The sequence below is a fragment of the Mitsuaria chitosanitabida ATCC BAA-476 = NBRC 102408 genome (assembly GCF_001598255.1).
Classification (GTDB): domain Bacteria; phylum Pseudomonadota; class Gammaproteobacteria; order Burkholderiales; family Burkholderiaceae_C; genus Roseateles; species Roseateles chitosanitabidus.
The window spans coordinates 227,758-339,081 of record NZ_BCYP01000006.1 but is presented as its reverse complement, the minus strand read 5'-3'; the positions used below and the strand labels follow the sequence as shown (position 1 = coordinate 339,081).

Annotated in this window: 106 protein-coding genes, 1 tRNA gene and 1 other RNA gene (1 of these 108 only partly in view); 55 read left to right on the top strand and 53 right to left on the bottom strand. The window is 70.3% G+C overall.

The genetic code is table 11. The features are described 5' to 3' along the window. Window positions 1-52: 52 nt before the first annotated feature. A complete protein-coding gene (gene acs, locus MCHT01_RS04480; RefSeq protein ID WP_067062873.1) occupies window positions 53-2,023 on the bottom strand; it encodes an acetate--CoA ligase in 1,971 nt (656 codons plus the stop codon). 204 nt (window positions 2,024-2,227) lie between these two features. Between acs and MCHT01_RS04475 the strand changes: the two genes are divergently transcribed. Beyond that, the gene (locus MCHT01_RS04475) at window positions 2,228-2,842 is read left to right on the top strand and encodes a TIGR00645 family protein (protein WP_067062870.1); all 615 of its coding nucleotides are present in this window, start codon (window positions 2,228-2,230) and stop codon (window positions 2,840-2,842) included. 145 nt (window positions 2,843-2,987) lie between these two features. Here MCHT01_RS04475 and nhaA read toward each other — a convergent pair whose 3' ends face one another. Beyond that, window positions 2,988-4,157: a Na+/H+ antiporter NhaA gene (gene nhaA, locus MCHT01_RS04470; protein WP_067062867.1), complete on the bottom strand. Its 1,170-nt coding sequence runs from the start codon at window positions 4,155-4,157 to the stop codon at window positions 2,988-2,990. 260 nt (window positions 4,158-4,417) lie between these two features. On the opposite strand from nhaA, the gene MCHT01_RS04465 reads away from it, so the two are divergent. After that, window positions 4,418-4,690 (top strand): hypothetical protein, encoded by a 273-nt coding sequence (locus MCHT01_RS04465; protein WP_067062864.1) that lies wholly within the window; start codon window positions 4,418-4,420, stop codon window positions 4,688-4,690. A 201-nt stretch (window positions 4,691-4,891) separates the two neighbouring features. Beyond that, window positions 4,892-6,433, top strand: a complete 1,542-nt coding sequence (locus tag MCHT01_RS04460; protein ID WP_067062863.1) for a fumarate hydratase — start codon at window positions 4,892-4,894, stop codon at window positions 6,431-6,433. A 107-nt stretch (window positions 6,434-6,540) separates the two neighbouring features. Here MCHT01_RS04460 and fliD read toward each other — a convergent pair whose 3' ends face one another. The 3 genes from fliD to MCHT01_RS04445 form a co-directional block, all read right to left on the bottom strand. After that, window positions 6,541-7,956, bottom strand: a complete 1,416-nt coding sequence (gene fliD, locus MCHT01_RS04455) for a flagellar filament capping protein FliD (protein ID WP_067062860.1) — start codon at window positions 7,954-7,956, stop codon at window positions 6,541-6,543. A gap of 195 nt (window positions 7,957-8,151) precedes the next feature. Continuing rightward, entirely contained in the window at window positions 8,152-9,474 is a 1,323-nt protein-coding gene (locus MCHT01_RS04450) for a mechanosensitive ion channel family protein (protein ID WP_067062858.1), read from the bottom strand. A 111-nt stretch (window positions 9,475-9,585) separates the two neighbouring features. Then, on the bottom strand, window positions 9,586-10,539 hold the full coding sequence (locus tag MCHT01_RS04445; RefSeq protein ID WP_067062855.1) for a histone deacetylase family protein: 954 nt from the start codon (window positions 10,537-10,539) through the stop codon (window positions 9,586-9,588). A gap of 58 nt (window positions 10,540-10,597) precedes the next feature. On the opposite strand from MCHT01_RS04445, the gene MCHT01_RS04440 reads away from it, so the two are divergent. The 4 genes from MCHT01_RS04440 (at window position 10,598) to mltB (ending at window position 15,968) form a co-directional block, all read left to right on the top strand. After that, window positions 10,598-11,551 carry an AAA family ATPase gene (locus MCHT01_RS04440; protein WP_067062853.1) on the top strand — a complete coding sequence of 318 codons (954 nt, stop codon included), beginning with the start codon at window positions 10,598-10,600 and terminating at the stop codon, window positions 11,549-11,551. A 61-nt stretch (window positions 11,552-11,612) separates the two neighbouring features. Further along, window positions 11,613-12,635: a DUF58 domain-containing protein gene (locus MCHT01_RS04435; protein ID WP_067062851.1), complete on the top strand. Its 1,023-nt coding sequence runs from the start codon at window positions 11,613-11,615 to the stop codon at window positions 12,633-12,635. Continuing rightward, entirely contained in the window at window positions 12,632-14,686 is a 2,055-nt protein-coding gene (locus tag MCHT01_RS04430; RefSeq protein ID WP_067062848.1) for a transglutaminase TgpA family protein, read from the top strand. Before MCHT01_RS04435 ends, MCHT01_RS04430 begins: the two co-directional genes overlap by 4 nt. An 82-nt stretch (window positions 14,687-14,768) precedes the next feature. Further along, complete coding sequence (mltB, locus tag MCHT01_RS04425) at window positions 14,769-15,968, top strand: lytic murein transglycosylase B (protein WP_148661372.1); 1,200 nt, start codon at window positions 14,769-14,771, stop codon at window positions 15,966-15,968. Window positions 15,969-16,358: 390 nt separating this feature from the next. Here the strand turns inward: mltB and MCHT01_RS04415 are convergent, their stop codons facing one another. From MCHT01_RS04415 to MCHT01_RS04400, 4 genes are all read right to left on the bottom strand, one after another. Further along, window positions 16,359-17,102 carry a tetratricopeptide repeat protein gene (locus MCHT01_RS04415; RefSeq protein ID WP_067063104.1) on the bottom strand — a complete coding sequence of 248 codons (744 nt, stop codon included), beginning with the start codon at window positions 17,100-17,102 and terminating at the stop codon, window positions 16,359-16,361. Between the two features lie 136 nt (window positions 17,103-17,238). Next, a complete protein-coding gene (locus MCHT01_RS04410) occupies window positions 17,239-18,129 on the bottom strand; it encodes an SDR family NAD(P)-dependent oxidoreductase (RefSeq protein ID WP_067062843.1) in 891 nt (296 codons plus the stop codon). Window positions 18,130-18,339: 210 nt separating this feature from the next. Then, window positions 18,340-18,642, bottom strand: a complete 303-nt coding sequence (locus MCHT01_RS04405) for a hypothetical protein (protein WP_067062840.1) — start codon at window positions 18,640-18,642, stop codon at window positions 18,340-18,342. Window positions 18,643-18,779: 137 nt separating this feature from the next. Next, window positions 18,780-19,301, bottom strand: coding sequence for a deoxycytidylate deaminase (locus MCHT01_RS04400; RefSeq protein WP_067062837.1), 522 nt, complete (start codon window positions 19,299-19,301; stop codon window positions 18,780-18,782). Between the two features lie 299 nt (window positions 19,302-19,600). Between MCHT01_RS04400 and MCHT01_RS04395 the strand changes: the two genes are divergently transcribed. Together MCHT01_RS04395 and MCHT01_RS04390 are read left to right on the top strand one after the other, a co-directional pair. Beyond that, window positions 19,601-20,182, top strand: coding sequence for a type IV toxin-antitoxin system AbiEi family antitoxin domain-containing protein (locus tag MCHT01_RS04395; RefSeq protein WP_245643152.1), 582 nt, complete (start codon window positions 19,601-19,603; stop codon window positions 20,180-20,182). After that, complete coding sequence (locus MCHT01_RS04390; RefSeq protein ID WP_067062835.1) at window positions 20,179-21,021, top strand: nucleotidyl transferase AbiEii/AbiGii toxin family protein; 843 nt, start codon at window positions 20,179-20,181, stop codon at window positions 21,019-21,021. Before MCHT01_RS04395 ends, MCHT01_RS04390 begins: the two co-directional genes overlap by 4 nt. 32 nt (window positions 21,022-21,053) lie before the next feature. Here the strand turns inward: MCHT01_RS04390 and rnhA are convergent, their stop codons facing one another. Beyond that, complete coding sequence (gene rnhA / locus MCHT01_RS04385) at window positions 21,054-21,539, bottom strand: ribonuclease HI (RefSeq protein WP_067062832.1); 486 nt, start codon at window positions 21,537-21,539, stop codon at window positions 21,054-21,056. A gap of 68 nt (window positions 21,540-21,607) precedes the next feature. After that, entirely contained in the window at window positions 21,608-22,549 is a 942-nt protein-coding gene (locus MCHT01_RS04380) for a class I SAM-dependent methyltransferase (protein ID WP_084451827.1), read from the bottom strand. A gap of 27 nt (window positions 22,550-22,576) precedes the next feature. On the opposite strand from MCHT01_RS04380, the gene gloB reads away from it, so the two are divergent. Then, window positions 22,577-23,392, top strand: a complete 816-nt coding sequence (gene gloB, locus MCHT01_RS04375; protein WP_067062829.1) for a hydroxyacylglutathione hydrolase — start codon at window positions 22,577-22,579, stop codon at window positions 23,390-23,392. A 7-nt stretch (window positions 23,393-23,399) separates the two neighbouring features. Further along, on the top strand, window positions 23,400-25,169 hold the full coding sequence (locus MCHT01_RS04370; protein ID WP_084451825.1) for a transglycosylase SLT domain-containing protein: 1,770 nt from the start codon (window positions 23,400-23,402) through the stop codon (window positions 25,167-25,169). Between the two features lie 70 nt (window positions 25,170-25,239). Here MCHT01_RS04370 and MCHT01_RS04365 read toward each other — a convergent pair whose 3' ends face one another. The 4 genes from MCHT01_RS04365 to dnaX all read right to left on the bottom strand — a co-directional run bounded on the left by MCHT01_RS04365 (window position 25,240) and on the right by dnaX (window position 29,066). Further along, a complete protein-coding gene (locus MCHT01_RS04365) occupies window positions 25,240-25,641 on the bottom strand; it encodes an MAPEG family protein (protein WP_245643151.1) in 402 nt (133 codons plus the stop codon). Between the two features lie 118 nt (window positions 25,642-25,759). Further along, window positions 25,760-26,347: a recombination mediator RecR gene (gene recR, locus MCHT01_RS04360; protein ID WP_067062827.1), complete on the bottom strand. Its 588-nt coding sequence runs from the start codon at window positions 26,345-26,347 to the stop codon at window positions 25,760-25,762. A 10-nt stretch (window positions 26,348-26,357) separates the two neighbouring features. Beyond that, complete coding sequence (locus tag MCHT01_RS04355; RefSeq protein ID WP_067062824.1) at window positions 26,358-26,684, bottom strand: YbaB/EbfC family nucleoid-associated protein; 327 nt, start codon at window positions 26,682-26,684, stop codon at window positions 26,358-26,360. Between the two features lie 132 nt (window positions 26,685-26,816). Continuing rightward, window positions 26,817-29,066: a DNA polymerase III subunit gamma/tau gene (gene dnaX / locus MCHT01_RS04350; RefSeq protein ID WP_067062823.1), complete on the bottom strand. Its 2,250-nt coding sequence runs from the start codon at window positions 29,064-29,066 to the stop codon at window positions 26,817-26,819. A 106-nt stretch (window positions 29,067-29,172) separates the two neighbouring features. Here dnaX and MCHT01_RS04345 point away from each other — a divergent pair, with 106 nt between their 5' ends. The 3 genes from MCHT01_RS04345 to MCHT01_RS04335 all read left to right on the top strand — a co-directional run bounded on the left by MCHT01_RS04345 (window position 29,173) and on the right by MCHT01_RS04335 (window position 31,839). Further along, on the top strand, window positions 29,173-30,303 hold the full coding sequence (locus MCHT01_RS04345) for an AIR synthase-related protein (RefSeq protein WP_067062820.1): 1,131 nt from the start codon (window positions 29,173-29,175) through the stop codon (window positions 30,301-30,303). A gap of 261 nt (window positions 30,304-30,564) precedes the next feature. Then, entirely contained in the window at window positions 30,565-30,942 is a 378-nt protein-coding gene (locus tag MCHT01_RS04340; protein ID WP_067062817.1) for a SirB2 family protein, read from the top strand. A 111-nt stretch (window positions 30,943-31,053) separates the two neighbouring features. After that, entirely contained in the window at window positions 31,054-31,839 is a 786-nt protein-coding gene (locus tag MCHT01_RS04335; RefSeq protein WP_067062815.1) for a class I SAM-dependent methyltransferase, read from the top strand. Here the strand turns inward: MCHT01_RS04335 and MCHT01_RS04330 are convergent. Both MCHT01_RS04330 and MCHT01_RS04325 read right to left on the bottom strand, forming a co-directional pair. After that, the gene (locus MCHT01_RS04330) at window positions 31,829-32,740 is read right to left on the bottom strand and encodes an alpha/beta hydrolase (protein ID WP_084451823.1); all 912 of its coding nucleotides are present in this window, start codon (window positions 32,738-32,740) and stop codon (window positions 31,829-31,831) included. The genes MCHT01_RS04335 and MCHT01_RS04330 overlap by 11 nt on opposite strands. Before the next feature lie 3 nt (window positions 32,741-32,743). Then, a complete protein-coding gene (locus tag MCHT01_RS04325; protein ID WP_067062812.1) occupies window positions 32,744-33,163 on the bottom strand; it encodes a hypothetical protein in 420 nt (139 codons plus the stop codon). A 287-nt stretch (window positions 33,164-33,450) separates the two neighbouring features. Here MCHT01_RS04325 and ffs point away from each other — a divergent pair. The 6 genes from ffs (at window position 33,451) to MCHT01_RS04300 (ending at window position 38,233) form a co-directional block, all read left to right on the top strand. Next, window positions 33,451-33,548: signal recognition particle sRNA small type (ffs, locus tag MCHT01_RS04320), an RNA gene on the top strand. A 43-nt stretch (window positions 33,549-33,591) separates the two neighbouring features. Continuing rightward, window positions 33,592-33,888, top strand: a complete 297-nt coding sequence (locus tag MCHT01_RS27930) for a DUF6538 domain-containing protein (RefSeq protein ID WP_369688598.1) — start codon at window positions 33,592-33,594, stop codon at window positions 33,886-33,888. Between the two features lie 216 nt (window positions 33,889-34,104). Further along, on the top strand, window positions 34,105-35,115 hold the full coding sequence (locus MCHT01_RS04315; RefSeq protein ID WP_067062810.1) for an AraC family transcriptional regulator: 1,011 nt from the start codon (window positions 34,105-34,107) through the stop codon (window positions 35,113-35,115). A gap of 11 nt (window positions 35,116-35,126) precedes the next feature. Further along, complete coding sequence (locus MCHT01_RS04310) at window positions 35,127-35,792, top strand: Rossmann-fold NAD(P)-binding domain-containing protein (protein ID WP_067062807.1); 666 nt, start codon at window positions 35,127-35,129, stop codon at window positions 35,790-35,792. Then, entirely contained in the window at window positions 35,789-36,784 is a 996-nt protein-coding gene (locus tag MCHT01_RS04305; RefSeq protein ID WP_084451821.1) for a patatin-like phospholipase family protein, read from the top strand. The genes MCHT01_RS04310 and MCHT01_RS04305 overlap by 4 nt, the downstream gene beginning before the upstream one ends. A 609-nt stretch (window positions 36,785-37,393) precedes the next feature. Further along, window positions 37,394-38,233 (top strand): oxidoreductase, encoded by an 840-nt coding sequence (locus MCHT01_RS04300; RefSeq protein ID WP_067062805.1) that lies wholly within the window; start codon window positions 37,394-37,396, stop codon window positions 38,231-38,233. A 428-nt stretch (window positions 38,234-38,661) separates the two neighbouring features. On the opposite strand, the gene MCHT01_RS04295 is transcribed toward MCHT01_RS04300, so the two are convergent. The 4 genes from MCHT01_RS04295 to MCHT01_RS04280 form a co-directional block, all read right to left on the bottom strand. After that, complete coding sequence (locus MCHT01_RS04295) at window positions 38,662-38,919, bottom strand: hypothetical protein (protein WP_067062802.1); 258 nt, start codon at window positions 38,917-38,919, stop codon at window positions 38,662-38,664. Between the two features lie 42 nt (window positions 38,920-38,961). After that, a complete protein-coding gene (locus MCHT01_RS04290) occupies window positions 38,962-39,390 on the bottom strand; it encodes an Hsp20/alpha crystallin family protein (protein WP_084451819.1) in 429 nt (142 codons plus the stop codon). A gap of 27 nt (window positions 39,391-39,417) precedes the next feature. Continuing rightward, window positions 39,418-39,870, bottom strand: coding sequence for an Hsp20/alpha crystallin family protein (locus MCHT01_RS04285; RefSeq protein ID WP_067062799.1), 453 nt, complete (start codon window positions 39,868-39,870; stop codon window positions 39,418-39,420). A 530-nt stretch (window positions 39,871-40,400) separates the two neighbouring features. Continuing rightward, window positions 40,401-41,156 (bottom strand): SDR family oxidoreductase, encoded by a 756-nt coding sequence (locus MCHT01_RS04280; RefSeq protein WP_067062796.1) that lies wholly within the window; start codon window positions 41,154-41,156, stop codon window positions 40,401-40,403. Between the two features lie 102 nt (window positions 41,157-41,258). Here MCHT01_RS04280 and MCHT01_RS04275 point away from each other — a divergent pair, with 102 nt between their 5' ends. The 8 genes from MCHT01_RS04275 (at window position 41,259) to MCHT01_RS04240 (ending at window position 51,142) form a co-directional block, all read left to right on the top strand. After that, the gene (locus MCHT01_RS04275; protein ID WP_067062794.1) at window positions 41,259-42,218 is read left to right on the top strand and encodes an AraC family transcriptional regulator; all 960 of its coding nucleotides are present in this window, start codon (window positions 41,259-41,261) and stop codon (window positions 42,216-42,218) included. A gap of 198 nt (window positions 42,219-42,416) precedes the next feature. Continuing rightward, the gene (gene chrA / locus MCHT01_RS04270; protein WP_067062791.1) at window positions 42,417-43,640 is read left to right on the top strand and encodes a chromate efflux transporter; all 1,224 of its coding nucleotides are present in this window, start codon (window positions 42,417-42,419) and stop codon (window positions 43,638-43,640) included. Between the two features lie 46 nt (window positions 43,641-43,686). Then, the gene (locus MCHT01_RS04265) at window positions 43,687-44,496 is read left to right on the top strand and encodes an AraC family transcriptional regulator (RefSeq protein WP_067062788.1); all 810 of its coding nucleotides are present in this window, start codon (window positions 43,687-43,689) and stop codon (window positions 44,494-44,496) included. A gap of 197 nt (window positions 44,497-44,693) precedes the next feature. Further along, window positions 44,694-45,317 (top strand): LysE family translocator, encoded by a 624-nt coding sequence (locus MCHT01_RS04260; RefSeq protein WP_369688597.1) that lies wholly within the window; start codon window positions 44,694-44,696, stop codon window positions 45,315-45,317. 150 nt (window positions 45,318-45,467) lie between these two features. Further along, on the top strand, window positions 45,468-47,957 hold the full coding sequence (locus tag MCHT01_RS04255; RefSeq protein WP_245643150.1) for a TonB-dependent receptor plug domain-containing protein: 2,490 nt from the start codon (window positions 45,468-45,470) through the stop codon (window positions 47,955-47,957). Window positions 47,958-48,026: 69 nt separating this feature from the next. After that, the gene (locus MCHT01_RS04250; protein ID WP_067062786.1) at window positions 48,027-48,761 is read left to right on the top strand and encodes a MerR family transcriptional regulator; all 735 of its coding nucleotides are present in this window, start codon (window positions 48,027-48,029) and stop codon (window positions 48,759-48,761) included. Further along, window positions 48,758-50,173: an MFS transporter gene (locus MCHT01_RS04245; RefSeq protein WP_067062783.1), complete on the top strand. Its 1,416-nt coding sequence runs from the start codon at window positions 48,758-48,760 to the stop codon at window positions 50,171-50,173. Before MCHT01_RS04250 ends, MCHT01_RS04245 begins: the two co-directional genes overlap by 4 nt. Window positions 50,174-50,218: 45 nt before the next feature. Next, window positions 50,219-51,142: a DMT family transporter gene (locus MCHT01_RS04240; protein WP_067062778.1), complete on the top strand. Its 924-nt coding sequence runs from the start codon at window positions 50,219-50,221 to the stop codon at window positions 51,140-51,142. A gap of 25 nt (window positions 51,143-51,167) precedes the next feature. On the opposite strand, the gene MCHT01_RS04235 is transcribed toward MCHT01_RS04240, so the two are convergent. From MCHT01_RS04235 to MCHT01_RS04225, 3 genes are all read right to left on the bottom strand, one after another. Then, a complete protein-coding gene (locus MCHT01_RS04235) occupies window positions 51,168-51,653 on the bottom strand; it encodes a DUF6265 family protein (RefSeq protein WP_067062776.1) in 486 nt (161 codons plus the stop codon). Window positions 51,654-51,870: 217 nt separating this feature from the next. Next, complete coding sequence (locus MCHT01_RS04230) at window positions 51,871-52,308, bottom strand: hypothetical protein (protein WP_067062774.1); 438 nt, start codon at window positions 52,306-52,308, stop codon at window positions 51,871-51,873. A 45-nt stretch (window positions 52,309-52,353) separates the two neighbouring features. Continuing rightward, window positions 52,354-53,052 (bottom strand): glycosyltransferase, encoded by a 699-nt coding sequence (locus MCHT01_RS04225; protein WP_067062771.1) that lies wholly within the window; start codon window positions 53,050-53,052, stop codon window positions 52,354-52,356. A gap of 137 nt (window positions 53,053-53,189) precedes the next feature. Between MCHT01_RS04225 and MCHT01_RS04220 the strand changes: the two genes are divergently transcribed. Then, the gene (locus MCHT01_RS04220) at window positions 53,190-54,260 is read left to right on the top strand and encodes a LacI family DNA-binding transcriptional regulator (RefSeq protein WP_067062769.1); all 1,071 of its coding nucleotides are present in this window, start codon (window positions 53,190-53,192) and stop codon (window positions 54,258-54,260) included. On the opposite strand, the gene MCHT01_RS04215 is transcribed toward MCHT01_RS04220, so the two are convergent. From MCHT01_RS04215 to MCHT01_RS04200, 4 genes are all read right to left on the bottom strand, one after another. Next, window positions 54,218-55,408, bottom strand: coding sequence for a serine hydrolase domain-containing protein (locus tag MCHT01_RS04215; RefSeq protein WP_067062766.1), 1,191 nt, complete (start codon window positions 55,406-55,408; stop codon window positions 54,218-54,220). The genes MCHT01_RS04220 and MCHT01_RS04215 overlap by 43 nt on opposite strands. Before the next feature lie 261 nt (window positions 55,409-55,669). Then, on the bottom strand, window positions 55,670-57,244 hold the full coding sequence (locus tag MCHT01_RS04210) for a sensor histidine kinase (RefSeq protein WP_067062763.1): 1,575 nt from the start codon (window positions 57,242-57,244) through the stop codon (window positions 55,670-55,672). Window positions 57,245-57,327: 83 nt separating this feature from the next. Beyond that, on the bottom strand, window positions 57,328-58,815 hold the full coding sequence (locus MCHT01_RS04205; protein WP_067062760.1) for a mercuric reductase: 1,488 nt from the start codon (window positions 58,813-58,815) through the stop codon (window positions 57,328-57,330). Window positions 58,816-58,976: 161 nt separating this feature from the next. Beyond that, complete coding sequence (locus MCHT01_RS04200) at window positions 58,977-59,858, bottom strand: substrate-binding periplasmic protein (protein ID WP_067062757.1); 882 nt, start codon at window positions 59,856-59,858, stop codon at window positions 58,977-58,979. A gap of 380 nt (window positions 59,859-60,238) precedes the next feature. Here MCHT01_RS04200 and MCHT01_RS04195 point away from each other — a divergent pair, with 380 nt between their 5' ends. From MCHT01_RS04195 to MCHT01_RS04185, 3 genes are read left to right on the top strand one after another with little or no spacing between them, the layout of a single operon-like run. Continuing rightward, on the top strand, window positions 60,239-61,354 hold the full coding sequence (locus MCHT01_RS04195) for an acyl-CoA dehydrogenase family protein (protein ID WP_067062747.1): 1,116 nt from the start codon (window positions 60,239-60,241) through the stop codon (window positions 61,352-61,354). Between the two features lie 55 nt (window positions 61,355-61,409). Further along, the gene (locus MCHT01_RS04190; protein ID WP_245643149.1) at window positions 61,410-62,270 is read left to right on the top strand and encodes a phosphate/phosphite/phosphonate ABC transporter substrate-binding protein; all 861 of its coding nucleotides are present in this window, start codon (window positions 61,410-61,412) and stop codon (window positions 62,268-62,270) included. Beyond that, window positions 62,236-63,453, top strand: a complete 1,218-nt coding sequence (locus tag MCHT01_RS04185) for a sulfurtransferase TusA family protein (RefSeq protein ID WP_084451873.1) — start codon at window positions 62,236-62,238, stop codon at window positions 63,451-63,453. Before MCHT01_RS04190 ends, MCHT01_RS04185 begins: the two co-directional genes overlap by 35 nt. Before the next feature lie 42 nt (window positions 63,454-63,495). Here the strand turns inward: MCHT01_RS04185 and MCHT01_RS04180 are convergent, their stop codons facing one another. The 3 genes from MCHT01_RS04180 to MCHT01_RS04170 all read right to left on the bottom strand — a co-directional run bounded on the left by MCHT01_RS04180 (window position 63,496) and on the right by MCHT01_RS04170 (window position 66,216). Next, entirely contained in the window at window positions 63,496-64,080 is a 585-nt protein-coding gene (locus MCHT01_RS04180) for an outer membrane beta-barrel protein (RefSeq protein WP_067062706.1), read from the bottom strand. Window positions 64,081-64,198: 118 nt separating this feature from the next. Beyond that, the gene (locus MCHT01_RS04175) at window positions 64,199-65,560 is read right to left on the bottom strand and encodes a sensor histidine kinase (protein ID WP_067062704.1); all 1,362 of its coding nucleotides are present in this window, start codon (window positions 65,558-65,560) and stop codon (window positions 64,199-64,201) included. Beyond that, a complete protein-coding gene (locus MCHT01_RS04170; protein WP_067063081.1) occupies window positions 65,557-66,216 on the bottom strand; it encodes a response regulator in 660 nt (219 codons plus the stop codon). The genes MCHT01_RS04175 and MCHT01_RS04170 overlap by 4 nt, the downstream gene beginning before the upstream one ends. Here MCHT01_RS04170 and MCHT01_RS25990 point away from each other — a divergent pair. Together MCHT01_RS25990 and MCHT01_RS04165 are read left to right on the top strand one after the other, a co-directional pair. Beyond that, window positions 66,215-66,460: a hypothetical protein gene (locus MCHT01_RS25990; protein ID WP_148661371.1), complete on the top strand. Its 246-nt coding sequence runs from the start codon at window positions 66,215-66,217 to the stop codon at window positions 66,458-66,460. The genes MCHT01_RS04170 and MCHT01_RS25990 overlap by 2 nt on opposite strands. A gap of 149 nt (window positions 66,461-66,609) precedes the next feature. Further along, on the top strand, window positions 66,610-69,864 hold the full coding sequence (locus tag MCHT01_RS04165) for an autotransporter outer membrane beta-barrel domain-containing protein (protein ID WP_148661370.1): 3,255 nt from the start codon (window positions 66,610-66,612) through the stop codon (window positions 69,862-69,864). A gap of 212 nt (window positions 69,865-70,076) precedes the next feature. On the opposite strand, the gene MCHT01_RS04160 is transcribed toward MCHT01_RS04165, so the two are convergent. The 4 genes from MCHT01_RS04160 to MCHT01_RS04145 form a co-directional block, all read right to left on the bottom strand. Beyond that, window positions 70,077-70,164 (bottom strand) — tRNA-Ser (locus MCHT01_RS04160). Window positions 70,165-70,283: 119 nt separating this feature from the next. Then, window positions 70,284-71,579, bottom strand: coding sequence for a serine--tRNA ligase (serS, locus tag MCHT01_RS04155; RefSeq protein ID WP_067062699.1), 1,296 nt, complete (start codon window positions 71,577-71,579; stop codon window positions 70,284-70,286). Between the two features lie 144 nt (window positions 71,580-71,723). Next, window positions 71,724-72,728, bottom strand: a complete 1,005-nt coding sequence (gene ispH / locus MCHT01_RS04150; RefSeq protein ID WP_067063078.1) for a 4-hydroxy-3-methylbut-2-enyl diphosphate reductase — start codon at window positions 72,726-72,728, stop codon at window positions 71,724-71,726. Window positions 72,729-72,742: 14 nt separating this feature from the next. Further along, a complete protein-coding gene (locus MCHT01_RS04145; protein WP_067062696.1) occupies window positions 72,743-73,186 on the bottom strand; it encodes an FKBP-type peptidyl-prolyl cis-trans isomerase in 444 nt (147 codons plus the stop codon). Between the two features lie 73 nt (window positions 73,187-73,259). On the opposite strand from MCHT01_RS04145, the gene radC reads away from it, so the two are divergent. The 3 genes from radC to MCHT01_RS04130 all read left to right on the top strand — a co-directional run bounded on the left by radC (window position 73,260) and on the right by MCHT01_RS04130 (window position 75,564). Then, window positions 73,260-74,039 carry a RadC family protein gene (gene radC / locus MCHT01_RS04140; protein ID WP_084451809.1) on the top strand — a complete coding sequence of 260 codons (780 nt, stop codon included), beginning with the start codon at window positions 73,260-73,262 and terminating at the stop codon, window positions 74,037-74,039. Further along, window positions 74,036-74,677, top strand: coding sequence for a Smr/MutS family protein (locus MCHT01_RS04135; RefSeq protein WP_067062693.1), 642 nt, complete (start codon window positions 74,036-74,038; stop codon window positions 74,675-74,677). The genes radC and MCHT01_RS04135 overlap by 4 nt, the downstream gene beginning before the upstream one ends. Window positions 74,678-74,865: 188 nt before the next feature. Further along, window positions 74,866-75,564, top strand: coding sequence for a hypothetical protein (locus MCHT01_RS04130; RefSeq protein WP_067062691.1), 699 nt, complete (start codon window positions 74,866-74,868; stop codon window positions 75,562-75,564). A gap of 114 nt (window positions 75,565-75,678) precedes the next feature. On the opposite strand, the gene MCHT01_RS04125 is transcribed toward MCHT01_RS04130, so the two are convergent. The 4 genes from MCHT01_RS04125 to MCHT01_RS04110 all read right to left on the bottom strand — a co-directional run bounded on the left by MCHT01_RS04125 (window position 75,679) and on the right by MCHT01_RS04110 (window position 78,335). Further along, a complete protein-coding gene (locus MCHT01_RS04125) occupies window positions 75,679-76,062 on the bottom strand; it encodes a hypothetical protein (protein WP_148661369.1) in 384 nt (127 codons plus the stop codon). Window positions 76,063-76,288: 226 nt separating this feature from the next. Then, window positions 76,289-76,705 carry a group II truncated hemoglobin gene (locus MCHT01_RS04120; RefSeq protein WP_067062685.1) on the bottom strand — a complete coding sequence of 139 codons (417 nt, stop codon included), beginning with the start codon at window positions 76,703-76,705 and terminating at the stop codon, window positions 76,289-76,291. 101 nt (window positions 76,706-76,806) lie between these two features. After that, window positions 76,807-77,613, bottom strand: a complete 807-nt coding sequence (locus tag MCHT01_RS04115; protein ID WP_420541788.1) for a MinD/ParA family protein — start codon at window positions 77,611-77,613, stop codon at window positions 76,807-76,809. Window positions 77,614-77,615: 2 nt separating this feature from the next. Continuing rightward, window positions 77,616-78,335 carry a GGDEF domain-containing protein gene (locus tag MCHT01_RS04110; protein ID WP_067062680.1) on the bottom strand — a complete coding sequence of 240 codons (720 nt, stop codon included), beginning with the start codon at window positions 78,333-78,335 and terminating at the stop codon, window positions 77,616-77,618. A 195-nt stretch (window positions 78,336-78,530) separates the two neighbouring features. On the opposite strand from MCHT01_RS04110, the gene MCHT01_RS04105 reads away from it, so the two are divergent. The 3 genes from MCHT01_RS04105 (at window position 78,531) to MCHT01_RS04095 (ending at window position 81,245) form a co-directional block, all read left to right on the top strand. Further along, window positions 78,531-79,397, top strand: coding sequence for a CheR family methyltransferase (locus tag MCHT01_RS04105; RefSeq protein ID WP_067062678.1), 867 nt, complete (start codon window positions 78,531-78,533; stop codon window positions 79,395-79,397). Between the two features lie 11 nt (window positions 79,398-79,408). Then, window positions 79,409-80,080, top strand: a complete 672-nt coding sequence (cheD, locus tag MCHT01_RS04100; protein WP_084451807.1) for a chemoreceptor glutamine deamidase CheD — start codon at window positions 79,409-79,411, stop codon at window positions 80,078-80,080. A 61-nt stretch (window positions 80,081-80,141) separates the two neighbouring features. Beyond that, window positions 80,142-81,245, top strand: a complete 1,104-nt coding sequence (locus MCHT01_RS04095) for a protein-glutamate methylesterase/protein-glutamine glutaminase (protein WP_067062675.1) — start codon at window positions 80,142-80,144, stop codon at window positions 81,243-81,245. 43 nt (window positions 81,246-81,288) lie between these two features. Here MCHT01_RS04095 and MCHT01_RS26660 read toward each other — a convergent pair whose 3' ends face one another. Continuing rightward, window positions 81,289-81,690, bottom strand: a complete 402-nt coding sequence (locus tag MCHT01_RS26660; RefSeq protein ID WP_067062673.1) for a nuclear transport factor 2 family protein — start codon at window positions 81,688-81,690, stop codon at window positions 81,289-81,291. 19 nt (window positions 81,691-81,709) lie between these two features. Further along, complete coding sequence (locus MCHT01_RS26655; protein ID WP_067062670.1) at window positions 81,710-82,120, bottom strand: hypothetical protein; 411 nt, start codon at window positions 82,118-82,120, stop codon at window positions 81,710-81,712. 179 nt (window positions 82,121-82,299) lie between these two features. Between MCHT01_RS26655 and MCHT01_RS04080 the strand changes: the two genes are divergently transcribed. Continuing rightward, entirely contained in the window at window positions 82,300-83,289 is a 990-nt protein-coding gene (locus MCHT01_RS04080; protein WP_084451803.1) for a LysR substrate-binding domain-containing protein, read from the top strand. Here MCHT01_RS04080 and hemW read toward each other — a convergent pair. The 5 genes from hemW to MCHT01_RS04055 form a co-directional block, all read right to left on the bottom strand. Next, a complete protein-coding gene (gene hemW / locus MCHT01_RS04075; RefSeq protein ID WP_084451869.1) occupies window positions 83,255-84,439 on the bottom strand; it encodes a radical SAM family heme chaperone HemW in 1,185 nt (394 codons plus the stop codon). The two genes, MCHT01_RS04080 and hemW, sit on opposite strands and share 35 nt — an antisense overlap. A 10-nt stretch (window positions 84,440-84,449) precedes the next feature. Continuing rightward, window positions 84,450-85,055 (bottom strand): RdgB/HAM1 family non-canonical purine NTP pyrophosphatase, encoded by a 606-nt coding sequence (rdgB, locus tag MCHT01_RS04070; RefSeq protein WP_067062665.1) that lies wholly within the window; start codon window positions 85,053-85,055, stop codon window positions 84,450-84,452. An 85-nt stretch (window positions 85,056-85,140) separates the two neighbouring features. Next, window positions 85,141-85,875 carry a ribonuclease PH gene (gene rph, locus MCHT01_RS04065; protein ID WP_067062662.1) on the bottom strand — a complete coding sequence of 245 codons (735 nt, stop codon included), beginning with the start codon at window positions 85,873-85,875 and terminating at the stop codon, window positions 85,141-85,143. A gap of 11 nt (window positions 85,876-85,886) precedes the next feature. Then, window positions 85,887-86,789 (bottom strand): PP2C family protein-serine/threonine phosphatase, encoded by a 903-nt coding sequence (locus tag MCHT01_RS04060; RefSeq protein ID WP_067062660.1) that lies wholly within the window; start codon window positions 86,787-86,789, stop codon window positions 85,887-85,889. Beyond that, on the bottom strand, window positions 86,786-87,754 hold the full coding sequence (locus MCHT01_RS04055) for a serine/threonine protein kinase (protein ID WP_058936168.1): 969 nt from the start codon (window positions 87,752-87,754) through the stop codon (window positions 86,786-86,788). The genes MCHT01_RS04060 and MCHT01_RS04055 overlap by 4 nt, the downstream gene beginning before the upstream one ends. 31 nt (window positions 87,755-87,785) lie before the next feature. Here MCHT01_RS04055 and MCHT01_RS04050 point away from each other — a divergent pair, with 31 nt between their 5' ends. From MCHT01_RS04050 to rpoZ, 3 genes are read left to right on the top strand one after another with little or no spacing between them, the layout of a single operon-like run. Beyond that, entirely contained in the window at window positions 87,786-88,703 is a 918-nt protein-coding gene (locus MCHT01_RS04050; protein WP_084451801.1) for a YicC/YloC family endoribonuclease, read from the top strand. 26 nt (window positions 88,704-88,729) lie between these two features. Further along, window positions 88,730-89,353: a guanylate kinase gene (gene gmk / locus MCHT01_RS04045; RefSeq protein ID WP_067062655.1), complete on the top strand. Its 624-nt coding sequence runs from the start codon at window positions 88,730-88,732 to the stop codon at window positions 89,351-89,353. A 21-nt stretch (window positions 89,354-89,374) separates the two neighbouring features. Then, window positions 89,375-89,578: a DNA-directed RNA polymerase subunit omega gene (rpoZ, locus tag MCHT01_RS04040; protein WP_058936171.1), complete on the top strand. Its 204-nt coding sequence runs from the start codon at window positions 89,375-89,377 to the stop codon at window positions 89,576-89,578. A 141-nt stretch (window positions 89,579-89,719) separates the two neighbouring features. Here the strand turns inward: rpoZ and MCHT01_RS04035 are convergent, their stop codons facing one another. Further along, window positions 89,720-91,726 carry a DEAD/DEAH box helicase gene (locus tag MCHT01_RS04035; protein WP_067062653.1) on the bottom strand — a complete coding sequence of 669 codons (2,007 nt, stop codon included), beginning with the start codon at window positions 91,724-91,726 and terminating at the stop codon, window positions 89,720-89,722. Window positions 91,727-91,917: 191 nt separating this feature from the next. Here MCHT01_RS04035 and MCHT01_RS04030 point away from each other — a divergent pair, with 191 nt between their 5' ends. The 4 genes from MCHT01_RS04030 to MCHT01_RS04015 all read left to right on the top strand — a co-directional run bounded on the left by MCHT01_RS04030 (window position 91,918) and on the right by MCHT01_RS04015 (window position 94,171). Then, window positions 91,918-93,234 carry an Nramp family divalent metal transporter gene (locus tag MCHT01_RS04030; RefSeq protein ID WP_067062650.1) on the top strand — a complete coding sequence of 439 codons (1,317 nt, stop codon included), beginning with the start codon at window positions 91,918-91,920 and terminating at the stop codon, window positions 93,232-93,234. Window positions 93,235-93,305: 71 nt separating this feature from the next. Continuing rightward, complete coding sequence (locus MCHT01_RS04025) at window positions 93,306-93,512, top strand: DUF4287 domain-containing protein (protein ID WP_067062648.1); 207 nt, start codon at window positions 93,306-93,308, stop codon at window positions 93,510-93,512. A gap of 154 nt (window positions 93,513-93,666) precedes the next feature. Then, window positions 93,667-93,939 (top strand): type II toxin-antitoxin system HicB family antitoxin, encoded by a 273-nt coding sequence (locus MCHT01_RS04020; protein ID WP_148661368.1) that lies wholly within the window; start codon window positions 93,667-93,669, stop codon window positions 93,937-93,939. Between the two features lie 4 nt (window positions 93,940-93,943). Further along, window positions 93,944-94,171, top strand: a complete 228-nt coding sequence (locus MCHT01_RS04015) for a type II toxin-antitoxin system HicA family toxin (RefSeq protein ID WP_067062642.1) — start codon at window positions 93,944-93,946, stop codon at window positions 94,169-94,171. A 9-nt stretch (window positions 94,172-94,180) separates the two neighbouring features. On the opposite strand, the gene MCHT01_RS04010 is transcribed toward MCHT01_RS04015, so the two are convergent. Next, window positions 94,181-94,861: a glutathione S-transferase family protein gene (locus tag MCHT01_RS04010; protein WP_067062638.1), complete on the bottom strand. Its 681-nt coding sequence runs from the start codon at window positions 94,859-94,861 to the stop codon at window positions 94,181-94,183. A gap of 126 nt (window positions 94,862-94,987) precedes the next feature. Between MCHT01_RS04010 and MCHT01_RS04005 the strand changes: the two genes are divergently transcribed. Together MCHT01_RS04005 and MCHT01_RS04000 are read left to right on the top strand one after the other, a co-directional pair. Beyond that, entirely contained in the window at window positions 94,988-95,593 is a 606-nt protein-coding gene (locus tag MCHT01_RS04005; RefSeq protein WP_067062635.1) for a 2-hydroxychromene-2-carboxylate isomerase, read from the top strand. Window positions 95,594-95,711: 118 nt separating this feature from the next. After that, window positions 95,712-95,936, top strand: a complete 225-nt coding sequence (locus MCHT01_RS04000) for a hypothetical protein (protein ID WP_148661367.1) — start codon at window positions 95,712-95,714, stop codon at window positions 95,934-95,936. A 117-nt stretch (window positions 95,937-96,053) separates the two neighbouring features. Here MCHT01_RS04000 and MCHT01_RS03995 read toward each other — a convergent pair whose 3' ends face one another. From MCHT01_RS03995 to MCHT01_RS03975, 5 genes are all read right to left on the bottom strand, one after another. Further along, complete coding sequence (locus MCHT01_RS03995; protein ID WP_067062629.1) at window positions 96,054-96,872, bottom strand: hypothetical protein; 819 nt, start codon at window positions 96,870-96,872, stop codon at window positions 96,054-96,056. A gap of 124 nt (window positions 96,873-96,996) precedes the next feature. Then, window positions 96,997-99,399 (bottom strand): serine/threonine protein kinase, encoded by a 2,403-nt coding sequence (locus MCHT01_RS03990; protein WP_067062627.1) that lies wholly within the window; start codon window positions 99,397-99,399, stop codon window positions 96,997-96,999. Beyond that, the gene (locus MCHT01_RS03985; protein WP_169806091.1) at window positions 99,396-101,309 is read right to left on the bottom strand and encodes an HDOD domain-containing protein; all 1,914 of its coding nucleotides are present in this window, start codon (window positions 101,307-101,309) and stop codon (window positions 99,396-99,398) included. The genes MCHT01_RS03990 and MCHT01_RS03985 overlap by 4 nt, the downstream gene beginning before the upstream one ends. Window positions 101,310-101,414: 105 nt before the next feature. Then, complete coding sequence (gene hrpA / locus MCHT01_RS03980) at window positions 101,415-105,212, bottom strand: ATP-dependent RNA helicase HrpA (protein ID WP_245643161.1); 3,798 nt, start codon at window positions 105,210-105,212, stop codon at window positions 101,415-101,417. A gap of 383 nt (window positions 105,213-105,595) precedes the next feature. Further along, entirely contained in the window at window positions 105,596-106,000 is a 405-nt protein-coding gene (locus MCHT01_RS03975) for a VOC family protein (RefSeq protein ID WP_067062623.1), read from the bottom strand. Window positions 106,001-106,111: 111 nt separating this feature from the next. Here MCHT01_RS03975 and argA point away from each other — a divergent pair, with 111 nt between their 5' ends. The 5 genes from argA to dnaG form a co-directional block, all read left to right on the top strand. Further along, a complete protein-coding gene (gene argA / locus MCHT01_RS03970) occupies window positions 106,112-107,452 on the top strand; it encodes an amino-acid N-acetyltransferase (protein ID WP_067062620.1) in 1,341 nt (446 codons plus the stop codon). Window positions 107,453-107,530: 78 nt separating this feature from the next. After that, window positions 107,531-107,803 carry an oxidative damage protection protein gene (locus MCHT01_RS03965; protein ID WP_067062617.1) on the top strand — a complete coding sequence of 91 codons (273 nt, stop codon included), beginning with the start codon at window positions 107,531-107,533 and terminating at the stop codon, window positions 107,801-107,803. A gap of 129 nt (window positions 107,804-107,932) precedes the next feature. Beyond that, complete coding sequence (locus tag MCHT01_RS03960) at window positions 107,933-108,238, top strand: H-NS histone family protein (RefSeq protein WP_067062615.1); 306 nt, start codon at window positions 107,933-107,935, stop codon at window positions 108,236-108,238. 257 nt (window positions 108,239-108,495) lie between these two features. Next, window positions 108,496-111,135, top strand: a complete 2,640-nt coding sequence (locus MCHT01_RS03955; RefSeq protein ID WP_067062613.1) for a putative bifunctional diguanylate cyclase/phosphodiesterase — start codon at window positions 108,496-108,498, stop codon at window positions 111,133-111,135. A gap of 9 nt (window positions 111,136-111,144) precedes the next feature. After that, window positions 111,145-111,324 carry the 5' portion of a DNA primase gene (gene dnaG / locus MCHT01_RS03950; RefSeq protein ID WP_067062610.1) on the top strand. The gene runs 1,902 nt beyond the window's last position, so the window shows 180 of its 2,082 coding nt (coding positions 1-180); the start codon lies at window positions 111,145-111,147; its stop codon lies off the right edge, out of view.

The following is a 111,324-nucleotide window of genomic DNA, read 5'->3' as shown; positions in this document are numbered from 1 at the left end:
CCGTATCGCACGCGCCTGGACGGTCGCCCGGCTCACCGGGCGACACGCCGGATCAGTAGGCCTGACCCAGTTGCTCCAGGATGGCCGGGTTCTCCAGCGTGGAGGTGTCCTGGGTGACGCTCTCGCCCTTGGCGACCGAGCGCAGCAGGCGGCGCATGATCTTGCCGCTGCGGGTCTTGGGGAGGTTGTCGCCGAAGCGGATGTCCTTGGGCTTGGCGATCGGACCGATCTCCTTGGCCACCCAGTCGCGCAGCTGCTTGGCGATGGCCTTGGCCTCGTCGCCGCTGGGGCGCGGACGCTTGAGCACGACAAAGGCGCAGATCGCCTCGCCGGTGGTGTCGTCGGGACGACCCACCACGGCGGCCTCCGCGACCAGCTCGGTGCAGCTCACCAGCGCGGACTCGATCTCCATCGTGCCCATGCGGTGGCCCGACACGTTCAGCACGTCGTCGATGCGGCCGGTGATGGTGAAGTAGCCGGTGTCCGCGTCACGGATGGCACCGTCGCCGGCCAGGTAGTAGCCCTTGAGCTCGGCCGGGTAGTAGCTCTTCTTGAAGCGCTCCGGATCGCCGTAGATCGTGCGGATCATCGACGGCCAGGGCTTCTTGACGACCAGGATGCCGCCCTGCCCGTTCGGGACGTCGTTGCCGGTCTCGTCGACGATCGCCGCGGTGATGCCGGGGAACGGCAGCGTGCAGGAGCCCGGCACCAGCGGCGTCGCGCCCGGCAGCGGGGTGATCATGTGACCGCCCGTCTCCGTCTGCCAGAAGGTGTCGACGATCGGGCAGCGGCCGCCGCCCACATGCTGGTGGTACCACTCCCACGCCGCCGGATTGATGGGCTCGCCCACCGAGCCCAGGATGCGCAGCGAGCTCAGGTCGTAGTGCTTCGGATGGACCGTCTCGTTGGTCTCGGCGGCCTTGATCAGCGAGCGGATCGCCGTCGGCGCCGTGTAGAAGATCGTCACCTTGTGCTTCTGGATCATCTGCCAGAAGCGGCCGGCGTCCGGGAAGGTCGGGATGCCCTCGAAGACGACCTCGGTGCCGCCCAGCGCCAGCGGGCCGTAGGTGATGTAGGTGTGGCCGGTGACCCAGCCGATGTCGGCGGTGCACCAGAAGACGTCCGAATCCTTCAGGTCGAAGGTCCACTTGGTCGTCAGCGCGGCATGCAGCAGATAGCCGCCGGTGCTGTGCTGCACGCCCTTGGGCTTGCCGGTCGAGCCCGAGGTGTAGAGCAGGAAGAGCGGGTGCTCCGCCTCGACCCATTCGGGCTCGCAGCTCGCGGCTTGACCGGCGACCACGTCGTGCAGCCACTCGTCGCGGCCCTGCGTCCAGCCGATCTGGCCGCCGGTGCGCTTGAACACGACGACGTGCTTGATGGTCGGGCAGCTGTTGTCGGCCAGGGCCTCGTCCACGATGGACTTGAGCGGCAGCGACTTGCCGCCGCGGGCCTGCTCGTCGGCGGTCAGGACCATGACGGCGCCCGCGTCCTGGACGCGATCGCGCAGCGACTGCGCGGAGAAGCCGCCGAACACCACCGAGTGCGTCGCGCCGATGCGGGCACAGGCCTGCATCGCGACCACGCCCTCGACCGACATGGGCATGTAGATGACGACGCGGTCGCCCTTCTTCACGCCGCGCGCCTTCAGCGCGTTGGCCAGCTGCGCGGTCCTGGCCAGCAGCTCGGCGTAGGTGACGCGGGTCGTGGTGCCGTCGTCGGCCTCGAAGATGATCGCGACGCGGTCGCCGCGGCCGGCCTCGACATGGCGATCCAGGCAGTTGTAGGAGACGTTGAGCTTGCCGTCCTCGAACCACTTGAAGAAGGGGGCGTCGCTGTCGTTGAGCACCTTCGTGAAAGGCTGCTTCCAGCTGAGCAGCTCGCGGGCGAGGCGGGCCCAGTAGCCCTCGTAATCGGATTCGGCTTCCTGGACCAGGGCGTTGTACGCGGCCATGCCGGACACGTGGGCGCCCTGGACGGCGGATGCGGGAGGGTTGTAGATCTTGTCGCTGATCTTGTCGCTCATGGCCTTTGTCTCCGTACAGGCAGGGATCTGGAAGCTCGGCCGAACTCTCCGCTTTCACACTGACGATCGGCTTACTCTTGTAGAAGAGCGGGACGCGATCCGCAGGTTCGGGCTGGTGGTCCGAGGCTTCCGGCGGCGGATGCTCTCACTAAAATCGCCCGGTTTGGCGGTTCCCGCCAGTTACCAGCTTGAAGGATTTCCCCGATGTCCGATGATCGCCCGAAGCGCGCGCCCGACGCCGCCCCCAAGCGCCTGCACCCGCTCGCGCACCTGATGTTCGGGAGCCGCTGGCTGCAACTGCCGCTGTATCTCGGCCTGATCGTCGCGCAGGCGGTCTATGTCTTCCAGTTCTGGACCGAACTCATCCACCTTGTCGAGGCCGCCTTCGGCAACAAGGAGGCGTTGGCCCTGTTGGTGAACAGCGTCGGCTACAAGGCGACCGAGGAGGTCAAGCTCAACGAGACCATCATCATGCTGGCCGTGCTGGCGCTGATCGACGTCGTCATGATCTCCAACCTGCTGATCATGGTGATCGTGGGCGGCTACGAGACCTTCGTCTCACGCCTTCATCTGGAAGGTCATCCGGATCAGCCGGAATGGCTGGACCACGTCAACGCCTCGGTCCTGAAGGTCAAGCTGGCGACGGCCATCATCGGCATCTCGTCGATCCATCTGCTCAAGACCTTCATCAACGTCAACAACCTTGAGCCGCACACCGCGATGTGGCAGACCATCATCCACGTCGCCTTCCTGTTCTCAGCGCTCGCCATTGCACTCACTGACCGTCTGCTGGCGCACGACCACGTGGACAAGGCCTGACCCCCGGGGGCATCCAGGCGCACCCGCCAGGTCGCGGGCGCAAGGACAAACGGAGGCCGAGGCCTCCGTTCTTCATGGCGAATCCGCTCACCCCGCCGCCAAGTCACGCCTGACGGGCGGGGCGGGCGGTGGATGCCGGGCTCGCTCAGCCCTTCTTCCGGCTCAGCAGGATCAGTGTCCCCGCGATGCCCGACAGGAGGGAGCCGCCGAGCACGCCCAGCTTGAGGCGCGTCTCGTAGTCGGCGCCGTGGCCCTCGAAGGCCAGACCGCCGATGAACAGGCTCATCGTGAAGCCGATGCCGCAGAGCACGCACACGCCGAAGAATTGCACCCAGTCCGCGCCACCGGGCCGCTGCGCCAGGCCGAATCGGATCATCAGCCAGGAGCTGCCGAACACGCCGATCGCCTTGCCCAGCAGCAGGCCCAGCGCGATGCCGACGGACACGGGGTGCAGCAGGTCCTCGGCATGCAGGCCCAGCAGCGACACGCCCGCGTTGGAGAACGCGAACATCGGCAGGATCAGGAAGGCGACCCAGGGGTGCAGGCCGTGCTCCAGGTCCTCGGCGGGCGAGTGGCCGTCGGCGCTCGCGGTCGACGGGATGAACAGCGCGGTGGCCACGCCCGCCAGTGTCGCGTGGACGCCGGACTTGAGCACGCAGGTCCACATCACCAGGCCGATGACGATGTAGAGGTCCACGCGCCGCACGCCCGCGCGGTTGAGCGCGAACAGCGCGATCAGGCACAACGCCGCGCCGCCCAGCATCGCGAGCGAGAGCTGACTCGTGTAGAAGAGCGCGATGACGACGATGGCGCCCAGGTCATCGATGATCGCGACGGCCGTGAGGAAGATCTTGAGCGAGGGCGGCACGCGGTCGCCCAGCAGCATCACGATGCCGATGGCGAAGGCGATGTCGGTGGCGGCCGGGATGGCCCAGCCATGCAGGCCGATCGGATCGGCATGGTTGATGCCCGCGTAGATCAGCGCCGGCACGACCATCCCGCCCAGCGCGGCGACAGCGGGCAGCACGGCCTGCGAGCGCTCGGCGAGCTCGCCGCTGACGAACTCGCGCTTGATCTCCAGACCGACCAGGAAGAAGAAGACGGCCATCCACAGGTCGTTGACCCAGACCAGCAGCGGTTTGGCGAGCACCAGCCAATCGCCGCCGATGCGGACTTCACCCTCGATGCGGGTGAACGCCGTGTAGAGCTCGCGCCAGGGGGAGTTGGAAATGATCAGCGCGGCCACGGCGGCGATCGCGAGCACGATGCCGCCAGCGGATTCGCTGGCGAAGAAACGCTTCAGTCCGGGGGTCAAGACGGTCGGCCTCCTGGGGTGGGGTTCAAGGGGGTCGCGCGCGGGCGACGGAACGTTGGCGGCGCGGCAGGGCGCGCGGCGTCAAGACGTCGTGAGGAAAGGTGCCGAGCCTAGCATCACCGGATGCCGGCGCCGCGCGAACGGCCCGGTCCGAGGGACGTGTCAGTAGCGTTCCCCCGAGGGCGGCGGGCTGGCGCGACGGCTAGGATGCCCGCTCGTCCTACTACAAGGTCTCACGAGGACCATCAGGGAGTGAGTTCATGAAGAAGCTGTACATCCTCGCGCTGGCCGCCGGCGCGCTGCTGTCGCTGGGCGCCTGCTCGACGCCCGACGCCGCCAAGACCAACGCCGACGGCACCAAGACCGCGTCGACCGACGGTCCCAAGGTCGTGTGCTCCCGCGAGGCGAGCACCGGATCGCTGCTGGCCAAGCGCCAGTGCAACGAGGTGCCGACCGAGGCCGAACGCGCGCGCATGGCGGCGGACATGCAGAACATCATCCGCTCGACGGGGTCGCAGCCCGGCGGGAAGTGAACGACGGGCACCCCGCGGGGTGCCCTCCCCTCGGAGATCGCGGGAGATGGCCGGTGGCAGCACCGGCCATTTGCGCTTCCTGGCCTCGGTACCGGTCCCAGCCGATCCGCCCGGCCCGGACGCGCCGCGCCCGCACGGCGGACGTGCCCAAGGCAACTGGCGGATAATCCGCCGCGTCCTTTGTTGCCCCCGAGCACGACCATGACCACCACGATCCGCTACGCCGACCTCGTCGAAAGCGTCGCCGCCGCGCTGCAGTACATCAGCTACTACCACCCGGCCGACTACATCCAGCACCTGGCCCGCGCCTACGAGCGCGAACAGAGCCCGGCCGCCAAGGACGCGATCGCGCAGATCCTGACCAACTCCAAGATGTGCGCCGAAGGCCGTCGTCCCATCTGCCAGGACACCGGCATCGTCAACGTCTTCCTCAAGATCGGCATGGACGTGCGCTGGGGCGATTTCCCCGGCTCCATCCAGGACGCCGTCAACGAGGGCGTGCGCCGCGCCTACAACCACCCCGACAACAAGCTCCGCGCCTCGGTGCTGAGCGATCCGATCTTCGAGCGCAAGAACACCAAGGACAACACGCCCGCGGTGATCTTCATGGAGGTCGTGCCCGGCAACACCGTCGACGTCATCGTCGCGGCCAAGGGCGGCGGCTCCGAGAACAAGAGCAAGGTCTACATGCTCAACCCCAGCGAGAACATCGTCGACTGGGTGCTCAAGACCGTCCCCACCATGGGCGCCGGCTGGTGTCCCCCGGGCATGCTGGGCATCGGCGTCGGCGGCACGGCCGAGAAGGCCGCGCTGCTGGCCAAGGAAGCCCTGATGGACGACATCGACATGTACGAGCTGCTCGAGCGCGGCCCGCAGAACAAGCTCGAGGAACTCCGCATCGAGCTGTACGAGAAGGTCAACGCGCTGGGCATCGGCGCCCAAGGCCTGGGCGGCCTGACCACCGTGCTGGACGTCAAGATCAAGACCTACCCCACGCACGCGGCCTCCAAGCCCATCGCGATGATCCCGAACTGCGCCGCCACGCGTCACGCGCACTTCGTGCTGGATGGCTCCGGCCCCAGCTATCTGACGCCCCCGAGCCTGGACCTGTGGCCCGACGTCCAGTGGGCGCCGGACTACAACAAGAGCAAGCGCGTCGACCTGAACACGCTGACCAAGGACGAGGTCGCCAGCTGGAAGCCGGGCGACACGCTGCTGCTGAACGGCAAGATGCTGACCGGCCGCGACGCCGCCCACAAGCGCATCCAGGACATGCTGGCCAAGGGCGAATCGCTGCCCGTGGACTTCACCAACCGCGTCATCTACTACGTCGGCCCGGTCGATCCGGTGCGCGATGAGGTCGTCGGCCCGGCCGGTCCCACGACCGCCACCCGCATGGACAAGTTCACCGACATGATGCTGGAGAAGACCGGCCTCATCGCCATGATCGGCAAGGCCGAGCGCGGCCCCGTCGCCATCGAGTCCATCAAGAACCACAAGTCGGCCTACCTGATGGCCGTCGGCGGCTCGGCCTACCTGGTGTCCAAGGCGATCAAGCACGCCAAGGTCGTCGGCTTCGAGGACCTGGGCATGGAAGCGATCTACGAGTTCGACGTGGTCGACATGCCCGTGACCGTCGCGGTCGACGCCGGCGGCACCAGCGCCCACATCACCGGCCCGGCCGAGTGGCAACAGCGCATCGCCTCGGGCAAGGCGATCAAGATCCCCGTCGCGGCGGGTTGAGCGTCCGGGACCTTCCGTCAGGAAGGGCCAACGACAGAGGCCACCGTCAGGTGGCCTCTTTGCTTTGGGGAGCTCCGAAGAGCGCGCGCTCAGCGGAGCGCGAGCGCTCAACCGTACATGCGCGACAGCTTGTCGACGATGCCGGCCTTCTGGCCCAGGTTGGACATCGAGGTGTCCAGCGCCGTGTACTGGCGACGCAAGCGCTTCTCGTAGTTGGCCACGCGGTCCTCCAGCGAGTCGATGCGCTTGCCGTTGGACTTGAGGTTCTCCTGCAGGCCCTTGGTGCGGGTGGTCAGCGCGCCGTCCATGCCCAGCATCTGGTCGGTCATCTCGCGCAGCTTGGTCGCGATGCCGCTGTTGTCCTTGTTGACCTTGTCGACCCCCATGAACAGCTGCTTGATGTCGGCCCGCTGCGAGATCGCCTTGGTGAACTTGGTGTCGTTGATCGAGATCGTGCCGTTCACGCCCATGGTCAGCCCGATGTCGGGCAGGTGCGCGAAGGCGCCGGGCAGCGTCGTGCCCGAGCTCACCGCGCCGCGCAGCCGGTTGATCATGTTCACCGCCGTGCTGTCGCCCTGCAGCGTCGCCGCGGTCTTGGTCTCGGCGTCGTACTTGGTGTTGTCGCGCATCAGCGTGATGGCGGCGTTGTACGCGGTCACGAAGTCGCTGATGACCTTTTTCAGCGCGTCCTTGTCCTGTGCCGCCGTCACCGTCGCGGTGCCCACCTTCTGCACGTTGAAGGTCACGCCGTCGATGGCGGAGTCGATGGTGTTGGTGGCCGAGGTGATCGCCAACCCGTTGACGGTCAGCTCCGCGTTGGAGGCCTTCATGTCCTCGGTCATGCGCGAGGTCTGCCCCGCGACACCGAAGGCCAGGTCGGCCAGCGAGGGCTTGCCGGGCTCGGGCGGATTGGTCGGCGCGGCGGTCAGCCGGAAGCCGTTCTCCGCGCCGGTGTCCTTGGAGCGGATCACCAGGCGCGAGCCGTTGACGTCGTTCACCAGCGAGGCCACCACCCCGGCGCCGGCGCCGTTGATCTTGTCGCGCACGTCCTCGAGCGAGTCGCGTGACGGATCGATGGTGACCGCCTTGGGCGAACTGCCCGCCTTGGGCGTGAAGCTGGCATTGGCCCCCCAGGTGCCCAACTCGAAGGTCAGAGTGCCGCCACCCAGCTTGTCGCCCTTCTTGAACATCGGGCTGGACAGGCTCTGCGCCGCAGCCAGCTTGTCGACCTTCATCGCGTAGCTGCCCTCGGCCGCGCCGGAGCCGCCGGTCGCGGTCACGATGGTGGCGTCCGACGAGGTCGCGGTGATGCTCTGCCAGGTCTCGGGTTTGGTCAGCTTGGACGAGGCGTCGCGCAGCGCGCTCAGCGCCGACTGGATCTTCCCGAAGACCGAGATTTTGGTCTTGATCTTGTCGCTCGCGTCGTTCAGGTTGTCGATCGGCTTGCGCTCCACCGACACGAGCTTCTGGACGATGGCCTCGACATTGAGGTTGCTGCCCAGACCGGTTGAACTGATTCCCATGGAATCCTCCCTGCTGTCCGTGCGCCTTTTGGCGGCGCTGTCATGGCACGAAGGTTAAGCAACATTTCCGGTTTGTGAAGCCGGCAGATGCGCAGTATTCACGCGCCAATTTGGTGCTTCGGGTGTCACGGGGCGGTCGCGGACGCCCATGAAAAAACGCCCCTGTCGGGGCGTTCTTCAGAGGAGGCCTGCGGTTCAGCGGGTCGTCGGATCCGGTGCCCCGGGGAGCGCCGGCGGCACCTCGGCGGGGACGGTCCGGATCACCCGCTGCGGGAACGGTATTTCAATCTTGAAATGATTCAGCAGCCGCAGGATGGTCAGGTTGACCTCCGAGCGCACCCCGCCCTGCCCGTTGTGCGGATCGGAGATCCAGAAGCTGATTGTCAACTCCAGGCCGTCGGCGGCGAAGTTGCTGAGCAGCACCGAGGGGCCGGGCTCGGACAGCACGCGGGGCACGCGCTTGATCGCCTCGATCAGCTGGGGGAACAGCTGGTCCAGGTCGGTCCCGTAGGCCACCTGCACCACCGTCGAGACCGACACCTGCGGATCGGCCAGCGAGAGGTTCTCGACGCGGGTGGTGATCAGCGACTCGTTGGGGACGATGGACTCGCGACCGTTGAGCGCGCGGATCACGGTGTAGCGGGTCTTGATGTCGCTGATCTTCCCTTCGAAGTTGTCGACCCGGACCATGTCGCCGATGCGCAGCGAGCGCTCGGCCAAGATCATGAAACCGGACACGTAGTTCGAGGTGATCTTCTGCAGGCCGAAGCCCAGGCCCACGCCGACCGCGCCGCCCAGCCAGGACAGCGCGCTCAGGTTCAGGCCCAGCATGTTGAGCGCCACCAGCGCGCCCACGGCCAGGAGCACGGTGCGCATGATGTTGACGGCGATCTTGCGCATCGACAGGTCGACGGCCTTGCCGCGCAGCATGCGGGCCTCGATCACCGACGACAGCCACAGCACCACGATCATCAGCAGGCCGGCCAGGAGCACGTTCTGCATGAGGTCCAGCACCGTCGGGAAGTCTTTCGTGTCCGGATCCTTGGGCAGCCATCGCACCTTGATGTCGTTCAGCTCCTCCATCAGCCAGGGCAGCAAGCCGACGATCCACAGGATGGAGCCCAGCCACGCGGCCCAGGACACGCTGCGCTCGAGCAGGCGCGTGCCCAGCGAGTCCGGGAAGGCCGCGCGCAGCACGCGGGCGACGAAGCGGATGATCACCAGCGACATCAGCACCGGGATGACCAGCTTGAACAGCGCCATCGGCAGGTCGATCAGCGGCATCAGCCGCCGCGCGCCCAGCGCCAGCAGCAGCGCGACGACCGGGAACAGCAGCCCGTCGAAGACACGGCGGCCCAGCAGCACCGAGCGCTGCGCGTCGACGTTGCGCGCGTGCCGGCCGATGCGGCTGACGATCAGCCAGGACAGGCCCAGGCAGGCCAGCAGCAGTCCGACTTCGATGAGCGCGTTCACGCTGACGAGTGAACGCCCCAGCGCGCGGAGTTCCGCCAGGCTCATGGTGTGATTCAGGGAGGGAGTCAGGATCGGTCTCTCGGGAAGTCGGAAGGTCGGAAAGTCTCGATGGCGGCGCGTCGTCGCTCCCGCCGGATCGATGGGGTCAGGTCTTGCTCAGATGCCGGCCAGGGTGCGCAGGTGGATGCCGACACTGCGCGCCAGCGCGCCCAGGTCGTAGCCGCCTTCCAGGCAGGACACGATGCGGCCCTTCGCATGGCGCCTGGCGACGTCCATGATGCGCAGCGTGATCCACTCGTAGTCGGCCTCGACCAGTCCGAGCTGGGCCAGCTCGTCGTCGCGGTGCGCGTCGAAGCCGGCGGAGACGAAGATCATCTGCGGCTTGAAGCGCTCCAGCGCGGGCATCCACAGCGCCTCGATCATCTCGCGCACCTCGGGGCCGCGGGTGTAGGGCGGGATGGGCAGGTTCAGCATGTTCGAGCCCTTGGGCTCGGTCCCGCTGTACGGGTAGAGCGGGTCCTGGAAGATGCCCACCATCAGCACCCGGTCGTCGCCGGCCAGGATGTCCTCGGTGCCGTTGCCGTGATGGACGTCGAAGTCCACCACCGCGACGCGGTCCAGCCCGCGCACGTCCAGCGCGTGGCGCGCGGCGATCGCGACGTTGTTGAAGAAGCAGAAACCCATCGCCTGGTCGCGCGTGGCGTGATGGCCGGGCGGCCGCACGGCGCAGAAGGCGTTCTCGGCGCGGCCGTCCAGCACCAGGTCGGTGGCCTGCACCGCGGCACCGGCGGCATGCAGCGCGGCCGACCAGGTGTGGGCGTTGGCGCAGGTGTCCGGGTCCAGTGCCTTCATCGGATGGGGCACGCCCTGGCGGGCCTGCTCCTCCAGCGCCTGCAGCTCGGCCTTGAGTTCGGCGACATAGCGGGCGGAATGCGCGCGCTCGAGCGAGGCGATCTGGGCGAGGTCGGCGTCGTGCCGGTCGAGCGCGGTGTCGATCCCGTGGGAGATCAGCCAGTCCTCGATGGCGGCGATGCGCTGCGGGCATTCGGGGTGCCCGGCGCCCATGTCGTGGCGCTGGCAGTCCGGGTGGCTGATGAAGGCGGTCGGCATGGGATGGGCGTTGTGGTGGCTCCGTCGGAGCGAAGACTTTCTGCGCTATCGTGCGCCGATGATCTCCGACGCTCCGACCCTCGCCTCCGCCCCGCTGGCCGACCTGCGGCGGCAGATTAGCACGATCATCAAGGGCAAGCCGGCGCAGACCGAGGACTGCCTGGCCTGCCTGCTGGCCGGGGGCCACCTGCTCATCGAGGATCTGCCCGGCGTCGGCAAGACCACGCTGGCCCACGTGCTGTCGATCTCGCTGGGGCTGCGCTTCTCGCGCGTGCAGTTCACCACCGACCTGATGCCCTCGGACCTGCTGGGCGTGAACATCTACCAGCCCGGCGCGCAGACCACCGGCGGCAACCCCTTCCAGTTCCACCCCGGCCCGGTCTTCAGCCAGGTCCTGCTGGCCGACGAGATCAACCGCGCCGGCCCCAAGACCCAGAGCGCGCTGCTGGAGGCGATGGAGGAGTACCAGGTCAGCGTCGACGGCACCACGCATCCGCTGCCCCGCCCCTTCTTCGTCATCGCGACGCAGAACCCCAGCGAGCAGCTGGGCACGCACCCGCTGCCCGAATCCCAGCTGGACCGCTTCCTGATGTGCATCAGCCTGGGCTACCCGGACCGCCAGGCCGAGCGCGAGCTGCTGATGGGCCAGGACAGCCGCGAGCAACTGCGCGCGCTGCGCCCCGTGATGACGCCCGAGCAGCTGATGGCGCTGCAGCGGCAGGTGCTGGCGGTCCACGTCTCGCCCGCGCTGCTGGACTACCTGCAGGCGCTGCTGGAGGCGACGCGCTCGGGCGAGTGGTTCCAGGAAGGGCTGAGCCCGCGCGCCGGCCTGGCGCTGCTGCGCGCGGCCCGCGCCAAGGCGCTGCTGAGCGGGCGCGACTACGTGTCGCCCGACGACGTGCAGGCCATCCTGCCGCAGACCATCGCGCACCGGCTGCGTCCGCGTGGCGCCAGCGCCCGCGGTGCCCGCGAGCAGGTCCGCGCCATGATGGCCGCGGTGCCGCTGCCGTGACCGCGGCCTCGCGGGACCGCGCCTCCACCGCTTCACCGCCCCAGCCCGCCCGGAGCGCCGCGTGCCCTCGTTCCACCTGAAGCGGCCGGCCGTGCGCTGGCCCTGGCAGCGCCGCTGGAAGCGCTGGTGGCAGAACCGCCATCCGGCCAGCGACACGACCGCGCTGAACCAGCGCAACCTCTACATCGTGCCGAGCCGGCCCGGCTTCGCCTTCTGCGCGACGCTGCTGGTGCTGCTGCTCGCGTCGATCAACGACCAGCTCAGCCTGGGCTACCTGCTGACCTTCCTGCTGGGCGGCGCGGGGCTGGCATCGATGCACTCGACGCACGCCAACCTGCGCGGACTCAAGCTCGACCTGAAGACGCCGCCGCCGGCCTACGCCGGCCAGCCGCTGGCGCTGGACGTGCGCCTGCACAACGCGGGCGCGGCGCGCTTCGGCGTCGGGCTGCGGCTGCCGGGCGGCGCGGCGGCGGACACCGCGACCGCCGACGTGCCCGCGCAAGGCCACGCACAGCTGCACCTGCAGCTCAGCTTCCCGACCCGCGGCCGGCATGCGCTGCCGCGGCTGCGCATCGAATCGCACTTCCCCCTCGGCCTGTTTGTCGTCTGGAGCTACTGGCGTCCGGCGGCCCAGGCCTGGGTCTACCCGGCGCCGGAGCCCGACGCCCCGCCCGCCGCGTCGGTGGAGGAGGCGCTCCCGCAGGGACAAGGTCAGCCGGGCCTGGGCGACGACCCGGGCCTGCGTCCGTACCGGCACGGGGATTCGCCGCGGCAGATCCTGTGGAAAAAATCGGCGCTGGCTTTGGCGCAACCCGCCTCGCCGGGCGGCTCGGGCGGCGCGCCGCTGCTGGTGCGCGAGCGCCTGGGCAGCCGCGCGAGCGAGCAATGGCTGGACTTGGCCGCCACGCGCGGGCTGCCCTTCGAGCTGCGCCTGTCGCGGCTGGCGGCCTGGGTGCGGCGCGCCGAGGAAGCCGGCCTGCCCTACGGCCTGCGGCTGCGCGGCGTGGCGCTGGCGCCCGACCTCGGCCCGGAACACTTCCGCGCCTGCATGGAAGCGCTCGCGCTGGCGGAGGAGCAACCGTGAGCGCGATCCCGAGCGGCCACGCCGCGTCGCCGCGCGCCGGGCGCAGCCCGCTCCCGCGCGAGGCGCGCGACACCCTGTTCCTGCTGGCCATCATCGCGGGCACGCTGCTGCCGCATGCCGGCCATCTGCCCTGGTGGTGCAGCGCGATCACCGCGGCGGTGCTGGGCTGGCGCGCCCGGCTGGCCTGGCGCAGCGAGGCCCTGCCCGGCCGCTGGAGCCTGATGGCCGTGCTGGCCCTGGTGATCGGCCTGACCTACCTGACGCATCACACGCTGCTGGGCCGCGAGGCCGGCATCACCATGCTGGCGATGCTGATGGCGCTCAAGACCTTGGAGCTGCGCGCGCGGCGCGACGCCTTTGTCGTCTTCTTCCTCGGCTTCTTCCTGGTGCTGACGCAGTTCCTGTACTCGCAGTCGCCGCTGGTGGCGCTGTGGATGCTGGCCTGCGTCTGGGCGCTGCTGTCGGCGCTGGTGCTGGCGCAGATGCCGCAGGGCGTGCCCAGTCTCAAGCTCGCGGCGCGCATCGCGGCGCGCAACACGCTGATCGGCGTGCCGGTGATGCTGGCGCTGTTCCTGCTCTTCCCTCGTCTGCCGCCGCTGTGGGGCCTGCCCAAGGACGCCGGCGCCCGCACCGGCCTGTCGGACACGATGAGCTTCGGCGCCTTCGCCGAGGTGGCCAACGACGACACCATCGCGATGCGGCTGCGCTTCGAGGGCCCGCCGCCCGCGCAGCCGCTGCTGTACTTCCGCGCCCAGGTGCTGTCGCGCTTCGACGGGACCACCTGGACCGCGTCGCGCGTCACCTGGGGCGCTCCCGGCCGGGACCCCGTGCCCGAGGGCCCGCCGGTGCGCTACGTCGCCACGCTCGAGCCGCTGCGGGTGAGCGCCCTCCCCCTGCTGGAGGTCGCCCCCGGCGCGACCGGCGCGACCCTGCAGGCGGGCCGGCAGACCGCCATGCGCGGTCAGCAGGGCCAGTGGCTGACGCCACAACCCATCGCCGAACGCCTGCGGCTCACGCTCGAGGCCTGGCCGCGCGCCCGCTGGGGCCTGTCGCCCAGCCGCGCCGAGCGCAACGAATCGCTGTCGCTGCCGGCCGGGCTGAATCCCCGGGCCGTGGCGCTGGGGGCCGAGCTGCGCGAGCGCTTCGCCGCCCTGGACGACGACGCCCGCGCCGAGGCCGTCCACCGCGAGCTGCTGACCCGCATCCGCCGGGACGGCTTCGGCTACACGCTGACTCCGGGCACCTATGGCGAGACCACGCCCAACGCGGTGGACGAGTTCTGGTTCGACCGCCGGTTGGGCTTCTGCGAGCATTTCGCGGCGGCCTACGTGGTGCTGATGCGCGCGGCCGGCGTGCCGGCACGGGTGGTGACCGGCTTCCAGGGCGGCGATCCGCAGTTGCAGGACGGCGACCTGATCGTGCGCATGAGCCAGGCCCATGCCTGGGCCGAGTTCTGGACGTCCACCCGGGGCTGGCAGCGCGCCGACCCGACCGCCGCGGTCGCGCCGGAGCGCGTCCAGGGCCAGCCGCTGCGGCCGCCGCCGGGCGTCTTCGCCGGCGCGATGGACGTCTTCAGCCCGGGCCTGCTGCTGGAACTGCGCGGTGCCTGGGAGCGCCTGAACAACCGCTGGCAGCAGACGGTGCTGAACTTCTCCGCCGGCGACCAGATGGGGCTGCTGCGCCGCCTGGGCTTCGAGGAGCCGGACTGGGGCACGCTGGCGCAGATCGCCGGGCTGCTCTTCGCCAGCCTGGGCGTGGCGGGCGCCGCGGTGGCGGCCTGGCAACGTCGGCCGCACGACCCCTGGTCGCGTCAACGCGCGCGGGTCCGCCGCGAGCTGGCGCGCCTCGGCCTGGAGACGCGCGACGACGAGACCCCGCGACGCTGGGCCGAGCGCCTGGGCGCGCTGCACGGCGACGCGGCGGGGGCGCTGGCCGCGGCCCTGTTGCAATTGGAAGCGCAGCGCTACCGGCAGGACCGGACCGCCGGCACGTCACAATGGCAACGGCAGTTCGCGGCGCTGTGCGCCGAGTTCCGCCGGCGCAACGCCTGACCCCCTCGACGCGCGCTGGAAGGCGACTCGCCGCCTGCCACGCCCTCCGGCCCTTCTCAGTCCGACCTCGACCGACCACCGCATGACCGTCCCTGGCCGTCCCCTCCCCCGCCGCCTCCTCCTGCAATCGCTGCTGAGCGTGCCGCTCGCGATCTCGCCGCTACTGGCCGCCCCGGCGCTGGCGCAGCCGGAGACCAAGACCGCCACCAAGCCCCACGCCAGGCCCGCGGCCAGGACGAAGGCCAAGGCCAAGCCGGCCAAGCCCGCAGCGCTGCCCGCCTACGGCGATCGCGCCGACGTGATGGCCTTCGCCGACGCGGAGGCCCAGGCGCTGGGCTACGGTCGCGAGGAGCTGCGCGCGGTGCTGGCGCTGGCGCGCCCGCAACCGACGGTGCAGCGGCTGATCCTGCCCGGCCCGCCGGGACAGGCCAAGGACTGGGGCGCCTACCGCCTGCGCTTCGTCGAGCCCCAGCGGCTGCAGGCCGGCCTGGCCTTCTGGGCCGAGCACGAGGCCGCGCTCGCCCGCGCCGAGGCCACCTATGGCGTGCCGGCCGAGATGATCGCGTCCATCATCGGCGTGGAGACCTTCTACGGCCGCATCATGGGCGGCTTCCGCGTGCTGGACGCGCTGGCCACGCTGACCTTCGACTACCCGTCCCCGCTCCCGCCCGGCGCGCGCGATCGCAGCCCTTTCTTCCGCGAGGAGCTGCGCCAGTTCCTGATCCTCGCGCGCGAGAACGGCCTGGATCCGCTGGCGATGAAGGGCTCGTACGCGGGCGCCATGGGCTGGGGTCAGTTCATGCCCGGCAGCTGGCGCCGCTTCGCGGTGGACTTCGACGGCGACGGCCACATCGACCTGATCAACAGCCCGGTCGACGCGATCGGCTCGGTGGCGCACTTCCTGCGCGAGCACGGCTGGCAACCCGGCATGCCGACGCATTACGAAGTGCAGGTGCCCAACGACACCGCGGCGCGCGCGCAGCTGCTGATCAGCGACGTGCTGCCGCAGCTGGACGCCAAGCAGTTCGAGTCGGTGGGGGCGCAGCTGTCCCCGCAGGGCCGCGCCCACAACGGGCCGCTGGCGCTGATCGAGCTGCAGATGGGCGGCGCGGCGCCGGTCTACGTGGCGGGCACGCAGAACTTCTACACGGTGACCCGCTACAACCAGAGCAGCTACTACGCGATGGCCGTCATCGAGTTCGCCAACACGCTGGCCAGCTGGCGCAAGGCGACCGGGGCGAGGAGCCCCTCGCCCGCCTCCGGCCCGGCCAGCGGCAACTGAGCGGCCTCACGGCGCCGGTCGCGCCTCGTCGACGGAGCGGCCGGCCGACCGGCGGTCCGTCTCCGGCGCGCGCCCGCGGGTGGTCAGCGCCGCGGCGTCCGCGGGGGATCGCGGTCCTGCCGCGGGCGGTCTGGTCGGCCGCCCTGCTCGCGATGCGAGCGATCCACGTCGTTGTCGCCCTCCGGTCCCTTCTGACCGGTCTCGCCGAGGCGATGGTCCTCGTCGTCATGTTCGAGTCCGCCCTGCAGGCCGGGCGGGAAGCGGGAAGCGCCTGAAGCCATGATGCAAGCCTCCTTGACGTGAGACGCCGATCGTGGCGCCCACCCGGTCGATCTTAGCCATCGACGCTCGCGGGCGATGCACCGTCCGTCGCCCGGCCCTGACGTCGGCTCAGCCCTTGCGCGCGACGCGCAGCCGGCGCATCACCGGCTCGTTGAGCTGCCTGGTCAAGGGATTCCACTTGGCGCTGAGCTTGTCGATCCGGGCCAGCAGCGGCTGCGCGGTGGCGGCGTCGCCGCGGCCCAGCGCCCAGATCGCGTACTCGGCCCAGGCCTCGACGCTGCCGAAGCGCTCGGAGGCCGCCTCGAACTCGGCGCGCGCCTCGACCTCCCGGTCCATCGCCGCCAGCGACCGCGCCGTCAGCAGCGCGACCGTCTCGGCGCGGAAGTCGCGTTTCTCCTCGCGGATCGAGGCCAGGTGACCGAGCGCCTGCGCCGCCTGCCCGCTCTCCAGGAAGGCGCGCGCGGCGCTCAGGCGGATCTCCAGGTCCTTCGCGAACGGGCCGCGCAGGCAGGCCTGGTACTGCTCGGCGGCCTGGGCGGCGTCGCCCATGTCGAGCAGGGCGGCGGCCAGGCGCATCTGGTTCTGCGCGGTCGGCGTGTCCTCGAAGGCGGCGCGTGCCTCGCGCAGCTCGCGGCCCGGGTCCATCGCCCGGCCGGCGGCGCGCACCGCGCGCGCGGCGCCACGCTCGATGCGCGAATGCGGCAGCACGAACATGAACAGGTAGACCACGCTGCCCAGCAGCGGGAACGAGAACAAGATGATCAGCCAGTACAGCTGCTGCCCGTGGCGCACCACGTGAACGGCGCAGAACAGCGCCAACAGGACGTGCAGTCCCAATCCGACGAACGGCATCGCCATTCCCTCCCGCGATCGATTGATTTGATTGCTTTTCGGCGAGCGCGGATTCTGCCTGCCCACCTTGAAAACTCAACCGCCCGATGGTGACGGCGTGTCGCGATCCGGTTCGTCGGATCGGCGAGCCGTGCGCTCAGCAGTGCTGCCAGAAGCGCTCGTTCCAGGGACGCAGATCCAGCTCGCTGGTCCAGGCGGTGCGCGGCTGGCGGTGCAGGAACAGCAGGGTCTCGGCGATGTCGGCGGGAGCGGACTGGGGATGCGTCTCGCCGCGGCCCTCGTCGATGTCGGCATCGATCATCACGTGGGCGACGTGCACGCCTTGCGGCCACATCTCCCGCGCCAGCACCTGCGCCATGCCGCGCTGGCCGAACTTGCCGGCCACCAGGTTCAGATGGGCCTCGCGACCGATGAGGGACGAGGTCGACCCCACCAGCAGCAGCGTGCCACGGCCGGCCGCGCCCATCGCGCGGCAGGCGCGCCGCGCCACCAGGAAGGCGCCGAAGCAGTTGTGCCGCAAGCCCAGCTCGAAGGCCGGGACCTCGATGTCGGCGATGGTGCCGGGACAGAAGCTTTGCAGCGCGTAGACCACGAGCGTGGGCGCCGCGCCGAAGTCCGCGTCCCAGGCGGAGAAGACGGTGTCGACCGAAGACTCCATCGTGACGTCGCCGACATAGGCGCGGTGCCGCTCGCCGCCCGGCAGACGGTCGAGCAGATGCTGCAGCCGTTCGCCATTGCGGGCGACGACGCCCAGCCGGAAGCCCTCGGCGTGCAGGCGTGCCACGAGCGCCTCGCCCAGGCCCGGCCCCACGCCGAACAGCAAGGCGGTCTGCTCGCCCGGCACCGCGTCGACGCGCGCAGGCATCGGACTGACCTCGATCCGGCCATGCTGACGCGACGCGCGGCCGAGGCCCAGGCGCCGCAGGCGCGAGATCGGCGCGGCGCGCGTGAACTGGAAGTTCAGCGCGACCGGTCCCACCGCCACCCTGCGCTGGACCTTCAGCGCCTTCCAAATGATTTGCAGCACGTCGTTCGTCTCGTGGGTTGCTGACGCCACGAGGCTATGCCCGGGGTCGCGGGCCCGCCACGCCGACTCAGGGGACAGGTATCCGCCCTTTGGGGGAAGGCGCGTCCTCCACCTCGAGGAGGAATGCCCACCGGCGGCCCGGAAACGACGAAGGCGCCTCGCGGCGCCTTCAGCGGATGCCCGATCCGGGCGGGGAAGTGACCCAGGGGCTCAGTGGACCAGGCCGATCCACTCGCCGCGACGCTGATAGGCGTCGAACAGGTCCTGCGCGACGGCCTGCAGGCGCGCGTCGCCGCGGGCATGGGCGGCCGACAGGCGCTCCAGCGCGTAGAGGCGGTCGTAGAGCATGCGGGTGGGTTGCAGGGTCAGGCCATGCACGGCCATCAGGTCCTGCAGCACGAACAGCTCGTCCATGCTGGCCGTGCCGGCGACGGTCAGGCCGAGGTCCGGCACGAGTCCCCAGGAAGCCTGGGCGGATTCGGGCATCAGGTGCGGCGGGATCGTGTTCAGCATGGGGGCCTCGGGCGGGTTCAGGTCGGCGTGGAACGGATCATGAATCGCCCGGCCCGAAACTTGAGCCGGAAAAGCACCGTGATTCCCGGCCAGTTCGAGCGATCACCCGACCGCCGCGGATCCCCCTGATCGGCGCCTCAGGTCCGCGGCGTGACGATGAAGCTGGACAGCTCGTGGCACCAGGCCGAGGCGGGCACGTCGAGCTCGTTGAGGGCCTGCACGTCGATGCGCGCGTCGGTGAGCATCTTGGCGGAGGCCGCGTTCAGGCCGTGATGGTGGTCCTTCTTCTCCAGATAGACGACGCGCTGGATGCCGACCTGGATGATGGACTGCACGCAGCGCGGACACGGGTACTGCGTCGTGTAGATGGTGCTGCCGGTGAGCGGCAGCACGACGCAGTTGAGGATGGCGTTGACCTCGGCGTGGACGATGTAGCTGTGGCGCGAGTTGGCCGGATCGCTGTCGTCATCGGACCAGTAGGCCGGATCGTGATCGTCGCAGCCGCGCGGCAGGCCGTTGTAGCCGACGCCCACGATCTTGAAGTCCGCGCTGGCGATGCAGGCGCCGTTGCGCTTGCGGCTGTCCTTGGACCGGGCGCTGGCCAGCAGGGCCACGCCCATGAACATCGAATGCCAGTCGATCAGCGGTTGGTTGCTCATGGCGTGCGCAGGAGAAGGAGGCCGGAGGAGGCGCAAGAGTGTAGTGGAGGCGCTCCGGGGCGCGGGCCACTGCGCTGTTTCAGGCAGCAGCCGGCCGCTTCTGCTGGGTGGCCGGAGGAAAGGACCGCGCTTTGAGTCATGGTCGACGGGCAGGAGCGCCCGTACGGTGAGGGGTCCGCGACGGCTCTTCCGGCGTGTTGCATTTTCAATGTACTTGTAGACTTATGCCTCACTTTTCCAACACCTCGACCGGCATGCCTCGCCGTCCGCCACCTCCACCGTCGTTCTACGAACAGGCCGTGCTCGACCTGGCCGAGCAGCGCTCGCTGCTGCGCGCGCGCGACGTGACGGACGCGGGCATCCCGTCCATGGTGCTGAGCCGCATGGTGCGCAGCGGACGGATCCAGCGGGTCAGTCACGGGGTCTACGCTCCGCGAGAGCGGGACGTCTCGGAGCACGTGTCGCTCGCGGAGGTGTGTCTCCGGGCGCCACGGGCGGTGGTGTGCCTGGTCTCCGCGCTGCGGTTCCATGAAGTCGGCTCCCAGCAACCGTTCGAGGTCTGGATCGCGCTGCCCTCCAGCGCGTCGGTACCGCGTCTCGACCTGCCCGTGGTTCGCGTCACTCGCATGTCCGACCAGGCCCTGGCCGAGGGCGTCGAGCACCACGAGGTCGATGGCGTGCGCGTCCCCGTGTTCAGTGTGGCAAAGACCGTGGCGGACTGCTTCAAGTACCGCAACAAGGTCGGCATCGACGTGAGCGTCGAAGCGCTTCGCGATGGTTGGCTCCAGAAGGCCTTCACGGTCGACGACCTGTGGCGTTGCGCAACCGTTGATCGGGTGCGCAACGTCATGCGTCCCTACATGGAGAGCCTGATCGGATGAGCCGCAATGTCGCCGCCTCGGTGCGTGCGCGGCTCAAGAATCTGATCAGTCCACGCGCCGACTTCAACTTGCTCACGACCCGCTATGGGCTGGAGCGTCTCCTCTACCGCCTGTCCATCTCACCGCATGGCGAGGCGTTCCTCTTGAAGGGAGCGCTGCTATTCACGCTCTGGTATCAGGACCTCCAACGGCCGACACGAGATGCCGACTTCCTCGCCGTGACGCCCACGGACGTTTCCCGCCTCGTGGCGATCTTTCGCGAGGTCTGCGGCATCGATGCGGACGACGGGGTGGTCTTCGATCCGGAATCGGTCCGCGGAATGGAGTTGAGCATCGCATCCAAGACGGGCGTCGTGCGGATCACGCTGGTGGGCGACCTCGCCCGCGCACGCATTCCGATCCAGATCGACATCGGTCATGGCGACCCGGTATCACCTGGGCCGCAGTCCGTCGTGTTTCCAACGCTGCTCGACGACCTCCCGTCGCCGCGCCTGCTGGCCTACCCGAAGCCGACGGTCATCGCGGAGAAGCTGCACGCGATCTGCTCGCATGGATTCACGAACACGCGCATGAAGGACTACTTCGACCTCGACGTTCTTCTGCATGACGAGGATGTCGACTTCGAGCAGTTGCGAGAGGCCATCGACGCGACCTTTCGAAACCGAGGCACGCCATGGCCCGCGTTGCCGCCGGTCGGCCTGACTTTCGAGTTCGCGACCGACCCGGTGAAGGTTCGTCTCTGGACCGCCTTACAGAGAAAGAACCGCATGCAAGAGATGCCCCTGGCCCAAGTCATCGCGCGCATCGTCGCAGCCCTGGGCAGGCGAAGCCTGCTTTGAGGATCAGGGGCGGCGGCGTCAGCCGCCGTCCCTCACTTGGCGACCGTCACGCCCTTGTTCGCCAACGCGTCGGCGCGCTCGTTGCCCGGGTCGCCGGCGTGGCCCTTGACCCAGCGCCAGTCGACGGTGTGCAGCTTGCGCAGCGCGTCCAGGCGCTGCCACAGCTCGGCGTTCTTCACGGGCTTGCCGTCCGCCGTCTTCCAGCCCCGGCGCTGCCAGCCCGAGATCCACTCGGTCATGCCCTTGCGCACGTACTCGCTGTCCGTGTAGATGACGATGTTGCAGCTGCGCTTGAGCGAGGTCAGCGCCTCGATCACCGCCGTCAGCTCCATGCGGTTGTTCGTGGTGTTGCGCTCGCCGCCGAAGAGCTCCTTCTCATGGCCGCCGCTGCTCAGCCACGCGCCCCAGCCCCCCGGGCCCGGGTTGCCCTTGCAGGCGCCGTCCGTGTAGATCACCACGCTGGGCTTGGCGATCTTGGGCGCGGCGGGGGCGGAAGCGTGGTCGGTGGACTCGGTCATGAAGCGAAGCAATCAGGAATTCAAGGAAAGGTGCGGCGGTGCGCGACAACGCGGGCCGGTCGGAAAGGTCAATCGGTCCGGTCGCCCGGGCCGCGGTGGCGATGGTGCACGGCGGCGACCGCCGGCGCGGTCTTGGCCACGCGCTTCTTGCCGCGCGCCAGGCCGACCAGCCGCATGCCATGCACGCGCTTGATCGCGATCACGCCGTACAGCGCACCCAGCACCGTCCACCACTTGCCGCCCGGCTTCTCGATCCATTGCCAGCGCGACAGCCAGGGCTCGCTCAGCAGCGGTGGCCGATAGCAGCCGAACTGCGCCCGCTCGACGTCGAACGACAGCAGCCGCAGCCAGTCGCGCAGCCGCCAGTAGCCGATGTACTCGCCCTCCTCGGGCAGGTACAGCCGCGGCGGACGACCCAGCATCCGCCCGTTGACGCGGGCCAGATTCTGCCTCACCGCCCACAGGCTGGCGGGGTTCAGGCCCAGGATCACGACCCGACCCTCGGGCCTCAGCACGCGCTCCACCTCGCGCAGGCAGCGGTGCGGGTCGCGCGCCTGCTCCAGCGTGTGCGGCAGCAGCACCAGGTCCAGGCTGTTGGATTCAAACGGAAGCGCGTCGAACTCGCACAGGATGGACACCCGCCCCGCGCCGTCCAGGCCCACCGCCGGCAGGGCCTGCGGCTCGGGCTGGTACTCCAGCGGATGTACGCCCAGGCCCGGCATCGGCGGGCCCTCGACCACGGGACCCGGCACCGGCGGATGGTTCAGCGCCAGCCAGCGGTTGGACATCCGGTTGGTCCGCAGGCCGTGCAGTTGAGGGCAGCCCAACTGCAGCGCGTGGTAGCCGAACCAGTCGATCACCGCGGCGTCGATGAAGCGCTGCTCCCAGGCCAGCAGATAGCGGCCGGCGGGCGTGCGCAACCAGTCGGCGAGCTGCGCCGCGGCAGCGCCCTGCCGGGATGACGCCTCTACAATCGGCGCCGATTCGTCGTCCTGGCCCGGTGTCTTCATCGCTGGGACCTGATCCGCCTTGCACGCATGAACCTCGTCGCCCTCCCCGCCTTCACAGACAACTACATCTGGCTGCTGCATGACGGCACGGGAGCGATCGTCGTCGATCCGGGCGACGCGGCACCGGTGCGGGACGCACTGGACGCGCTGGGCCTGGAGCTCCGAGGCATTCTAGTGACCCACCACCACGCCGATCACGTCGGCGGCGTGCGTGATTTGCTGCCCCTGCTGGCCGACGGCGCCCGCGTCTGGGGCCCCGCCGGCGAGGCCCTGCCCATCGAGGTCGAGCCGCTCGCCGAAGGGGACCGCTTCACCCTCATGGACCGCGTCTTCGACGTGATCGATGTCCCGGGCCACACGGCCGGACACATCGCTTTCGTCCTGATGCAACCGGCGGGCGAGACCCACGGCGACCCGGCTTCGGCGCCGGACGCGGCCCCGATCCTCTTCTGCGGCGACACCCTGTTCTCCGCGGGCTGCGGCCGCCTGTTCGAGGGCACGCCAGCGCAGATGCTGGATTCGCTGCGCAAGCTGGCGGCGCTCCCCGGGCATACCCGGGTGTGCTGCGCGCATGAATACACCTTGTCGAATCTGCGATTTGCTCGCACAGTCGAGCCCCGAAACGAGGCGGCGGCGCGCCACGAGGCCTGGTGTCTGGCCCGGCGCGACGAGCAGCAGCCCACCCTGCCCTCCACCCTCGCCGTGGAGCTCCAGATCAACCCCTTCCTGCGCTGCGACGTCGCCGACGTGCGCGACGCCGCCATGCGGCACGACCCGAGCGTGACCGCGGAGCCGGTCTCGGTCCTGGCCGGCCTGCGCCAATGGAAGAACGTCTTTCGCTGAGAGTCCGATGCACCGACACCCGACCCCCGTTCCCGCCTTGATCGATCCGTCCGACTCCCCTTCGCGCGACGTCCGCGCGACCGCCTCCCCCAAACGTCCCGCGTTGACGCTGCTCGCGGCGCTGCTGCCGCTGGCGCTCGCCGCCTGCGCGACCAAGACCGCGCCGCTGGCCAGCAATGCCGACGCGCAGGCCGCCGCCCAGCAGTCGGTGCAGGCCGTCGAGGCCGGCGCCTCCGCCGTGACCCCGGCCAACACCACGCCCAGGACACTGGTCGCCGCGCCGATGCCGGTCGAGAAGCTGGACGTGCTGCTCGAGGACACCATGAATCCGGGCGAGAAGATCGACCTGGACTCGCCCCGCGCGCACGTGGACCTGTGGGCCCGCATCCGCTCCGGCATGGCCATGCCCGACCTGGACAACGACCTGGTCCGCAAGGCCGAGGACTGGTACAGCACCCGCCCGGACTACGTCGCCCGCATGACCGGCCGCGGCAGCCTGTACCTCTATCACGTGGTCGACGAGGTCGAGAAGCGCGGCATGCCCTTGGAACTGGCCCTGCTGCCCTTCGTCGAGAGCGCCTTCCGCAACGACGCGCAGTCCTCGGCCAAGGCCGTGGGCATGTGGCAGTTCATGCCCGCCACGGGCCGCGATTTCGATCTGAAGCAGAACATCTTCCGCGACGACCGTCGCGACGTGCTGGCCTCGACCAAGGCCGCGCTGGACTACCTGCAGCGCCTGGGCAAGATGTTCAACGGCGACTGGCAGCTGGCGCTGGCGGCCTACAACTGGGGTCCGGGCAACGTCGGCAAGGCGGTCGCGCGCAACCAGAAGGCCGGCCTGCCCATCGACTACGACAGCCTGCGCATCCCCGACGAGACCCGCTACTACCTGCCCAAGCTGCAGGCGGTGAAGAACATCGTGATGCGGCCGGAGGCCTTCGGCCTGCAGCTGCCGCCGGTGGCCAACCACCCGTACTTCCTGTCGGTGAACATCGACCGCGACATCGACGTGGCCCGCGCCGCGCAGCTGGCCGAGCTGGACGAGGACACCTTCCGCCAGTTCAACCCGTCGATGAACAAGCCGGTGATCCTGGCGGCCAGCAGCGGCCAGATCCTGCTGCCCTACGACAACGCCAGCACCTTCGTCGCGAACCTGGAGCAGTACCGCGGTCCGCTGGCCTCGTGGACGGCCTGGGTGGTGCCCAAGACGATGAAACCGGCCGACGCGGCCAAGCAGGTCGGCATGAGCGAGACCGGCATCCGCGAGATCAACCGCATCCCGGCCCGCATGCTGATCACCAAGGGCTCCACGCTGCTGGTGCCGCGCAGTGCCGGGCGCGACCAGGACGTGTCCGAACACCTGGCGGATCACGCGAGCATCGCCTTCGCGCCGGACGTGCCGCCGATGCGGCGGGTGACGCTCAAGGCCGGCAAGGGCGACACGGTGGCCAGCGTGGCGCGCCGCTATCGCCTGGGCACGACGCAGCTGGCGCAGTGGAACAAGGTCAGCACCAAGGCCGCGTTCAAGCCGGGCCAGCAGGTCGTGGTCTTTGTGCGCGAGGGCCAGACGCTGGCGGCCGCGGAGCCGGTGACGGCGCCGGCCAAGGGCAAGGCGGTGGTGGCGCGCAATGCCAAGCCGGCGAAGACGACCCGCGTGGCGTCGAGCGCGACGAACAAGGCGACCAAGTCCTCGGGCAAGACCCGCTCCGCCAAGGTCGCGAGCAGCGGCGGCGAATCGAGCGGCCGCACGGTGGCGACGAAGACAGCGCTGCGTTAGGCACGCTCGGGCCTGCGACGGCCCTCACTCCTGCCCTCTCCCGCGCGGCGGGAGAGGGGGTCGTCAGCGATCAAACGAAGAACAGCGCGATCGAGATCGCCGTCCCGGCGGTCCACGCAAGGCTGCGCAGGCTCGGTTGATCGGCGAGGTACAGCACGATGAACACGACACGCGCGGCGATGAAGCTCATCGCCAGGAGGTCGATGCGCGACTGGTCGTGCTGCATCTGCTGTGCCGCCAGCACCCCCGCGATGAACAGCGGCAGCGCCTCGAAGCCGTTGGCCTGCGCCGCGTTCGCCCGCGCCTGCCAGCCGCTCTGGCGCGACAGCCAGCCACGCGGATCATGGTTGTCGAACCCGCCTTCGCGACGGCGCTTGCCGAAGCCGCGTGACTTGGCGATCGCGGCGCTCACCACGGGCAGCAGGCAGGCGGCGATCAGACAGTAGTTGGCGACGGTCATCGTCGTGCTCATCGGAGGTCTCCTCGGTCCCGGACGCATGAGGCCGGACCGTCGTCGCGGTCCGGTCGATCGGTCCGATCAGGGCGTTCGATCAGGGCGTTCGAGATGGCCGCTCGAACCGTCCGTTCGATCAGGTCGAGCGGCGGTCCACCAGCGCGTGCGCGATGGTGCCCAGGTCGACGTACTCCAGCTCGCTGCCCACCGGCACGCCGCGGGCCAGACGCGTGCTGCGCAGGCCGCGCGCGCGCAGCGCCTCGGCCAGCACATGCGCCGTCGCCTCGCCCTCGGCGGTGAAGCTGGTGGCGAGGATCACCTCCTCCACCTGCCCGTCGGCGGCCCGCTCCAGCAGCTGTGCCGCGCCGATCTCGCGCGTGGACACGCCGTCCAGCGGGCTGATGCGGCCTTGCAGGACGAAGTAGTAGCCGAAGTAGGACGCGGTGCGCTCCATCGCGGCCTGGTCGGCCGGCGACTCCACCACGCACAGCAGCCGCGCATCGCGGTGCCGGTCCTGGCAGATCGGGCACAGCGGTGTCTCGCTGAAGGTGTGGCAGCGCTCGCAGTGGCCCACGTTGCGAGCCGCCTCCTGCAGCGCGCGGGCCAGCGCGTCGGCGCCGGCGCGGTCGTGCTGCAGCAGGTGGTAGGCCATGCGCTGGGCCGACTTCTGGCCCACGCCCGGCAGGCGCCGCAGGGCCTCGATCAATTGGTCGAGCGCGGTCACCGGACGGCGATCAGAACGGGAACTTCATGCCCGGGGGCAGCGGCATGCCGGCGGTCAGCTTGCCCATCTTCTCGGAGCTGACTTCCTCGGCGCGGCGCACGGCGTCGTTGAACGCGGCGGCGACCAGGTCTTCCAGCATGTCCTTGTCATCGGCCAGCAGCGAGGGGTCGATGGCCACGCGCTTGACGTCATGCTTGCAGGTCATCGTGACCTTCACCAGGCCGGCGCCGGACTGGCCCTCGACCTCGATGTTGCCCAGCTCGTCCTGCGCCTTCTTCAGGTTGTCCTGCATCGCCTGAGCCTGCTTCATCAGACCCGCGAGTTGGCCCTTCATCATGATGTCGATTCCTTGTTCAGAGTGTTTCCGGCCCTCGCGGGCCATGGGACTGCCGGCCGTCGGGCCGATGCGATGGGCGGCATTGTCGCCCCAAGTCGCGATCGGCACCGCGCGGCGGCGGTGTCGGGAGGGTCAGAGCGGCTTGATCGATCCCGGCAGGATGCGCGCCGTCTTGAATTGCGACAGCAGCAGCTGGACTTCCGGGTCCTCGAGGATGATGGCCTCGGCCTGGCGCTGGCGGGCGCGCGTGGCGGTGGTGTCGCGCAGCGCCGGCGAGTCGCTCGCCCGTCCCGCCTCGATCTCCAGCCGCGCCGGCTTGCCGACCAGGGTCGACAGCGCTGCCTGCAACTTGTCCTGCAACCCGGACTGGCGCAGCGATTCGCGCTCCACGCGCAGGCGCCAGAAGGGGGGATCGGCCTGGTCGTCGAAGACCAGGCATTCGGCCTGCATCGCCAGCTCGCGGGTCAGCGCGGTCAGGCCCAGTTGCGGCACGACGGCGTACCAGCGCTCGCCCAGGGCCGTCGGCACCAGCGCGACCTCGTCGACCGCGGTCGAGAGATAGATGCCGTCGGCGGCCGTGTCGGGCACGGGATCGTCGGCATCGGACAGGCCCATGCCGATCGAGGCCTCCTCGTCGGACGGTGGTGGCACGTCCAGCCAGGGCGGCGGGCCGTCGTCGTCATGCGGCGGCGACAGGTCCTCGGGCGGATCCTCGGCCTCGGCGGGCGCGGCGACGGGCGCCTGACGCGGGCGCAGGCGCTCGCTGAAGCGCGTCGCGGGCGCACCGGCCTGGGCCGCGCGCAGCGGCCCGGAAGGCGCGCCCGGGCGAGCCGGAGCGGGCGCGGGCGCCGGTTCGGGCTCGGCGGCGCGGGGCGGTTCCGGCGCGGGTTCCGGTTCCGGGCGAGCCGAAACCATCGGCGCCGGCGCTGCGATCGGCACGGGCGCGGCGACAGGAGCCGCAACCGGCGCCGTGACAGGCGGGTCCACGGGCACGGTCGGCGCGCTCACCGCGGCCGATGCCACCGGCGTCGGAGCGGGCGCCGTCACGACCGGCGCAGGCGCGGGTTCGGCAGCGGGCGCGGAGGGCCGCGCAGGCTCGGGCTCAGGTTCGGGCGGGGCCGCTTCGGCCACGCGCGGCACGGCGGGCGCGGCGGCGACGGGCGCCGGGGCGCTCGCCTGCTGCACCGGGGCGGCTTGCGGGCGCGCGATCGGCGCCGCGGGGGCCGCGACCGGCGCGGATCGGGCCGCGCCGTCCGGCGCCGCCGGCTGGCGGGTGCCCTGCCCGTCCGGCCGGAAGGCCAGCATGCGCAGCAGCACCATGGTCAGACCGGCGTATTCATCGGGCGCCAGCGGCAGTTCCTGGCGGCCGTGCAGCGCCATGCTGTACATCAGCTGGATCTCGTCGGCCGGCAGCTGGTGGGCCAGCGGAAGCAGCTCGGCGAGGTCCGGATCGTTCGCGTCCAGGGCGCCGGGGGCCGCCTGGGCGATGGCCAGGTGCTGCAGCGCGGCGGCGAGGTCCTCCAACGTGCCGCCGGCGGACAGGCCCATGTCGCGCAGCCGATCGGACGCACCCACCAGCGCCGCGCCGTCACCGGCGATCAGCGCGTTCAGGATGCCCAGCACATGGCCGCGATCCACGCTGCCCAGCATCTGGCGCACACCGGCTTCCTGGAGCTGCCCCGAGCCGAAGGCGATCGCCTGGTCGGTCAGCGACAGCGCGTCGCGCATGGAGCCCCGCGCCGCGCGCGCCAGCAGGCGCAGCGCGCCGGGCTCGTTGGGGACGTTCTCGTTCTGGAGCACGCGCGTCAGGTGTTCCAGCACCGTCTGCGGCGCCATGGGCCGCAGGTTGAACTGCAGGCAGCGCGACAGCACGGTCACCGGGACCTTCTGCGGATCGGTGGTGGCGAGGACGAACTTCAGGTACTCGGGCGGCTCCTCCAGCGTCTTCAGCATCGCGTTGAAGGCGGTGTTCGAGAGCATGTGCACTTCGTCGATCATGTAGACCTTGAAGCGCCCGACGACCGGCTTGTAGACGGCCTGGTCCAGCAGCTGGGAGATTTCCTCGACGCCGCGGTTGGAGGCGGCGTCCAGCTCGACGTAGTCGACGAAGCGGCCGGCGTCGATGTCGCGGCAGGCGTCGCAAACGCCGCAAGGATGGGCGGTGATGCCCCCGGTGCCGTCCGGGCCGATGCAGTTCAGCGACTTGGCCAGGATGCGGGACACGGAGGTCTTGCCCACCCCCCGGGTGCCGGTGAACAGATAGGCGTGGTGCAGGCGCTGCTGCGTCAGCGCGTTGGCCAGGGCCTGCACGACGTGTTCCTGACCCATCAGCTCCTCGAACGTGCGGGAGCGGTACTTGCGTGCGAGGACCTGGTAACTCATGGCGGCGGATTCTACGGGGGGCGGCCTCCCCTTCCGGGGCGGGAACGGGGGATGACGTCCGGGTTTGTCAGGAGGGTCGCGCGGGCCTGAAGGATAATCGCCGCCCATGAGCACCCACGCCCCGCACGATCCCTCCTCCGGCACGCTGAGCTACGAACAGGCCGGCGTCAACTACGACCTGATCGATCCGCTGAAGATCAGCGCCCAGCGCGCGGCGGCCGCCACGGCCGTCCACATGAGCGCCCATGGCTTCACCGAGGTGAAGGCCTCGCGCGGCGAGTCGGCGTATGTCGTGGACGTGGGGCTCTTCTACATCGCGTCGATCGTCGAGTGCCTGGGCACGAAGACCCTGGTGGCGGACGAGATGGCGACGCTGACGGGCAAGAGCTATTACGACGGCATCGCGCAGGACACGATCGCGATGGCGGTGAACGACCTGATCACCGTGGGCGCGACCCCCCTGGTGGTGCAGGCCTACTGGGCCGCGGGCGGTTCGGACTGGTTCGGCGACGCGCAGCGCGCGCAGTCGCTGGTGGCGGGCTGGAAGAAGGCCTGCGATGTCTGCCAGGTCGCCTGGGGCGGCGGTGAGACCCCGGCGCTGGCCGGCATCGTCGAGGGTGGGCGCATCGACCTGGCCGCGTCCTGCACCGGCCTGATAAATCCCAAGGAGCGCCTGTCGGTCGGCGACAAGCTGGGCGCGGGCGACGCGATCGTGCTGCTGGCCTCGTCGGGCATCCACGCCAACGGCCTGAGCCTGGCGCGCAAGCTGACCGAGCGCCTGCCGCAGGGCTACCTGACGGAAGTCCAGCCCGGCCTGACCTACGGTGACGCGCTGCTGGCGCCGACGACGCTGTACTCGCCGGTGACCGAGGCGATCTACAAGGCGGGCATCACCCCGCACTACTGCGCCAACATCACGGGCCACGGCTGGCGCAAGCTGCTGCGTCATCCCGGGAAATTCACGTACCGCATCCACACGGTGCCGCCGGTCACGCCGGTGCTGAAGTTCATGCAGGAACACGCCCAGCAGGACGACCGCGAGGCCTATTCCACGCTGAACATGGGCGCCGGCTTCGCGATCTTCGTGAAGGCGGACCAGGCGGCCAAGGTGGTGGAGATCGCCAAGTCCTGCGGCATCGAGGCCTGGGATGCCGGCCGCGTCGAGGACGGCGAGAAGCAACTGCTGATCGAGCCGCTCAACATCCGCTTCGGGGATGACGATCTGCAGCTGCGCTGAGCAGGGTCAGGTCTGAACGAGTGGAAGGGCGCCGAGGCGCCCTTCGGTGTTTCTGAGGGCCGACATCAAGCGCTTCCGCCTCGTCTCGAAATCCGTGCGCGTCGCGCCATGACTCAAAACTGTGGGCGGCGGGGGATGTGACGGGGGCGCCTGAAGGAGGGGGTTGACCGGGACGGAGCGCCATCGCCCCCCCGCCGATCCCGCCCTTCCCCGCGTTCACCTGATTGACATCCCCCACCGGGGTGGCGAAGCTCGCCCTTCATGGACTGGTTCTACGGCCCGATGGTGCAGATGCATGCGCTGCTCGCGTGGTGCAGCGTGGGACTGTTCCTGGTCCGCGGACTGGGGCACCAGTTCGGCGGGGCCTGGGTCATGGACGAGCGCCTGCGCACGCTGGTCTTCAGCAGCCATCTGCTGATCGTCATCTCCGGCATCTCCCTGTGGGGCGCGTTGCACCACGATCCGCTCTACGAGCCCTGGATGACCGCCAAGTTCATCGCGCTGGGCGTCTACTTCGCCGTCGGCCACTGGGCGCTGGGACGCGGCGAGTTCCGCGTCATCGGCTACCTGCTGGCGCTGCTCGCGCTGGGCTATGTGGCGGCGGTGTCGGTGACGCGCCAGGTCTTGCTCGGTCTGTGACGCCTGCCCTTCGCGCGCCTCGCGCGTTGGCCCGAGGACCGAAGCGATCCGCGACGCCGCCCGCGACGAGGTCTTGACGCCGCGTCCCGACCACGGGCGTAGCATCGCCCGATGACCTCGACCACGCCCATCCATGACGCCGCGCAGCGCGGCTACACCAGCGCGTCCGACCACTACCAGCGCGGCCGCCCCGAATACCCCGAAGCCCTGTCCGGCTGGCTGTCCGGCACGCTCGGCGTGGTGGCGGGATCGCGGGTCGTGGACCTGGGCGCCGGGACCGGCAAGTTCACCAAGCTGCTGGCCCGCACGGGCGCCGCGGTGACGGCCGTCGAGCCGGTCGACGCGATGCGGGCGCGGCTCGCGGAGAGCCTGCCCGATGTGACCGCGCTGGCCGGCACGGCGGAAGCGATCCCGCTGGCCGACGAGGCCACCGATGTCCTCCTCTGCGCGCAGGCCTTCCACTGGTTCGCGAACGCGCACGCGCTGCGCGAGATGCACCGCGTGCTGCGCGTGGGCGGTCGGCTGGGCATGGTCTGGAACGTCCGGGACGAGTCCCGCGACTGGGTCGCCGCGATCACCGAGATCATCACGCCCTACGAGGGCGACGCCCCGCGCTTCTACACCGGCAAGTGGAAGCGGCCCTTCGAGGGTCAGGCGCTGTTCGGCCCCTTGCAGCGGACCGTGTTCCCGCACAGCCATGTGGGCAGCTTCGAGCAGGTCGTCCTCGACCGCATCCTGTCGGTGAGCTTCATCGCCGCGCTGCCGCAGTCGGAGCAGCAATCGATCGCGGACCGCCTGCGCGCGCTGCGCGATCGTTTCCCCGAGCTGCAGGCCGAGACGATCGCCTTCCCCTACGCCACGGAGGCCTGGCTCGCGGCGCGACTCGTCACGGCGTGACGAGGGGCGCGGGCGCCCGGACCACCGCGCACCGCGTGCCGGCCAGGCGATCCGCCAGGAACGCGGAGACCCGCGTCGCGTAGTCCTCCGGCGCGTAGTCGAGCAGGTCCACATGAGCGGCGCCGGGCACGATCCACAGCGCCTTCGGCTCCAGCGCGGCCTCGTAGAGCCGGCGCGTCTCGGCGACGGTCGTGTGCTGGTCCCTGGCGCCGGCGATCACGAGCAGCGGGGCCCGCAGCTTGGCGATGCGGTCGATGGGCCGCAGCGCCTGCGGAGAGATGCCCAGCTGCAGCGGGAACTGCGCCAGCAGCAGCGGTGACAGCGCCCCGGCCCATTCGCCCAGATGCAGCTTGAGGCGGTCGGCGACGGCCTCGTCGATGGTCGGGTACATGGACTCGAGCACCACCGCGTCCAGCGGCGGCCGATCCTTCGCGAGCACCGTGGACGCCGCGCCCAGCGAGACGCCGATGACCGCGCGCCGCTCGCAAGGGGCTTCGCGGTCGAGGAACTCGAGCGCGGCGACGACGGCCTCCGATTCACGCAGGCCGAAGGTGATGGCGGCGCCGCCGCTCTCCCCGTGACTGGGCAGATCGATCAGCAGCGCGCCGCGGCCCTGGCGATGCAGCAGCAAGGCGCGCTGCAGCATCTGGCGGCGATCGCCGCGCACGCCGTGCAGCAGCAGGACGGCGCCCTGGCCGGGCCGGCCGGGGCTCCACCAGCCGGAGACATGGATGTCGTCCGCGGTGAGCAGCTGGATCTGACGGGCCTGCAGCGCGGGCGGCGGTGGGCCGATCTCGCGGAAGGCGGGCGCGGCGAGCTGCTTCGCGGTGAACCAGAGGATCGCGCACCCCGCCGCGATCAGCACGACGAGCGTCACGACGAAACGCGCCGCTCGCCGCATCGATCAGCCGATCAGCTTCCAACCCGATTGCCAGAGCTGGCGCACGGCGGCCGCGCACAGGTCGCGGCGGAGCTCGGCGGAACGCGCGCCAGGGCGGCTCGCTTGCGCCGCGCCGATCCACTGCGGACCGGGCTCGCGGCAGACACGGGCCTGGCCATGACGATCGGCGCGCAGCAGCGCCAGTCGCCACGGGGCGTTCAGGTTCCGGGTCTGGGCCTCGTCCGCGAGCACGCCGACCCAGTCGTCGCCCTGGACGCGATGAGCGGCCTTGAGCAGGTCGAGGTCGGAGGGGAAGCGGGAGAACTCGGCGACGGGCTCGCCCCAGGGGTCGCGCAGGACGTGGGCGGAGCGGGCGGGCGTGTGGGTGGTGCCGAGGCGGCGGCGGGTCAGCAGCGAATCGAACTGAGCCAGACGAGCGGACATGAAAAAACTCCGAGAGCCCACAGAGATCACCGGCGTTTGCCGGCCCGGGGGCAGTCGGAGCCGCAACGCTTTAGCCGCATTTGTTGATCGCCCGCAAGTAGTTGGTAAATCGGCGATGGCGCTGTCGGGAGGAGCTGATCCGCTCGATGGCCGGAGCGGATTTAACCACAGCGGTCCGGGGCGAGTCCACGTCGGGCGGGCGGTGTTCGCGCGCCTGATGTGCGGTGGGTCACGCAGGGGCCGGTGTCGGCCGGAGGGGGTGGAAAGCTCGGCTAGAATCGCGCGCTGACGGGCCTCCTCGCATGGAAGCGCGGCCAACCGGGTCAGGTGGGGAACCAAGCAGCCCTAACCGTTGTGACCAGTGCCGAGGGTAAGGCTCGTCAACCTTCTTTCCTTTTCCCCAGTGTTCATGCGGGATCCCAGCGTTCATGCGGGTTCCAAGCATCCGACTGTGTACCGATGGTGTGCAACTTCAGGGTTCGCTCATGACGACAGTGAGCGACGACGTGAAGCGAGCCACGGGGGTCCAGAAGCGGCCCAGCAGCAATTCCTGGCACTGGGGAATCAAAGCTCCAAGCGACCTCAAGCACCTCTACGCGAGCCAGTGGGCACACCGCTGCTCGCTTGAGACTGCCGACCTGCGCGAAGCCAACACCAAGGCCGCGGGCCTTCGGGCTGAGTGGATGAAGCTCTTGAAAGTGGCTTCGCTACCGCCGAGGGACTGAAGCCGGCCCTGGACCGCGGCAAGCTGAACGGACAGCTCGCAGGCAGCACCTCTTGAAGTGGAAAAAGACGGTCCGGTATGAAATCCGAGCCCGCTGCGTGGCGCAGATCGAATCCGATATGGCGCGTCTTGCAGGCCAACTTTGGCCTCACTTGCCTAGACTTGGAAGAACAGAAGCGGTCGTCGGTCGAGCCGCCCTTCCAATACTGGAGCTCCAATGACGCGTAATCGGTTGTTCTCTCTCGACGTAGGCTGGCAGGCGCTGCTCAAGGACTTCGGCATGCGGCCGGAGCATGTGTTGCGCCGCGCTGGCTTGCCCGAGGACCTGCTTTCGCGGGGAGCACAGGAGGTTTCCACGGAGGACTACTTCCGGTTCTGGAGAAGCCTGGAGGACGAGGCTGCAGACGCGATGTTCCCGCTGCGCCTTGTTGAGCTCGTCTCCGCAGAGTCGTTCAACCCGCCGCTGTTCGCTGCGCTTTGCAGCGCCAACCTGATGCAGGCCGTGCAGCGCCTGAGCAAGTACAAGCAGCTCGTGGCTCCCATGAGCTTGGAGGTCGAAGTGAGCCAAGCGGGTGATCTTTCCGTCTCGCCGCGCTGGCTGTCCCCGCCGACGGAGGTACCGCATTCACTGGAGGTCGCTGAGGTGGCCTTCCTGCTCCGCTTGGCTCGCCTGGCGACCCGCGAACCCGTCAAGGCACTTCGCGTGACCCTGACCAAGTTGCCACCGAGTGCCTATGCGCGGCGCTTCGAGAGCTATTTCGGCACCGCCGTGCAACACGGTGCCAGCCCCACCATCAGCTTCTCGGCCGCGGACGCCTGGCGCCCCTTCCTGACCGTCAACGATGGCATGTGGCGGGTGTTCGAGCCGGAGCTTCGCCGCCGGCTCAGTGAACTCGATGCGACGGCCAGCACGGCTGAGCGTGTGCGTGCCGTGCTGCTGGAGTTGCTGCCCAGCAATGCCGCGACCATCGAGAAGGCGGCCGAGCGGCTGGGGATGAGCAAACGTACCCTGCAGCGCCGTCTCGAAGATGAGGGGGAGAACTTCCGTGCGCTGGTCAACGGCACGCGTGAAGGCCTGGCCCGCCACTACCTGGGCAACACGACGATGTCCGGCGGGGAGATTGCGTTCCTCCTCGGATTCGAGGACCCCAATTCCTTCTATCGGGCCTTTCAGGACTGGACTGGCCAAACACCTGATGGCGCACGCCACGCCATGCGCCTGAACTGAAGGATGAAGCCATGAATGAACAACGAACCGTTCTGCTTGCCGGCGGCACCGGCCTGGTTGGCGGCTTGATGCTGGAGGGGCTGCTGGCCGACCCCCAGGTGGCAACCGCGCATGCGCTGAGCCGCCGGGCGCTGAGCATCAGCCACCCCAAGCTCTGTGTGCACCTCGTGGACTTCAGCCGCCTCCCTGAACTGCCGCATGTGGACGAGGTCTATCTGGCGCTGGGGACCACGATCAAGGTGGCGGGTAGTCAAGGCGCTTTCCGTGCTGTGGACCTGGACGCCAACCTCGCAGTCGCGCGCGCTGCGGCATCCGCCGGCGCGCGTCGCGTGGGGCTGGTCAGCGCAGCCGGCGCCGACTCGCGTTCGTCGATGTTCTACAACCGTGTCAAAGGTGAGTTGGAAGACGCGCTGAAGGCCATGGACCTGACAGCCTTGGTGCTGGCCCAGCCTTCGCTGCTGCTCGACAAACGGGAAGGATTGAGTCAGCCCCCGCGGCTCGGCGAGCGGATCGCGATTCCCATCGCGAAGCTGCTCGCGCCCCTGTTGCCGGGAACCTATCGGCCGGTCTACGGGAGGGCGGTGGCGCAGGCGCTGCTGCGCACCGTGCCAAGCGGGCAAGGACTGATCGTGCTGTCGTCGGATGAATTGATTCGGATTGGCGCTTCACGCCCATGAGCCAGGCTCTGTTTCGATGGCTCGCGCTGTCGATTGCCATCGGCCTGTTGGCAGCCTGCGCAGGTACGCCGGAGCGCGGACCTGCGTTCTCCGGCGCATGGCTGGTCGATGGCGCCCTGCAGCCGGAAGCCGACACGACTGCTCCGAAGCCAAATGCAGCACCGCCGGGACTGGCCGTCGTGCTGGGCGGCGGCGGCCTGCGCGGCTATGCGCACATCGGTGTTCTGCAGGCGCTCGATGAAGCCGGTCTGCGGCCTGACTTGGTCGTCGGCACATCCATCGGCGCCATCGTCGGAGCCGCGTACGCCGCCGGCGCTTCACCGGACGAGCTCTGGAGGCAGGCCAGCGCCCTGCAGGTGAGCGCGTTGGCGGATGTCACGCTTCAAGGTCCAGGCTTCGTGAAGGGCGAGGCCTTAGCTCGCTGGGCCGGCCAGTTGGTCGGCCAGCAAGCCCTTGAGCGCTTTCCCTTGCGCTTCGCAGCCGTGGCCACGGATGTCGACCGTGGCCTGCCCTATGTCATCACGCAGGGCGATACCGGTCAGGCGCTGCGCGCATCCGCCGCGATTCCCGGCGTTTTCCTCCCGGTTCGGTCTGGCGGCGCCATTTTTGTCGACGGTGGCGTGACCTCCCTGGTCCCGGTGCTCGCTGCTCGTGCGCTCGGCGCCGAACTGGTCATCGCCGTGGACATCTACTGCCATGGTCCGCAGTACCCATCGAACACGGTGATGTCCATGTGGCTCAGGGTGTCGCAGGTCCAGAGTTGTCTCTTGTCTCGTCAGGAGGCAGGTTCGGCCGATGTGCTGATCGCGCCTGCCGTCGCGCCAGCCGGAATCAGGGACGCCGAAGGACGGGAAACTGCCAGGAGGCGCGGTTACGAGGCCGCCTCGGCGGTGTTGCCGGCCATACGTGCGGCGATGCAGCGCCAGGGCTTTCCCGACGAGCGCGGGAACAGCATCGCGAGCACCGCGGCAAAGCCCTCCCTGCACCCCTGATGTCAGGCAGACGCTACGCGGAGCCGGATCAGCTCAATATGCGCAACCCAAGACCTTGACGGCGTCAATTGCCTTGCCGGTGGCACATCATGCGAGTGAATGTCGGCAGCTTCGCTACTAACGTCAACGCGTTTCCACTTCGCATTGACGCTGTATGAACATCAAGGGATTCTCTGTGACCGCTCTGATGGCGGTTGGCCTGCCGACGGCACGGTGGTCGTTCGCGTCGAAGCCGTTCAGAACTACATCCCAGCCCGCGACGGCAAGGTCCGCATTCCCACAGCAGAGGGGCAATGGCGTCTGGTTTCCAACACCGATGGGGTCCGTGTGAGCTACCAGATGCATGCCTCCCTGGGGGCTCCATCCCCAGCTGGCTGGCGAATCAAACGGTCGTCGACACACCCTTTGGGACGCTCAAGGCCCTCAGGGCGTACCTCCAGTCGGCACACTGAAGTTGGCGCCGACGGCCGACCAAGTGGCGCGGTTTGCCAGACGGGTGGCGTGGATCGCTAGGGCCGAACCAGCCCTCGATCCCTAAAGTTGATGGCACAGACGGCGAGCCAAGCAAGGCGCGCCACGAACCTCAACTCTCCATCCAAGACTCCAGCCATGAACTCCAAAGTTGCTCTCGTGACCGGCGCGTCGTCCGGCATCGGCGCCGCCACCGCCCTCAAGCTCAGAAGCTTCGGCTACACCGTGTATGCGGCCGCTCGCCGCGTGGACCGGATGCGTGACCTTGCGAAGGCCGGGATCAACGTCCTGGCCCTGGACGTCACCGACGACGCTTCGATGCAAGCTGGCATCGACAGCATCATCTCTATGTCCGGACGCATCGACGTCCTGGTCAACAACGCTGGCTACGGCTCGTATGGTGCCGTGGAGGATGTGCCGCTTGAGGAAGCGCGTGCCCAGTTCGAGGTCAATGTCTTCGGCGCGGTCCGTCTGATCCAGCTCGCGTTGCCCCACATGCGTCGCAACCGCTCTGGCACCATCGTCAACATCACGTCGATGGGCGGCAAGATTCACACGCCGCTAGGCGCCTGGTATCACGGCACGAAGTTCGCCCTGGAGGCCATCAGCGACTGCCTGCGCATGGAGGTCCAGCCCTTCGGCATTGACGTGGTCGTCGTCGAACCCGGCGGCATCAAGACGGAGTGGGCCGGCATCGCCGCCGACAAGCTGCTCGAAGTCTCGGGCAACGGCCCTTATGCCCCTCAGGCTCGCCCGATGGCCGATTCCATGGTCGGTGAAACCAGCCGCAAGCGTCAGTCTCCGCCCGAACTCATCGCCGACACCATCGGCAAGGCCGTCACGGCCCGCCGCCCGAAGACGCGGTACGCGGTCGGCTTCGGCGCCAAGCCGATGATCTTCATGCGCGGGCTTCTCTCGGATCGCGCCTTTGACGGGTTCATGCGCATGGCTACTGGAATCTCCGGCAAACCGGCTTGACGGTTTTCAGAGTCGTGCGGGCGGCGGCATCGCTCAATGCCCTGGTCACCGACCCAGCGGTTCCACCACGCAGCGGCCAGCACCTCCGGATGCCGCCCAGCGATACCCTCGCGATGAATCTCACTGTGTTCCATGAAGGTGCGCCAGCCACTAGTGGCGACAGCCCTGCCCGGCGCGGGCTGGAGCAGAGTGTCGAGGGCCTGATCTCTCAAGCTCTGCAGCCGCAGTTGCGCAAGGCCCGCGGATATTGAGCGCGGCAGAATCGCCCCTTGAACACTCGACCCAATAGCTCGTCAATCGGCCCGCCGTCGCCTTGGCCACTTCCCCCTGCCCACGCTGAGGTCCCCGCGCCTTCGGCCCATCTTTGAGCGCCCCAGTCCTCGGCCCGAGGCTCTACCTGTGGCCGAAGCAATCACGCCAAAGCCAGACTACTCCTGCACGGCAACAACGGCCTCTGGCGGCAGTGCAAGACGGACGTCGGCCCCCGCGGCCAACGGCACATGGATGTCGATGTCCGGGCCATACGGGCCGACAAAGCGCAAGGCGTCGACGCTGGCGCGCAGCGCCACTTTCGGTCGGAGCCGATGCACGTGGTACTCACCGGGGAGGATTGGCAGGCGCTGCCCGGTGGCCGTGAAGCCAGCGAGCCGCGCACCGGGCGGCAGTTTGACGCGATAGCACTCCATGGCGCATCTCCACGGGACCAACGGAACCTCCCCCCGGCCGCGTCAGCCCAATGACACCGCGATGCGCCGTGGCTGCACGTGCGTCTGCTTGGGAATGCGCAGCGTCAGCACACCGTCCTTGATGCCGGCCTCGATCCGCGACGTGTCCAGCTCGCGGCTGAGCGTGAAGCTGCGGCGATAGCGAGGCACGTGGACCTCCGCCCACAGGCCGCGCATGCCCTCGGGGCCCTCGACGGCAGTGTCTCCTTCGATCACGAGCGTCTCGCCGTCGAGCCGCACATCCAGCTTCTCGCGGGACACGCCGGGCATGTCGGCCAACAGCGTGATGCCGATACCGTCCTCGATGATCTCCACCACAGGCGCGGCGGCGGCACGCTCGCCCTGGCTGGCGCGGCTCGTCGGCGACGAGCCGGCCGCGGGCACGTCGGCCGAGTCGTTCCTGGAGACGGTCAAGTTGTTCTGATCAGACATGGCGACTCCTTTTCATTGTTTCTTGGGTCATTGCACGGTGATGCGCTGTGGGCGGGCGGCCTCGCGCAGGCCGACGCTCACGCGCAGCACGCCATCGCGATAGCTGGCCTGGACGCTGGTGGTGTCGGCATCGTCCGGCAGCGCGACGGCCCGGCTGAACCGGCCATGCCAGCGTTCCGCCGCGTAGACCTGCACGCCTTGCCCGGCCTGGCGCTCCGTGGGCCGGCGCTCGCCCGAGAGGCGCAGCACGCCGCGCTCGACGGTGACGTCGATGCCCTGAGCGTCCAGACCTGGCGCGAAGGCATAGACCTCGATGGAACGCTCGGTCCGGCCGACATTGATCGGCGGGAAGCTGCCGGCCGCCGCGGCACGGATGCCGTCAGGCGCGCCGCCCGGCGTCAGGGAACGCGACAGCGCCTGTTGCAACTGCGAGAGCTGCTCCAGCAGCGCTTGAGGTCGATACAGGGTGTGGTCGAACATGAAAACTCTCCTTTCCGTGGTCGATGAAACAGGACGACGCCGGAGCGAATCCGTCGTCGAGGTGAATCGTCAGGACAGGGCCAGCCCCGCGCGCCGCGTTGCAGCTCGCCTGGGGCGATCAGCGTGGCTGGTCGGAGCTGGGGGACGGCTTCGGCGTGGCCCCGGGATCGCGGGCGAAACAAGGGCCCGGCGAGCGCTTGAACCGCCGCAGGGTCTCGCGTGCGAGCAGGTAGGCCTGAAGTTGCGACGGGGTCATCGGCAGCCGAGCCTGTCGCGGTGCGCGCTCCTCGCGAGCGGCGTGGGAAGGGTCTTGATGCGTGGCCATGATCCAGGTCCTCATCCGAATCGATTGGTGGCGAATCGACTCGGATTTAGGAGCTTGGCTGGGCGAGTTCAAGGCCCTGAAAGATTGGTAAAAACCCTAATCGTTGACCCGCCATCCCGGCGGCGCTGCCACGGCCACCACGGCGGCCTTGGCAGCATGCACTTCCTGGCGCGCAGGCTCGGCAGCCGCGGCGCCTCGGCCTGCGTCAGCTCTGATCGGCTTCCGCGGCCCACTGCACGGCGTCAGCGCCGGCGGGGATGCAGAACGGCGCATTGAGATCGGTCGCGGCAAGCCACACCGCTTCGGCAACGTCCTTCGCCCGCGTTCCAGGGCCGGTGGATGCCTGCATGCGCGCGATGGCGGCCTTCATGAACTCACCATACGTTGCATCGTCCATGCCCCGAAGGTTCTCGCGCGCCGTCTCTCGAAATCGCGTTTCGCCGGAGGAGCCAGGCAGCACAAGCCGCACGCGAACGCCAAACTGCGCGACCTCCTTCTCCAGCGACTCGGAGAACGCGTTCACGGCAACCTTGGCCGCCCGATAGATGCCGACCAAGGGCAACGCCTTCAACGTGACGCTCGAAGACACGTTCACGATGACGCCCGAGCGGCGTTCGCGCATTTGAGGCAGTACCGCCTGCGAGACCGCCATCGTGCCGAAGGTGTTGGTCTCAAACAGCTCGCGAATCGTTTCCAGGCTCGTCAGCTCGACAGGGGCCGGTGCTCCGAAGCCAGCGTTGTTGACCAGGACGTCGATCGGGCCAGCGGCGCTGATGGCCGCGCGGATGCTTTGCGCGTCTGTGACATCAAGCTGCAGCACGCGAAGTCGCTCGGACCGCGGCAACAGATCCTCTCGGGGTGTACGCATGGTGGCCACCACCTGCCACCCACGCTCCAAGAATTCGCGGGCTGTTTCCAAGCCAAAGCCGGACGAGCACCCGGTGACGAGTACGGTTTTCATTGAGGCTGTTCTTTCCAGAGGGTTGCAACGCCTCCACGATAGGTCCCCAAAGCCGTACTAGCTACACTTCAACGTCCGCTTTTCATTTGCAGGAGTACGACCGTGGTCGATCCGCTTGCCGAGGTTGTCCTGCTGCTTCAGCCGACCGCTCGATTCTCCAAGAACGTCATCGGCGCTGGTGCGTGGCAGGTTCACCGATCGGACGCCGGCCAGCCGTTCTACTGCGCTGTACTTGAGGGCAGTTGCCGCTTGACGCTCGACGGTCGGGAGCCGCTCGTGCTTGAAGCTGGCGACTTTGCTTTGGTTCCTGCGGCGTTTGGCGTCACCATGTCCAGCCTCGAGGTGCCCACCGACACCGCCAACGCCCTGCCGGTGGAACTGAGCCCGGGCATCTTCAGGATCGGCGACGTGGAAAAGCCCATCGACCTGCGAATCCTGGCTGGCCATTGCAGCTTCGGCTCGCAGGATGCCGCGTTGCTCGTCTCGTTGCTGCCGGAACTCGTCCACGTGCGCGGCGAGGAGCGACTCGCGACGCTCGTGCATCTCGTCGGCCAGGAATCACGGGAGCGGCGCCCGGCGCGTGAGCTCATCCTCACGCGCCTGCTCGAAGTCCTCCTGATTGAAGCCTTGCGCTCGAACGCCAGCGCTGCATCGCCCCCTGGACTGGTGCGCGCGCTCACCGATGCGCGTCTCGCGGCAGCCATACGGGCGATGCACGAGCAGCCCGCCAGACCGTGGACGGTGATAGATCTCGCCAAGGCGGCGGCGCTTTCTCGCACGACATTCTTCGAGCGCTTCAGTTGCGCGGTGGGCATGGCGCCCATGGCATACCTGCTGGCTTGGCGGATGGCGCTCGCCAAGGACATGCTTCGTCGACGGAAAGTGGCCATTGCCGATGTCGCCGAGCGCGTTGGCTATGCGTCGGCCAGCACGTTCAGCGTCGCATTCTCAAGATATGTGGGCAAGCCTCCTGCACAGTACGCGCGTGAGTCAGAGGACGCCCAGAACTCCTCCACGCCGGCGACCAGGATGGACAACGAGGCCTTGTCGAGGAGTTCGTGACCTTCCGACCGCTCGCGGCGTGACGCGACCGCCTGCACTACCGCCGAAACTGGCACGGCACCGCGCGGTCGATGGCCCCCACATTGATCCGAGTTGGCGATTCGCGGGGAGCTGGAAGCCGCTCAGGTTCGGTCAGCCTGACGGTTCTCGCGCTTGCCGACACGGGGCCGTGCATGCGACTGCGCGATGATCCCGCCCATGCCGCCCGCCGCCGCCACGCCGCTCCCGACCTTCACCCCTGCCCCAGGCGCCGCCTGGCAGGTCTTCCTCGTCTTCCTCCGCCTCGGCCTCACCTCCTTCGGCGGGCCGATCGCCCACCTCGGCTATTTCCGCGCCGAATTCGTCGACCGCCGTCGCTGGCTCGACGACGCGCGCTACTCCGACATCGTCGCCCTCTGCCAGTTCCTCCCTGGCCCCGCGTCGAGCCAGGTCGGCATCGCCATCGGCATGGCTCGCGCCGGCTGGCTCGGATCACTGGCCGCCTGGGTCGGCTTCACCCTGCCCTCCGCGATCCTGCTCATCGCCTTCGGCTACGGCATCTCCCGCTTCGCGTCGATCGCCGACTCCGGCGCCGTGCATGGGTTGAAGGTCGTCGCGGTCGCCGTCGTCGCGCAGGCCGTCTGGGGCATGGCGAAGTCGCTCTGTCCCGATCGGCCGCGAGCCGCGCTCGCCATCGTGTCGGCGTTGCTGACGCTGACGCTGCCCTCCACGCTCGGCCAGCTCGGCGCGTTGGTCGCCTGCGCCGTCGTCGGCCTCCTGGCCCTCGAGGCTCCGCCGGCGGAGGGCCGGGCTCTCCAGCTGACCCAGGTCTCCCGCACTGCGGGCGCGTTCTCGCTCGCGGCCTTCGTCGCCCTCCTGGTCGGACTGCTGATCGCGGCCCGCTCCGGCTCCGCCCTCGTCGGGCTGATCGGCGGGTTCTTCCAGACCGGCGCCCTCGTCTTCGGGGGCGGGCACGTCGTGCTGCCGCTGCTGCAGGCGGTCGTCGTCCCGACGGGCGCGATCGACAACGCGGCCTTCCTCGCCGGCTATGGCGCGGCGCAGGCCGTGCCGGGTCCGCTGTTCACCTTCGCCGCCTACCTCGGGACCGTCATGCACACGCCGCTGCAAGGCTGGATCGGCGGTCTCGTCTTCCTGCTCGCGATCTTCGCGCCCGCCTATCTGCTGGTCACCGGCACCCTGCCCTTCTGGGACGCGCTGCGGCGCCGCGCGCTCGTGCGCGCCGCGCTGATGGGCGTGAACGCCGGCGTCGTCGGCATCCTGCTCGCCGCGCTTTACGACCCCGTCTGGACCAGCGCCATCCATTCCAAGGCAGACTTCGGTCTCGCGCTCGTCGCCTTCGGGCTGCTCGTCCTCGGGCGCGTGCCGCCGCTCGCCGTGGTCGTGCTCGCCGCGATCGGCGGCGCGGTACTCGCCGGCGTCTGACGCGCGGACGGGTTCTCATCATCACGACGCTCCGATCCCCCTCGCCATGCCCGCCTCGTCTTTCACCCTGCTGCCCAGCCTCCTCGTCGGCATCGAGGTCGTGCGGGCGGACACGGCGCGCGCCTTCGCGCGGCACGTCCACGACCAGTTCGGCATCGGCCTGATCGATCGCGGCGCGCAGAAGTCCGCGAGCGGCCGTGGGATGGTCGAGGCCGGCGCGGGCGACCTCATCACCGTCAACCCGGGCGAGGTCCACGACGGCACCCCCATCGGCGATCACGGCCGCAGCTGGCGCATGCTCTACCTCGATCCGGAGCGCGTCTTCGAGCTCGCCGCCGATGTCACCGGCCGCGCCGTCTCGCGCGAGGTCGAGTTCACCCGGCCCACGCTGAAGGACACCCGTCTCGCGCGACGCTTCGAGGCGCTCTTCCCCGCGCTGATCGCCGCCCCCACCGCCGCCCCGTCGATGCAGGCGGAATCCGCCCTGCTGATGCTGCTCGCCGACCTGCTGTCACCGCGATCGAGCGACGCCCCGATCGTCGCGGCCACGATCACTCCGGCCCGCGCGCGCCTCGACGACGACCCGGCGAGCGAGGTCGATCTCGCCACCCTCGCCGCCGACGCGGGCCTGAGCCGCTTCCAGTTCCTGCGCGCGTTCTCGCGCGCCACGGGACTCACGCCACACGCCTACCTGATCCAGCGCCGGCTGCAACGCGCCCGCACGCTCATCGCCAACGGCCTGCCGCTGGCCGATGCCGCGGCCGCGGCCGGCTTCTGCGACCAGAGTCACCTCACGCGGCACTTCGTCCGCTGCTTCGGCCTGTCCCCGGGCGCCTACGCCAAGTCCGTCCGCTGAGACGTCCTGCGACTTTGGCCGCGGCCCCCTCGACCTGATCGCAGGTGCGAGCGACAGAGCTCGGCGAGCACACCGAGACACAGCCCCACAAGGCACCGGGTCCGCCGCTGATCCCTTCGCTGCAATTTCATCCAAGACCATCCGACGACCTCGCCCGACGATGGCGCCGTGTCCATCGCCATCTCCGAGGCCCGCCCGTGTCGTCCATCACCAGTCCCGAATTCCTGATCACCTCATTGATCGTCGTCGCGTCGCCGGGCACCGGCGCGCTGGTGACCTTGGCCGCGGGGCTCTCGCAGGGCGCGCGCGCCGCGGTGATGGCGGCCATCGGCTGCACGCTGGGCATCGTCCCGCACATGCTCGCCGCGGTGACCGGCCTGGCCGCGCTGCTGCATGCCAGCGCCACCGCCTTCGACGCGATCAAGATCGCGGGCGTGCTGTACCTGCTCTACATGGCCTGGGCCGCCCTGCGCGATCGCGGCGCCCTCGCGGTCGAGGCCACCGCCCCACCCCGCGCGGCGCGCGAGATCGTCGTCCACGCGATCCTGGTGAACCTGCTCAACCCCAAGCTGTCGATCTTCTTCGTCGCGTTTCTGCCGCAGTTCATCGCCGCCGACGCCGCGCAGCCGACGCGGGAGATGCTCGCCCTCTCCGCCGTGTTCATGGCCATGACCTTCGCCGTCTTCGCGGTCTATGGCGTCTTCGCCGCCTCGCTGCGGCACCGCGTGCTCGAGCGTCCCTCGGCGCTGCGCTGGATGCGGCGCGGCTTCGCGGCGGCCTTCGTGGGACTGGGCGTCAAGCTCGCGCTCGTGCAGCGCTGAACGCGGCGACCCGCCGAGGAAGAAGCGCGCATGAGCTTCTGCCAATCGCTTCCTTGGGTCGAACCGGGCCGGGCGGCAACCTGACGGACCGCGTTCGTGCCGTGCCCTCTCGGCGGCGCGAGTCCCCCGCCACTCCGCCCAGAGCCCGCCTTGAACCTCGACCGCATCGCCTCGTCCGCCACCGCCCTCGCGTCCACCACGTCCAGCGCCCGCCGCTCGTCCTCGGGCGAGTCCCGTCACCGCCGCCTCCGCCCGCCACACCCGATCGCCCTCGCGGCGATGGCCGCCATGGCCGCCTGGGGCGCGCTGCCCGCCGCGGCCTTCGCGCAGACCACCTCGGCCGGCACGACCACGAGCAACAGCGCCGCGGCGACCGCCGACGGCGCCCTCGGCCAGGTCGTCGTCACCGGCACGCGCCGCATCGACCGCACGCTCGCCGATTCGGAATCGCCGGTCGACGTGCTCAGCGGCAAGGACCTGCGCCGCACTGGCGCGGCCGATCTCGCCAGCGCGCTGGGCCAGCTGCTGCCCTCGCTCAACTTCCCGCGCCCCTCGCTGACCGACGCCTCCGACGCGGTGCGGCCGGCGCAGCTGCGCGGGCTGTCGCCCGACCAGACGCTGGTGCTCGTCGACGGCAAGCGCCGCCACACCTCGGCCGTCGTCAACGTGAACGGCACGCAGGGCCGCGGCTCCGCGCCGGTCGATCTGAACGCCATCCCGCTCGCCGCCATCGACCACATCGAGGTGCTGCGCGACGGCGCCGCCGCGCAATACGGCTCCGACGCGATCGCCGGCGTCATCAACATCGTCCTGCGCAAGGGCGCCAGCGGCGGCGAGATCGCGCTCGAGGCCGGCCAGACCGATGCCGGCGATGGCGGACGCGGCGCGGCCGCCGCGAGCCTGGGACTGGCGCTCGGCGACGAGGGCTGGGCGCGCCTGGCCGTCGAGACCCGCCATCAGCAGCGCACCAACCGGGCGGGCGTCGACACCCGCGACGCCGCGACCGAGCCTCGCCGCGGCCTGGTCAACAACCGGCTCGGCGATCCCGACAGCATGCAGCAGTCGGCCGTCGTCAACGCGCAATGGGGCCGGACCGACCTGGCCCAGGTCTACGCCTTCGCGACCTTCAGCCGGCGCGACTCGATCACCGCCGCCTTCTGGCGCACGCAGGCGACCGCGAAGGCCAACAACGTCGCCGCGCTCTACCCCGACGGCTTCCTGCCGCTGGAGGACAGCGCGAGCACCGACATCGGCGCGGTGCTCGGCGTGCGCGGCGAGGCGGCGGGCTGGCGCTGGGACCTCAGCGTCAACCATGGACGCAACCGCTTCGACATCGACGTGGCCAACACCGCCAACTACTCGCTCGGCGCGGCCAGCCCGACGCGCTTCGACGCGGGCCGGCTGAGCAACCGGCAGACCGTCCTCAACGCCGACGTCTCGCGCGAGCTCGACGCCGGGCTCGTCGCGCCGCTGACGCTGTCGCTCGGCGCCGAGTACCGCCGCGAGCGCTACGAGATCGACGCCGGCGAGCCCGGCTCGTACCAGAACGGCGGCGCCTCCGGCTTCCCCGGCTTCCAGCCGTCCAACGCCGGCGGCCACGGCCGCCATGACGAGGCGGTCTATGCCGGCATCGAGGCGCAGCTGTCCAAGGACTTCAGCGCCTCGGCCGCGCTGCGCGGCGAGCGCTACAGCGACTTCGGCAACGCCACCTCGGCCAAGCTGTCCGGCCGCTACGCGTTCACGCCGGCGGTCGCGCTGCGCGGCACGCTCGCGACCGGCTTCCGCGCGCCCTCGCTGGCGCAGCAGTACTTCGCCACCACCTCGACCAACCTGATCAATGGCGCGCTGGTCGACGCGGGCACCTTCCCGGTCGGATCACCCGCCGCCATCGCGCTGGGCGCGCAGCCGCTCAAGCCGGAGAAGTCCCGTCACCTGAGCCTGGGCCTGCTGCTGCGGCCCACCGCGAACTGGCAGACCACGATCGACGCCTACCAGATCGACATCGACGACCGCGTGCTGCTCTCCGCCAACCTCAGCCTGCCGGCCGCGCTGCGCGCGCAGCTGGCGGCGCAGGGCGTGCTGGTCAGCGCGGGCCGCTACTTCACCAACGCGCTGGACACGCGCACCCGTGGCGTGGACCTGGTCAGCACGCTGAGCCAGGACTGGGGCCGCTCGGGCCGGGGCGACTACGCGGTGGCCTTCAGCCACATCGAGAACTCGATCCGTCGCGTGGCCGACAACCCCGCGCTGCTGAGCGCCAACCAGCTGGAGCTGATCGACCGCGTGACCTTGGCGCGCGCCACCGTGGGCTCGCCCAAGGACAAGCTGGTCGCCAGCGCCGAGCACCGCTGGGGTCCGTGGAGCGGCCGCGTCGCGCTGAGCCGCTACGGCAGCTTCATCGTGCGCCAGAGCAGCGCCGCCAACGACCAGACCTTCGGCGCGGCCTGGGTCGCGGATGTGTCGGCGGGGTGGGAGTCCGGCCGCTGGAACGCCAGCGTCGGCATCGACAACCTGACCAACCGCTACCCCGACCGGGTCATCGCCGCCAATGCGGTCGGCGGCATCCTCACCTACACGCAGTTCTCGCCCTTCGGCTTCAACGGGCGGCAGTACTACGCCAAGGCCGGCTACCGGTGGTGAGGAGATCCCCCTTGACCCTGACGTGACGTCAGGGTTCATCATCCGGGCCGTCATCACCCACGGCCCGTCATGAACTACACCATCGGCGACCTGGCGCAGCGCACCGGCCTGACCGTGCGCACGCTCCACCACTACGAGCAGCTCGGGCTGCTCGTCCCCTCGACCCGGACCGAGGGCGGCTATCGCCTCTACGGGGACGAGGACGTCCGGACCCTGCACCGCATCCTGGCCTACCGCCAGATCGGGCTGGCGCTGAAGGACATCGCGCCGCTGCTCGCGCCCGGCGCGATCGTCCCGCTGGCCGAGCTGCTCGATCGCCAGATCGCCGCCGTCGAGGCCACGATCGCGGCGCAACAGCGCCTGCTGACCACGCTGCAGCGCACCGCCCGGCGCGCGCGCGACGGCGGCGCCCTCGACACCGACGAACTGCTGCGGCTGATCAGCGCGCAGCGCATCCTCGAGCAGCACTACTCCGCCGAGGAGATCGACCGCCTGCGCGCCGTCCAGGACGGCATCTCCGCCGCCGACATGGCGCGCTTCAAGACCGAGATCCCGCGTCTGATGGGTGTCTTCCGGCAAGGGCTCCAGGACGGCCTCGCGGCGACGGCCCCGGCGATGCGGGAGGCCGCGCGGCAATGGCTGGCGCTGGAGACCCTGCTCCCCGTCGACGAGGACCTGCGCCGCAAGGGCCGCCGGATGCTCGACGCGGACGCGGGCTTCCAGCAGATGAGCGGCCTGGATGCCGCGCTGGTCCGTTTCATCGACGCGGCCCTCGCGGCCGAGAAGCAAGGAGCCCCCCGATGAGCACGCCCCTCGGTCCCCGGTCCCCCTTCGCCACCTCGGCGCCCGCCGCGCCCGCTGGACCTTCCGCGCCCCCGGCCCCGTCCGCTCCGATCGACGCCTCCGCCCCGACCGCCGGCACGCCGTCCGCGGTGCTCTCGAACCGCAACTTCCGCTGGATCGCGGCGGCCAGCCTGGTGTCCATGCTGGGCGACCAGTTCACGCTGGTGGCCCTGCCCTGGCTGGTGCTGCAGGTCAGCGGCGATCCGCTGACGCTGGGCACGGTGATGGCGGCGATGGGCCTGCCGCGCGCGCTGCTCCTGCTGGTCGGCGGCGCGGTCGTCGATCGTCATGCGCCGCGTCGCGTGCTGCTGACGACGCATCAGATCAGCGCCGTGCTGCTGGGGGCGCTCGCCCTGCTGGTCGCCACGGGGCACGCCAGCTCGGCGCTGATCCATGTCTTCGCCGTCACCCTGGGCGTGACCACCGCCTTCGCCCATCCCGCGTCGAGCGCGCTGCTCCCGCGGGCCCTGCCCCCGGCCCTGATCCGGCCAGCCAACGGGCTGCTGATGGCGATGCGCCAGGCGACGATGCTGATCGGCCCGGTGGCCGGCGCGGCGCTGATCGCGCACGGGTGGCACGGCCACACGGTCGCCGGGTCTCCGGCGCCGGCCGCCACCGTCCTGCGCGATGCCACGGGCCTGAGTTGGGCCTTCGCCTTCGACGCCTGCAGCTTCGCGCTGGCGGCCTGCGCGCTGATCCCGGTCGCGCTGCTGGCGGTGCCCAGCGCCTCGACGGCGTCGACGCGGCCGTCGATCGCCGCGTCCATCGCCGAGGGACTGGGCACGCTGTGGCGCGATCGCCTGCTGCGCACGCTGTGCCTGTATGTCGCCGCGGTGAGCCTGCTGATCGGCGGCCCCTTGCAGGTCGCCCTGCCGCTGCTGGCCGAGCGCCAGCTCCACGGCGACGCGTCGACGCTGGGGTTGCTCATGGCGGGCCACGGCGCGGGCGTGCTCACCGGCCTGCTGCTGGCGGGCTGGAAGCCGGATTGGCGCGTGGGCACGCTGGGCGCGACGGTGCTGACCATCGATGCGCTGGCCGGAGCGGTCTTCATCGCGCTGGGCCACGCGACGCGGACCTGGGAGGCGATCGCGCTGCTCGCGCCCATCGGGATGCTGGCGGGCTTCGTGCAGGTGGCGGTGATGAGCTGGATCCAGCGCCGCGTGCCGCCGCGGATGCTGGGGCGGGCGATGTCGGTGCTGCTGTGCATCGTGATGGGCCTGGCGCCGCTGTCCGCCGCCGGCGCGGGGTGGCTGCTGCGGATCGTGCCGACCTCGACGGTGTTCACCGTCTGCGGCGCGGCGATGCTGGTGATCGTGGCGATCGGCGCGATGGCGACGCCCCTGCGCCGGATCGAGGAATCGCACGCCGTGTGACCTCGGGGACACGCGGCGACGCGGGCCTGGGTAGCATCGGCGCCCATGACCCAGTCGTCCGCCAGGCCGTCCGCCGCCCCGTCCTCGCCCGCCACCGCCCACGCGGACGGCCCGCTCCTGCCGCTGCTCTTCGTCGCGGTCTGGAGCACCGGCTTCATCGGCGCCAAGTTCGGCCTGCCGGACGCGGAGCCGCTGACCTTCCTGGCCTGGCGCTACGCGATCGTCCTCGTGCTGATGCTGCCCGTCGTGCTGCTGGCCCGCGCGCCCTGGCCGGCCAGCCGCGCGGCGACCGGCCACATCGCGATCTCCGGTCTGCTGGTCCATGGCGTCTACCTGGGCGGCGTCTTCACCGCGATCGCGCGCGGGCTGCCCGCCGGCATCACCGCGCTGGTCGTCGGCCTGCAGCCGCTGGTGACCGCGCTCGGCGCCCGCGCCTTCCTCGGCGAGCGCATCTCGCGCCCGCAATGGGCCGGCCTCGCGCTGGGCTTCGTCGGGGTGGCGCTGGTCGTCGCGCAGAAGACGGCCGCGGTCTCCGGCGCGGCCGTGCTGACCATGCTGACGCCCGCGGTGATCGCGCTGCTCGGCATCACCGCCGGCACGCTTTACCAGAAGAAGTACTGCCCGGCCTTCGACCTGCGCACCGGCGCCGTCATCCAGTTCGTGCCGACGCTGCTCGTCACCGCCGCGCTCGCGCTGCTGACCGAGACCACGCAGGTGCGCTGGACCGGTCACTTCGTCTTCGCGCTGGGGTGGCTGGTGCTGGTGCTGTCGATCGGCGCGGTGAGCCTGCTCAACGTGCTGATCCGGCGCGGGAGCGCGGTGAATGTCGCCAGCCTCTTCTACCTGACGCCGCCGACCACCGCGCTGATCGCCTGGGCGCTCTTCGGCGAGACCCTCACGGGGCTCTCCATGGCCGGCATGGCGCTGGCCGCCGTCGGCGTCTGGCTGGCGCGGCGCGCCAAGGGATGAGCGTCCGCGCGGACTTCAGGCCGACTCAGGGCCTGAGCGCCGTGTCGCAGGACACGCGCCGCATCGGGAAGTCGATGCCGCGCGTCGCGCCATTGCGCTGACCTTCGATGCGCGCGGCCAGGCGGTCTTCGCCGACCGCCTTGTAGAGGATGCGCTGCGGGAAGTCGTGCGCGGGGTTCTCGAAGGTCACCGAGCGATCGCCGACCGATACCGCCGTGAAGCTCGCCTCCGTCTGCCGCGAGGGCAGCGCGATGTAGACGACGCGGCCCTCGGCGTCCCGCCGGATCTGCATGAACTCGTGCTCGACCGTGCGACCGTTCCTCACCGTCCGGCTCACGCCGAGCATCGTCCCGCCCGCCAGAGGGAGCCAGTGCTCCACCGACCCCGCCTCCGCGTTCTCCGAGGCCCAGCACCCCGCCAGCCAGGTGAGCTGATCGAGCGAGGGTTCGGCGGCCCGCGCGCCGGTGGCCGTCAGCACTGCCGCGAGCGCGACCAGGATGGGCGCGCGCAAGCGGCCCGCGGCGATTCGCGCCGCGGTTCCTGAGGGAAGGGAGGACGGGAGAAAGAAAGCGGCGGCTGGGCGCATGGCGGTGGCTCCGTGCTGGGATGCACGAATCTACCGCCCTCGCCAGGCCGCCGCCAGGGCGGTCGGACCCGCGTGTCAGGGCCCGCCGTCGATCCGGGCGCCCCGGTGCGATCGATGGGATCGATCGCCCGGGCAAGCGACCTCAGTTCCGGTCCGCGCGCGCCGGCAAGGTGCTGTCGCTGCCGCTGTTGGCGCTGTTGTTCCGGCTGGTCGAATCGCTGTTCATCGAACTGTCGGGCGCCTGCGTCCGCACGCTCGGATCCTGGCGCTGCTCGGTCGTCGTGTTGTTGCCGTTGTTCTGGCTGCTGGTCGCCGTCTGGCCCTGCTGCTGATCCAGGGGCTGAGGCGGCTGACCGGTCACCGGATCGGCGGCCTGGGTCGCGGGCGGCTGGCCGGTCTGCGTGGCCGGCGGCTGCTTCATCTGGTCGTTGTTGTTGGACAGCGGGTCGTTGGTCTGGTCCCGCGCGCCCACCGAGCCCGAGCTGCCGCCCTGCCCGCCGCTCTGCGCGTACAGGATGCCGGCGCCGGACGCCAGCGCGATGGCCATCGCCACGGTGGTGATCTTGGAACGAGGAGTCATGACATCTCTCCTGAAAGTTGAGGGGGAGTGAAGAAAGCTCGGCAATCACCGTGCCGGTCGCAGCGGTTGCACCAGCGCGCGGGCCTGCGCCAGGCCCCGCGACGGTGTCGCGCCGCCCGCGTCCGCGACGGGATCGACCGGGGCCACCGCCGCCTGCACCGCCAGGCCGTACAGGCGCCGACCGACAGCCTGCAGGCTCGCGGCCTGCGTCGGCTCGTCGGCATCCGCGTCGAAGGCGTCGCAGCCCAGACGCTCGGGGTCGATGCCCAGCCCCAGCGCATGGAAATAGCTCGCCTCGCTGACCACGCTCAACTGGCTGCCGATCATGCGGTGGACCTCCAGGTCCGGCATGTCGATCTGGGGCCCCTGCACGGTGCACAGCACCGGCGCGCCGGTGATGCGGCCGGCCAGCCCCGCCAGCCGATGCGCCGCCGGCAGGTGCGCGTGCAGCACGTCGACCTCGCGGCTGCGGATCAGGCCCACCAGCACCTGGATCGCGTGCCAGGGCGGGTCCTCCGGCATCGGCACGACGACCACCTCGACCCCCAGCGACCGCAGCCGGTCCGCCATCGCGCCCTCCGCCGCCATCAGCACGGTGAAGCGCAGCGCGCCGCCCTGGCCCAGATGCCCGACCAGGCGCTCCATGAGCCGCGCGGCGGCCCGCGCGTCGGCGTCGGGCGCGTCCTCGGACGCGCCGAGCAACTCGACGACATGCGGCGCGCCTGGACCTCGCTGCCGGTTCATGGGAATCCTTTCGGTCGACATCCACCGGGCGGCAAGCGCCATACCCACGCGTGCCCGCCGCTTGCGGAATCCCCGGTTCGGCCTTAACGTCACGCCCACTCAAGAAAGCGCTTTCAGATCACCTCGCGAGCCGCCCCATGAAGCGAAGCAAACCGCTGCTGCCCACCTCCTCCCATGTCACCCTCGGCAGGGTGGCGTCCGCCTGCGGCGTGTCGCCGAGCACCGTGTCGCGCGTGCTCAACGGCACCGCCGTGGTCAGCGCGGAGAAGCAGGCCCGCGTGCGCGAGGCCGTGGCGGCGCTGGGCTTCGTGCCCAACACGCTCGCCCGCGCGCTGGCCGACGGCCGCAGCTTCAGCGTCGGGCTGGTCGCGCAATATCTGGAGAGCCCCTTCTACGCGCTGATGCTGCGCGGCATCGAGGAGACGCTGTCCGCCGCCGGCTACGGCCTGGTCGTCGCCAGCGGGCACTGGAACGCCGAGGAGGAGGCCCGCTGCATCCACACGATGCGCACGCGCCGGGTCGACGGCGTCATCGTGCTGACGGGCATGCTGGAGGACGAGTTCCTGGTCGAGCTCGCGCGAGAGCTGCCCGTCGTCGTCACCGGCCGGCGGCTGGAGGCCCCGGGGCTGCACGCGCTGCATTCCAACGATGTCGACGGTGCGCGCGCCGCGACGCGTCATCTGCTGGAGCGGGGCCATGCCCGCATCGCCTTCATCGGCGGGGATCCGCGGCATCCCGACGCGCAGGAGCGCGAACGCGGCTACCGCGCGGCGCTGGCCGAGGCCGGCGTCGCCGTCGATCCGGCGCTGATGCGCGCGGGCGACTACCTGGAGACCGGCGGCGCGGCGGCCACCGAGGCCTTGCTGGATGACGGCGTCGCCTTCTCCGCGATCTTCGCGGCCAACGACCAGATGGCCGCCGGCGCCGCGCAGGTGCTGCATCGCCGCGGCCTGCGCGTGCCGGAGGAAGTGTCCATCGTCGGCTTCGACGACCTGCTGGCCACCGCGCACGCCAGCCCGCCCCGCACCACCGTCAGCCTGTCGGTGGCCGAGCTCGGTCGGCGCGCCGCGCTGGCGCTGCTCGATCTGCTGCAGCACCGCGCGCCGCGCGTGAACGCGCCGGAGCCGGAGCTGGTCGTGCGCGAGTCCACGCGGCCGCCCGCGCCTCACTTCGGCTGCAGCGCGCGCTCCATGTCGACCAGCCGCTGAGTCAGCGCCGCCATCACCCAGTCCTCGCCCTGGGCCTCGGTGTTGGTGAAGGCGAAGGAGGCGCTGCGGCCCTGGCGATCGAGGATCACCAGGCTGCTGTAGCCGCGGTCCTCGCCGGTGTGCGCCAGCACCGCCCGGCCCTCGATGTCGTCGCCCTGCCAGCCCAGGGCGTACTCGCCCGCCTTCAACCCGCGCAGCCGTTGCAGGTAGCCCCCCGGCAGCGGCGTCGCCTGGCCCTGCAGCGCCTTCATGTGCCAGCGCACCCAGCTCGCATAGCTCTCCGGCGGCAGCGCCAGCCCGCCGCCGCTGGGCGCCAGCACCGCCAGCCAGGCGGCCATGCCCACGTCCAGCGGCGCGATCGCCGCGATCTTGCCCCGCACGCCGTCGTGGCCCAGCGGCGCCTCGGTGAGCGTCGCGTCCTGCCGCACCCAGGCGACGGCCAGGCCCAGGGGCTTGGCGAGCTCCACTTCGAAGAGCGCGATGAAGGGCTGCCCCGCGCGGGCCTCCAGCATCATCGCGACCAGCGCGTAGCCGGCATTGGAGTAGAGGAAGTCGCGGCCCGGCGTGACGCCCTTGGGCGGCTCCTGCGCGAGCAGCCAGGCGGCGAAGATCCGCGCGCGGGCGGCGGGGGTGTCGGGCGTCGCGATGCCGGCGTCGGCGACGGCGGAGAAGAAGCGCTCCCCGTCCGACGGATCGGTGAAGGCCGCCACGCCGCCTCGGTGGTCGAGCAGCTGTTCCAGCGTGACGCCGCGGTAGGCCGGCAGCATGCCCTCGGCCAGTTCGGGCAAGGCCTCGGCCAGCGTCGTCGTCCACGCGATCACGCCGCGTTCGACCAGCCGAGCCGCGACCGCGGCGGTCATCGCCTTGGTCGTCGAGCCGATCTGGAAGAAGTCGGTGGCGCGGATGGCGTCACCGGCGCCGGCGCGGCGCACGCCGGCCACGACGGCATCGGTGCGGTCCGGGCCCAGGTGGTCGACCGCGACGCCGACCAGACCGCCGGCCACCGCCTCGCTGGCCGCGCGCTGCACGATGGCGAGCACGGCCGCGCGGCCGGTGGAGGGATCGGCGCGAGGGTCGTCGCCCGAACCACAGGCGCTCAGGAGGATGGTCGCCACCACCGCGATGCCGAGCACGAGCGCGAAGACCATGCGGGATCGACGGGTGGACTGCAAGGTCCCGGGATCTGGAGAGCGAGGCGTCATGGCAAGGACAGCGAGTGGATGACGCCGCCTATTCTTCGCAGCCAACCTCAAGAATGGCTAAAGAGCGCGGGGGGGGGGGCGCCGGCAGACGATTGACGTCCGATCGGCGCTCCATCAGGACGTGACCGGTGCTCGATCGGCGACCAGGCGGCGCTCCGTGGAAGACCGCGGAGGCGTCGAAGCGGCCCGGGTGGGCCACGCCAGCGCTCAGCCCGCGGGCGTCACCCGCGGCCAGCGCACGACAACGGCGAGGCCCACGCCGCCGTCGGCGCGCGGGAGGCCGTCCTCGAGCAGCGCCTCCCCGCCCAGGCGTCGCGCGGCCTCGCGCACGATGGCCAGGCCCAGCCCGGTCCCGCTGATCTCGCCGGCCTGCTGACCGCGCCAGAAGCGCTCGAAGGCCTGCTCGCGGCGATCCGGCGCGATGCCCGGCCCGTCGTCGGCGACGACGAGCACCACCTGGTCGCCGTCGCCCCCCGCCACGTGGTCATGGCGATCCCCGAGACCGCGGAGGCCCCCGCCGCGGCGATCTCCGGGATCACCGCGATCACCGGGATCGCTGCGATCACCACCGCTGTCTGGCGTGCCGCGGCTCGCGCCCGACCCGATCGAGATCGTCACCGACACCTGACCGCCGGGCGGCACGTAGCGCAGCGCGTTCTCGATCAGGTTGCCGAGGATCGATTCCAGCGCCATGCGATCGGCGATCAGCGGCATCGCCGCTGGCGCGTCGAGCGCCATGTCGATCCGGCGACGCGCTGCGTCCGGTCCCGACTGCGCCAATCGGGCCTGCGCGAGCTCGGCCAGATCGACCGGTTCCGCCACCGCGCCCCGGCTGTCGTCGACGGCCGCCAGCACCAGCAGCTGCCGGCTCAGATGCGCGGCCCGCTCCAGCGCGCGGTGCAGCGCCTCGGCGGCCGCGCGGCGGTCCTCGTCGCCACGGGCCTGCGCGAGCAGATGCGCCTGCACCGCGACGACGGCCATCGGGGTGCGCAGCTCGTGGGCGGCGTCATGCACGAAGGAGCGCTCGCGCTGCAGTTGCTGGCGCAGCCGCGCCAGCAGGCCGTCGAAAGCGCCCACGAGCGGTACGAGTTCATCGTGCCGCGGCGTGAAGCCCAGCGGGGCCAGGTCTTGCGCGTCGCGGCCCTCCACCTCGCGGGCCAGCTGCGTCAGCGGCCGCATGCCCCGCCGCACGGCGATCCACACCGGCAGCACCACCAGCGGGAAGGCCAGCAGCAGCGAGCCCGCCAGCTCCTTCCAGATCGCCTCGACCACGATCGAGTCGTCCAGGCAGCGCTCGGCGATCACGACCCGCCAGGGTCCCGCCTCGGACTGGCCGAACCAGTAAGGCTGGCCGCCGATGTCGAGCGTGCCAGGCTCCCGGCCGGGCATCGGGATCGCCGCGCCGATGCGCGACGTCGCGAAGACCACGGTGCCGGTGTCCGCCTGCGCCCCGGGGATGCGCCGCACCTGCCATTCGACCGGCTCCAGCCGCATGCCGGATTCGCCGCGCAGGTGTTCCAGGCGCTCGGCGAAGACGCGGGACAGCGTCGGCGCCTCGGCCTCGGGCAACTGCGCCAGCACCAGGGCCATCTCGCGGGCCAGGACCAGCACCGCCGGCTTGCGCACCACCTCGGCCTTGAAGTCCAGGTAGTTCAGCGTCACCAGCACCAACCCCACCAGCGCGAAGGCCGCCATCAGCACGCCCAGCAGCCGGCGCATCAGCGTCGGCCGCAGGAGCGCGCGTATCGGATTCAGGCGGTCCTCGAGCAGGCGCAGTCGCATGGCGCGCGATTCTGCGCGATGAACATGAAGATCGCCCGAAGACCGGGCGACGGGTCCCGGCGCGCCACCGATTCAGGGGGCGCTCAGGGCGACGGGGGAGGCAGCGGCTGGAGCGACTGCAACACGGTCGGCAGCAGCTCGCTGACCGTCGGATGGATGCGCACGCCCTTCATGACCTCGGTCCAGGGCCGCCGGGCCACGGTCACGTCCAGCAGCGAGTGGATGGCCTCGTCGCCGTCCACGCCCAGGATGCTGGCGCCGAGGATGGCCTGGGTCTCCCGGTCGACCAGGATCTTGATGAAGCCCTTGTCCTCGCCCTTCTCCACCGCGCGGCCCACGCGCGTCATCGGCCGCGTGCCGATCAGCGCCGGGCGGCCGCTGGCGCGCACCTCGCGCTCGCTCATCCCGATGCGCGCCAGCGGCGGATCGGTGTAGAGCGCATAGGTCACCAGCCGATCCCCGACGCCGCGCGATTCACGGTCGAAGAGATTCGCGGCGACGACCTCGAAATCGTTCCACGACGTGTGCGTGAAGGCGCCACGGCCGTTGCAATCGCCCAGGGCCCAGATGTGCGGCACGCTGCTCACGAGCTGGTCGTTCACGACGATGTTGCCCCGGTCGTCGAGCTGCACGCCCGCCTGCTCCAGACCCAGGTCGTCGGTGTTGGGTCGGCGGCCGGTCGCGACCAGCACGTGGCTGGCGCGCAGCACCGGATCGCCACGTTGGCAGTCGACGTGCACCGCGATGTCGCCGGCCTGCGCGTCGGCGCTGACGCCGTCGCCGCTCGGCGACGGGCCGGCGGGAAGCCCCAGACGACCGGGACCGTCCCGATCGCCGCCGCTGGCGCCCGCGGCCGGCGCGAGCCGCACGCACTCGGCGCCAGTGCGGATGGCGATGCCCTCCTCCTCGAGCAGCGCCCGCAGCGCCTCGGCGACGTCGGGGTCCTCGCGCGGCACCAGCTGCGGTCCGCGCTGCACGACGGTCACGGCCGAGCCGAAGCGCCGGAACATCTGCGCGAACTCCAGCCCGATGTAGCTGCCGCCGACCACCACCAGATGGCGGGGCAGCTCGGTGAGCCGCATGATCGACGCGTTGGTGAGCCAGGGGACGCTGTCCAGCCCCTCCACGCCGGGCTGCGCGGGGCGGCCACCCACGTTGATGAAGAAGCGGTCGGCGCGCAGCCGGCGGCCGTCGACCTCGAGGGTGTGCGGGTCGATGAAGCGGGCGTGGCCCCGGACCAGCTCGACATTCGCCATGCCGCGCAGCCAGGCCTCGACGTTCTGCCGCGATTTGCCGGAGATGCGGTCCTTGCGCGCCATCACGGCCGCCAGGTCCACGCCGGACGCCTCGGTCGCGCGCACGCCCCAGCGGGCGGCCTCGCGCACGACCCAGGCCGCATGGGCGCTGGCGACCAGCGCCTTGGTCGGGATGCAGCCGGTGTTCACGCAGGTGCCGCCCACGCGCGAGCGCTCGATCACGGCGACGCGCCAGCCCTCCCGGGACATGCGCTCGGCCAGCGGCGGGCCGGACTGGCCCGCGCCGATGACGATGGCGTCGAAGGAATCGCTCATGACGGCCCCTGGTGATTGCGGCGGCGCCCAGTCTGCCACCGGCGCCTGACGGCGCCGCCTCGCGCGCGTCGTCGGGACGGGGTACGCGGCGCGGACCTCCCGCGCGGCGCCGTCCCACCGGCCTGTCCGGCCGTGCCGACCAGCGGGACGGCCTCGGCCGCTCAGGGCAGGCCGTGCTGCTTGCGGATCGCGCCGAGCGTGCCGCGCTGCTCCAGCGTGTAGATGGCCTGGTCCAGGCGGGCGAGATCCGCCTCGTCCAGTCGCCGCCGGCTCAGCATCAGGCTGACCGGCTGCGCGCTGTAGCCGTAGGGCTGGCGGATCAGCCGCAGCGACGAGAGCCGCGCCTGCGTCTCCAGGTCCAGCGCGTCGCCCAGGATCAGCGGCGCGCGGCCCAGGCGCAGCATGTCGATGCCCTGGCGCGAGGTCGGATAGGGGATCAGCAGCCCGGCCGCGTCGAGCCGCGCGCGATGGGCCTCGAAGTCGGCGCCCAGGCCCTTGGACTCGACGTGGAGCAAGCGCACCCGATGCGCGAGCAGATCCTCGAAGCCGCGCAAGCTGTCGAGCTGAGCGTCGTGCCGCGCGGGTGCGGCGACCATCATGACCTCGTTGCGATAGCTGCGGGTGTACATCACCGACTTCGACAGATCGGGGGACGGCGTGGCCGAGAAGATCACGTCGAACTGGTCGGCCAGCAGCTCGCGGTAGCGGCGCTTGCGCCACTGCGGCGGCGCCTCGATCCAGGTGACCGTGTAGCCGGCCTGCCGGGCGATCGCCTCGAGCAGCGCCGCGTCCAGGCCGCGCACGGTGCCGTCGGCGTCGCGGTACAGGTAGGGGGGCCAGCTCTCGATCAGGGCCCGGATGACACGGGCCGCCGGGGCGGCGTGGGTCGCGCCCCTGGCGCCGGAGGCGCTCATGACGCCCAGGCCCGCCAGGCCCAGCGCGGCGGCGCCGATCAGCGCCCGCCGGGCACGCGACGGGCGCGCGGAGTCGGGCCCGCGCGAGGAAGGCGCGAGGGACCCGTCTGTCTCCGTGTTGTTGTTCATGGGATCGGTTGGCGGCGGCGGCGCCAAAGGTACTGCAAGCGCGAGCGTACCCGTTTCACCTGGGCGACTCGGGCCGTGCGCCCCCCTCATGCGAGCGTCGTTGACGCGTCGGGCGCCACACCCCTAGACTGGCCTCGCCCGCCCCTGCCCTGGGGCGTCTGTCCGATGGGGACGTCGGCGGCGCGCAGCGCCCGCCGAGCCGCCCCGGGATCGGAGCAGGACCCGGACTCGTGCTTGCCCCGTGCGGGCAGCAGGACCGTCGCCCGCGACGGTCCCAGCGGGCGTCGGATCCCTGGCTCACCCCACCCTGAAGTTCCGCCGTCGCGGCCGGAGGTCGCGTCGTCACGGCGTTCGCGCCACCGCAACCGCAGAGGGATTCCATGAGCCATCTCGACACCGCCGACGTCGTCGTCCGCGACGTCATCGAACCGCTGTCCATCCGCACCGACCGCGAGGGCCGCTTCCCGCGCGAGGCCATCGACGCGCTGGGTCGCGCCGGCCTGCTCGGGCTGGTCTCCGCGACCGCCGTCGGCGGCCAGGGCGCCGGCCTGCGCGAGGCCGCCGAGGTCGTCGGCCGCATCGCCCGCGACTGCCCGTCCACCGCGATGGTCGTGTGCATGCATTACTGCGCCGCCGCCGTGATCGAGGCCCAGGGGCCCGAGGCCGTGCGCCGCGAGATCGCCGCCGGCCGGCACCTGAGCACGCTGGCCTTCTCCGAGGCCGCCTCGCGCAGCCACTTCTGGGCGCCGGCCGGGACCGCCCGCGGCACGGGCGCGCAGGTGATGCTGGACGCGCGCAAGAGCTGGGTCACCAGCGCCTTCGAGGCCGACAGCTACGTCTGGTCGAGCCGGCCGCTGGCCGCCGAGGGCGCCAGCACGTTGTGGCTGGTGGACGCGCGCACGCACGGCCTGGTGCAGCCCGGCGGCTTCGACGGCCTGGGGCTGCGCGGCAATGCGTCGACGCCGATCACCGCGACCGAGGTCCTCATCGCGGCCGACAGGCGCCTGGGCGAGGACGGCCACGGCTTCGACACCATGATGGGCGTGGTGCTGCCCTGGTTCAGCGTGCTGAGCGCGGCCTGCTCGGTCGGGCTGATGGAGGGCGCGATCATGCGCGCGGCCGGCCACGTCGGGCAGACGCGGCTGCAGCACCTCGAGAGTTCCCTGGCGGACCTGCCGACGATCCGCGCCTATCTCGCGCGCGGCCGCATCAAGGCCGACATGGCCGGGACGCTGCTGCAGGACACCATCGCCGCGATCGCCGCGGGACGGCCCGACACCATGCTGCGGGTGCTGGAGGTGAAGGCCGCGGCGGCCGAGACGGCGCTGGAGGTCACCGACATCGCGATGCGCGTGTGCGGGGGCGCGGCCTTCCGCAAGGAAGCGGGCATCGAGCGCCTGTTCCGCGACGCGCGCGCGGCCAGCGTGATGGGGCCGACCTCGGACGTGCTGTACGACTTCATCGGCAAGGCCGTCACCGGCCTGCCGCTGTTCTGAGCGCCCGCGGCCTCGACGAGGCCCGGGACGACGCGACCGATCCAGGGAGACGCACTTGCAATCAGAACCCTTGTTGATGGGGGCCGTGGCCTACGCGCCCAAGGTGGTCACGATCTGGGAAGGCTTCAAGGCGTGGTTCGCCGGACATGGCCTGGCCTTCGACTACCTGCTCTTCTCCAACTACGAGCGCCAGGTCCAGGCGCAGTTCGACGGCCAGATCCATCTGGCCTGGAACTCGCCGCTGGCCTGGGAGCGCGCGCGCCGCATCGCCGCCGCGCGCGGTGTCGCCGTCGAGGCGATCGCGATGCGCGACACCGACTGCGACCTGCGCTCGGTGATCGTGGTGAGGCAGGACTCGCCGCTGCGCGCGGTGAGCGACCTGCGAGGGCGCACGCTCGCGGTGGGCGCGATCGACTCGCCGCAGGCGACGCTGATCCCGCTGGACCACCTGCGCCAGCAGGGGCTGGTCGGCGGACGCGATTTCCAGGTGCGGCGCTTCGACGTGCTGGGCGGCAAGCATGGCGACCACATCGGCGGCGAGCGCGACGCCGCCAAGGCGATGCTCGCCGGCGAGGTCGACGCCTGCTGCCTGATCGACGGCAACCACCTGGCTTTCGGCCTGGACGGCACGCTGCCCGCCGGCGGCACGCGGATCCTCGCCACCACCGGTCTCTTCGACCACTGCAACTTCACGACCAGCCCCGGCGCGCCGGCGCCGGCGCTCGCGCGCTTCACCGAGCTGCTGCTGTCCATGCGCTGGGACGATCCCCAGGTCCGACCGCTGCTGGAGCTCGAGGGCCTGCGCGCCTGGCGGCCCGGCCGCACCAGCGGCTATGCGCTGCTGGCGCGCGCGGTCGATGACGAGGCCTTCTATGCCGCCGATGGACGCATCCTCGCCGCCGACTATCGATATTGAGGCGCTGGGGCTCGACCAGGGTGCGCTGCTGCTGGTGCGGCGCGCGCTGGACGAGGTCGCGCCCGGCGACGTGCTGCGCGTGCGCGGCCGCGCGCCGGCGTGGCAGCTGCACCTGGCGGCCTGGTGCCGGCATCAGGGGCACGAGCTCAGCGTCGAGGAACGCGCCGATGGCCGGTGCGAGGCCTGGATCACCCGCTCGGCGCAGGCGGACGGCCGATGGCGCGACGCGCTGTCCACCGGCCCGGCGCTGCTCGGCGAGGGCGAGCTGCCGGCGGCCGAGGCCTCGCTCGCGTGGGGCCTCGCCGCGCGTGGCGCGACCGTCGAGGCCGGCGGCCCGCGCTTCGACTTCACGCTGACGCGCCGCGACGAGCTGTGGGCCGCGACGGCGGGCGCGCTCTACCGGCAGGCCGCGGCCGCGCAGTGGGATCCGGAACAGGCCATCGCCTGGGCCGACCCGACCGTGCCGCCCGACGAGATCGAGGCCGCGGTCGTGCAGCTCATGACCTACCTGATCGAGAACGAGAACGCCGCGCTGCTCGTGCCGGCGCGGCATCTGGGCCGCATCCACCCCCATTACCGGGAGGTGATGCAGCTGCTCGCGCTGCAGTGCGCGGACGAGGCTCGGCATGTCGAGGTCTTCACGCGCCGCGCGACGCTGCGCGGCCGCGGGCCGGCGCGCTCGAGCGCGGGTGGGCAGGCCTCGCTGAAGACCCTGCTGGAGGCGCACGACTTCTCGCAGGCGACCTTCCTGCTGTCGGTGCTCGGCGAGGGCAGCTTCGTCAACCTGCTCAACTTCCTGCACGAGCACGCGCCCGATCCTGTGACGCGTCAGATCGCGCGCCTCACCGCGCGCGACGAGGCGCGTCATGTGGCCTTCGGGATGGCGCATGTCGAGCATCGCGTGGCGACCTCGCCGGGCTATGTCGCCACGCTGAGGAACGCCATCGAGACCCGCTACGACGAGCTCGCAGCGACCGCCGGCCTGAACGAGCACGTCTTCGACGCGCTGGTGCTGCTGGCGGCCGGATCGCTGGCGCCCGCCGCGATCGCGCGCGGCCACGAGGCGGTCCAGCGCCTGCAGGCGGAGATGGCCGTCGGCCGCAAGGCGCGGCTGGCGCGCCTGGGCTTCGCGCCGGCGGAAGCCGAGCGGCTGGCGGGGCTGCACACGCGGAACTTCATGTGAGCGGCCCCGGCGCCGCCGCCGAGCGGTCCGAGCCGGCCCGCCTCAGAACTGCAGGCGCGCGCCGATCTCCAGTTTGCGCTGGTTGAAGCGGCCGAGCTGCGTGCGGCTCGATCCGAAGGACTCGAACTCGATCGGGATGGACAGGTGGTCGCTCAGCTTCGCCTCGACGCCGAGGCCCCACATCGGCCGCGTGATGTTGTCCTTGATCGATTGGCCCTGGTTGTCGCGAAAGCGGAAGCGGTTCAGCGCCACGCCGGCCTTGCCGAAGACCGAGAAGGTGTCGTCCAGCGCCAGCGTGTAGCGGCCCGCGAGCGTGAAGACGTTCGACGAGAGGCGCGCCCGGTCCAGCGGCCCCGAGGCGGGATCGGTGAAGCGCCAGCTGCCGAAGGCTCCGTAGCCGGCCTCGACCGACCACTCGGGCGTGAGCTTCAGGCCACCGTAGAGCCGGACGGCGGTCGGGTTGTTGCTGTTCTTGATCGCGGCGCTTGAACCGGATTGCAGACGGGCCTCGCCGGGCGTGGCGAGCGAGAGGCCGACGTAGGGCTCGAGGGCCCATGCCGGGCTGGCGGCGGAGGCGGTCAGGGTCAGCGCGAGGATCGCGAGGAGGCGATGCGAAGTCGACGTCACAGGTGCTTTCGGAAGGCTGTCGGGATTGACGCGCTCATTCTGGAAACGCGCGCCTTAATGAACGCCCAAGATCGCCCCCTTCCGCGGACGGACCCGATGCCAGGGCCGGCCGCGATCGCTACACCGAAGCCGGCACGGTCAACTCGAAGCGGATACCGCGCCCGTCCAGGCCCGTCCCCACGCTGACGTGTCCGCCCAGTCGCGTCGCGGCCTGTCGCACGATCGCCAGGCCGAGTCCCGAGCCCGGTTGGTCGTGCCCGCTGCCGCGCCAGAAGCGATCGAAGATCCTGGCGTGGTCCTGTGCGTCGATGCCCGGGCCGTCGTCGGCGACGACCAGGCGCAGGCCATCGGACGCGATCGGACTCAGCTCGATCTCGATCCGCGCGCCCTCGTGGACATAGCGCAGCGCGTTGTCCAGCAAGTTCTGAAGGATGGACTGAAAGGCCGCGCGATCCAGCCGCGCCGGCAGCTTCTCGGGAGCCTCCAGCGAGAGCGCGATGTCCCGACTTCGCGCAAGACCGACCTGGGCGGCCAGGAGCTGCGCGCTCAGGATCGACAGGTCGACGACATCGGGCGGCGCGGACGCGCGCCCGTCGAGTGCGGCCAGATCCAGCAGCTGCTGCGCGAGATGGGCGCTGCGCGCGATCGCGGACGACATCGCCGCCGAGGCCTCGGCGCGCGCCGCCGGCTCCCGCGCGTGCGCGAGCACATGCGCCTGCGCGGCGATCACCGCCAGCGGCGTGCGCAGCTCGTGCGCGGCGTCGTGGACGAAGGCCTGCTCGCGCTGCAGGCGCTCGCGCAGGCGCAGCAGCAGCGTGTCGAAGGCCTGCCCCAGCGGCCGCAGTTCGGCGTAGCGCAGGTCCATGCCGAGCGGCGCCAGCGCCTGGCCGGCATCCATCTCGCGGATGCGGCGCGTGAACCGGCGCAAGGGCCGCATGCCGGTGCGCACCGCCAGCCAGATCGGCAGCAGCATCAGCGGCAAGGCCGGCAGCATCACCTTGACCAGCTCCCAGCAGGAGAAGCGGAACAAGGCGCCCCGCGAGATGGCCGGCTCCGCGATGCGCAGCGACCAGCGCGGTCCGTCGTGGCGCCAGGTCCAGTGGTTGCGACCGGCCAGGACCTGCTCGCCGACGCCCGGCCGCGCGATGGGATCGGCGTCGGCGGAGGCGTAGAGCAGCCGGCCCGAGCGGTCGTAGAGCTGGAACAGCAGTCGGCCGGTCTGGACCTCCGACGGTTGTCGCTGGCGGTTGAACACGCGCGCGAGGTGGTCGACCATGCGCGCCGCCTCCACCGGATCGTCGACCTCGTCGAGCTCCGCGGCCAGCGGCAGACCGGTCTGCCGCACGCCGGGGTTGGTGGCGATCTGCTCGTCGATGTCGAGCTGGTCCTGCGCGAGCACGACGACGGCGAAGAAGAGCACGGCCACCATGAGCGCGCCGATCAGCCGACGCGAGAGCGTCGGTTGCAGCCAGCCCCTCATGCGCATTCCAGCCAGTAGCCGACGCCGCGCGCGGTGCCGATGCGCGATGCGCCGATCTTTCGCCGCAGGTTGGCCAGGTGCACCTCCAGCGTCCCGAAGTCCAGCGGATCGCCCAGCGGCGACAGGCGCTGCGCGAGCACATGCTTGGCGACGACGTTGCCGCGCTCGCGGGCGAGCTCGACCAGCAGCTGGTACTCGCGCGGCGAGAGCGCGAGCTCGGCCCCGTCCAGCAGCACGCGCCGGCGCAGGGGTTCGATGGTGAGCGCGCCCAGCTGCCAGGTGTCGCTGGCCTGGTGCGCGCTGCGGCGCAGGACCGAGCGCAGGCGGGCGATGAGCTCGGGCATCTCGAAGGGCTTGACCACGTAGTCGTCGGCTCCGCCGTCGAAGCCGGCGAGCCGGTCCTGCAAGGCGGAGCGCGCGGTGATCACGATGATGGGCACCGCGCTGCCCTGCCGGCGCCAGCGCGTCAGCAGCGCATGGCCGTCGCCGCCGGGCAAGGTCTGGTCGAGCAGCACGGCGTCCTGGGCGCCGGGATCGAGCTGGTGGGGCGCGTCGTTGGCGCGGCGCAGCCATTCGCTGCTGTGGCCTTCGAGCCGGAGCGCGGCTTGCAGCGCGCGACCCAGGTCGAGGTCGTCCTCGATCAGAAGAATGTGCATGGGCATCGCGCCGTCGTGGGGCGCCATCGTCGAAGCGTCGTGGGAAGGTCGAGGGATGGTCGTGAACGCGTCTTCGGAGCGACGCTTCTTTGCCAATTCACCGGAAGTCTTTGGTAGTTCGCAGGGCGTCTGCGGGACGCTGCATCATCGCCGCAACAAGCTTCAGTCAGCTGAAGAAACGAAGGGGCTGGAAGCGGCCAGAACGCACGTTGGCATCGTGGATGCACGCCACATCGGTGCTTGACGCGTCCCCCGCCTGCCTACGATGCGCGCACCCTTTGCGAGGCCGCCGGCAAGTCCGGTCGACGCCTCGGCACCTCGGACGCCGACCACCACCCCAGGTGCTTCACGCGACCCGGCGTCCCCATTTCCCGCAGTCCAAGAGGATTCCCCGTGCATTTGAATGTTGTGAGCTATCGCCTGACCCGTCTCGCTGGAGAACTGGTGTCGGCGGGTGTCTGCGCGCTGTCCGGTCGCGCGCATCTGGTCCGCGCCGCTGCCCTGACCCTGGGCCTGGGCGCCGCCTTCAGCGCGAACGCGCTCAACGTGCTGATCGTCGACACCGGCGCGTACAGCGGCACGACCGCGGCGCTGACCGACCGGCAGACCGTCGCGGGCAACACCACCACCGTGATGGGCGTGGGCGCGCTGCCGGCCAGCCTCGCCGGCTACGACCAGATCTGGGACCTGGGCTACAACAGCGCGATGAGCGGCGCCTACACGGGCGCCCTCACCAGCTACCTGCAGGGCGGCGGCACGCTGTTCCTGATGGGCGAGAACCCCGGCGCCGCACCGACGCGCGACCCTCAGATCGCCAGCTTCCTGACCGGCCTGGGCGCCGGCAGCGTGACCATGGGCGGCTACGGCCCCGGTGCCGAGACGATCGCCTCGCAGTTCCTGGTGAACAACCCGACGTCCAGCGTGACCTTCGCCGGCTCGGGCACCTTCGCCACGGTCGGCAACGGCGCCTGCATCACCAGCGCCTGCACCGCGGCCGCCTGGGGCGTGGGCACGCTCGGGAACGCGGCCACCGGCACGGTGATCTCGGTGCTGGACATCAACTTCCTGACCAACGGCTACCTGGCCCCGGCCTTCACCGACAACCTGATCGCCTACCTGGCGCAGCAGCAGCAGATCGGCGGCGGCGGCACGCCGCAGCCCACGGACATCGACAGCAGCGCCGGTTCGTTCGCGGCGAGCAAGCTCGGCACCACGCTGAACCCGGCCTTCAAGGGCGGCACGCTGAACATCGACGCGCCGCAGATGGCGCTGACGCAGAACTTCACCGTGAGCGGCGCGGGCGGCACGCTGCAGGTCAACGGCACCTCGGCGACGCTCAGCGGCGTGATCTCGGACGAGGTCGCCGGCACGGCGGGCGCGGTCCACATCACCGGTACCGGCGGCACAGTCACGCTGACCGGCGTCAACACCTACACCGGTGCCACGACCGTGGCCGCGGGCGCCACCCTGGCGCTGTCCGGCGCGGGCAGCATCGCCAGCTCCAGCGGCGTCGACGTCGCCGGCACGCTGAACCTGGGCGCGGCGTCGGGCGGCGTGAGCCTGAAGGCGATCACCGGCAACGGCCAGGTCGCGCTGGGCGCCAACGGCCTGACGCTGACGGCGGCCTCGGGCAGCTTCGGCGGCACGATCGCCGGCACCGGCGGCGTGAGCATCGCGGGCGGCACGCAGACGCTGTCGGGCGTCAACAGCTACACCGGCGCGACCAGCATCGCGTCCGGCGCGACGCTGGCGCTGTCCGGCGCGGGCAGCGTGGCGGCCTCGAGCGGCCTGGCCAACGCCGGCACGCTGGACATCTCCGGCACGACCGCCGGCGCGAGCGTCAAGACGCTGAGCGGCGCCGGCAACGTGGTGCTGGGCGCGCGGACGCTGACGGTGAACAACGCCAGCGGCTTCACCGGCGTGATGAGCGGCACCGGTGGCCTGACGGTCACGGGCGGCTCGATGACCATCGCCAACACGCAGACCTTCACCGGCCTGACGACCATCGGCAACAGCGCGCTGGTCAGCGTCAACGGCCGCCTCGCGGGCGGCGTGGCGGTGCAGTCCGGCGGCACGCTGCACGGCAGCGGCGTCATCGGCGGCCCGGTGACGGTGGCCTCGGGCGGCAAGTTCTCGCCGGGCAACTCGCCGGGCGTGCTCACCGTCAACGCCCCGGTGAACCTGGCCGCGGGCGCGATCTTCGAGGTCGACATCAACGGCATCAGCGCCGGCAACGGCGCCGGTCATTACGACCAGGTCAACCTGGTCGGCAGCGGCGCGCGCTTCAACGCGAACGGCGCGACCCTGACGGTCAACCTGACCGCGATCTCGGGCCTGGGCACCTACACGCCGTACGTGCCGCAGTTGGGCGACAGCTTCCGCATCGTCACCGCCGAGGGCGGCATCGGCGCGACGCGCTTCGCGTCGATCACGCAGCCCGGCGGCCTGGCCGCGGGCACGCGTCTGCGCGTGGTCTACGGCGCGGGCGGCGCCAGCGCGATCGACCTGCGCGTGGTGCCGACCTCCTTCGCGGACTACGGCACGGGTCGCGGTCTCAACCGCAATGCGGTCTCGGCGGCGCAGGCGATCGACACGCTGCTGACGGCGGTCGACGCGGGCACGGCCTCGGCGACGCAACAGCAGTTGAGCAACACCATCCTCGGCCTCACGGGCGCGCAGTTCGACGGCGCGATCGCCGGCGTCGCGGGCGAGATCCACGGCGCGATGGCCGCGGCGCAGGGCGCGGCGGGACAAGGCGCGATGGGCGCCGTGTCCAAGCACCTCACCGTCGCCGGCAACAGCCGCCTGTGGCTGGACTACGCGACCGGCGACGCGCGCACCACCGGTGACGCGGTCGCGTCCTCGACGCGCGGCTCGCGCAACCAGTTCACGCTGGGCGTGGACCTGCTGCAGTCCGAGACGACCCGCGCGGGCGTGGCGATCGTGCAGTCGACCTCGCAGGTCAGCGCCTCGTCGGGCGGCACGGGCTCGCTGGAGGACAACCTGGGCGTGGTCTACGGCCAGCAGGCCGTCGGCGGCTGGACGGTGGACGCGCAGCTGGGTCATGGCAACGGACACTCGCGCACCGGCCGCGCGAACCCGCTGCAGGCGCTGGACGCGATCGCCTACGGCGGCGCGCTGAGCACCGACCTGGGCACGAGCCAGAGCTTCGCCGGCCTGGGCCTTCGCGCGCCGTCGTACTCGGTCGCGGGCCTGACGCTGGAGCCCTTCGCGCGCGTCGGCGTGCAGCGGGTCAAACGGGATGCCGGCGTCGAGGGCGGTGCCGGCGCGGCGTCGCCGACGGCGCTGAGCCTGGCGGCGCTGTCGATGCGCGGCACGCGCGTCGCGGCCGGCCTGACGGTGGCCTCGACGGCGACCGATCCGATGATCGCGTCGCACACCTTCCGCGGCACGGTGGCGGTCGGCCAGGACAGCGGCAGCCTGACCCGTCCGACGGTGCGGGCGATGCTCGCTGGCGTGGCCACGACCATCGAGGCCCCGCAAGTGGGTCGCGCCTTCGTGCAAGGCAACGTGACGGGCACCTGGCTGCTGACGCGCAGCGCCTACCTGTACGCCGGCATCAGCGGCGAAGCCCGCTCGCAGCGCACCGAGACCTCGGTGAACGCGGGCGCGACGATCGCGTTCTGACGGGCTGACCAATGAAAAGGCCGGCCAGCCCTGGAAGGGGTTGGCCGGCCTTTCTCATTGCCGAGGCTGCCGATGCGGATTCCGTTGCCGTCCTTCGCCGCAGAATGAGGCGATTCAGAAAATCGGGCGGAAATCCCCGCACAAAGTGGCGTAGAAACGAAAAACCCGCCAAGAGGCGGGTTTCGTAAGTGCTTGATCGACAAGCGCTATTTTGGAGGAGAGGGGGGGATTCGAACCCCCGAGACGTTTCCGTCCGCCTGATTTCGAGTCAGGTACATTCAACCACTCTGCCACCTCTCCGAATTCGGTGCTCGCTGTGGTTGTTAGCGAGTAAGCCTAAGAGTATAGCGAGGTTTTCAGGGCCGTGGCAACTTCTTTGGAGAAGTGTGCGGTACGCGGCCGATTGCCCCGCCCTCCCCTCAGACCTTCAGCACGTCCTGGCCGCCCAGGTACGGACGCAGCGCCTCCGGCACCGTGATGCTGCCGTCGGCCTGCTGGTAGTTCTCCAGCACCGCGACCAGCGTGCGGCCCACCGCCAGGCCGGAGCCGTTCAGCGTGTGCACCAGCTCGTTCTTGCCCTCGGCATTCTTGAAGCGCGCCAGCATGCGACGCGCCTGGAACGCGCCCATGTTCGAGCACGAGCTGATCTCGCGGTAGGTGTTCTGCGCCGGCAGCCAGACCTCCAGGTCGTAGGTCTTGGTCGAGCCGAAGCCCATGTCGCCCGCGCACAGCAGCATCGTGCGGTACGGGAGGCCCAGCTTCCGCAGCACGGCCTCGGCGTGGCCGGTCATCTCCTCGAGCGCGGCCATGCTGTGCTCCGGATGCTCGATGCGGACCATCTCGACCTTGTCGAACTGGTGCTGGCGGATCATGCCGCGCGTGTCGCGGCCGGCCGAGCCCGCCTCCGAGCGGAAGCACGGGCTGTGCGCGGTCAGCTTGATCGGCAGGTCTTCCGCCTTCAGCACGCTCTCACGCACGGTGTTGGTCAGCGAGATCTCCGAGGTCGAGATCAGGTACTGCTCCTGCGCCTCGTCGTCGCCACCGCGCAGCACCCAGAACATGTCTTCCTTGAACTTGGGCAGTTGGCCCGTGCCCTCAAGGATCTCGCGGTTGACGATGTAGGGCGTGTAGCACTCGGTGTAGCCGTGCTCCTGCGTCTGCATGTCGAGCATGAACTGCGCCAGCGCGCGGTGCAGGCGGGCGACCGGTCCCTTCAGGAAGGCGAAGCGCGAGCCCGACAGCTTGGCGCCGGTCTCGAAGTCCAGGCCCAGTGGCGCGCCGAGGTCGACGTGGTCCTTGACCGCGAAGTCGAAGCTGCGCGGCTGGCCCCAGCGGCGCACCTCGACGTTGCCGGTCTCGTCCGCGCCGGCCGGGACGCTGGCGTCCGGCAGGTTGGGCACGCCCATCAGCATCGTGGTCAGCTCGACCTGGATCGCGTCGAGCTTCTCGGCGCCGCTCTTGAGCTCGTCGGCGATGCCGGCGACCTCGGCCATCACGGCGCTGGCGTCCTCGCCCTTGCCCTTCAGCATGCCGACCTGCTTGGACAGCTGGTTGCGCTTGGCCTGCAGTTCCTCGGTGCGGGTCTGCAGGCGCTTGCGGTCGGCCTCGAGCGTCTTGAAGCGCTCGACGTCCAGGTACGGTTGCGGGTTCTTGCGCAGTTGCAGGCGCTCGATGACGGCGTCCAGGTCCTTGCGCAGTTGGGTGATGTCCAGCATGACGGGTCTTTCGTGTTCTTCAGGGCCGGCGCCACGCGGCGCCGGCGATGTCGGGGTCGATCGCGATCGAGGCGATCCGAGGCTTGCTGGCGATCCGGGCGGGGATCGCGGCGGGGGACGGACGGCGCGGTGCCGTCCGGACCATCAAGATCGGCTCGCGGCCACCTCGGCCATGGACTTGTCGCCCAGACCCATCGGGAGCGGGAAGCGCACGTTCTCCTCGACACCCGGCAGCTTGCGCACGGTCGTCGCGCCCAGCTCGCGCAGGCGGTCGATCACGGCCTGCACCAGCACGTCGGGCGCCGAGGCCCCGGCCGTCAGGCCCACCTTGGAACGCCCCTCCAGCCACTCGGCCTTCACGTCGTCGGCGGCATCGACCATGTAGGCCGGCGTGCCCAGGCGCTCGGCCAGCTCGCGCAGGCGGTTGCTGTTGGAGCTGGTCGGACTGCCGACCACCACCACCACGTCGACCTGCGGGGCCAGCACCTTCACCGCGTCCTGGCGGTTCTGCGTGGCGTAGCAGATGTCCTGCTTCTTGGGTTCGCGGATCTGCGGGAAGTGCTTCTTGACCGCCGACAGGATCTCGGCGGCGTCGTCGACGCTCAGTGTGGTCTGCGTGACCACGGCCAGCTTGGACGGGTCCTTGACGCGCACGTGCGGCACGTCCGAGGCTTCCTCGACCAGGTAGATGCCGTCGGTCAGCTGGCCCATCGTGCCCTCGACCTCGGGGTGGCCCTTGTGGCCGATCATGATGAACTCGTAGCCCTCGCGGTGCAGCTTGGCCACCTCGACGTGGACCTTGGTCACCAGCGGGCAGGTCGCGTCGAAGACCTGGAAACCGCGCGCGGCCGCCTCCTGGCGCACCGCCTGGCTCACGCCGTGGGCCGAGAACACCAGCGTCGCGCCGGCCGGCACCTCGGCCAGGTCCTCGATGAAGATCGCGCCGCGCTGCTTCAGGTCGTTGACGACGTAGGTGTTGTGGACGATCTCGTGGCGCACGTAGATCGGGGCGCCGAACTTCTTCAGCGCGCGCTCGACGATCTCGATCGCGCGGTCCACGCCGGCGCAGAAGCCGCGCGGCTCGGCCAGCACGATGTCCTTGCCGCCGGGCAGCGCGCTCAGGTCGACGGTCTGGGTCGGGTCGGTCATGTCGTGTTCGGCCATCACAGCACCCCGATCAGTTGCACCTCGAAGCTGACGGGCTGTCCCGCCAACGGGTGGTTGAAATCGAACAGCAGCCAGTCTTCGCCCAGTTCGCGCACCACGCCGGCGTACTGTCCCTGCCCGTCGGGGGTGGGGAACTGCACGACATCGCCGAGGTTGTATTGCTCGTCGGGGTCGCCCAGCTCGCGCATCAGGCTGCGCTTGACCCGCTGCAGCAGCTCGGGATTGCGCTCGCCGAAGGCCTCGCCCGGCGCCAGCTCGAAGCGGGTGTGCGTGCCTTCCTCAAGGCCGATCAGGCGCGCCTCGATGGCGGGCGCCAACTCGCCGGCGCCCAGCGTCAGCGTGGCGGGCTTGTCGGCGAAGGTGTCGATCAGCTGCTGACCATCCGGACCGCTGAGGCGGTAATGCAAGGTCAGGAACGAGCCAGGTTGGACGGGGTTCACTAGTCAGGGGGATTTTTGAGGACGAGGCGCGATTTTAGGCTGGAGCGCCACGCCCTTTCCTCCGAGTCCCGCCATGACCGTCCAGATCGATCCCACCACCCCGGCCGCTGGCCCGTCCCGCTCGTCCACGCGCGTCCCCGGCGAGCCCCCGATCCCCGCCCCTCGCGCCGTCCGCGGCGGCTCGCTGGCCGCGTTGCCGGCCGAGGCCCGTCCGCGGGAGAAGCTGCTGGCGCGCGGCGCCCGGGCGCTCAGCGATGCCGAGCTGCTGGCCGTCCTGCTGTGCACCGGCCTGCCCGGCCGCCCGGTGCTTCAACTGGCCCGGGACGTGCTGGACCGCTGCGGCGGCTTCGCCGGCCTGGTCGCGTCCGATGCCGCCACGCTGGGCCGCATCCGGGGCCTGGGGCCGTCCAAGGCCGGCATGCTGCTCGCCGCGGCCGAGATCACGCGCCGCGCGCTGCGCCAGCCCCTGCATCAGGCCCCCGTCTTCGAGCACGCCCAGACCGTCCGCGACTTGCTCCGCCTGGAGTACGACGCCTTGAGCGCCGAGTGTTTCGCCGTGATGTTTCTCGACATCCGCCATCGGCTGATCGCCCTGGAGACCCTGTTCCAGGGCACCGCATCCCATACCATTGCCTATCCCCGCGAGGTGGTGAAGCGCGCGCTGGCCCTGAACGCCACCGCCGTGATCCTGGTCCACAACCATCCCTCCGGCCACACCGATCCCTCGCCCCAGGACCTGCAGCTGACCGGCGTGATGGCGCAGGCGCTGGCCCTGGTGGACGTGAAGGTGCTGGACCATTTCATCGTCGGCGCGGGCGATGCCGTATCGATGACCGACCTGGGCCTGATGTGACCGACCGACTGCGCAGCCTGCAGGACCTGCAGACGCTGCACCGAGAACTGAAGCTCCGCCAACGCGCGGAGGAGGAGCGCCGCGAACGCGAGGCCGCGCTCGCGCGGCTGCGCGACCACGAGGCCCGCATCTTCGAGCACACCGTCGGCGCGGTCGTCCGGCTGCCCGACGCCAACCGCGTGGTGATGCGCCACGGCCTGCCCGAGCCCGAACCCCGCCAGCGCGAGCTCGACGAGCAGCAGGCCTGGAAGCAGGCGCTGTCGGACGACTTCGACGTGGACTCGCTGCTGGAGACCGACGAGACCCTGTCCTTCCGCCGGCCGGAGATCTCCGCCGAGTCGGTGCGCAAGCTGCGGCGCGGCCACTGGTCGCTGCAGGCGCAGATCGACCTGCACGGCCTGCGCCGCGACCAGGCGCGCGAGGCGCTGGGCCAGTTCATCCATGACAGCGCCCGCCGCGGCCTGCGCTGCGTGCGCGTGATCCACGGCAAGGGCAACGGTTCGCCCGGCAAGGAGCCGGTGCTCAAGGCGCGCGTGCGGCGCTGGCTGGTGCAGAAGCAGGAGGTCCTGGCCTTCGTCCAGGCCCGCGCCAGCGATGGCGGCGCCGGCGCGCTGATGGTGCTGCTCAACGCGACCTGAGGCGCTCCCGCCCTCCCGGCCCACACGGGCTTTCCCCCTCCCCCATGCGCGTTGTTTTCCGGAACACGCGATTGCGCTTGGCCAGCGGGCTGGCTAGTCTGCGCTGACGCCGGCGTTGTTGAGAACAGTTCTCAAGGGATTGATTCACACCACCACACGTCCATCGTCACGATGGGGAGGGAACACGCATGTCGATGCCCATGTCTCCGGCCTTTCTGGCCGCCTCGGGTCCGCGCCGCCTCAGCCGCGGCCACTTCCAGGCGCCCAGCGCCCGCACCGGCGGGCTGATCCTGGTCGGGATCGTCCACCTGCTGATGGTGGGCGCGCTCATCAAGGGCTTCCAGCGCCACGCCGCGGAGGCACCGGCGCCCATCACGTTGCGCCCCGTCACCGAGAAGGAGGAGCACCCCAAGCCGCCCGACCCGCTCCCCATCCCGCAACCCGAGATCCGCCTGCCCAAGCTGGTGGAGGTCCCGGTGCCGCCGGTGGAGATCACGCCCACGACCCCGCCGCTGATCCAGACCGTGGCGGCGCAGGAGCGGCGCGAGGTCGTCCCGTTCGAGGTCGCCAAGGGCGAGGTCCGTCCGGACCAGGGACCGCCGGCCGTCGTGCCGAAGACCACGGTCACGCAGCCCGGCGCCATCTGCACGCAGATGGCCTCGCCGGAGATGCCCTCGGTCAACTGGAGCGGCGAGGCGCTGTTCCGCGCGGTGGCCGACGTGCAAGGCGGACGCGTGGTCGCGGTGCAGATCCAGGCGCTGGGCGGCGCGATGGATGCGCGCACGCGGCGCGCCTTCTCGAACGCCATCGAGGGCACGCTGAAGTCGCGCTACGTCTGCCCCGGCGAGCACCGCTTCCAGCAGGAATTCGCCTTCCGCGTCGATTGAGCGGGCGAGACGCGGGCGGCGTCACGGCGCCGGCTCGCGGGCCCTGAACGACCAAGGCGCCGGCACGCTCGTCGCGTGACCGGCGCCTCGTGGGGCGAACCGAGCGCGGCGCGCTCAGTGCAGCATCAGGCTGGTGTGCGGCGACACCTGCGTCGTGAAGGCCATCAGCAGGCGTTCCGGGTGGAACTCACCGACCAGTTCGGCGCCCTGCCAGTGGGTCTCGATGGCGTGCTCCAGGCCCTTGAGGACGCAGAAGGACATGAACGCGTTCTCCGCCTGTTCACCGTCGACATCCACGTGCTGGAGCCGCACGCAGGCCGCGCGCAGGAAGTTCAGCATCAGGATCGGGCTGTCCGTTTCCGGGCAGTAGCCGGCGCAGACCTCGATGTCCTCGCGGGCATCCTCCGACAGCCACAGGCGGCCATCGTCGATGCGGACATGCTGGAGGTCGGGATTGGCTTCGATGCCGACCACATCGTCGTCGAATTGCGTGAGCATGATGGGCGCCACGTTAGACGACGCCGCGAGCCCCGTGTTCATCGGCCCCGCGACGCGGCAAGCCCTGCCGTCAGAAATGCACGCCCCCGGCGCCGGTTACATGGCACCGCCGCGGCGCCGCGGTCCGCGGGTCGTGAAGGAACGCACGGCAGCCCGTCCGGGTGGCCGGCGGCTCGCGGATCGGCCCGTCCGCCGCGGCGGTCGGATCACCCGGTCCGCGCGCCGCTCAGACGTTGCGCATCCAGTCCGCCGTGTTGGCGAAGGAGGCCACCAGGCGGCGCTGCAGCTCGGGGTCGAACTCGCACTCGGCCATGGCCTGGGTCATCGCGGCCATCCACTGGTCGCGCTCCGCGATGCCGATGCGGTAGGGCATGTGCCGCGCGCGCAGGCGCGGGTGGCCGAAGCGCTCGACGAAGTGGTCCGGGCCGCCCAGCCAGCCGCACAGGAACCAGAACAGCTTGTCGCGCGAGCCGTCCAGCGTCGTCGGATGGATGGCGCGCAGCTGCGCGAAGCGCGGCTCCAGGTCCATCAGGTCGTAGAAGCGGTCGACGAGGCGCCGCACGGCGTCCTCGCCGCCCACCCATTCGAACGGGGTCGTGGGCGCGGCGGCGCCTGTCGCACCAGCGTCTTGGGAATCGGTCATCGCAGCGGGAGAAAGCGGCTTGAGGAAGGAGAGATCCGCGCGCGGCCGGGGCTCGGACCCGCACCAGGCGGACGGCGGCCGGCGCGCGTTCACACAGAGGGTCAGGCGCGAGCGGCGGCGATCTCGAGCAGCTTGGAGGCCAGGCCGCGGATGGACTGCGCCGCGTCGCTGCCCGGGTAATGCTCCAGCAGCAGCTGGCGCTTGAGCACGGCCTGCCGGACCATGGGGTCGCTCTTGACCTCGCCCAGCAGGTCCAGCTTGAAGTTCTGCCCCGGCTGCGGACCGACGAAGCGTTGCAGCACCTGCTGCAGCTGACCGCAGATCAGCTTGCCCTCGCCCGGCCGGTTGGCCTGGTTGATGATCAGCCGGACCTGGCGGCGGTCCTGCTGCGTGGCCAGCACCTTGATCGTCGCGTAGGCGTCGGTCAGCGAGGTGGGCTCCGGCGTCGCCACGACGAGCACGTCATGCGCCATCGAGACCGCGAACAGCACCACGTCCGAGATGCCGGCACCGGTGTCCAGCAGCACGTAGTCGAAGCGCGGGCGGACCACCTCCAGGATATGCAGCAGCTTGTCGCGCACGTCCGGCGTCAGCCGCGAATACTCCACCATGCCCGAGCCCGCCAGCAGCACATGGAAGCCGCCCGGCGCGGGCAGGATGGCCTGCTCCAGGGTGCAGCGCTCGGTGAAGACGTCGTGCAGGGTGAGCTTGGGGTGCAGGTTCAGCACCACGTCCAGGTTGGCCAGGCCGAGGTCGGCGTCCAGCACCAGCACGCGCTCGCCGCGCGCCGCCAGGGCGGCCGCCAGGTTGGCGGTGACGAAGGTCTTGCCCACGCCGCCCTTGCCGCTCGTGACGGCCAAGGTGCGAGCGCCTCCGCGGGCATTCGGTGCAGCAGGAGCTGTTGTCATGCTCATTCACTATCCTGTTGCGTTACTGCGAACAACATGCCTTTTTCCTCGGCGCTGACCAGGGAGTCCACATGGCTCTCGAGGCAGGCGCGGTTGCGTCCCTCGGCCTTGGCCCGGTACAGCTGACGGTCGGCACGTTCCGTCCAGATCAGGGTCGACGACCGCACCCACTGCGGCGCGAACGCCCCGCCGATGCTGATCGTGCAGCGCAGCGCGTCCACGCCGGTGGCGACGCTGATGGCCATCGCCTCCACCCGTTGCCGGATCCGCTCCGCCACCACCACGCCGACCGAGGTCGGGCAGTTGGGAAGAATGATCGCGAACTCCTCGCCGCCGACCCGGGCCACCGTGTCCATCGGCCGGACCGTCTGACTGATCGCCCCGGCCACCGCGCGGATCACCTGATCACCGGCCGCGTGGCCATGCGTGTCGTTGACCGCCTTGAAGTGGTCGATGTCCAGCACCAGCAGCAAGGCCGGCTCGCCGGACCGTGCCACCCGGTCGACCTCGCGGCCCAGGGCCATCTCGAAGCTGCGGCGGTTGACCAGTCCGGTCAACGCGTCCTTGCTCGAGAGGTCGCACAGCGCGTCCAGGATGCCCTGCAACCAGGCCTCCGAGTACGGCTCCGCGTCGGGCAGCATCGCCCCGGCCTGCTGCAGCAGCTGCAGGGCCAGGTCCAGGCGCAAGTGATGCGCGGCAATGAGACTTTGCGGATGTTCCAAGGGGCGGACCGAGGCAAGACAGGTCAATTTCCGGCGAAGTCTAGCGGCTTCCCCTCGAATGAGCGTGCAGAAAAGAGCCGGTTACCCCACCTCTTTCACACATCAAAACGGCGACTAGCACGCAAACTAGCGATTGCCGACAATGGCGGCTTACCCGGTGCCCCGGCATCCCCCATCAAGAAGTCCAATAGCCCCATGCGCCCAGGTCAACCGGCTTCCGTTCCGGCTTCGTCTCCCGTCGAGGCGATCGATCACGAGTTCAGCTTCAGCCGGGCGGATTTCGACCGCGTGCGGCAGCTGATCTACCAGCACGCCGGCATCTCGCTGCACGATGGCAAGCACGCCATGGTCTACAGCCGGCTCTCGCGCCGGCTGCGCGACACCGGCCACAAGAGCTTCGCCAGCTACCTGCAGTGGCTCGAGGGCGTGACGGGGCCGCAGGGCGACCAGGAGTGGCAGGAGTTCGTGAACTGCCTGACCACCAACCTGACCAGCTTCTTCCGCGAGGACCACCACTTCCAGTCACTCACGGACGACCTCAAGACGCTCCAGGGGAAGCCGATCCGCATCTGGTGCTGCGCGGCCTCCACCGGCGAGGAGCCCTACTCCATCGCGATGACCTGCCAGGAGTCGCTGGGCGCGAACTCCGGCGTGCAGATCATCTGCAGCGACATCGACACCAACGTGCTCAACACCGCGCGCCGCGGCGTCTACGCGGCCGAGTCGCGCGGGCTCTCTCCGCAGCGTCTGCGTCAATTCTTCCTCAAGGGAACGGGCGCCAACGAGGGCCGCATCCGCGTGAAGCCCGAACTCGCGCGCATGATCGAGTTCCGGACGCTGAACCTCATGAACACGAGCTGGAACCTGGGCGAGCCCTTCCATGTCGTGTTCTGCCGCAACGTGATGATCTATTTCGACGCCCCGACGCAGCGCAAGGTGCTGGAGCGCATCCACAAGGTGATGCGCCCGGGCGGTCTGCTGTTCGTCGGTCATTCCGAGAACTTCACCGATTCCCGCGATCTCTTCCGCCTGCGCGGCAAGACGATCTACGAGCGCGTCTGAAAGAACACCCCATGACCCTGTCCTCCGCCTCCTCCGCCATGCAGCAAAGCGCGGCGCTGGCCAGCGCCGGCGCGGCACGCGTGGCCCAGCTCAAGACGGTGTCGCGCAAGAACGGCGAGGCCTCGTTCTTCTTCTACGACGCGCACTTCAAGAACGCCGCCGTGAAGGTGCTGCCCGGCGAGTACTTCGTCGACAACGACGACCTGCTGGTGATGACCACGCTGGGTTCCTGCATCGCCGCCTGCCTGTGGGACCGCCACGCGCAGATCGGCGGGATGAACCACTTCATGCTGCCCGAGGGTCACGGCGACTCGGGCCGCTACGGCTCGTTCGCGATGGAACTGCTGATCAACGAGATGATGAAGCGCGGCGCCGCCAAGAGCCGCATGGAAGCCAAGATCTTTGGCGGCGGCGCGGTCATCTCCGGCATGAACACGATCAACGTCGGCGAGCGCAACACCAACTTCGTCATCGACTTCCTCAAGCTCGAGCGCATCCCCATCGTCTCCAAGGACGTGATGGACGTCTATCCGCGCAAGGTCTGCTTCCTGCCCAGGAGCGGCAAGGCGATGGTCAAGCGCCTGGCGCCGACCAACACCGACGCGCTGGTGCAGCAGGACAAGGCCGCGGCGCAGCGCGCGCAGCCGGTGGCCAGCAGCGGTGGCTCGATCGACCTGTTCTGAGCGCGCGACGGAACCCGGGGAGCCCCTGGAAGAAGTACAGAAGTACGAGGAGTAAGAAGAAATGGCCAAGACCACTGTCGTCGTCGTCGATGATTCCGCGCTGGTGCGCAGCATCCTGACCGAGATCATCAACCGCCAGCCCGACATGCAGTGCATCGGCGCGGCCAGCGACCCGCTCGCGGCGCGCGAGATGATCCGCAACCTCAACCCCGACGTGATCACGCTGGACGTCGAGATGCCCAAGATGGACGGCCTCGACTTCCTGCAGCGCCTGATGCGCCTGCGACCGATGCCGGTGGTGATGGTGTCCACGCTGACCGAGCGCGGCGCCGAGGTGACGCTCAAGGCGCTGGAGCTGGGCGCGGTGGACTTCGTGGCCAAGCCCAAGATCGGCGTGGCCGACGGCATCCGCGCGCTGGCGCAGGACATCACCGACAAGATCCGCATCGCCGCCAAGGCCCAGATCCGCCGCCTGCACGCGCCCACCGCCGCGCCGGCCGCCGCGACCGGCGGCGCGACGCCGCCGCTCAAGCCCGCCTCCCCGATCGCCAGCCTGGGCCGTCTGTCCACCGAGAAGATCATCTTCATCGGCGCGTCGACCGGCGGCACCGAGGCGACCAAGGACGTGCTCATCAACCTGCCCGCCGACTGCCCGGCGGTCTGCATCACGCAGCACATGCCGCCCGGCTTCACCCGCAGCTACGCGGCGCGCCTGGACGGCCTGTGCAAGATCCGCGTCAAGGAAGCCCAGGACGGCGAGCGGATCCTGCCCGGCCACGGCTACATCGCCCCGGGCGGCATGCACTTCAGCGTGGAGCGCTCCGGCGCCAACTACATCGCACGCGTGCAGGACGGCGATCCGGTGAACCGCCACAAGCCGTCGGTGGAAGTGCTGTTCAACTCGGCCGCGCGTGTCGTGGGCCAGAACGCGCTGGGCATCATGCTGACCGGCATGGGCGCCGACGGCGCCAAGGCCATGAAGACGATGAAGGACGCGGGTTCCTACAACCTGGTCCAGGACGAGGCCACCTGCGTGGTCTTCGGCATGCCGCGCGAGGCGATCAACGCCGGCGCCGCCGACGAGGTCCTGCCCTTGCAGCAGATCGCGACGCGATTGATCGAGCGCCTGCGCAGCACGGCCGGCATGTCATTGAACCGGGTGTGACGCCGGCGCGGACCGCGCTCCCGCGCGGTCCGGCCCGGTCACGTCAGGCGGGCACTTCCTCGCCGAACACGAAACGGGCGCCGACGATGCGCCCGTTTTCCCTGGCGCGGCCATCCTCGCCGCCCGCCGCGCCCGGCAAGGTCATGTCCACCTCGTAGATCGCGATCAGCTCGCGCACGACCGGTCCCGAGGGGGTCTGGTTGTGGATGCGCTCGTGGTCGATCACCGTGTTGCCGACGGCGATGCGATGCAGCAGCTCCGCGCGCGGCCGGGAGGCCTCGAAGCGCGCGCTCATGCGCTGACGCAGCGCGTCGGCGCCCGCGGCGATCAAGGTGTCGGGATGCTTGTACTGGCGCGCGTCCGCCGCGTAGAGCGCCAGCAGCGCCTCGACGTCGTGCGCGTTGTAGGCGTCGAGCTGGGCCTGGATCAGATCGGTCGGGGTCATTGGGCGGGTCACTCCTGAATCACTGCTTCTTGGCGGCGGGAGGCGGCGACGGCGGGCGCGAGGCGCTCGCGCTCCGGGCGGTCTCGGCACCGGCGCCACGATCCGCATCGCGCGGGAGACGCGGCGCGCCGGCGTCCGCCACCAGGGCGCGGCGGGCGGCCTCGGCCTTGGCCACGCGTTCGGCTTCCTGGCGGGCGATGCGCTGCTCGCGGGCAGCGATCTGGAGCTCGGCGTTGACGTCGTTGAAGGCGTTCGCGTTCGACACCAGCAGCAGCGCCGACAGCACGGCGACCAGCACCAGCAAGGCCGGTCCGATGACCGGATGGCGCGGCCAGGGCCGGTAGGCATAGCAGGCCGACGCGGGCAAGGTGCCGCTCGCGCAGGGAGCCGCCGGGACGGGGGTGGAGAGGGGGATGTCGGGCTCGTTCATGGTCGCTCCTTCTGCATCGGGGGTGAGGCGGCGCGACGGTCCTGCCGGGGGCGGGAGCGCTCGGGGGAGGCTGTGTCCGTCGCGATGTTGGTCACTGTAGATGCCCAGCATCCGCCCTCCAAACGCTATATCCTTGCCTCCTTGTGCAGCCATTCTTTCCAGCAAGGAGTCCCTCCCCCATGCGCCTGCCCCGCCTTCCGCTCCAGTACCTGGCCGCCTTCCGCGCGGCCGCGCTGCACCAGAACCTGCGCGCCGCCTCCGAGGAGCTGAACCTGACCCACAGCGCGGTGAGCCAGCAGATCCGCGCGCTGGAGCTGCAGCTCGGCTTCCCGGTCTTCGATCGGCAGGGGCGGCGGGTGGTGCTCAACGCGGCGGGCGGCGCCTTGCTGCGCGGCGTCGAGCGCGCCTATCAGGAGCTCGACCAGGGCCTGCGCGCGGCGACCGCCGCGCATGGGGTGGAGCAGCGCAGCCTGCGCGTCACGGTGCTGCCCTCCTTCGCGCAGCGCTGGCTGCTGCCGCGCCTGGGCCGCTGGCATGCGCAGCACCCCGAGGTGACGCTGGAGATCGAGGCCACGCCGCGCCTGGTCGACCTGGAGCGCGAGGGCTTCGACATCGCGATGCGCCAGGGTCTGGGGCCCTGGCCGGGCGTGGAGAGCGAGCCGCTGTTCGACCTGTCCATGCTGCCGGTGGCCTCGCCCGCGCTGGCGCATCAGCTGATCGGGCAGCCGCTGGAGGCGCTCGCGCAGGCGCCGCTGCTGGGCGACGCGAGCCAGTGGGAAGCGTGGTTCGAGCAGGCCGGTCTGCGGCGCCAGGTCGTGCCGGTCGCGATCTTCAACGACTTCGGCATCCTGCTGCAGGCGGCGGAACAAGGCATCGGCGTCGGCCTGACGCGCGAGCTGCTGGCGGCCGATGCGCTGCTCGACGGCCGCCTGGTGCGCGTCGCGCCGCGGCAGGCCATGCTCAAGGAGCCGCAGCGTTATCACATCGTCTATCGGCCCGGCACGCGGGACGCGCCCGCCGTCAGCGCCTTCATCGACTGGCTGCACAAGGAGACCGCGCAGTCGCGCGAGGCGCTCGACGGCTCGACGACCTGTCTGGCCACGGGCAAGGTCAGCGCCGCGCGCGGCGACGCGCTCATGCCGACAGGAACAGTTCCTGCAGATCGCTGAGGAAGTCGAAGCCCTTGGGGGTCGCGCGGATCACCGCCGGATCCGCGTCCAGCAGCCCCTTCGCGCGGCCCTGCGCCATCGCCTGGGCGATCGCGGACGGCGGCAGGCCGGTGCGCTCCAGGAAGCTCGTCATCGTCACGCCCTCGCGCAGACGCAGCGCATTGAGCATGAACTCGAAGGGCAGCTCGTTGCGCGCCACCTCGTGCTCGTTGGACACGGCCTGCCCCTCGGCCGCCTTCTGCATGAAGGTCGCCGGATCGCGCCAGCGGACCTGCCGCAGGATGCGGTGCGCGAAGCTCAGCTTGGTGTGCGCGCCCGCGCCGATGCCCAGGTAGTCGCCGAACTGCCAGTAGTTGGTGTTGTGCGTGCAGCGATGGCCCTCGCGCGCATAGGCCGAGACCTCGTAGCGCGACATGCCGCGCTCGCCGGTGCGGGCGGTGATCAGGTCCAGCATTTCGCTGGCCAGGTCGGGGTCGGGCAGGTGCTCCGGCGGCGCGTTGGCGAAGCGGGTGTTGGGCTCGATGGTCAGGTGATAGACCGACAGGTGCGGCGGCGCATAGGACAGCGCCGTCGACAGGTCCTGGTCGAGCTCCGCCAGCGTCTGCTCCGGCAGCGCGTACATCAGGTCGATGTTGAAGGTACCGAAGGACCGCGCCGCCTCCTCGATCGCGGCGCGCGCCTGCGTGCCGCTGTGGATGCGGCCCAGCGCATGCAGCTTGGCGTCGTCGAAGCTCTGCACCCCGATGGACAGCCGCGTCACGCCCGCCTGCGCGAAGCCCGCGAAGCGGTCCTTCTCGAAGGTGCCGGGGTTGGCCTCCATCGTGATCTCGCAGCCCGGCTCCAGCGGCAGGCGCGCGCGCAGGTCGGAGATCAACTCGGCGATCTGCTCCGGCGCGAACAGGCTGGGCGTGCCGCCGCCGATGAAGATCGACACGACCGAGCGTCCCCAGATCAGCGGCAGCGCGGCCTCCAGGTCGGCCCGCAGCGCGGTCAGGTAGGCGCGCGCGGTGTCGACGTCGAGCTCGCGGCCGTCGCGGTATTCATGGGAGTTGAAGTCGCAGTACGGGCACTTGCGGATGCACCACGGCAGGTGCACGTACAGCGACAGCGGCGGCAGCGCCGACAGCGTCAGCGTGCCGGGCCGCATCATGCGGATGATGTCAGCCAAGGTGCCAGCTCTCGCGCATCTGGCGCAGCAGCTCTTGCGAGGCCAGCGCGCGATGGCTCAGTCGGTTCTTGACCTCGGCGCCCAGCGTCGCGACGCTCTGGCCGAGTTCGGGAATGAACAGCAGCGGGTCGTAGCCGAAGCCGCCCTCGCCTTCCGCGGCGTGCAGGATTTCGCCCTGCCAGCGACCCATCGCGATCAGCGGCTCGGGGTCGTCGGCCGTGCGCACCGCCACCAGCGCGCACACGAAGCGCGCGCGGCGATCCTCGATGCCCTCGAGCTTATCGAGCAGCACACGGTTGTTCTCGGGATCGCTCTTCTCGCGGCCGAACAGCGTCGCATAGCGCGCCGACAGCACGCCGGGCATGCCACCCAGCGCGTCGACCGCCAGTCCCGAGTCATCCGCCAGCGCCGGCAGGCCGCTGGCCCTCGCCGCATGGCGCGCCTTGGTCAGCGCGTTCTCGACGAAGGTATGAAACGGCTCCTCCGCTTCCGGGATGCCGAGGCTGCCCTGCGTCACGAGCTCGATCGCCAGCGGCTGGAACAGCGCCTGCAGTTCCTTCAGCTTCTTCGCGTTGTTGGAGGCCAGGACCAACTTCATCGCTTGCTCCAATCCTTGCTGTTCATCCGGGGGTGTCCGAGCGCCGGTCGATGTCCGACGGACGCCCGCCATTCGAGCGTTCGAGTTACTTCAGGCCGAGCGCCTCGCGCTGCGCGACGAGCAGTTCGCGGATGCCCTTCTCGGCCAGGTTCAGCAGCACGTCCACCTCGGCGCGGGTGAAGGCCACGCCCTCGGCGGTGCCCTGCAGCTCCACGAAGTGTCCCGCGCCGGTCATGACCACGTTCATGTCGGTGTCGCAGGCGGAGTCCTCGACGTACTCGAGGTCCAGCAGCGCGCAGCCTTCATGGATGCCCACCGAGATCGCGGCCACCGAGTCCTTCAGCGGCGACGCGGCGATCTTGCCCTGCGCGATCAGCCAGCTCACGGCGTCGTGCGCGGCGACATAGGCGCCGGTGATCGCCGCGGTGCGGGTGCCGCCGTCGGCCTGGATCACGTCGCAGTCGATCTGGATCGTGCGCTCGCCCAGCTGACCCAGATCGAAGACGGCGCGCAGCGCGCGGCCGATCAGGCGCTGGATCTCCTGCGTGCGGCCGGTCTGCTTGCCGCGCGCGGCCTCGCGGTCGCTGCGGGTGTGCGTGGCGCGCGGGAGCATGCCGTACTCGGCCGTGACCCAGCCTTCGCCGCTGCCCTTCTTGTGCGGCGGCACCTTCTCCTCGACCGAGGCGGTGCACAGCACCTTGGTGTCGCCGAACTCGATCAGCACGGCGCCCTCGGCGTGGCGGGTGTAGTGGCGGGTGATGCGCACCGGACGCAGGGCGTCGGCCGCGCGCCCTTGCGGGCGGGAGGCGATGGCGGTCATGTCGTGTTCCTTCAGGTGGGTTTCTTGCCGGCGCGGCGGATCGCGTCCTGGATCTCGCGCACGGCCGAATCGATCTCGGCTTCGTCCAATTGCACGTCGGCGCCCGCGGCGCCCTGGATCGTCGAGGCGAAGCCCTCGTCGTCCAGGTCCTGGGTGGAGATCGAGTCGGGGGCATCGCCCTCGCCTTCCCACTCCACCGCCAGGGCGGTGACGTTGTCGCTGCGCGCGCCGGCCTGGCGCAGCGCCTGCTCGACCAGCTCGGGCACGGCGTCGGCGACGCTGCGGCTGTCGGAGAGATGGCGCAGGATGTCGGCGTCCGACACCGAGCTCCACAGCCCATCCGAGCACAGCAGCATGCGGTCGCCGTTCTGCAGCAGCACCGGGCCGTTGACGTCGATCATCGGCTTGCCGGGGCTGCCCAGGCAGGTGAACAGCACGTGGCGGTTGAAGCGCTCCGCGCCGGTCGCATGGCGGCCCAGGGCCTCCTGCAACTCGCTGTAGGAGTGGTCGCGGGTGCGGGCGATGAGCTCGGCGTCGCGCAGCAGGTACATGCGCGAGTCGCCGCAGTGGGCCCACCAGATCTGCCCCTGCTGCATCAGCCCGACGACGATGGTCGTGCGCGGCGTGTCGCTCATGCCGCGCTGCGCGGCGTAGGCGATCAGCTGCTGATGCGCCAGCAGCACGGCGGTCTCGAGGAACTGCGCCGGCTCCTTCAGGATCGGGTGCGCGTCGCGCTGGAACAGCGCGGCGACGTTCTGCAGCGCCATGTGCGCGGCGACCTCGCCCTCGGGATGGCCGCCCATGCCGTCGGCGAGCGCGAACAGGCCGGACTCGCGGGTATAGCAATACCCCATGCGGTCCTCGTTCTTCTCGCGGCCGCCACGGCGGCTCACCTGATAGACGGAGAACTTCACGCCTTGGCCCCGGTCTTCAGGTTCTCCAGCTGCAGCTTCAGGCGCTCGCTGAAGCTGAGCTTCGTGTAGCGGCGTTCGGTCTCGCGGGACAGTTCCTTCTGCAGCGCGAAGACGCTCTGCGGACGCGTCAGCGGGTCCAGCGACATGCACCACTCGGTCACTTCGAGCAGGTTGTCCGAGTAGACGTTGCGCAGGCGCGAGAGCGACAGGCCCAGCCGGTCCTTCTCCAGACGCTGGGGCGCATCGTTGGGCGGATAGCCCTGCATGCAGGCGTAGATGCAGGCACCGATGGCGTAGATGTCGGTCCACGGGCCCAGCGAGCCGTCGCGGCGGTACATCTCGGGCGCGGCGAAGCCGGGCGTGTACATCGGCCGGATGAAGTTGCCTTCCTTGGACAGCACCTCGCGCGCCGCGCCGAAATCGAGCAGCACCGCCTTGTTGTCGTTGGTGATGAAGATATTGGCCGGCTTGATGTCCAGGTGCAGCATCTTGTGCTGATGCACGATGCGCAGGCCCTTGAGGATTTCGTCGAATAGCGACCGGATGGTCGATTCGCGGAACACCTTGTCACGCTTCAAATCGCGGGCGGTCACGATGAAATCCTGCAAGGTATCGCCTTGCAGGTAATTCATGACCATATAGACGGTCTCGTTCTCGCGCAGGAAATTCAGCACCGAGACCACGCTCGGATGCGAAATCTGGGCGAGCGAACGCCCTTCTTCGAAGAAGCTGCGCAAGCCGAGGCGGTACAACGGCTGTTTTTCAGGCTTGACGCGTGGCGTCAGTTCGCCGGGGGAGCGTTCAGCAAGCGAGGACGGGAGGTATTCCTTCAGCGCCACCAAATGATGGTCGGGGTCTTCGGCCAAATACACGACGCCGAATCCGCCCGCAGCCAGCTTCTTGATGATCTGATAGCCCCCCACGACGGTGCCTGCGGGCAAGGGCGCCGGTTTGGGCTTTGACATAATCGCGGTTCGATTTCTCTACCGATAGCTGATGCCAGTTTACAGCATGACCGGTTATGCCAGCGCCACGGCACAACCCGCGAACTCCGGCGAAACCCCTAACCCCGCGACCGCCTCGGCGGTGACGGTGGAGGCCCGCTCGGTCAACGGCCGTTTCCTGGACCTGAGCTTCCGCATGCCCGACGAGCTGCGCGCGCTCGAGCCCGCGCTGCGAGAGCTCATTACCAGCCAGGTCAAGCGCGGCAAGATGGAGCTGCGCATCGCGACCCATCGCGAGACCGACAGTTCCTGGCCGAACCCGCAGCCAGAGCAGCTCAACCGCCTGGCGCGCCTCGAGTCGACGGTGCAATCCTGGCTGCCGAAGGCGCAGGGATTGAGCGTCCAGGAAGCGCTGAACTGGTGCAAGAGCGGAGGCACGAGCAGCACCGCCGCGGACGAGACGGTGCTCGACGCGGCCCGCGTCTGCCTGAAGGGATTCCTGGAAGCGCGCGAGCGCGAAGGTGGCAAGCTGGTGACGATGCTCAAGCAGCGCGTCGCCACTTTGCGGGACCTCGCCACACAAGCCGAGCCGCTGATCCCCGCCGCCGTGCAGCGTCAGCGGGAGCGATTCCTGGAGCGCTGGCAGGAAGCGCTGAGCGCCTCGGGCGCCACGCAGACCATCTCCGAGCAGACGCTGCAGGAGCGTGCCGTAAACGAGGCCGCCGCCTACGCGCTGCGCATCGACGTGGCGGAGGAGCTGACCCGTCTGCGCGCCCACCTGGACGAGATCGAGCGCCTGTTCAAGAAGGGCGGCGACATCGGCAAGCGGCTGGACTTCCTGATGCAGGAGCTGCATCGCGAGGCCAACACGCTGGGCTCCAAGGCCGTGGCGATCGAGCTCACCAACATCTCCGTCGAGATGAAAGTCGCGATCGAGCAGATGAAGGAACAGGTGCAGAACATCGAGTGAGCGCGGCGCCCGCGTAAAATCTGCCGATGGAATATCCGGGCAATCTCTTCGTCGTCGCCGCGCCGAGCGGCGCCGGCAAATCCAGCCTCGTCAAGGCGCTGCTGGAGCTGGACGCCAAACTGAGCGTCTCCGTCTCGCACACCTCGCGCGACCCGCGCGGCCAGGAACAACATGGCCGCGAATATCTCTTCGTCGACCAGGCGGCGTTCCGCGCGATGGTCGATCGCGGCGAGTTCTTCGAGTGGGCCGAGGTCCACGGCAACCTCTACGGCACCTCCCGCGCCGCGATCGAGGCGCGCCTGGCCCATGGCGAGGACGTGGTCCTGGAGATCGACTACCAGGGCGCGCTGCAGATCAAGCAGCTGTTCCCGCACGCGGTGCTGATCTTCATCCTCCCTCCCAGCTGGGACGAGCTCAAGCAGCGCCTGATCCGCCGCGGCGACACCGCCGAGGACGTCATCGCCAAGCGCATGAACGCCGCCCGCAACGAGGTCGCGCAGGCGAAACACTTCGATTTCGTCGTGATCAATGCCGTGTTCGAGACCGCGCTTTTCGACCTGAAAGCCATCGTCCAGGCACAACGGCTAAAATACGCGACCCAGCGCCGCAACCGGTCCACCGTGTTCCGTGCGCTCGACCTCATCGAGTAACCGCTTCTGCAGGAAACCAGCATGGCCCGCATCACCGTCGAAGACTGCCTGACCAAGATCCCGAACCGTTTCCAGCTGGTGCTCGCCGCGACCTATCGCGCTCGCATGCTGAGCCAGGGCCACGCCCCGAAGCTGGAATCCAAGAACAAGCCCGGCGTGACCGCGCTGCGCGAAGTCGCCAACGGCGACGTCGGCGTGGAAATGCTGCGCCGCGTGCCCGTCTGATCCCCGGCTGAACGCTGGATCGAAACGCCCCGCCCAGCGGGGCGTTTTCCTTTGCGGCGCGCGGCGCTCCGGCCCGTGCGACTCCCGTCGGCGCCCCACGGCCCGGCCCGGACGGCCGGGCAGCCCGCGGGGCGACTCTGCTCAGCGGTCGCGCCAGAAGGCGGTGTCGATGACGACCTCGTTGCCGCTCTTCTCGTTGATGACCCAGAACTGCCGGCCGTCCGGCGCGATCCGGTGGACTTCACCCACCAGCCGCCCCGCCGCGACGCGCAGCCCCTTGGCGTTGAACGGGAAGTCCGGCGCCTTGGCCAGCGACCGCAGCGCCACCGGCTCGCGCGGATCGGCCGCCAGCCGCATCCGGTGGACGATGGGCGCCAGCACTGGATTCGTCAGGTCGGCCGAGGACAGGTAGACCACCACCTTGGCCTGCGCCCGGCTCAGCGCCACGTTGAGCAGCCGCCGCGCCTCCTCCGTCTGGAGAAAGGCTTGCGTGCCGTCGGCCGGATCGAAGAACACCACCGGCGCCTCGCTGCCCTGCGCGCGGTGCACGGTGCTGACCTTCACCCGCTCGTCCACGCCCTGCGCGAACAGCCGCTGCCGGATCAGCGCCCGCTGCGCGCGGAACGGCGTCAGCACGATCAATTCCTCCGGCCCCCAGTCGCCACCGGCCAGCGCCTGCGCGATGGTGGCGGCGATCGCCTCGGCGGACTCGCGTCTCACCGGGCCGCGGTCCCTGGCCGACCAGCCGCCCTCGCGCGTCACGCGATGCACCTTCACATGGACGTCCGCCGGGATGTCGCCGAGCGCCCTCGCCCGCGCCTCGCGCCAAGCGTCGGAGGCCGAGGCATCAGCCGCGACGCGCAGCGCGCCGTCGTAGAACATGTCGCTGACCAGATCGCCGATGGGCGCGGCCATGCGGGATTGCTCGTCGAGCATCGCCACCGGCCAGGTCGCGACCGCCCCCGGTGAGGCCTGAGGGGCCTGTGACTTCTGTGACGTCGGCGATGGGGCGCCCTGTCCGCCCGCTCGGCCCTTGGGCATCGCCGCGAACGGCGATCGCCCCAGCCACAGCTTCGCGCCGCGGTCCTCGCTGCGCAGCACCGGCGAGAGCTGCTGCGGGTCGCCCGCGAAGAGCCGCGCGCGGCCCAGCGGCATCAGCGCGAGCGCATGCGCCAGGCTCACCTGGCTCGCCTCGTCGAAGACGACCAGATCGAAGGGCGAGGCCCAGGCGATCGCCATGCCTTCGAAGCTGAGGCTCTCGCTGCCCTCGCCTTCCGCGAGCTCGCGCAGCGTCTTCAGCGTGAAGGCGGCGCGCGTGGTGGTCATCGCGACCAGCCGGCACTCCCTCAGCGACTGCGGCGACGGCACGCCCGAGGGCGGCAACAGATGCTCGCGCCCCGCGAAGGCATCGACATCGAAGCGTGAGCCCAGCCGCCGCACCGTGCCGCGCAGGTGTTCCCGACGGCCCTTCTGCAGCGCCTTGTCGACGGCCAGCGTCGCGAGGTCGACCGCGTGGTTCGTCGTCGACAGCAGCAGCACGCGCGCCTGCGGCCGTCGATCGAGGTACTCGGCCAGCATCACGCCCAGCGTCGTCGTCTTGCCGGTGCCGGGCGGTCCCCAAAGGAAGGCGTTGTCGTGCGCGACCAGCCCCAGCGCCGCGCGCTGCGCCGGCCGCAGCCAGCGGAATGGCGAGCCGTCGAGCACCGGCGCATCGGCCAGCGGCGCGGGTCGGGACAGCCCCGGCCAGCACGCCGCGGCGCGCTCGGCCCAGACCGGATCGGCCCAGGCGTCGACGATGGCCTTGAGGAAACGCGGTGGATAGAGCCGGATCAGATGCCCCTCGCCCGGCGGCGCGGCGGTCGCGTCGCGCAGCACGAGCTGGTCCTCCTCGACGACGACCGCGAACACGTTGGCCGCGCCCTTGGCCGGCGCGCCCCACCAGGCAGAGGCGCCCTCCAGCCGCTCGTCGAGCAGCGTCAGTGCCGAGGCCTGCCCGGGGCGCTGCCCCTCGGCATAGACGTACTCGGGATCGAGCGTGACGCGCCAAAGCGCGCCGTCGCGCTCGGCGCGGATGACCTTGAAGTCGTAGAACTCGGGCGTCGCGGCGACTTCGGCCTCGATCGCCGCGCGGATGTCGGCGATGGGCATGAGGTCGCGACGGATCGGCCGGAGCCGTGGAACTGCGGGGAGGCGGGACTATAGCGGCCCCGGCTCGCCGGCTCCCCCGGCGATGGGCGGCAAGCCGCCGGCCGCGATCCGCAAGCCCTGACCCTTCCGGGAGACCCGGCATCGGTCGATGCGGTCAGGGCCGGCTGCCCCGACGGCCGCACAATCGCCGGATGTTCCGGCTGCCCACCACCGCCACCGCGCCCTTCTGCCCCTCCGAGGTCCACGGCTCCATCGCGTTGAACGAGGGCGCGCCGCCGTGGAAGCGGCTGCTGCGCGTGGCCGGCCCCGGGCTGCTGATCTCGGTCGGCTACATGGACCCCGGCAACTGGGCCACCGACATCGAGGCCGGATCCCGCTTCGGCCATGCGCTGCTGTGGGTGGTGCTGGCGTCCAGCCTGGCGGCGATGCTGCTGCAGACGCTGTCCCTGCGATTGGGGCTGGTCACGGGGCAAGACCTGGCACAGGCCTGCCGCGAGCGCTACCGGCCCGCCGTGCGGCTGCCGCTGTGGGTGATGGCGGAGCTGGCCATCGTCGCCTGCGACGTGGCCGAGGTGCTGGGCACGGCGCTGGCGCTGCACCTGCTGTTCGGCGTGCCGCTGCTGGGCGGCGTGGGGATCGCGGCGCTGGACACGCTCATCGTGCTCGGGCTCAAGGGCCGCGGCTTCCGGCAGGTGGAGGCCATCATCCTGGGCCTGGTGATGACCATCGGCATCTGCTACGCGATCCAGCTGGCGCTGGTCGGGCCGGACTGGGCGGGGGTGGCGCGCGGCTTCATTCCCAACGGCGTCGCGGTGCACGACCCGAAGGCGCTGCTGCTGGCCATCGGCATCCTGGGCGCGACGGTGATGCCGCACAACCTTTACCTGCACTCGTCCATCGTGCAGACGCGGCGCGTCGGACGCACGGACGCGGCCAAGCGCGACGCGATCCGGCTGTCGACGATCGACACGCTGGTCTCGCTGACGCTCGCGCTGATGGTCAACGCGGCCATCCTGATCCTGGCGGCGACCGCCTTCCACGCCCACGGCCATCGTGACGTGGCCGAGATCCAGGACGCGTATCACCTGCTGGATCCGCTGGTCGGCACGGTGGCGGCCTCGGTGCTGTTCGGGGTGGCGCTGCTGGCCGCGGGGCAGAGCTCGACCTTCACCGGGACCATCGCCGGTCAGGTGCTGATGGAGGGCTTCCTGCGCCTGAAGATCCCCTGCTGGCAGCGCCGCCTGGCGACGCGCTTCCTGGCGCTGGTGCCGGCCTTCCTCGGCTTGCTGTGGCTGGGCGAGGGAGCGGTCGGCCGGCTGCTGGTGGCCAGTCAGGTGGTGCTCAGCCTGCAGCTGCCCTTCGCGATGTGGCCGTTGATCCGCATGACCAACGACCGCGCGCTGATGGGCGACTTCGCCAACGGGCCGGTCGTGCGGGCGCTGAGCTGGCTGCTCTTCGCGCTGGTCACGGCGGCGAACGGGGCCCTGCTGGTGTCGTTGATGCAGTGATCGACGTCTGTCGAAAATCGCCGCGGTCGTTCGTCGTCACGATGAACACCTCAACCTCAGGGAGATCCGACATGGCGACCGAGCAAGTCAAAGGACCCGCGTCCTACTTTCCGTCCATCGAGAAGAAGTACGGCCAGCCGATCGAGCACTGGATGAAGCTGCTCAAGCAAGCCGGGCCGTTGAAGCACATGGCGCTCGTCAGCAAGCTCAAGACCGAGCACGAGATGGGGCACGGTCATGCGAATGCGTTGGTGGCTTATTTCCTGGCGAAGCAATAGGCGTTGTGGCCGCGACGCATCGAAAGGAGCGCCGGCCCTCGCGAAGTTTGCGCTTGGACAAACTCGGCCTGAAGTCCGCGGCGCTTCCGATTTCAGTGGGCCGCCGCCTTCCTAAACTGCCTGCCTCTCCGGTCCTGCAGTCAGGAGGTTGCCCATGCTTCGAGCGTCCCGCTTGCGCACCCGCAAGTTGCTTTCCGTGCGCGGCGCTATGCTGCCGCGCATGATCTTCAACGCCCTCATCGAGCGAGATCCCGACAGCGACGTGCTGGTCGGCAGCGTGCCCGACGTCCGCAGCGCCTACACGCAGGGCGCCACCATCACCGAGGTCCTGGAACGCTTGACCGAAGTGCTGGAGATGCTGGCGGAAGAGGGCCTCGTGAACATCGACGGCGGCATCGCGTTCAACACGACCTTGCGATTGGAATGACCCGATGGGTGCCGGCGTGCCGGTGCTCAGTGCCAGGGAAGTCGAGCGCATGCTGTTTGCGCTCGGCTTCGTTCCGCGCCCTGGCAAGGGAGCACATCGCTTCTACCGACACCCGGACGGTCGGACGACGACGGTGCCCTTCCACGCGGGTAGCGACATCTGCCCCACGCTGCTGCGCAAGATCTGCGCGGACATCGGGATGGCCATCGACGCGTTCATCCTTTCACGCTGACCCGCGCGCTCAGTCGGAGCCCCCCATCAGCGCGTACGGCCCGCCCCGCTCCAAGGCGCGCCGGTAGGCCGGGCGCGCGTGGATGCGCTGCAGGAAGTCCGTGATGCGGGGCTGTTTCGCGACGGGCCCGCCGCGCTGCGCCGCGGCCTCGAGCGGGAAGCTCATCTGCACGTCCGCCGCCGTGAAGTCCGCCCCCGCGAACCACGGCTGCCGGGCCAGTTGCGCCTCCAGGTAGTTCATGTGGTTGTCGATCTGCGGCTGCACGAAGGTCCGCTTGGCCTTGGCCGCGATGCCCCGCGCGATCGGCTTGACGAAGAACGGCATCGGCGCGCGCTCGATGCGGTCGAACACCAGCTTGAGCAGCAGCGGCGGCATCGCCGAGCCCTCCGCGTAGTGCATCCAGTAGCGATAGCGCAGCGCGTCCTCGGTGCCCGCCACCGGCTTGAGACGCCCGTCGCCGTAGCGGTCGACCAGGTACTCCAGGATCGCCCCCGATTCCGCGATCGTCAGCCCGTCGTCCGTGATCACCGGCGACTTGCCCAGCGGATGCACGGCCCGCAGCTCGGGCGGCGCCAGCATCGTCTTCGGATCGCGCTGGTAGTGCTTGATCTCGTACGGGAGACCGAGCTCCTCGAGCAGCCACAGGACCCGCTGCGAGCGGGAGTTGTTGAGGTGGTGGACGGTGATCATGGTCGCGGAGTCTATGCGCGTGGGCGGCGCCGGCGGTCGGGACCACCCCTCCATCCGGCGGATGCGCCGCCGGGCACCATCGGGCACCCTCCTACAATCCGCGCGCCTTGCGCTTATGGAGCCTGCATGTCTGCCCCGATCGACTTCTATTTCGACTTCGCCTCTCCCTACGGCTACATCGCCTCGCAGACCATCGACGAGCTCGCCGGCCGCTTCGGCCGCACCGTCAACTGGCACGCCATCGTGCTCGACGCCAACTTCCAGTCGCTGGAACGCATCCGCATCCCCAACAGCGTCATGCGCAGCGACTACATCCGCCGCGACGTGATCCGTCTGGCGGCCTACTCGAACGTCCCGTACAAGACGCCCTCCACGCTGGGCCTGCACACCGAAACCGCCGCCCGCCTGTTCCACTGGTTCAACGACCGCGATCCCGACCTGGGTCGCAAGTTCGCGCAGGCCGTCTACAAGGCCTATTTCGTCGAGGACCGCAACATCGCCCAGGCCGAAGTCCTGCAGGAGCTGTGCGCGACCCAGCAGCACGTCACGCCCACCGAGCTCCAGCACCTGGCCAACGACAGCGCCACTCGCGCCCGCCTGAAGGCCGAGATCGACCTGGCCGAGGCCCGCGGCGTGTTCGGATCGCCTTTCTTCATCGTCGAGGGCGAGCGCTTCTGGGGCAACGACCGCCTGCCCCAGCTGGAACGCTGGCTGGAGCACGGCCCGTACTGACCGGCCCTCAGGGCACCGCTGGTTACTTCTTGTCCGCCGGGTAATGTCCGGCGCGACGGGTCATCGCGGGCGCGGCGGGGTGCGTTCCAGGAAGCATGCAGTTCCCTGGAGGTCCATCATGCGAATGATCCGCCCCTTGCTTCTCGTGCTCGCCGCCGCCCCGCTGGTGGCCTCGCTGACCGGCTGCGTGGTCGTCCCGGCCCACCGCTACTACGGCGAGGGCTACGGAGGCGGCTATTACGGCGCCCCGCCTTACGCCGGCGCCATCTGGATCGAAGGCTACTGGAGCAACGACCGTTACGGCGGCCGCCGCTGGAACGAAGGCCACTGGGGCCGCCGCTGAGCCCCCGCGCCGATCGACGATCGCAGCCCCATCGGATACCGCGATCCGCTCATGAAACGACGATGCCGGCACGGGGCCGGCATCGGTCGTGCGCCTCACGAGGCGCTCAGCGCCGCCTCACAGGCCGCAGCTGAAGGTCGCGACGCCGCGGTAGTCGTCGCCGCTCACCGCGACCTGGTACGCGGCCACGACGCGGACCTTCGCATTGCCCGCTTCCCCCACGGTCAGGGCCATGCCGGTGCCACTGTTGAAATAGTTGCCCGTGATCGTCGTGATGGCGGGGCTGTCCAGGCGCTTGCCGCTCGCCGACACGGCGCCCGACTGGGCGCCGACGGTCGCGGTGATCGCTGCGTCCAAGACCGCCGCACCGTTCGAGAACGTCACCGTCGCCGAGCCGGCCGCGGTACCCAGGACGTTGCCTGACCCGCCGACCCGGCTGGGTGCCGTGAACTTGCCGGCGTCGCACTTGTAGGTGCCACTGGTCGGGAAGGCGGTCAGCGCGTTGTAGACCACGTAGTGGTACGCGCCGTCGTCCCCGACGATCGCCGCGGCGGTGCCGTCCCTGTTGACGGTGCCCTTGCTCCAGCGGCCCAGCGCGAAGCTCTCGTCGCCGGCGATGTCCTGGATCGCCAAGTCGCCGCTGAGCGTGTTGGCGTTCATCGTGACGACGCCGCCGGCGGCTGCGCCGGTCGCCGTCTGCTGGACGTCCGTCAGGCGGCCGCTCGATTGCAAGCCCGGGCTCACCAGCATGTAACGACCGTCGTCCGCCTTCTTGGCGTAGCTGGCGGTGACCGAACCGCTGGACGTGCTGCCCTGCGGCGCTTGCGCCTCGGGCTTGACGCCGGCATCCTTCGCGGTGTCCCCGCCGCCGCCACAAGCCGCCAGCAGCGCGGCCACCGGCAGCAGGACCGCGACCTTCTTCAGTTCGTGCTTCATCGATGTCCCCTCGTGAATGACTGTTGTCGCCATGGCGGATGCCAGGCCGCGGCGTCAGTGGCGTGTCACGGAACCCGCGCAGGCGGGTTCATGGGAAATATCAAGAAATCTGTCGACGAGCCGATCAACTCGCCTGCTTGAAGGCCATCACGGCCTGATTGCGCAGGGTGCGCAGCAGCGAGAGCTGCTTCTCGTCCAGCACGACGCTGCCCGGCTGCGCCTTGTCGGCGTAGATCATCGCGAAGGGCGCGCCCCGCAAGGCCATCGGCAGGATCAGGAAGCTGTGCGCCTTGGCGTTGGTGAGGAACCAGGCCGGCAGGCGCTCCGCGATCTTGGGTTGCGAGGCGTCGGCGATCAGCGTGTCCACGCCCTTGCTGCAGATGGCCGTGAAGAGATCCGCCGTCGCGCCCGGCATCACCCGCAGCGGCACGCGGTACAGCGGCACCACCGCCTCGACGCCCTCGCCCAGGCCGAAACGGCCGGTCAGGGTCTCGGTCTTGGGATCACGCAGGCAGAAGATCACCCGGCGGAAGCCCAGCCCGCGGTACATCGTCTCCAGGATCATCCGCAGGATCTCGTTGAGCTTGAAGTTCTCCACCATCGCGTTGGTGATGTCCTGGATGCCGGCCGCCAGCGTGGCCGCGGCTTCGTCCGGGGAGATGACACCGGCCGGGGCCTGCCCCTCGACCAGCGTCGCCTGCAGCTCGTGCGGCGACAGCGTGTCCTGCGGCGACGGGGTCAGCGGCGCGAGCAGCCGCTGCGCCGGCGAGTTCTTCGCCAGCTGGATGTCCATCGCCTGCGCCAGCTGCGTCAGCCGCTGGCGCGCCTGGTCCGCCGCGGCCTCGAAGGCCTTGGCCTCCACGCCCAGCCCGCGCGCGTAGCGCTGCGCCATCGCGCGCACCTTGGCATGCGCCTCGGCCGGATCGCTGTTCAGGATCACGTCGGCGACGTCGTTGCTCGCGCGGCCCAGCCAGCGCATGCGGTCGCCCGAATGCTCGATCAGCCGCACCGGCGCGTCGCCGTCGGGCCGGCGCATCGTGCGCTGCAGGCTTTCGGGGAAGCCCCATTGCCGCGCCACGCCCAGGCCCAGGTCCTCGTAGCTCAGGCCCAGCACCTGCGCCGAGGCCGCGCCCTCGCTCACCGGCGGCGCGGCCTGCTCGCCCATGCCGCGCTCGGGCCGCACCAGGCGGCGCACCTGCTGCGCCTCCTCGGGCAGGTAGAACTCGGACAGCAGGCGGCCCAGCCCCTGGAACATCGTGGCGAGGAAGGACTCCTCGTTCTCGCGCGGGACCAGGCAGAGCTCGCGGGCCAGCGAGCCCGCCATCAGCGACCGCAGGAACTCTTCCTTGAGCCGCTGCGCATGGCCCTTGTTCTCCATCCGCTCCAGCAGCACCAGCGACAGCGCCAGGTTGCGGATGCCGCCGAAGCCCACCAGCGCCACCGCCCGCGACACCGTGCTGATGTGCCCGCCGCCGGCGTGGCTGAACTGCACCGTGTTGACCAGGCGCAGCAGCTTGTTGGTCAGCGCGACGTCCTTGAGGATCTCGTTGGAGAGCGTGGTCAGGCTCTCGTTCTCCGACTGCGTCATGCGCTGGATGCGCGCCACCGAATCGGCCATCGCCGGGAAGTCGGTGCGATGCCGCATGCGGCGCAGCAGGAAGTCCAGCGTGGCGCTGCCGCCGTCGCTGGCGGCTGGCGCCTCGCTGGCCGGATGCAGCCAGGCCGCGAGCGCGTCGTGGAAGCTCTTGGCGTCGGGCCAGCGCTGGGCCGCCTCGCGCGACAGGCCGCGCAGCAGCACGGCGCGCAGCGCGTCGTCGGTGTCGGCGCCCAGGTCCGCGGGCGGATCCAGCGTCTGCTCCATCGCGCGCCGCACGGCGCGCCACGGATCGGGGTCGTAGTTCAGGCGCTGGCCGGAGAGCATCTCGCTCAGCATCACGGCCGCGGCGAAGACGTCCATCACCGGGGAGGCCGGCTCGCCGCGCGCCGCTTCCGGCGAGATGTAGCCCGGCGTGCCGACGATGCGGTTCGGACGCGCGCCCGGCAGCCCGGTCGTGCTGACCCGGCCGGCGATGCCGAAGTCCATCACCTTGGGCCGTCCGCCCGCGTCCAGCAGGATGTTGGAGGGCTTGAGGTCGCGGTGCACGACGCCCGCCTGATGCGCCGCGTGCAGGCCGTCGAGGATGCCCAGCATCATCGTCACCGCCTCGCGCGCCGGCAGGCGGCCGCGCTGGCGCAGGCGCTCGGTCAGCGTGCCGCCGGGGACGAACTCGAACACCATGTAGGCCTGCCCGGCCTCCATGTCGGCCTCGAAGACCGGGACGATGTTGGGATGCGTGAGCCGGCTGACGGCGCGGGCCTCGTGCAGCCAGGCGTCGACGCTGGCGCGGTCCACGCCCTGGGTCAGCACCTTGAGCGCGACCTCGCGGTCCAGGCGCGGATCGTGAGCCAGCCACACGACCGCCTGCGCGCCCGTGCCCAGGCTGCGCAGCGGCTTGAAGCGCCCGACGGCGGGCGGCATGACGGTCATGGGAAGTCCTTGCCTGGCGAGGGCGCGTTGTTCAGCGCTCCGGGCTGGGTGGTCGTGGCTCCCTGGTACGAAGCGGACGCGCCGGGCGCGGCGACCGTACCGGCCGCCCCCTCGGCGCGTTCGCGCAGACGTGATCGCGGCGCCGCGGTGGCGGCCGCGCCGACCGACGGATCGGCCAGCGCGCCCAGGCCGCTGTCGGGCCCGCCGCCCAGCGCGCCCTGCACGCTGCCCAGCGCGTCGTAGACCTCGCGCAGGCCCAGGCCGAGCGCCCGCGAATAGCGGCGCGTGGCCAGCTCGATGGCCGCCTGGCGCTTGCGCTCCGGCGTGCCCAGCGCGTCGATCAGTTCATTGGACAGGCTGCAGGTCAGGCGCAGGATCTCCGAGTCGCCCTCGGCGTGGCGCACCGGCGCCTCCTGCGGCTGGCGCCGCATCATGTGCTGCAGCTCCTCGCCCAGCCCCCAGAACCTGGCCACCGCCAGTCCCAGGCTCTCCAGGTCGCAGCCCAGCACCGCGTAGGCGGCGGACTGCTCGGTCATGCCGCGCGGATTGGGGTTGTCCTCGGTCGCCTCGGGCGCGACCTGCAGCTGACGGATCTGCTGCGCGTCGTCCGGGAAGTGGTACTGGACCAGCAGGCGGCCCAGGTTCTGCATCAGCGAGATCAGGTAGACGACCTCGGCGTCGTAGCCGGCCGGGCGCAGCGCCTGCGCCACCTGACCGGCGCGCTGCACGCGCCGCATCAGGCTCTGCATGAAGGCGGCCTGGCCGTCGTTCATCGGGCCGGGCCAGGGCTTGAGCGCGCGCGCCGCGTCCTCCAGGCCGTTCAGGCCCAGCATCGCGATCGCGCGCTGCAGGTTCAGCACCGTGCCGCCACTGGTCGGGCCCTGCTGGCGCAGCGCGTTGTTGACGCGCCGGATCAGCTCCAGCGACAGCGCCATGTCCTTGAGCGCGAGCGACGCCAGCTGGCTGCCGTGCTGCGATTCCATCGACGAGGAGGCCACCGTCGTCACCAGCCGCGTGCTGGTGCTCGGCAGATGGCCGAAGCGCTGCATCTTGTCCTTGAGCAGCGCGATCGGGCCGCCGTCGTCCTGCTCGGCCGACTGGCGCCAGCCGTCCAGCGCGCGCCAGAAGCTGCGCGCCAGGTGATAGCGCTGGCGCGTCTGGCGATCGCTGGCGCGATTGACGATGGCGCGCAGCGGCTCGGGGATCGGGTACGGGGTCTCCCAGCCCAGGCGCACCAGCTCGTGACCTTGCGGCTGCATGCGCTGCAGCACCAGCTGCAGGTCGGGTTCGTCGAGCACCGCCTTGCCGCTGAGCAGGCGATGCAGCGCCAGGCCCACGGACACGACGTCCTCCTCGGAGGCCTCGCGCACCGCGCGGCGCGTGGCGGCGTTGAAGTCGGCGTTGGCGGGCACCACCTCCTGCGCCACCTCCAGGCCCAGCACGCGCACGTGGTTGGCGCCGTCGATGACCAGGTGGGCCAGCTGGATGTCGCGATGCGCGTGGCCGGCCTCGTGCGCGAAGGCCAGGCCCTCGAGCGCCTGCGCGGCCCAGGCCGCCGCGTCCAGCGCCAGCGGCGGGCCGGTGCGGGCGATGCGCTCCTCCAGCGTCTCGCCCAGCGCGCGGTCGTAGGCCACGTAGGGCCAGGGATCGACCCGGCCGGTCTCGATGACGTGGCCCAGGTTGGGGTGGTGGATGCGGGAGGCGGCGTCCAGCGTCTTCAGCCAGTGCAGCATGGCTGCCTCGCTGTTGGGCTTCTCGCGCGGCATCATCAGGAACATCTCCTGGCCGCTGGACGGGTCGAACACCACCCACAGCATCGAGCGCTGGCTCTTGTGCAGCAGCGCGCGCAGCTCGAAACGGCCGAAGCGCCGCATGGGGGCGGCCGAGGGAGTGGAGTTGTTGTCAGGCACGAGCGATGTGCGACCCCGGTTCATCCAGGGCCACGGACCTTTTGTAACTTGGATTGGACCGAAAACCCGTCGTCCCCGTCTGAAGAAGTAGGGGCGATTCTCCGCTCAGTTTTGTAACTGCGCCCAGACCTTTTCCAGGCGCTTGACGCTGACCGGCTGAGGCGTTCTCAGTTCCTGTGCGAAAAGGCTCACTCGCAGCTCCTCCAGCTGCCATCGGAAATCGTCGATGCGCGCGTCGGGCGTGCCCTTGAGCTCCACCAGCCGGCGCTGCCAGCGCTGCTCCAGCGGCCGCAACTCGGCGAGCAGCTTCTGGTCGCGGGCCGCGTCGGCGCGCAGCTTGTCCAGCCGCAGCGTGATCGCCTTCAGATAGCGCGGGAAGTGCTGGAGCTGCGACCACGGCGTCTGGAGGACGAAGCGCTTGGGCATCAGGCGCTGCAGCTGCGCCTGGAGGTCCTCGACGACTTCCTTGGACGCCGAGCGCGTGTCCTTGAGCTTGCGCAGCGCGCCCTGGTATTCGATGAGCACGTTGAAGGACAGGCGCGCCACTTCCTGCGCGATCAGGTTGAGGCGGGCGCGGCCTTCCTCGACGCGGGACTTGAAGCTGAACTCGTCGGTGGGCAGCGGGTCGGCCAGGAAGGCGCGGTCCACGGCCACGGCGATGATCTGGTCGCGCAGCTCCTCGTTGGTCCCCAGGCTCATGTAGGCGACCGCCATCTGGGTCAGGTCGGGGATGTTCTTCTCGAGGTACTTGAGCGGCTCCTTCAGCTGCAGCGCGACCAGCCGGCGCAGGCCGGCGCGGTGCTTGGCGGCGGCCAGCTCGGGCTCGTCGAAGACCTCGATCTCGACGTGCGCGCCCTTGTCGATCAGGGCGGGGAAGCCGATCAGGGTCTGGGGACCGCGCTTGATCTCCATGAGCTCGGGGAGCTCGCCAAAGCTCCAGGCGGTGTAGGTCTTGGTCGACTCGACGGCGGGCTTCTGGGGGGGCGCGACCGTGGCTTTGATGCCGCGGGCGGGGGTGAGCGGGGTGGAGGGCTCGCTGTCTGCACCGGCCCTCACCCCAGCCCTCTCCCGCTCGCGGGAGAGGGGGTTGGTCGTCGCGTCGGGCTGGCCTTGGAGCTTGAGGGCGGCCAGGGCCTGGAAGGCCGAGCGGGCCTGGCCGCCCAGCTCCGCCTTCAGCGTCGCCAGATTGCGGCCTTGGCCCAGCTGGCGGCCGTGCTCGTCGACCACGCGGATGTTCATGAACAGGTGGGCGGGCACCTGCTCGAGCTTGAAGTCGTTGCGCTGCACCGCGAGCTGGGTCCGCTCCTTCACCGCCTTGAGCAGCACGTCCACCAGACCGCCCTGGGCGAACGGGTGCAGCTCGACGAACTCGGCGACGAACTCCGGCAGCGGCGTGAGCCGCGCGCGCGGCTTCTGGTGCAGGCTCTTGAGCAGCGCGGTGACCTTGGCCTCCAGCATGCCGGGCACCAGCCAGTCGGTGCGCTCGTCGTTGACTTGGTTGAGGGCGTAGATCGGCACGGTCACCGTCAGGCCGTCGCGCGCGTCGCCCGGTTGATGCAGGTAGGTCGCGGCGCAGTCCACCCCGCCCAGACGGAGGGTCTTGGGGAAGGCGTTGCTGGTGACGCCGGCGGCCTCGTGCCGCATCAGCTCGTCGCGGCTCAGGTGCAGCAGCTTGGGCTCGGCCTTGCTGGCCTCGCGGTACCACTTCTCCAGCGTCACGCCGGAGTACACGTCCGCCGGCAGTTGCTGGTCGTAGAAGGCGTAGATCAGCTCGTCGTCGACCAGCACGTCCTGGCGGCGCGACTTGTGCTCCAGCTCCTCGACCTTGGCGATCTGCTTCTGGTTGTGCGCCAGGAAGGGCAGCCGCGTCTCCCAGTCCCCGTTGACCAGCGCCTCGCGGATGAAGATCTCGCGCGCGGCCACCGGGTCGACGCGGCCGAAGTTCACCCGCTTGTTGTTGTAGAGCACGATGCCGTAGAGGGTCGCGCGCTCCAGCGCCACGACCTCGGCGGCCTTCTTCTCCCAATGCGGCTCCAGCAGCTGGGTCTTGATCAGGTGGCCGGCGATGCCGGGCAGCCACTGCGGCTCGATCCCGGCGATGCCGCGGCCGAACAGCCGCGTGGTGTCGACCAGCTCGGCCGCCACGATCCAGCGGCCCGGCTTCTTGCTCAGGTGCGCGCCGGGATGGCGCCAGAACTTGATGCCGCGCGCGCCCAGGTACCAGTCGTCGTCATCGGACTTGCAGCCCAGGTTGCCCAGCAGGCCGGCCAGCATGGACAGATGGACCTGCTCATAGGTCGCGGGCGCGCCGTTCAGGCGCCAGCCGTGCTCGGCGATCACCGTGTGCAGCTGCGAATAGATGTCGCGCCACTCGCGCACGCGGCGTGGGCTGACGAAGTTGTCGCGCAGCAGCTGTTCCTGCTTGCGCACGGACAGCTTGTGCTCCCCTTCCCCGCCGCGCGCATCGCCCAGCCATTTCCACAGCTTCAGATAGCCCATGAACTCCGACTTCTCGTCGTCGAACTTCTTGTGCTTCTCGTCGGCCTGCTGTTGCTGCTCCATCGGCCGGTCGCGCACGTCCTGGCCGGACAGCGCGCTGGCGATGATCAGGATCTCGCTGAGCGCGTCGCGCTTGCGCGCCTCCAGGATCATCCGGCCCACGCGCGGATCCAGCGGCAGCTTGGACAGCTCGTTGCCCATGGGCGTGAGTTCGTTGCGATCGTCGACCGCGCCCAGCTCGTTGAGCAGCTGATAGCCGTCGGCCACGGCCTTGCGGGGCGGCGGCTCGATGAAGGGGAAGTCCTCGACCTGGCCCAGGTGCAAGGCCTTCATGCGCAGGATCACGCCCGCGAGCGAGCTGCGCAGGATCTCCGGATCGGTGAAGCGCGGGCGGCCGAGGAAGTCCTTTTCCTCGTACAGCCGCACGCAGATGCCGTTGCTGACGCGGCCGCAGCGGCCGGCGCGCTGGTTGGCGGCGGCCTGGCTGATGTTCTCGATCTGCAGCTGCTCGACCTTGTTGCGGTAGCTGTAGCGCTTGACGCGCGCCAGGCCGGGGTCGATCACGTAGCGGATGCCGGGCACCGTCAGCGAGGTCTCGGCGACGTTGGTCGCCAGCACGATGCGCGGCTGGCCGTGCGGCTGGAAGATGCGGTTCTGCTCCTGCTCGGACAGGCGCGCGAACAGGGGCAGCACCTCGACGCCGGGCGGGTGGTGCTTGCGCAGCGCCTCGGCGGCCTCGCGGATCTCGCGCTCGCCCGGCAGGAAGACCAGCACGTCGCCGCGGCCCTCGCGCCAGAGTTCGTCGACCGCGTCGCAGATGGCGTCGTTGACGTCGTACTCGCGCGATTCCTCGAAGGGGCGATAGCGCTGCTCCACCGGGAACAGGCGGCCCGAGACCATCAGCACCGGCGCGGGGCCTTTCGCGGAGGCGAAATGCTGGGCGAAGCGGTCCGCGTCGATGGTCGCGGAGGTCACGATGATCTTCAGATCGGGCCGGCGCGGCAGGATCTCGCGCAGGTAGCCCAGCAGGAAGTCGATGTTGAGGCTGCGCTCGTGGGCCTCGTCGATGATCAGCGTGTCGTAGGCCTGGAGCAGCGGATCGGTCTGGGTCTCGGCCAGCAGGATGCCGTCCGTCATCAGCTTGACCGAGGCGCCCGGCTGCAGCCGGTCCTGGAAGCGGACCTTGTAACCGACGACCTCGCCCAGCGGCGATTTCAGCTCCTCGGCGATGCGCTTGGCGACGCTGGAGGCGGCGATCCGGCGCGGCTGGGTGTGGCCGATCAGCCCGCCGCCGTTGCCGCGCCCGCGGCCCAGGGCCAGCGCGATCTTGGGCAACTGCGTGGTCTTGCCGGAGCCGGTCTCGCCGCAGACGATGACGACCTGGTGCTCGGCCAGCGCCCGCATGATCTCCTCGCGGCGGCCGGAGACAGGCAGCGATTCGGGGAACTCGATGGGGGGAATCGGGTTGGCGGGGACGGGCGCGCGGGGGCCGGCCTGGCGCGGGGGGCGCGGCGGGCGGGCGGGATGCGGCGCGCGGGCGGCGACCTTGGGGTCGGCGCCACGGTCTGGCTGTCGGTCGGCGTTGCGGGCCTGGCGCTCGGGGCCGCGCTGCGGCTTCGGCGCCGCCGGGGCGGGGGCGTTGGTGTCTTGGCTCACGGGGCGCGGATTATCTCGCGGCCTGGTGGGAGGGACGGAAGTCCCGCTCCCTCTGCCCTATTCGGCAACGCGGGGGAGCCCGAAGACCCTCTCCCCTGCCCTCTCCCGCAAGCGGGAGAGGGGGTAACTTCTCAGTTCGGCATCTCGGCGTAGGTGATCACGTTGAACACCGCGCCCTGGGGGTCCTGGATGGTCGCCATGCGGCCCACCGTGGGCACTTCCATGATCTCCATCAGCACCTTCCCGCCCATGGCCTTGGCCTGGGCGACGGTCTCGTCCACGTTGTCGACGGTGACGTACAGGCCCCAGGCGGGCGGCATCCCCGCCTGCGGGCAGGCCATCAGGCCGCCGATGGCGTCCGGGGCGCCACGAGTCTTGATGAGGTGATAGGGCGGCGCGTCGGCCGGTCCGCCCGGCATGGGCATGACCTCGATCTGCCAACCGAACAGCTTGCCGTAGAACTCCGAGGCCTTCTTCGGGTCGCTGGTCATCAACTCCGACCAGCTGAAGGCACCGTGGGTCTTGAAGACTTCCATCTGTCGCTCCCGGGGGGTGTTGCGGAGGCGCCATGCTCCCCTGCCGTACCCTGTCCCGCAAGTGCCCCTGCCGCCCCGTCGAGGGGACAGCCTGTTGCACAATCCGCGCCCATGAGCCTGGTCTTCCCCCATACCTTCGTGCCGTGGTTTCGCGCGGTGGCCCCTTATATCCACGCGTATCGCGGTGAAACCTTCGTGGTCGGGATGACCGGGGAAATGATCGCGGCCGGCAAGCTCAACGGCTTCGTCCAGGATCTGGCGATCATGCATGCGATGGGCATCAAGATCGTGCTGGTCCACGGTTTCCGCCCCCAGGTCAACGAACAGCTCGCCGCCAAGGGCCATCAGCCCCAGTACAGCCACGGCATGCGCATCACCGACGGCATCACCCTGGATTGCGCCCAGGAAGCCGCCGGCCAATTGCGCTTCGAGATCGAGGCCGCGTTTTCCCAAGGCCTGCCCAATACGCCGATGGCCAATTCCACGGTGCGCGTGGTCTCGGGCAATTTCCTGACCGCGCGTCCGGTCGGTATCGTCGACGGCGTCGATTTCAAGCATTCGGGCATCGTGCGCCGCGTCGACGCGGCTGCGATCCAGCGCGCCATCGATATCGGCGCCATCGTGCTGATGTCGCCCTTCGGCTTCTCCCCCACCGGCGACGCATTCAATCTGATGATGGAAGAGGTCGCGACGGAAACCGCGATCGCGCTGCAGGCCGACAAGCTGCTGTTCATGACCGAGGTCCCGGGCGTGCTCGAAACCCCCGACGACCCGGATAGCGCGATCGACACGGAACTCGCGCTGGCCGACGCCAAACGACTGATCGCGAAACTCCCGCCCGCCACGCAACCGACCGACGTCGGCTTTTACCTGAAGTACTGCGTGAAGGCCTGCGAATCGGGCGTCGAGCGCTCGCACATCCTGCCCTTCGCCGTCGACGGCGCGATCCTGCAGGAGGTCTATACCCACGACGGCATCGGCACCATGGTCGTGGACGAGAAACTCGAAAGCCTGCGCGAGGCGACCCATGACGATATCGGCAGCCTGATCGCGCTGATCGAGCCCTTCGAGCGCGACGGCACGCTGGTCAAGCGCGACCGCAGCGAAATCGAGCGCGACGTCGAGGCCTATACCGTCATCGAGCACGACGGCGTGATATTCGGCTGCGCCGCGCTGCACCCCTACCAGGAAGCGCGCACCGCCGAGATGGCCGCGCTGACCGTGTCCAGCGCGGTCCAGGGCCAGGGCGACGGCGAGCGCATCCTCAAGCGCATCGAGCAGCGCGCCAAGGCCATGGGCCTGAGCAGCATCTTCGTGCTGACCACCCGCACCATGCACTGGTTCATCAAGCGCGGCTTCCAGCCGGTGGACCCGAACTGGCTCCCCGAGGAGCGCAAGCGCAAATACAACTGGGACCGGCGCTCGCAGGTCCTGGTCAAGAAACTCGGCTGAGCGCCGGTGCCGCCGGCCTCGCCCGGCGGTCCGGCCTGAGCCCTTCCTCCCCACACTTTCCGAACATCGAGGTTTGATATGGCCCGCACCATCCAATGCGTTTATCTGAAGAAGGAAGCCGAAGGCATGGACTTTCCCGTGATGCCCGGCGAACTCGGCAAGCGCATCTTCGAGAACGTCTCCAAGGAGGCCTGGGCCGCCTGGATGAAGCACCAGACCATGTTGGTCAATGAAAACCGCCTGAATCTGGCCGACCAGCGCGCCCGCCAATACCTGATGCGCCAGCTGGAACAGTTTTTCTTCGGTGACGGCGCGGAACAACCCGCCGGTTATGTGCCACCGACCAACTGATTTCAGGTCGGCGACGATGCCAGATCGCCAAGGGGCCGGGAATTACCCCTTGCGAAGCATTTCGATTCCCTGCCTATAATGCGGCAATCCCTTTCGGGGAGCTGTTGAACAACGCGAGGAATTGCATATATGGCATCGCTCAAAGACCTCCTGGCCCAGCGGGCCGCCCTCGAACAGCAAATCGCGGAAACCCAAGAGCGCGAGCGTTCCGACGCCGTCGCCAAGGTCAAGTCGCTGATGCAGGAATACGGCCTGACGGTCGCCGACCTGACCTCGCGCGCCGCCAAGGCGAGCGGCTCGGCCAAGGCCTCCAAGGTCGCCGCCAAGTACCGCAACCAGGCCACCGGCGAGACTTGGAGCGGCCGCGGCCTGCAGCCCAAGTGGCTGAAAGCGGCCATCTCCGGCGGCGCCAAGCTGGAAGATTTCGTCATCTGACCGGTCCGGGCCCCGGCCCGGCGCCGACGAGGCCGGCCCCGCGCATTTGTCGCGTACCGACCTCTTTCGAAAGCCACCTTCGGGTGGCTTTTCTTTTTCTCGTGCGATCGAGGTGCGCCAGGCCCGCCGCCAGCCCTCCCTTATTCCGGGGGGAAGCCCCCGAACGACAGGGATAGCGCGCCCCTGTCCGGGGGCGAGCGGAGGCTAGCATCCCGCCGCCCCCACCCGCCCGTCGCCCCGCCCGTCGCCCCACCCTCGTGAAGTCCGCGCTGTCCGCCTCCGCCGATTGGTCCCTGCCCCGCTTCCCGCGTCGCCTGCTGGCGCCGACGCCGGGCGGACTGATGCTGACCGCCACGGCCGCGCTGACCTTGGCCGGCGCGCTCTGGCCCGCCTGGCGGGCGCTGGCCTGGGCGCCGCTGCCGGCCCTGGGCGCCGCGATGATGTGGCGCGCGCGCGGCGAGCGCCGACGCGCGCTCGAGGAGCGCCTCGAATGGCGCGCCAAGCTGGACGCCGCCGGCATGTCGCTGGCGCGCTGGGTGCCGGGCGAATCGATGACGGCCTCGGCCGGCTGGGAGGAGCGCCTGGGCGCGCCGGATCCCGCTGACCCGATGGCCTGGCTGACCCGCGTCCATGGCGTCGACCGCATGACGCTGGAAGAGCGCCTGCCCGCGCTGCTGCAAGGCTTCCCCGCGCCGGATCTCGACGACCTGGACGATCCCGACGCCCTGGTCCACGCGCTGCGCCTGCCCGACGACGCCGGCGGCTGGATCTGGCACGAGCTGCGATTGCGCGTCGTGCGTCGCGATCCGCGTGGCCGCGCGCGCCGGGTGCTGGCCAGCCTGCAGGACATCCAGTGGCGCCGCATCGCCGAGGAACGGCAGCGCATGAGCAGCGGCCTGTTCCAGCATCTGCACGAGGGTCTGGCGATCACCGATCTGGCGCATCGCCTGCTGGACGCCAATCCGGCCTACTGGGCGCTGATGGGGGAGCTGACGGACGCCGCCGCCGGCCTCGTCATCGACGCGGGCGAGCCTGGCGGCGCCGACGCGGCCGAGTCCCTGCGCCGCCGCCTGCTGGGTCGCACCGCGCTGCCGATGGACGAGGCGCAGCTGCGTCGCGGCGGCCACGACCCCGAGGCGATCGCCGACGCGCTCGCGGATCCGGCCGGTCATTGGCAGGGCCTGGTCAAGGTCCGCGCCGCGGGCGGCCTGCCGCGCACGCTGAGGCTGACGATCTCCTCGATCCCGGAGCCGGACGGCCCGCCGCGCTATCGCGTGCTGGCGCTGACCGACCTCACCCAGGAGCTGCAGCGACAACAAGCGCTCGAGCGCCTGGGCCGCTTCGACACGCTCACCGGCCTGCCCAACGAGCAGGAGTTCCACCGCCGCCTGGAGGCCGCGCTGCACACCAGCCGCCAGGTCGGCCCCGGCTTCATGTTGTGCGTCGCGCGAGTGGACCTGGACGGCTTCGCCGCCTTCAACCGCCGTCATGGCGCCGGCCGGGCCGACGAGGCACTGCGCGAGCTGGCACGCCGGCTCGGGACCGCGCTGCGTCAGGCGCCGCAGTGGTCGGACGAGGTCGCCCGCCTGGGCGGCGACGAGTTCGGCCTGCTGCTGCGCGTGCAGAGCGCCGAGGAGGCCCAGCTCGCGCTGGACCGTCTGCTGCAGGTGCTGCGGCGCCCGATCGACCTGCAGGGCGAGCCCGGCGGGCCGGGCGACCCGGCGGTCATGGCCGCCATGGCGACGGATCGAGCCGGAGACGCCCGTGGCGCGGACGGCCGCTGGGGCCGCGAGGGCGACGACGTCGACGTGCGCCTGCCGGTCGACCTTCCCGCCGCGACCTTGCTGGCGGCTGCCGACGCCGGCGGCTTCGACCTGCCGACGGACTTCGACGCGCTGGACGCGACGACCGTGCCGGGCGATCTCTCGCCCCTCCCTGACGACACGCTCGCCCCGCGCCTGAGCGCGAGCGTCGGCGCCACGCTCTATCCACAGGACGGCGGCGAGGCCGAGACCCTGATGCGCCATGCCGCGCACGCGCTGTACCGCGTCAAGCGCAGCGGTCGCGATGGGGTGCAGTTCTTCGACGTCGAGAAGCGCCGCCATCGAGAGGCCCACGCCCAGGCCGTGCTGCGCGTGCAGCAGGCGCTGGACGCGGGCGAGCTCTGCCTGCATTACCAGCCCAAGCTGGACCTGGTCAGCGGCGCACTGGTCGGCGCCGAGGCGCTGCTGCGCTGGCGTCACCCGCAGCGCGGTCTGCTCGCGCCGGCCGCCTTCCTGCCCACCGTCGAGCGCAGCGGCATGGCCGCGCAACTCGGCCACTGGGTGCTGGAGCAGGCACTGGAGCAACTGTGCCGCTGGCGCGCGGAGGGGCTGGATCTGACGCTCAGCGTCAACATCAGTCCGCGCCATCTGGCGGCGCCGGAGTTCGGCCCGCGCCTGGCCGCCCTGCTGGCCCGCCATGCGGACGTGCCGCCGCAGCGGCTGGTGCTGGAGCTGCTGGAATCGAGCGCGCTGGAGGATGTGGATCGCGCGCGCCAGCTGCTCTCCGACTGCAAGCGCCTGGGCCTGCGCCTGGCGATGGACGACTTCGGCACCGGTTACGCGACGCTGGCGGTGCTCAAGCAGTTGCCGCTGGACGAGCTGAAGATCGACCGCTCCTTCGTCCAGACCATGCTGGTGGACGCGCAGGATCGGGCGCTGGTACAGGGCGTGATCGCGCTGGCGGGCCAGTTCGGCTGCGGCCTGGTGGCCGAGGGCGTCGAATCCCCGGCCCATGCGCGCGCGCTGGTCGAGCTGGGCTGCCGGGTCGGCCAGGGCAGCGGCCTGTGCGAGCCGCTGCCGCCGGAGGCCCTGCGGGAGTGGGCGAGAGGACGACCGATTCAGGTCATCACGTAAACTCCCGCGGTGATCCCGCCCGGCTTTATTCAGGACCTTCTGGCCCGCGTCGACATCGTCGACATCGTGGGCCGCCATGTCGACCTCAAGAAGGCCGGCATCAACCACAAGGGCCTGTGCCCCTTCCACGGCGAGAAGTCCCCGAGCTTCATCGTCAGCCCCTCCCGCCAGACCTTCCACTGCTTCGGC

Coding starts and splice junctions, on each gene's coding strand:
- MCHT01_RS26660 (WP_067062673.1), bottom strand. CDS start 81,690: ATGACCCCGACCGATCTGATCCAGGCCCAGCTCGACGCCTACAACGCG.
- MCHT01_RS04450 (WP_067062858.1), bottom strand. CDS start 9,474: ATGAGCCTGGCGGAACTCCGCGCGCTGGGGCGTTCACTCGTCAGCGTG.
- MCHT01_RS04010 (WP_067062638.1), bottom strand. CDS start 94,861: ATGATCACCGTCCACCACCTCAACAACTCCCGCTCGCAGCGGGTCCTG.
- MCHT01_RS04405 (WP_067062840.1), bottom strand. CDS start 18,642: ATGCTGAACACGATCCCGCCGCACCTGATGCCCGAATCCGCCCAGGCT.
- MCHT01_RS04460 (WP_067062863.1), top strand. CDS start 4,892: ATGACCACCACGATCCGCTACGCCGACCTCGTCGAAAGCGTCGCCGCC.
- MCHT01_RS04285 (WP_067062799.1), bottom strand. CDS start 39,870: ATGTTCGACCACACCCTGTATCGACCTCAAGCGCTGCTGGAGCAGCTC.
- MCHT01_RS04300 (WP_067062805.1), top strand. CDS start 37,394: ATGAACTCCAAAGTTGCTCTCGTGACCGGCGCGTCGTCCGGCATCGGC.
- radC (WP_084451809.1), top strand. CDS start 73,260: ATGACCGTCCAGATCGATCCCACCACCCCGGCCGCTGGCCCGTCCCGC.
- rph (WP_067062662.1), bottom strand. CDS start 85,875: ATGACCGCCATCGCCTCCCGCCCGCAAGGGCGCGCGGCCGACGCCCTG.
- acs (WP_067062873.1), bottom strand. CDS start 2,023: ATGAGCGACAAGATCAGCGACAAGATCTACAACCCTCCCGCATCCGCC.
- MCHT01_RS04000 (WP_148661367.1), top strand. CDS start 95,712: ATGCGAATGATCCGCCCCTTGCTTCTCGTGCTCGCCGCCGCCCCGCTG.
- MCHT01_RS04210 (WP_067062763.1), bottom strand. CDS start 57,244: ATGCGACTGCGCCTGCTCGAGGACCGCCTGAATCCGATACGCGCGCTC.
- MCHT01_RS04120 (WP_067062685.1), bottom strand. CDS start 76,705: ATGACCGATTCCCAAGACGCTGGTGCGACAGGCGCCGCCGCGCCCACG.
- MCHT01_RS03965 (WP_067062617.1), top strand. CDS start 107,531: ATGGCCCGCACCATCCAATGCGTTTATCTGAAGAAGGAAGCCGAAGGC.
- MCHT01_RS04195 (WP_067062747.1), top strand. CDS start 60,239: ATGAGCCATCTCGACACCGCCGACGTCGTCGTCCGCGACGTCATCGAA.
- MCHT01_RS04330 (WP_084451823.1), bottom strand. CDS start 32,740: ATGCGGCGAGCGGCGCGTTTCGTCGTGACGCTCGTCGTGCTGATCGCG.
- MCHT01_RS04050 (WP_084451801.1), top strand. CDS start 87,786: ATGCCAGTTTACAGCATGACCGGTTATGCCAGCGCCACGGCACAACCC.
- MCHT01_RS04245 (WP_067062783.1), top strand. CDS start 48,758: ATGAGCACGCCCCTCGGTCCCCGGTCCCCCTTCGCCACCTCGGCGCCC.
- MCHT01_RS04280 (WP_067062796.1), bottom strand. CDS start 41,156: ATGAAAACCGTACTCGTCACCGGGTGCTCGTCCGGCTTTGGCTTGGAA.
- MCHT01_RS04185 (WP_084451873.1), top strand. CDS start 62,236: ATGGACGCATCCTCGCCGCCGACTATCGATATTGAGGCGCTGGGGCTC.
- MCHT01_RS04295 (WP_067062802.1), bottom strand. CDS start 38,919: ATGGAGTGCTATCGCGTCAAACTGCCGCCCGGTGCGCGGCTCGCTGGC.
- MCHT01_RS04390 (WP_067062835.1), top strand. CDS start 20,179: ATGAGCCGCAATGTCGCCGCCTCGGTGCGTGCGCGGCTCAAGAATCTG.
- MCHT01_RS03960 (WP_067062615.1), top strand. CDS start 107,933: ATGGCATCGCTCAAAGACCTCCTGGCCCAGCGGGCCGCCCTCGAACAG.
- MCHT01_RS04130 (WP_067062691.1), top strand. CDS start 74,866: ATGTCGATGCCCATGTCTCCGGCCTTTCTGGCCGCCTCGGGTCCGCGC.
- mltB (WP_148661372.1), top strand. CDS start 14,769: ATGACCGTCCCTGGCCGTCCCCTCCCCCGCCGCCTCCTCCTGCAATCG.
- MCHT01_RS04080 (WP_084451803.1), top strand. CDS start 82,300: ATGCGCCTGCCCCGCCTTCCGCTCCAGTACCTGGCCGCCTTCCGCGCG.
- MCHT01_RS04475 (WP_067062870.1), top strand. CDS start 2,228: ATGTCCGATGATCGCCCGAAGCGCGCGCCCGACGCCGCCCCCAAGCGC.
- MCHT01_RS04465 (WP_067062864.1), top strand. CDS start 4,418: ATGAAGAAGCTGTACATCCTCGCGCTGGCCGCCGGCGCGCTGCTGTCG.
- MCHT01_RS04345 (WP_067062820.1), top strand. CDS start 29,173: ATGAGCACCCACGCCCCGCACGATCCCTCCTCCGGCACGCTGAGCTAC.
- MCHT01_RS26655 (WP_067062670.1), bottom strand. CDS start 82,120: ATGAACGAGCCCGACATCCCCCTCTCCACCCCCGTCCCGGCGGCTCCC.
- MCHT01_RS04200 (WP_067062757.1), bottom strand. CDS start 59,858: ATGAACAACAACACGGAGACAGACGGGTCCCTCGCGCCTTCCTCGCGC.
- MCHT01_RS04355 (WP_067062824.1), bottom strand. CDS start 26,684: ATGATGAAGGGCCAACTCGCGGGTCTGATGAAGCAGGCTCAGGCGATG.
- MCHT01_RS04265 (WP_067062788.1), top strand. CDS start 43,687: ATGCCCGCCTCGTCTTTCACCCTGCTGCCCAGCCTCCTCGTCGGCATC.
- cheD (WP_084451807.1), top strand. CDS start 79,409: ATGACCCTGTCCTCCGCCTCCTCCGCCATGCAGCAAAGCGCGGCGCTG.
- MCHT01_RS04310 (WP_067062807.1), top strand. CDS start 35,127: ATGAATGAACAACGAACCGTTCTGCTTGCCGGCGGCACCGGCCTGGTT.
- MCHT01_RS04125 (WP_148661369.1), bottom strand. CDS start 76,062: ATGCTCACGCAATTCGACGACGATGTGGTCGGCATCGAAGCCAATCCC.
- fliD (WP_067062860.1), bottom strand. CDS start 7,956: ATGGGAATCAGTTCAACCGGTCTGGGCAGCAACCTCAATGTCGAGGCC.
- MCHT01_RS03975 (WP_067062623.1), bottom strand. CDS start 106,000: ATGGAAGTCTTCAAGACCCACGGTGCCTTCAGCTGGTCGGAGTTGATG.
- chrA (WP_067062791.1), top strand. CDS start 42,417: ATGCCGCCCGCCGCCGCCACGCCGCTCCCGACCTTCACCCCTGCCCCA.
- MCHT01_RS04170 (WP_067063081.1), bottom strand. CDS start 66,216: ATGCACATTCTTCTGATCGAGGACGACCTCGACCTGGGTCGCGCGCTG.
- MCHT01_RS04400 (WP_067062837.1), bottom strand. CDS start 19,301: ATGAGCAACCAACCGCTGATCGACTGGCATTCGATGTTCATGGGCGTG.
- MCHT01_RS27930 (WP_369688598.1), top strand. CDS start 33,592: ATGCGGGTTCCAAGCATCCGACTGTGTACCGATGGTGTGCAACTTCAG.
- rnhA (WP_067062832.1), bottom strand. CDS start 21,539: ATGACCGAGTCCACCGACCACGCTTCCGCCCCCGCCGCGCCCAAGATC.
- dnaX (WP_067062823.1), bottom strand. CDS start 29,066: ATGAGTTACCAGGTCCTCGCACGCAAGTACCGCTCCCGCACGTTCGAG.
- MCHT01_RS04175 (WP_067062704.1), bottom strand. CDS start 65,560: ATGAGGGGCTGGCTGCAACCGACGCTCTCGCGTCGGCTGATCGGCGCG.
- gloB (WP_067062829.1), top strand. CDS start 22,577: ATGAACCTCGTCGCCCTCCCCGCCTTCACAGACAACTACATCTGGCTG.
- MCHT01_RS04240 (WP_067062778.1), top strand. CDS start 50,219: ATGACCCAGTCGTCCGCCAGGCCGTCCGCCGCCCCGTCCTCGCCCGCC.
- MCHT01_RS03990 (WP_067062627.1), bottom strand. CDS start 99,399: ATGACCGTCATGCCGCCCGCCGTCGGGCGCTTCAAGCCGCTGCGCAGC.
- MCHT01_RS04005 (WP_067062635.1), top strand. CDS start 94,988: ATGTCTGCCCCGATCGACTTCTATTTCGACTTCGCCTCTCCCTACGGC.
- hemW (WP_084451869.1), bottom strand. CDS start 84,439: ATGATGCGGCCCGGCACGCTGACGCTGTCGGCGCTGCCGCCGCTGTCG.
- MCHT01_RS03995 (WP_067062629.1), bottom strand. CDS start 96,872: ATGAAGCACGAACTGAAGAAGGTCGCGGTCCTGCTGCCGGTGGCCGCG.
- rpoZ (WP_058936171.1), top strand. CDS start 89,375: ATGGCCCGCATCACCGTCGAAGACTGCCTGACCAAGATCCCGAACCGT.
- MCHT01_RS04095 (WP_067062675.1), top strand. CDS start 80,142: ATGGCCAAGACCACTGTCGTCGTCGTCGATGATTCCGCGCTGGTGCGC.
- hrpA (WP_245643161.1), bottom strand. CDS start 105,212: ATGCGGGCGCTGGCCGAGCACCAGGTCGTCATCGTCTGCGGCGAGACC.
- MCHT01_RS04325 (WP_067062812.1), bottom strand. CDS start 33,163: ATGTCCGCTCGTCTGGCTCAGTTCGATTCGCTGCTGACCCGCCGCCGC.
- MCHT01_RS04215 (WP_067062766.1), bottom strand. CDS start 55,408: ATGGTCTTCGCGCTCGTGCTCGGCATCGCGGTGGTGGCGACCATCCTC.
- MCHT01_RS04290 (WP_084451819.1), bottom strand. CDS start 39,390: ATGTCTGATCAGAACAACTTGACCGTCTCCAGGAACGACTCGGCCGAC.
- rdgB (WP_067062665.1), bottom strand. CDS start 85,055: ATGAAGTTGGTCCTGGCCTCCAACAACGCGAAGAAGCTGAAGGAACTG.
- MCHT01_RS04250 (WP_067062786.1), top strand. CDS start 48,027: ATGAACTACACCATCGGCGACCTGGCGCAGCGCACCGGCCTGACCGTG.
- gmk (WP_067062655.1), top strand. CDS start 88,730: ATGGAATATCCGGGCAATCTCTTCGTCGTCGCCGCGCCGAGCGGCGCC.
- MCHT01_RS25990 (WP_148661371.1), top strand. CDS start 66,215: ATGGGCATCGCGCCGTCGTGGGGCGCCATCGTCGAAGCGTCGTGGGAA.
- MCHT01_RS04055 (WP_058936168.1), bottom strand. CDS start 87,754: ATGTCAAAGCCCAAACCGGCGCCCTTGCCCGCAGGCACCGTCGTGGGG.
- MCHT01_RS04225 (WP_067062771.1), bottom strand. CDS start 53,052: ATGAACCGGCAGCGAGGTCCAGGCGCGCCGCATGTCGTCGAGTTGCTC.
- serS (WP_067062699.1), bottom strand. CDS start 71,579: ATGCTGGACATCACCCAACTGCGCAAGGACCTGGACGCCGTCATCGAG.
- MCHT01_RS04365 (WP_245643151.1), bottom strand. CDS start 25,641: ATGAGCACGACGATGACCGTCGCCAACTACTGTCTGATCGCCGCCTGC.
- MCHT01_RS04020 (WP_148661368.1), top strand. CDS start 93,667: ATGCTTCGAGCGTCCCGCTTGCGCACCCGCAAGTTGCTTTCCGTGCGC.
- ispH (WP_067063078.1), bottom strand. CDS start 72,728: ATGACCGACCCGACCCAGACCGTCGACCTGAGCGCGCTGCCCGGCGGC.
- MCHT01_RS04370 (WP_084451825.1), top strand. CDS start 23,400: ATGCACCGACACCCGACCCCCGTTCCCGCCTTGATCGATCCGTCCGAC.
- MCHT01_RS04340 (WP_067062817.1), top strand. CDS start 30,565: ATGGACTGGTTCTACGGCCCGATGGTGCAGATGCATGCGCTGCTCGCG.
- MCHT01_RS04025 (WP_067062648.1), top strand. CDS start 93,306: ATGGCGACCGAGCAAGTCAAAGGACCCGCGTCCTACTTTCCGTCCATC.
- MCHT01_RS04230 (WP_067062774.1), bottom strand. CDS start 52,308: ATGACTCCTCGTTCCAAGATCACCACCGTGGCGATGGCCATCGCGCTG.
- MCHT01_RS04380 (WP_084451827.1), bottom strand. CDS start 22,549: ATGAAGACACCGGGCCAGGACGACGAATCGGCGCCGATTGTAGAGGCG.
- MCHT01_RS04305 (WP_084451821.1), top strand. CDS start 35,789: ATGAGCCAGGCTCTGTTTCGATGGCTCGCGCTGTCGATTGCCATCGGC.
- MCHT01_RS04445 (WP_067062855.1), bottom strand. CDS start 10,539: ATGCCGACCGCCTTCATCAGCCACCCGGACTGCCAGCGCCACGACATG.
- MCHT01_RS04220 (WP_067062769.1), top strand. CDS start 53,190: ATGAAGCGAAGCAAACCGCTGCTGCCCACCTCCTCCCATGTCACCCTC.
- MCHT01_RS04030 (WP_067062650.1), top strand. CDS start 91,918: ATGTTCCGGCTGCCCACCACCGCCACCGCGCCCTTCTGCCCCTCCGAG.
- MCHT01_RS04315 (WP_067062810.1), top strand. CDS start 34,105: ATGACGCGTAATCGGTTGTTCTCTCTCGACGTAGGCTGGCAGGCGCTG.
- MCHT01_RS04335 (WP_067062815.1), top strand. CDS start 31,054: ATGACCTCGACCACGCCCATCCATGACGCCGCGCAGCGCGGCTACACC.
- MCHT01_RS04015 (WP_067062642.1), top strand. CDS start 93,944: ATGGGTGCCGGCGTGCCGGTGCTCAGTGCCAGGGAAGTCGAGCGCATG.
- MCHT01_RS04415 (WP_067063104.1), bottom strand. CDS start 17,102: ATGCCGTTCGTCGGATTGGGACTGCACGTCCTGTTGGCGCTGTTCTGC.
- MCHT01_RS04205 (WP_067062760.1), bottom strand. CDS start 58,815: ATGAGCGATTCCTTCGACGCCATCGTCATCGGCGCGGGCCAGTCCGGC.
- MCHT01_RS04440 (WP_067062853.1), top strand. CDS start 10,598: ATGATCTCCGACGCTCCGACCCTCGCCTCCGCCCCGCTGGCCGACCTG.
- MCHT01_RS04035 (WP_067062653.1), bottom strand. CDS start 91,726: ATGCCCATCGCCGACATCCGCGCGGCGATCGAGGCCGAAGTCGCCGCG.
- argA (WP_067062620.1), top strand. CDS start 106,112: ATGAGCCTGGTCTTCCCCCATACCTTCGTGCCGTGGTTTCGCGCGGTG.
- MCHT01_RS04115 (WP_420541788.1), bottom strand. CDS start 77,613: ATGACAACAGCTCCTGCTGCACCGAATGCCCGCGGAGGCGCTCGCACC.
- MCHT01_RS04105 (WP_067062678.1), top strand. CDS start 78,531: ATGCGCCCAGGTCAACCGGCTTCCGTTCCGGCTTCGTCTCCCGTCGAG.